At 70.1% G+C, this 115,343-nt stretch carries 102 protein-coding genes (2 of these 102 running past the window's edge); 73 read left to right on the top strand and 29 right to left on the bottom strand.

What is annotated here, in order from left to right:
* Together BN1701_RS10500 and BN1701_RS10495 are read left to right on the top strand one after the other, a co-directional pair.
* A protein-coding gene (locus BN1701_RS10500; RefSeq protein ID WP_054055759.1) for an RNA polymerase sigma factor crosses the window boundary here: on the top strand, nt 1-129 show its 3' portion. The gene continues 468 nt to the left of window position 1, outside the view; only the last 129 of its 597 coding nucleotides appear in the window; its start codon lies beyond the left edge, outside the window; it ends in the stop codon at nt 127-129.
* Nucleotides 126-965 carry a hypothetical protein gene (locus BN1701_RS10495; protein ID WP_054047837.1) on the top strand — a complete coding sequence of 280 codons (840 nt, stop codon included), beginning with the start codon at nt 126-128 and terminating at the stop codon, nt 963-965. Before BN1701_RS10500 ends, BN1701_RS10495 begins: the two co-directional genes overlap by 4 nt.
* A gap of 47 nt (nt 966-1,012) precedes the next feature.
* Here BN1701_RS10495 and BN1701_RS10490 read toward each other — a convergent pair whose 3' ends face one another.
* Complete coding sequence (locus tag BN1701_RS10490) at nt 1,013-1,948, bottom strand: methionyl-tRNA formyltransferase (protein ID WP_054047835.1); 936 nt, start codon at nt 1,946-1,948, stop codon at nt 1,013-1,015.
* Nucleotides 1,949-2,081: 133 nt separating this feature from the next.
* Here BN1701_RS10490 and BN1701_RS10485 point away from each other — a divergent pair, with 133 nt between their 5' ends.
* A complete protein-coding gene (locus tag BN1701_RS10485) occupies nt 2,082-3,419 on the top strand; it encodes a lysine N(6)-hydroxylase/L-ornithine N(5)-oxygenase family protein (RefSeq protein ID WP_054047833.1) in 1,338 nt (445 codons plus the stop codon).
* Between the two features lie 76 nt (nt 3,420-3,495).
* On the opposite strand, the gene BN1701_RS10480 is transcribed toward BN1701_RS10485, so the two are convergent.
* A complete protein-coding gene (locus BN1701_RS10480) occupies nt 3,496-3,861 on the bottom strand; it encodes an RNA-binding S4 domain-containing protein (RefSeq protein ID WP_054047832.1) in 366 nt (121 codons plus the stop codon).
* A 59-nt stretch (nt 3,862-3,920) separates the two neighbouring features.
* Here BN1701_RS10480 and BN1701_RS10475 point away from each other — a divergent pair, with 59 nt between their 5' ends.
* From BN1701_RS10475 to BN1701_RS10450, 6 genes are all read left to right on the top strand, one after another.
* Entirely contained in the window at nt 3,921-6,383 is a 2,463-nt protein-coding gene (locus BN1701_RS10475) for a PEP/pyruvate-binding domain-containing protein (RefSeq protein WP_054047830.1), read from the top strand.
* A complete protein-coding gene (locus BN1701_RS10470; protein ID WP_054047828.1) occupies nt 6,376-7,164 on the top strand; it encodes a pentapeptide repeat-containing protein in 789 nt (262 codons plus the stop codon). Before BN1701_RS10475 ends, BN1701_RS10470 begins: the two co-directional genes overlap by 8 nt.
* A 98-nt stretch (nt 7,165-7,262) precedes the next feature.
* Complete coding sequence (locus tag BN1701_RS10465; RefSeq protein ID WP_054047826.1) at nt 7,263-7,610, top strand: YciI family protein; 348 nt, start codon at nt 7,263-7,265, stop codon at nt 7,608-7,610.
* Nucleotides 7,610-8,806 carry an RNA polymerase sigma factor gene (locus tag BN1701_RS10460; RefSeq protein ID WP_082859769.1) on the top strand — a complete coding sequence of 399 codons (1,197 nt, stop codon included), beginning with the start codon at nt 7,610-7,612 and terminating at the stop codon, nt 8,804-8,806. The genes BN1701_RS10465 and BN1701_RS10460 overlap by 1 nt, the downstream gene beginning before the upstream one ends.
* Nucleotides 8,803-9,579, top strand: coding sequence for a HipA family kinase (locus tag BN1701_RS10455; RefSeq protein ID WP_231949557.1), 777 nt, complete (start codon nt 8,803-8,805; stop codon nt 9,577-9,579). The genes BN1701_RS10460 and BN1701_RS10455 overlap by 4 nt, the downstream gene beginning before the upstream one ends.
* The gene (locus BN1701_RS10450; protein ID WP_054047824.1) at nt 9,563-9,949 is read left to right on the top strand and encodes a DUF3037 domain-containing protein; all 387 of its coding nucleotides are present in this window, start codon (nt 9,563-9,565) and stop codon (nt 9,947-9,949) included. Before BN1701_RS10455 ends, BN1701_RS10450 begins: the two co-directional genes overlap by 17 nt.
* Nucleotides 9,950-10,037: 88 nt before the next feature.
* Here the strand turns inward: BN1701_RS10450 and BN1701_RS10445 are convergent, their stop codons facing one another.
* Together BN1701_RS10445 and BN1701_RS10440 are read right to left on the bottom strand one after the other, a co-directional pair.
* Nucleotides 10,038-12,302: an excinuclease ABC subunit UvrA gene (locus BN1701_RS10445; RefSeq protein WP_054055756.1), complete on the bottom strand. Its 2,265-nt coding sequence runs from the start codon at nt 12,300-12,302 to the stop codon at nt 10,038-10,040.
* A gap of 261 nt (nt 12,303-12,563) precedes the next feature.
* Entirely contained in the window at nt 12,564-13,646 is a 1,083-nt protein-coding gene (locus BN1701_RS10440) for an LLM class flavin-dependent oxidoreductase (protein WP_054047821.1), read from the bottom strand.
* A gap of 146 nt (nt 13,647-13,792) precedes the next feature.
* Between BN1701_RS10440 and BN1701_RS10435 the strand changes: the two genes are divergently transcribed.
* A complete protein-coding gene (locus BN1701_RS10435; RefSeq protein WP_157367909.1) occupies nt 13,793-15,307 on the top strand; it encodes a N,N-dimethylformamidase beta subunit family domain-containing protein in 1,515 nt (504 codons plus the stop codon).
* A 19-nt stretch (nt 15,308-15,326) separates the two neighbouring features.
* On the opposite strand, the gene BN1701_RS10430 is transcribed toward BN1701_RS10435, so the two are convergent.
* Nucleotides 15,327-16,670 carry a helix-turn-helix domain-containing protein gene (locus tag BN1701_RS10430; RefSeq protein WP_054047819.1) on the bottom strand — a complete coding sequence of 448 codons (1,344 nt, stop codon included), beginning with the start codon at nt 16,668-16,670 and terminating at the stop codon, nt 15,327-15,329.
* A gap of 396 nt (nt 16,671-17,066) precedes the next feature.
* Between BN1701_RS10430 and BN1701_RS37215 the strand changes: the two genes are divergently transcribed.
* The 5 genes from BN1701_RS37215 (at nt 17,067) to BN1701_RS10405 (ending at nt 23,300) form a co-directional block, all read left to right on the top strand.
* Entirely contained in the window at nt 17,067-18,566 is a 1,500-nt protein-coding gene (locus BN1701_RS37215) for a DUF6801 domain-containing protein (RefSeq protein ID WP_067520638.1), read from the top strand.
* A gap of 130 nt (nt 18,567-18,696) precedes the next feature.
* The gene (locus BN1701_RS10420; RefSeq protein WP_157367908.1) at nt 18,697-19,833 is read left to right on the top strand and encodes a DUF6801 domain-containing protein; all 1,137 of its coding nucleotides are present in this window, start codon (nt 18,697-18,699) and stop codon (nt 19,831-19,833) included.
* 17 nt (nt 19,834-19,850) lie between these two features.
* A complete protein-coding gene (locus BN1701_RS36830) occupies nt 19,851-21,155 on the top strand; it encodes a DUF6801 domain-containing protein (RefSeq protein WP_054047816.1) in 1,305 nt (434 codons plus the stop codon).
* 42 nt (nt 21,156-21,197) lie between these two features.
* Nucleotides 21,198-22,400, top strand: a complete 1,203-nt coding sequence (locus BN1701_RS10410; protein ID WP_054047814.1) for a lipase family protein — start codon at nt 21,198-21,200, stop codon at nt 22,398-22,400.
* 141 nt (nt 22,401-22,541) lie between these two features.
* Nucleotides 22,542-23,300: an SDR family oxidoreductase gene (locus BN1701_RS10405; protein WP_054047812.1), complete on the top strand. Its 759-nt coding sequence runs from the start codon at nt 22,542-22,544 to the stop codon at nt 23,298-23,300.
* Nucleotides 23,301-23,351: 51 nt separating this feature from the next.
* Here BN1701_RS10405 and BN1701_RS10400 read toward each other — a convergent pair whose 3' ends face one another.
* Complete coding sequence (locus BN1701_RS10400) at nt 23,352-24,608, bottom strand: DUF6801 domain-containing protein (protein WP_067520633.1); 1,257 nt, start codon at nt 24,606-24,608, stop codon at nt 23,352-23,354.
* 439 nt (nt 24,609-25,047) lie between these two features.
* Between BN1701_RS10400 and BN1701_RS10395 the strand changes: the two genes are divergently transcribed.
* The 22 genes from BN1701_RS10395 to BN1701_RS10295 all read left to right on the top strand — a co-directional run bounded on the left by BN1701_RS10395 (nt 25,048) and on the right by BN1701_RS10295 (nt 51,960).
* The gene (locus BN1701_RS10395) at nt 25,048-25,851 is read left to right on the top strand and encodes an SDR family oxidoreductase (RefSeq protein ID WP_054047808.1); all 804 of its coding nucleotides are present in this window, start codon (nt 25,048-25,050) and stop codon (nt 25,849-25,851) included.
* Nucleotides 25,852-25,874: 23 nt separating this feature from the next.
* Complete coding sequence (locus tag BN1701_RS10390) at nt 25,875-32,627, top strand: type I polyketide synthase (RefSeq protein ID WP_054055753.1); 6,753 nt, start codon at nt 25,875-25,877, stop codon at nt 32,625-32,627.
* A 4-nt stretch (nt 32,628-32,631) separates the two neighbouring features.
* Nucleotides 32,632-32,841 carry a hypothetical protein gene (locus BN1701_RS10385; protein WP_054047807.1) on the top strand — a complete coding sequence of 70 codons (210 nt, stop codon included), beginning with the start codon at nt 32,632-32,634 and terminating at the stop codon, nt 32,839-32,841.
* A 4-nt stretch (nt 32,842-32,845) separates the two neighbouring features.
* The gene (locus tag BN1701_RS10380) at nt 32,846-33,055 is read left to right on the top strand and encodes a hypothetical protein (protein ID WP_054047805.1); all 210 of its coding nucleotides are present in this window, start codon (nt 32,846-32,848) and stop codon (nt 33,053-33,055) included.
* Between the two features lie 4 nt (nt 33,056-33,059).
* A complete protein-coding gene (locus BN1701_RS10375; protein WP_054047803.1) occupies nt 33,060-35,762 on the top strand; it encodes an acyltransferase domain-containing protein in 2,703 nt (900 codons plus the stop codon).
* Nucleotides 35,759-36,073 (top strand): acyl carrier protein, encoded by a 315-nt coding sequence (locus BN1701_RS10370; protein ID WP_054047801.1) that lies wholly within the window; start codon nt 35,759-35,761, stop codon nt 36,071-36,073. Before BN1701_RS10375 ends, BN1701_RS10370 begins: the two co-directional genes overlap by 4 nt.
* Nucleotides 36,074-36,083: 10 nt before the next feature.
* Complete coding sequence (locus BN1701_RS10365) at nt 36,084-36,899, top strand: alpha/beta fold hydrolase (RefSeq protein WP_054055752.1); 816 nt, start codon at nt 36,084-36,086, stop codon at nt 36,897-36,899.
* Nucleotides 36,900-36,937: 38 nt separating this feature from the next.
* Nucleotides 36,938-37,078: a hypothetical protein gene (locus tag BN1701_RS36405; protein WP_172803157.1), complete on the top strand. Its 141-nt coding sequence runs from the start codon at nt 36,938-36,940 to the stop codon at nt 37,076-37,078.
* A gap of 83 nt (nt 37,079-37,161) precedes the next feature.
* The gene (locus BN1701_RS10360) at nt 37,162-38,277 is read left to right on the top strand and encodes a glycosyltransferase (RefSeq protein WP_369800514.1); all 1,116 of its coding nucleotides are present in this window, start codon (nt 37,162-37,164) and stop codon (nt 38,275-38,277) included.
* A gap of 195 nt (nt 38,278-38,472) precedes the next feature.
* The gene (locus BN1701_RS10355; protein ID WP_054047799.1) at nt 38,473-40,554 is read left to right on the top strand and encodes an AMP-binding protein; all 2,082 of its coding nucleotides are present in this window, start codon (nt 38,473-38,475) and stop codon (nt 40,552-40,554) included.
* A 180-nt stretch (nt 40,555-40,734) separates the two neighbouring features.
* Entirely contained in the window at nt 40,735-41,493 is a 759-nt protein-coding gene (locus BN1701_RS10350; RefSeq protein WP_157367907.1) for a hypothetical protein, read from the top strand.
* A gap of 49 nt (nt 41,494-41,542) precedes the next feature.
* A complete protein-coding gene (locus BN1701_RS10345; RefSeq protein ID WP_082859766.1) occupies nt 41,543-42,766 on the top strand; it encodes an ABC transporter ATP-binding protein in 1,224 nt (407 codons plus the stop codon).
* Nucleotides 42,767-42,846: 80 nt separating this feature from the next.
* Entirely contained in the window at nt 42,847-43,569 is a 723-nt protein-coding gene (locus BN1701_RS10340) for an ABC transporter permease (protein ID WP_157368411.1), read from the top strand.
* Nucleotides 43,570-43,572: 3 nt separating this feature from the next.
* The gene (locus BN1701_RS10335) at nt 43,573-44,412 is read left to right on the top strand and encodes an ABC transporter permease (protein ID WP_054047793.1); all 840 of its coding nucleotides are present in this window, start codon (nt 43,573-43,575) and stop codon (nt 44,410-44,412) included.
* Nucleotides 44,412-45,632, top strand: a complete 1,221-nt coding sequence (locus tag BN1701_RS10330; RefSeq protein ID WP_054047791.1) for an MCE family protein — start codon at nt 44,412-44,414, stop codon at nt 45,630-45,632. The genes BN1701_RS10335 and BN1701_RS10330 overlap by 1 nt, the downstream gene beginning before the upstream one ends.
* Nucleotides 45,629-46,660 carry an MCE family protein gene (locus tag BN1701_RS10325; RefSeq protein ID WP_054047789.1) on the top strand — a complete coding sequence of 344 codons (1,032 nt, stop codon included), beginning with the start codon at nt 45,629-45,631 and terminating at the stop codon, nt 46,658-46,660. Before BN1701_RS10330 ends, BN1701_RS10325 begins: the two co-directional genes overlap by 4 nt.
* Entirely contained in the window at nt 46,657-47,649 is a 993-nt protein-coding gene (locus tag BN1701_RS10320; protein ID WP_054047787.1) for an MCE family protein, read from the top strand. The genes BN1701_RS10325 and BN1701_RS10320 overlap by 4 nt, the downstream gene beginning before the upstream one ends.
* Complete coding sequence (locus BN1701_RS10315; RefSeq protein WP_054047785.1) at nt 47,649-48,656, top strand: MCE family protein; 1,008 nt, start codon at nt 47,649-47,651, stop codon at nt 48,654-48,656. Before BN1701_RS10320 ends, BN1701_RS10315 begins: the two co-directional genes overlap by 1 nt.
* The gene (locus tag BN1701_RS10310; RefSeq protein ID WP_054047783.1) at nt 48,653-49,684 is read left to right on the top strand and encodes an MCE family protein; all 1,032 of its coding nucleotides are present in this window, start codon (nt 48,653-48,655) and stop codon (nt 49,682-49,684) included. The genes BN1701_RS10315 and BN1701_RS10310 overlap by 4 nt, the downstream gene beginning before the upstream one ends.
* On the top strand, nt 49,684-50,817 hold the full coding sequence (locus BN1701_RS10305) for an MlaD family protein (protein ID WP_054047781.1): 1,134 nt from the start codon (nt 49,684-49,686) through the stop codon (nt 50,815-50,817). The genes BN1701_RS10310 and BN1701_RS10305 overlap by 1 nt, the downstream gene beginning before the upstream one ends.
* A 1-nt stretch (nt 50,818) precedes the next feature.
* Entirely contained in the window at nt 50,819-51,313 is a 495-nt protein-coding gene (locus tag BN1701_RS10300; protein WP_054047779.1) for a hypothetical protein, read from the top strand.
* An 11-nt stretch (nt 51,314-51,324) separates the two neighbouring features.
* Nucleotides 51,325-51,960 carry a hypothetical protein gene (locus BN1701_RS10295; protein ID WP_054047777.1) on the top strand — a complete coding sequence of 212 codons (636 nt, stop codon included), beginning with the start codon at nt 51,325-51,327 and terminating at the stop codon, nt 51,958-51,960.
* Nucleotides 51,961-51,962: 2 nt separating this feature from the next.
* Here BN1701_RS10295 and BN1701_RS10290 read toward each other — a convergent pair whose 3' ends face one another.
* The gene (locus tag BN1701_RS10290) at nt 51,963-52,838 is read right to left on the bottom strand and encodes a sigma-70 family RNA polymerase sigma factor (protein WP_054047774.1); all 876 of its coding nucleotides are present in this window, start codon (nt 52,836-52,838) and stop codon (nt 51,963-51,965) included.
* Nucleotides 52,839-52,909: 71 nt separating this feature from the next.
* Between BN1701_RS10290 and BN1701_RS10285 the strand changes: the two genes are divergently transcribed.
* Nucleotides 52,910-54,013 carry an alkene reductase gene (locus tag BN1701_RS10285; RefSeq protein WP_054047773.1) on the top strand — a complete coding sequence of 368 codons (1,104 nt, stop codon included), beginning with the start codon at nt 52,910-52,912 and terminating at the stop codon, nt 54,011-54,013.
* Between the two features lie 3 nt (nt 54,014-54,016).
* On the opposite strand, the gene BN1701_RS10280 is transcribed toward BN1701_RS10285, so the two are convergent.
* Complete coding sequence (locus BN1701_RS10280) at nt 54,017-55,324, bottom strand: helix-turn-helix domain-containing protein (protein WP_231949556.1); 1,308 nt, start codon at nt 55,322-55,324, stop codon at nt 54,017-54,019.
* Between the two features lie 171 nt (nt 55,325-55,495).
* A complete protein-coding gene (locus tag BN1701_RS10275) occupies nt 55,496-56,731 on the bottom strand; it encodes a CdaR family transcriptional regulator (protein ID WP_054047771.1) in 1,236 nt (411 codons plus the stop codon).
* Nucleotides 56,732-57,018: 287 nt separating this feature from the next.
* Here BN1701_RS10275 and BN1701_RS10270 point away from each other — a divergent pair, with 287 nt between their 5' ends.
* The gene (locus tag BN1701_RS10270) at nt 57,019-57,564 is read left to right on the top strand and encodes a hypothetical protein (RefSeq protein ID WP_067520630.1); all 546 of its coding nucleotides are present in this window, start codon (nt 57,019-57,021) and stop codon (nt 57,562-57,564) included.
* Nucleotides 57,565-57,707: 143 nt separating this feature from the next.
* Here the strand turns inward: BN1701_RS10270 and BN1701_RS10265 are convergent, their stop codons facing one another.
* Both BN1701_RS10265 and BN1701_RS10260 read right to left on the bottom strand, forming a co-directional pair.
* Nucleotides 57,708-58,520 (bottom strand): ABC transporter permease, encoded by an 813-nt coding sequence (locus tag BN1701_RS10265; protein ID WP_067521147.1) that lies wholly within the window; start codon nt 58,518-58,520, stop codon nt 57,708-57,710.
* Between the two features lie 44 nt (nt 58,521-58,564).
* Complete coding sequence (locus BN1701_RS10260; RefSeq protein WP_054047767.1) at nt 58,565-59,506, bottom strand: ABC transporter ATP-binding protein; 942 nt, start codon at nt 59,504-59,506, stop codon at nt 58,565-58,567.
* A gap of 202 nt (nt 59,507-59,708) precedes the next feature.
* On the opposite strand from BN1701_RS10260, the gene BN1701_RS10255 reads away from it, so the two are divergent.
* The 4 genes from BN1701_RS10255 (at nt 59,709) to BN1701_RS10240 (ending at nt 64,066) form a co-directional block, all read left to right on the top strand.
* Entirely contained in the window at nt 59,709-61,418 is a 1,710-nt protein-coding gene (locus tag BN1701_RS10255; RefSeq protein ID WP_054047765.1) for an ABC transporter ATP-binding protein, read from the top strand.
* On the top strand, nt 61,415-63,145 hold the full coding sequence (locus BN1701_RS10250) for an ABC transporter ATP-binding protein (RefSeq protein ID WP_054047763.1): 1,731 nt from the start codon (nt 61,415-61,417) through the stop codon (nt 63,143-63,145). The genes BN1701_RS10255 and BN1701_RS10250 overlap by 4 nt, the downstream gene beginning before the upstream one ends.
* A gap of 160 nt (nt 63,146-63,305) precedes the next feature.
* Nucleotides 63,306-63,539 (top strand): aldo/keto reductase, encoded by a 234-nt coding sequence (locus BN1701_RS36825; RefSeq protein ID WP_054047761.1) that lies wholly within the window; start codon nt 63,306-63,308, stop codon nt 63,537-63,539.
* Nucleotides 63,482-64,066: an aldo/keto reductase gene (locus BN1701_RS10240; protein ID WP_054047759.1), complete on the top strand. Its 585-nt coding sequence runs from the start codon at nt 63,482-63,484 to the stop codon at nt 64,064-64,066. Before BN1701_RS36825 ends, BN1701_RS10240 begins: the two co-directional genes overlap by 58 nt.
* 100 nt (nt 64,067-64,166) lie before the next feature.
* On the opposite strand, the gene BN1701_RS10235 is transcribed toward BN1701_RS10240, so the two are convergent.
* Complete coding sequence (locus tag BN1701_RS10235; RefSeq protein WP_054047757.1) at nt 64,167-64,850, bottom strand: hypothetical protein; 684 nt, start codon at nt 64,848-64,850, stop codon at nt 64,167-64,169.
* A 129-nt stretch (nt 64,851-64,979) separates the two neighbouring features.
* Between BN1701_RS10235 and BN1701_RS10230 the strand changes: the two genes are divergently transcribed.
* On the top strand, nt 64,980-65,468 hold the full coding sequence (locus BN1701_RS10230) for a SigE family RNA polymerase sigma factor (RefSeq protein ID WP_054047755.1): 489 nt from the start codon (nt 64,980-64,982) through the stop codon (nt 65,466-65,468).
* On the top strand, nt 65,465-66,184 hold the full coding sequence (locus BN1701_RS10225) for a hypothetical protein (protein ID WP_054047753.1): 720 nt from the start codon (nt 65,465-65,467) through the stop codon (nt 66,182-66,184). The genes BN1701_RS10230 and BN1701_RS10225 overlap by 4 nt, the downstream gene beginning before the upstream one ends.
* Before the next feature lie 10 nt (nt 66,185-66,194).
* Here BN1701_RS10225 and BN1701_RS10220 read toward each other — a convergent pair whose 3' ends face one another.
* Nucleotides 66,195-68,174 carry an APC family permease gene (locus BN1701_RS10220; RefSeq protein ID WP_054047751.1) on the bottom strand — a complete coding sequence of 660 codons (1,980 nt, stop codon included), beginning with the start codon at nt 68,172-68,174 and terminating at the stop codon, nt 66,195-66,197.
* A 103-nt stretch (nt 68,175-68,277) separates the two neighbouring features.
* Here BN1701_RS10220 and BN1701_RS36400 point away from each other — a divergent pair, with 103 nt between their 5' ends.
* Together BN1701_RS36400 and BN1701_RS10215 are read left to right on the top strand one after the other, a co-directional pair.
* The gene (locus BN1701_RS36400; protein ID WP_172803156.1) at nt 68,278-68,442 is read left to right on the top strand and encodes a hypothetical protein; all 165 of its coding nucleotides are present in this window, start codon (nt 68,278-68,280) and stop codon (nt 68,440-68,442) included.
* A 68-nt stretch (nt 68,443-68,510) separates the two neighbouring features.
* On the top strand, nt 68,511-69,149 hold the full coding sequence (locus BN1701_RS10215; protein ID WP_054055748.1) for a dihydrofolate reductase family protein: 639 nt from the start codon (nt 68,511-68,513) through the stop codon (nt 69,147-69,149).
* 6 nt (nt 69,150-69,155) lie between these two features.
* Here the strand turns inward: BN1701_RS10215 and BN1701_RS10210 are convergent, their stop codons facing one another.
* Entirely contained in the window at nt 69,156-69,779 is a 624-nt protein-coding gene (locus BN1701_RS10210; RefSeq protein ID WP_054047749.1) for a TetR/AcrR family transcriptional regulator, read from the bottom strand.
* A 72-nt stretch (nt 69,780-69,851) separates the two neighbouring features.
* Between BN1701_RS10210 and BN1701_RS10205 the strand changes: the two genes are divergently transcribed.
* The 10 genes from BN1701_RS10205 (at nt 69,852) to BN1701_RS10160 (ending at nt 78,288) form a co-directional block, all read left to right on the top strand.
* Nucleotides 69,852-71,018, top strand: coding sequence for an acyl-CoA dehydrogenase family protein (locus BN1701_RS10205; protein ID WP_054047747.1), 1,167 nt, complete (start codon nt 69,852-69,854; stop codon nt 71,016-71,018).
* Nucleotides 71,015-71,932 (top strand): bifunctional MaoC family dehydratase N-terminal/OB-fold nucleic acid binding domain-containing protein, encoded by a 918-nt coding sequence (locus BN1701_RS10200; protein ID WP_054047745.1) that lies wholly within the window; start codon nt 71,015-71,017, stop codon nt 71,930-71,932. Before BN1701_RS10205 ends, BN1701_RS10200 begins: the two co-directional genes overlap by 4 nt.
* Nucleotides 71,932-72,981 carry an acyl-CoA dehydrogenase family protein gene (locus tag BN1701_RS10195; protein ID WP_054047743.1) on the top strand — a complete coding sequence of 350 codons (1,050 nt, stop codon included), beginning with the start codon at nt 71,932-71,934 and terminating at the stop codon, nt 72,979-72,981. The genes BN1701_RS10200 and BN1701_RS10195 overlap by 1 nt, the downstream gene beginning before the upstream one ends.
* Complete coding sequence (locus BN1701_RS10190) at nt 72,978-73,367, top strand: MaoC family dehydratase (protein ID WP_054047741.1); 390 nt, start codon at nt 72,978-72,980, stop codon at nt 73,365-73,367. Before BN1701_RS10195 ends, BN1701_RS10190 begins: the two co-directional genes overlap by 4 nt.
* Before the next feature lies 1 nt (nt 73,368).
* Nucleotides 73,369-74,532 carry a lipid-transfer protein gene (locus tag BN1701_RS10185; RefSeq protein WP_054047739.1) on the top strand — a complete coding sequence of 388 codons (1,164 nt, stop codon included), beginning with the start codon at nt 73,369-73,371 and terminating at the stop codon, nt 74,530-74,532.
* A gap of 41 nt (nt 74,533-74,573) precedes the next feature.
* Complete coding sequence (locus BN1701_RS10180; protein ID WP_054047736.1) at nt 74,574-75,311, top strand: GNAT family N-acetyltransferase; 738 nt, start codon at nt 74,574-74,576, stop codon at nt 75,309-75,311.
* A gap of 30 nt (nt 75,312-75,341) precedes the next feature.
* A complete protein-coding gene (locus BN1701_RS10175; protein ID WP_054047734.1) occupies nt 75,342-76,175 on the top strand; it encodes an alpha/beta fold hydrolase in 834 nt (277 codons plus the stop codon).
* An 81-nt stretch (nt 76,176-76,256) separates the two neighbouring features.
* Entirely contained in the window at nt 76,257-77,111 is an 855-nt protein-coding gene (locus BN1701_RS10170; protein ID WP_054047732.1) for an oxygenase MpaB family protein, read from the top strand.
* Entirely contained in the window at nt 77,108-77,731 is a 624-nt protein-coding gene (locus BN1701_RS10165) for a TetR/AcrR family transcriptional regulator (protein ID WP_197672079.1), read from the top strand. The genes BN1701_RS10170 and BN1701_RS10165 overlap by 4 nt, the downstream gene beginning before the upstream one ends.
* Before the next feature lie 38 nt (nt 77,732-77,769).
* On the top strand, nt 77,770-78,288 hold the full coding sequence (locus BN1701_RS10160) for a hypothetical protein (protein ID WP_157367905.1): 519 nt from the start codon (nt 77,770-77,772) through the stop codon (nt 78,286-78,288).
* Here BN1701_RS10160 and BN1701_RS10155 read toward each other — a convergent pair.
* The 3 genes from BN1701_RS10155 to BN1701_RS10145 all read right to left on the bottom strand — a co-directional run bounded on the left by BN1701_RS10155 (nt 78,250) and on the right by BN1701_RS10145 (nt 82,636).
* Nucleotides 78,250-80,310, bottom strand: coding sequence for a glycogen debranching N-terminal domain-containing protein (locus tag BN1701_RS10155; RefSeq protein WP_054047728.1), 2,061 nt, complete (start codon nt 80,308-80,310; stop codon nt 78,250-78,252). The genes BN1701_RS10160 and BN1701_RS10155 overlap by 39 nt on opposite strands.
* A 368-nt stretch (nt 80,311-80,678) precedes the next feature.
* Entirely contained in the window at nt 80,679-81,512 is an 834-nt protein-coding gene (locus tag BN1701_RS10150; RefSeq protein ID WP_054047726.1) for an SDR family oxidoreductase, read from the bottom strand.
* Entirely contained in the window at nt 81,509-82,636 is a 1,128-nt protein-coding gene (locus BN1701_RS10145) for a hypothetical protein (protein WP_054047723.1), read from the bottom strand. Before BN1701_RS10145 ends, BN1701_RS10150 begins: the two co-directional genes overlap by 4 nt.
* Nucleotides 82,637-82,720: 84 nt before the next feature.
* Here BN1701_RS10145 and BN1701_RS10140 point away from each other — a divergent pair, with 84 nt between their 5' ends.
* On the top strand, nt 82,721-83,719 hold the full coding sequence (locus BN1701_RS10140; RefSeq protein ID WP_054047722.1) for an AraC family transcriptional regulator: 999 nt from the start codon (nt 82,721-82,723) through the stop codon (nt 83,717-83,719).
* Nucleotides 83,720-83,978: 259 nt separating this feature from the next.
* On the opposite strand, the gene BN1701_RS10135 is transcribed toward BN1701_RS10140, so the two are convergent.
* The 7 genes from BN1701_RS10135 to BN1701_RS10105 all read right to left on the bottom strand — a co-directional run bounded on the left by BN1701_RS10135 (nt 83,979) and on the right by BN1701_RS10105 (nt 90,075).
* A complete protein-coding gene (locus BN1701_RS10135) occupies nt 83,979-84,974 on the bottom strand; it encodes a 1-aminocyclopropane-1-carboxylate deaminase (protein ID WP_054047720.1) in 996 nt (331 codons plus the stop codon).
* Nucleotides 84,971-85,606, bottom strand: coding sequence for a GntR family transcriptional regulator (locus BN1701_RS10130; protein WP_082859762.1), 636 nt, complete (start codon nt 85,604-85,606; stop codon nt 84,971-84,973). The genes BN1701_RS10135 and BN1701_RS10130 overlap by 4 nt, the downstream gene beginning before the upstream one ends.
* Before the next feature lie 225 nt (nt 85,607-85,831).
* Nucleotides 85,832-86,470: a response regulator transcription factor gene (locus tag BN1701_RS10125; RefSeq protein ID WP_054047718.1), complete on the bottom strand. Its 639-nt coding sequence runs from the start codon at nt 86,468-86,470 to the stop codon at nt 85,832-85,834.
* Nucleotides 86,470-87,570, bottom strand: a complete 1,101-nt coding sequence (locus BN1701_RS10120) for a sensor histidine kinase (RefSeq protein WP_054047716.1) — start codon at nt 87,568-87,570, stop codon at nt 86,470-86,472. Before BN1701_RS10120 ends, BN1701_RS10125 begins: the two co-directional genes overlap by 1 nt.
* Nucleotides 87,571-87,575: 5 nt before the next feature.
* Nucleotides 87,576-88,151, bottom strand: coding sequence for a hypothetical protein (locus BN1701_RS10115; protein WP_054047714.1), 576 nt, complete (start codon nt 88,149-88,151; stop codon nt 87,576-87,578).
* A 74-nt stretch (nt 88,152-88,225) separates the two neighbouring features.
* Entirely contained in the window at nt 88,226-89,422 is a 1,197-nt protein-coding gene (locus BN1701_RS10110) for a cell wall metabolism sensor histidine kinase WalK (RefSeq protein ID WP_054047713.1), read from the bottom strand.
* Entirely contained in the window at nt 89,419-90,075 is a 657-nt protein-coding gene (locus BN1701_RS10105; RefSeq protein WP_054047711.1) for a response regulator transcription factor, read from the bottom strand. The genes BN1701_RS10110 and BN1701_RS10105 overlap by 4 nt, the downstream gene beginning before the upstream one ends.
* A gap of 88 nt (nt 90,076-90,163) precedes the next feature.
* Between BN1701_RS10105 and BN1701_RS10100 the strand changes: the two genes are divergently transcribed.
* From BN1701_RS10100 to BN1701_RS10060, 9 genes are all read left to right on the top strand, one after another.
* A complete protein-coding gene (locus BN1701_RS10100) occupies nt 90,164-90,769 on the top strand; it encodes a hypothetical protein (protein WP_197672078.1) in 606 nt (201 codons plus the stop codon).
* Between the two features lie 52 nt (nt 90,770-90,821).
* A complete protein-coding gene (locus BN1701_RS10095; protein WP_054047707.1) occupies nt 90,822-91,895 on the top strand; it encodes a peptidoglycan-binding protein in 1,074 nt (357 codons plus the stop codon).
* Nucleotides 91,892-92,557, top strand: a complete 666-nt coding sequence (locus BN1701_RS10090) for an ABC transporter ATP-binding protein (RefSeq protein WP_054047705.1) — start codon at nt 91,892-91,894, stop codon at nt 92,555-92,557. Before BN1701_RS10095 ends, BN1701_RS10090 begins: the two co-directional genes overlap by 4 nt.
* A complete protein-coding gene (locus tag BN1701_RS10085; RefSeq protein WP_054047703.1) occupies nt 92,550-93,752 on the top strand; it encodes an ABC transporter permease in 1,203 nt (400 codons plus the stop codon). The genes BN1701_RS10090 and BN1701_RS10085 overlap by 8 nt, the downstream gene beginning before the upstream one ends.
* A gap of 180 nt (nt 93,753-93,932) precedes the next feature.
* Entirely contained in the window at nt 93,933-94,877 is a 945-nt protein-coding gene (locus BN1701_RS10080) for a zinc metalloprotease (RefSeq protein ID WP_067520626.1), read from the top strand.
* Nucleotides 94,878-94,986: 109 nt separating this feature from the next.
* Nucleotides 94,987-99,525, top strand: coding sequence for a HAMP domain-containing protein (locus tag BN1701_RS10075; RefSeq protein WP_054047701.1), 4,539 nt, complete (start codon nt 94,987-94,989; stop codon nt 99,523-99,525).
* Nucleotides 99,526-99,705: 180 nt separating this feature from the next.
* Nucleotides 99,706-101,964, top strand: coding sequence for a SpoIIE family protein phosphatase (locus tag BN1701_RS10070; RefSeq protein ID WP_054047699.1), 2,259 nt, complete (start codon nt 99,706-99,708; stop codon nt 101,962-101,964).
* Nucleotides 101,965-102,213: 249 nt separating this feature from the next.
* Complete coding sequence (locus BN1701_RS10065) at nt 102,214-104,292, top strand: AMP-binding protein (RefSeq protein WP_054047697.1); 2,079 nt, start codon at nt 102,214-102,216, stop codon at nt 104,290-104,292.
* A gap of 159 nt (nt 104,293-104,451) precedes the next feature.
* Nucleotides 104,452-105,303: a serine hydrolase gene (locus tag BN1701_RS10060; protein WP_157367903.1), complete on the top strand. Its 852-nt coding sequence runs from the start codon at nt 104,452-104,454 to the stop codon at nt 105,301-105,303.
* Between the two features lie 16 nt (nt 105,304-105,319).
* Here BN1701_RS10060 and BN1701_RS10055 read toward each other — a convergent pair whose 3' ends face one another.
* Nucleotides 105,320-106,231, bottom strand: a complete 912-nt coding sequence (locus tag BN1701_RS10055; protein WP_054047693.1) for a cyclase family protein — start codon at nt 106,229-106,231, stop codon at nt 105,320-105,322.
* A gap of 153 nt (nt 106,232-106,384) precedes the next feature.
* Between BN1701_RS10055 and lnt the strand changes: the two genes are divergently transcribed.
* Both lnt and BN1701_RS10045 read left to right on the top strand, forming a co-directional pair.
* A complete protein-coding gene (gene lnt, locus BN1701_RS10050; protein WP_197672077.1) occupies nt 106,385-107,995 on the top strand; it encodes an apolipoprotein N-acyltransferase in 1,611 nt (536 codons plus the stop codon).
* A 48-nt stretch (nt 107,996-108,043) separates the two neighbouring features.
* On the top strand, nt 108,044-108,814 hold the full coding sequence (locus BN1701_RS10045; RefSeq protein ID WP_054047689.1) for a polyprenol monophosphomannose synthase: 771 nt from the start codon (nt 108,044-108,046) through the stop codon (nt 108,812-108,814).
* A 71-nt stretch (nt 108,815-108,885) separates the two neighbouring features.
* Here BN1701_RS10045 and BN1701_RS10040 read toward each other — a convergent pair whose 3' ends face one another.
* Entirely contained in the window at nt 108,886-109,584 is a 699-nt protein-coding gene (locus tag BN1701_RS10040; protein WP_054047687.1) for a hypothetical protein, read from the bottom strand.
* A 232-nt stretch (nt 109,585-109,816) separates the two neighbouring features.
* On the opposite strand from BN1701_RS10040, the gene BN1701_RS10035 reads away from it, so the two are divergent.
* Complete coding sequence (locus BN1701_RS10035; RefSeq protein WP_054047684.1) at nt 109,817-111,022, top strand: amidohydrolase family protein; 1,206 nt, start codon at nt 109,817-109,819, stop codon at nt 111,020-111,022.
* Nucleotides 111,023-111,082: 60 nt separating this feature from the next.
* Here BN1701_RS10035 and BN1701_RS10030 read toward each other — a convergent pair whose 3' ends face one another.
* The 3 genes from BN1701_RS10030 to BN1701_RS10020 all read right to left on the bottom strand — a co-directional run bounded on the left by BN1701_RS10030 (nt 111,083) and on the right by BN1701_RS10020 (nt 113,919).
* Entirely contained in the window at nt 111,083-111,430 is a 348-nt protein-coding gene (locus BN1701_RS10030) for an RNA polymerase-binding protein RbpA (RefSeq protein WP_054047681.1), read from the bottom strand.
* A gap of 240 nt (nt 111,431-111,670) precedes the next feature.
* Nucleotides 111,671-112,429 (bottom strand): thymidine kinase, encoded by a 759-nt coding sequence (locus tag BN1701_RS10025; RefSeq protein WP_054047679.1) that lies wholly within the window; start codon nt 112,427-112,429, stop codon nt 111,671-111,673.
* Nucleotides 112,430-112,494: 65 nt separating this feature from the next.
* On the bottom strand, nt 112,495-113,919 hold the full coding sequence (locus tag BN1701_RS10020) for an MFS transporter (protein WP_054047677.1): 1,425 nt from the start codon (nt 113,917-113,919) through the stop codon (nt 112,495-112,497).
* Between the two features lie 237 nt (nt 113,920-114,156).
* Between BN1701_RS10020 and BN1701_RS10015 the strand changes: the two genes are divergently transcribed.
* The 3 genes in view from BN1701_RS10015 to BN1701_RS10005 are tightly spaced (at most 50 nt apart) and all read left to right on the top strand, a layout consistent with a single transcriptional unit that may run on beyond the window.
* On the top strand, nt 114,157-114,822 hold the full coding sequence (locus BN1701_RS10015; protein WP_157367902.1) for a transglycosylase family protein: 666 nt from the start codon (nt 114,157-114,159) through the stop codon (nt 114,820-114,822).
* A gap of 50 nt (nt 114,823-114,872) precedes the next feature.
* Entirely contained in the window at nt 114,873-115,196 is a 324-nt protein-coding gene (locus BN1701_RS10010; RefSeq protein WP_197672075.1) for a helix-turn-helix transcriptional regulator, read from the top strand.
* Nucleotides 115,193-115,343, top strand: partial view of an SRPBCC domain-containing protein gene (locus tag BN1701_RS10005; protein ID WP_054047674.1) — the start only. Its footprint extends 380 nt past the window's final position; the window shows 151 of its 531 coding nt (coding positions 1-151); the start codon lies at nt 115,193-115,195; its stop codon lies beyond the right edge, outside the window. The genes BN1701_RS10010 and BN1701_RS10005 overlap by 4 nt, the downstream gene beginning before the upstream one ends.

Here is a 115,343-nt window from a genome sequence, read left to right as displayed (position 1 = left end):
GAGGCCGCCGCCGTCCTTGGCATCGCCGAAGGCAGCGTCCGGGCCAGGGTCAGCAAGGCCAGATCCCGGCTGACCCGCCTGGTCGCCAACGCCCAGCCACTCACCGTCGCCATCTCGGAGGAACGATGAACACCACGCCCCCCGTCGAGCGCGACCTGCCGCTCGACCGCCACCTGGCCATCCGTGCCGACCTCCAGCGCGCGATGCGCACCAAGCGCACCCGCTGGGTCCCAGCCCTCAGCGCCGCGGGCGCGCTCGGTGCCGTGGCCCTGGCGGTGGTCTTCCTGTTGCCGCAGCGCGGCGGGCCTACTGCGGGCCCACCCGGCGCGACGTCGGCCGCGGGCCCACCGGTGCCGGTGATCCCCGGACTCGACTCGGCGGAGCGGGCGCGAATGGAGCAGGGATGTGCCAGCGGCGCCCAGGTCTTCAACCTGATCGCCGACGACGCGGGCAGGCTCGCGCTGCTCTACACCAGGTCCAGCGTCGTGTACTGCGAGATCGGCGGTCCTGAGACGCCGTTCGACGGCGGGTTCAGCGGGGTGCCCGACGTGGGCTGGCTGCCCGGCCACGTGAGCATCGACGTCGACACCGCGTCCGCGGGCGGCGACGCGGGCGGTGCGCCAGGAAAGCGCCCAGGCGCGCGGGGCACCGAACTGGTCGGCGGCCGGATCAGCCCGGACATCGCCAAGGTGAGGGTCACCGTCGGGGGACAGACCGTCGAAGCCGTGATCGCCAACCGCACCTACTTGGCCCGCTTCGTGCACCCGGCGACCTGGTCGATCCCGGAGTCGCCGCGACGCGCGATCGTCCGCGCCTACGACAGTGCGGGCTTACTGCTCGACAGCGTCAACGATCCCGCGTGGACCGACGACTGCTACGAAACCCCGGACGGCACCCAGATGTTCGACCATGGGTCACGGACTAGCGAACTGCCTGTCTGTCGTCCCGCGCCGCCCTGGCGGTGACTCACGATCAGCTGTGCCGCACGGGATCCGTGCGGCACAGCTGTGTGTCAGCGCAAGTAGCCGCCCATCGTGCGGAAGTAGTCCGTGGCCGACAGCTCGGTGCCGTCGTCGAGGCGAATGCGCTCGATCACCAGTGCCTTGCCTTGGCCCCGACGCGCTTCCGGGCCCGCGACGATCGCCACACCGTCGCCCTCGCGGATGAAGACGCGGCCGGGGGTGCCGCCGTAGTTCGCGCGGGACACCGAGGCTCGCAGGATCCGCAGGCGCCTGCCGTTGTGGAAGGTGAAGGCGTTGGGGTACGGGTCGGACAGGGCGCGGACCAGGCGGTCGAGTTCCTCGGCCGACCACGTCCAGTCGATGAGGCTGTCCTCGATCGCCCGCTTGTGGAAGAACGTCGCCTTTGTCCGGTCCTGCGGGGTGAGGACCGCGGTCCCGGTGGCGATCTGGTCCAGACACTCGGCGACCACGGGGGCGATCAGGTCGATCGTCTTGTGGAACAGGTCGGTCGTGGTGTCCCGATCGCCGACCGGGATCGCGCGCTGCAGGACGATCGCCCCGGCGTCGAGTTCGTCGTCCATCATGTGGGCGGTCAGGCCCACCTCCTTCTCGCCGTTGATGAGGGCCCAGATCAACGGGGAGAAGCCCGCGTAGGCGGGCAGCAGCGAGTCGTGCACGTTGAGCGTGCCGTGCCGGGGCAGGGTGAAGATCTTCGGCGGGATGTACGTGCGCCAGTTGTTCGCCACGATGAGGTCGGGCTCCAACGCCTGCAGACGGGCCATCACGTCCTCGTCGGGGCGGTTGCGCAGCATGACCTCGACGCCGTGGTCGGCGGCCAGATCGGCCACCGAGTCAGACCAGATGCGCTCATAGGCGTGGTCGGACTTCGGATGGGTCACCACCAGGGCGACCTCGTGCTCCGAGTCCAGCAACGCCCGCAGCGTCCGGTGGCCCCAGGTCTGGTACCCGAACATGACGACCCGCATGGGGCTCCTCTCATCGTCCCGCACGGTGGTGCACGACACCCAATCAGGTGCAGCTTAGCCTAGCCTAACTTAGGCTAGGGTGACCTTCGTTCACCGTAGATCACACCATCGGAACCAACGAGGGGTAACGAAGATGCAGGGCGAGGGCACACCGGTCCATGACATCGTCGGCGTCGGCTTCGGGCCGTCCAACCTGAGTCTGGCCATCGCGGTCGCCGAGGCGAACACCTCCGGCGCGCGACCGGTGACCGCGCACTTCCTGGAACGCCAACCCAAATTCGGCTGGCACCGGGGCATGCTCATCGACGACGCCACGATGCAGGTCTCGTTCCTCAAGGACCTGGTGACGCTGCGCAACCCGGTGAGCGAGTTCAGCTTCCTGTCCTATCTGCACAGTCGCGGCCGGTTGATCGACTTCGTCAACCACAAGACGCTTTTCCCGCTGCGCGTGGAGTTCCACGACTACTTCGAGTGGTGTGCGGCCAAAGTGGACGATCAGGTCAGCTACGGCCAAGAGGTCGCGGCGGTCAACCCGGTCACGATCGATGGCAAGGTCGAGTACTTCGACGTCGTCTCCCGGCCGACCGCGGGCGGCGACCCGCGGACGGTGCGCGCGCGCAACCTGGTCCTCGCCACCGGCCTGCGGCCGAACCTGCCCGACGGTGTGCGCGCTAGTGACCGTGTGTGGCACAACAGCACGCTGATGCGCGACATCGACACCCTCGATCGGGAGTCCGCGTCACGTTTCGTGGTGATCGGGGCGGGCCAGAGCGCGGCCGAGGTGACCGCGCTGCTGCACACCCGCTTCCCCAACGCTGAGGTGTGCTCGGTGTTCTCCCGCTTCGGCTACAGCCCCGCCGACGACAGCGCCTTCGCCAACCGCGTGTTCGACCCGGCCGCGGTGGACGAGTTCTATCTCGCTCCCGAGGACGTCAAGCGCAAGATCATGGGCTACCACGCCAACACGAACTACTCGGTGGTCGACATCGAGCTGATCGACGACCTCTACCGGCGCGTGTACCAGGAGAAGGTCACCGGCCACCAGCGGCTGCGCATGTTCAACGTCTCCCGGCCAACCGAGATCACTGATCACGGCGACGGCGTGCGGGTGACGGTGGAATCGATGACCACCGGCGAGCGCACCGTCCTGGACAGCGACGTCGTCGTCTACGCCACCGGCTACCGCGGCGACGACTCGCTGGCCCTGCTCGGCGACCTGGCCGCCGACTGCGTCCGCGACGAACACGGCCGCCTGAGCATGACCCGCGACTACCGGGTGCGCGCCGCGCCCGACGTGCGCGCCGGGATCTACCTGCAGGGTGGGGCCACCGAGCACTCGCACGGCATCACCTCGTCGCTGCTGTCCAACAACGCCGTGCGGTCCGGCGAGATCCTGCAATCGATCCTGCGGGCGCACCAGCCGGAGGTCAGGATGGCCGAACTCGCCCTGAGCGGACCCGGCGCGGTGTAGCAAACACCTGGAGAAGATGGGCGGCCCGGAACCGGCGCCCCTTGATCGTTCGCCCCCAGAAGCGAGCCGGTGGCGATCAGGGCTGGCCGGTGCGGAACCGGTCCAACACCCGCCGCTCCCGCTTCGTCGGTCGGCCCGCGCCCCGGTCCCGGCGGGCCACGGGGGCGGCGGCCACCGGCGGCGGCGGTGGCGTGCGGTCGATGAAACAGGTGGCGGCGTCGGCCGCGCCGACCCGTTTCTGGATCACGCGCACGACCTCGAGGATTCGGGTCGTGTCGCCCACCCTGGCCCGCACCTCGTCCCCAGGTACCACGACCGTCGCGGGTTTGGCGGGACGGTCGTTGACCCGGACATGGCCGCCGCGACAGGCAGCGGCGGCGTCGGGGCGGGTCTTGGTCAGCCGGACCGCCCAAAGCCAGCGATCAACACGAGTGGACTCCACAGCACTACATAATGGCGGGTTCGCCCGCGCGTGGCCGCCATACCTGACAGTATGGCGGCATGATCGTGACACTGCCGCTGGACGCCGCCGGAGCCGATCTCGACACCGTCGGAGGCAAAGGAGCGTCGCTCGCCACGCTCGCGCGGGCCGGGCTGCCCGTGCCGCCGGGCATCCACATCACCACCGACGCCTACCGCGTGTTCGTGGCCAGTGGACTCGATGACGACCTTCGCGACGCGCTGACCAGGGACAACGCGGCCGAACGGATCGCGGCGCTGTTCGCGGCGCAGGACATCCCGCCCTCGGTGGCCCAGGCGATCCGGGACGCGGTGCCCACCGGGCCGGTCGCGGTGCGGTCGTCGGCGACCGCCGAGGACCTGCCCGAGCTGTCTTTCGCGGGCCAGCACGACTCGTTCCTCAACGTCTGCGGGGCCGAGGCCGTGCTCGACGCGGTCAAACGGTGTTGGGCCTCCCTGTGGACCGAGCGAGCCATCGGCTACCGCGCCCACCACGGGATCGACGCCGAGGACGTGGCCATCGCCGTCGTCGTGCAGGAGCTGGTTCCGGCCGACGCCGCGGGCGTGCTGTTCACCGCGAACCCGCTGACGGGCGCCCGCGACGAGCAGGTGGTCAACGCCGCGTGGGGGCTCGGGGAGGCAGTCGTCGGCGGGCAGGTCACCCCGGACACCTATGTCGTCGGCGACGGCCACGTGATCAGCCGCGAGATCGCCGACAAGACCGTCATGACGGTCGGCACCGACACCGGGACCGGGGAACGTCCGGTGCCCGACGATCGACGCCGCACCCCGGTGCTCGACGACACGCAAGCCGTCGAGTTGGCCGTCCTCGGCGCGCGGATCGAGGAGCTCTACGGCACGCCGATGGACGTCGAGTGGGCGCTGCGCGACGGCCGGTTCAGCATCCTGCAGGCCCGCCCGATCACCACGCTGCGGCCCGCCGGGGTCGAGTGGAACGACACCCTCGGCGGCGACTACCTGTGGACCTGCGTCAATCTCGGCGAGGCCGTCCCCAGCGTGATGACGCCCGCGACGTGGTCACTGGTCAAGATCCTGTCCTCGGCCGCCGTCGGCCCCTACCGCATCACCGGCAACATCGGCGGCCGCTTCTATCTCAACCTCAGCGTCTCCACCGCCGCCGCGGCCGCCGTGGGGATGGGCGCCGCCGTCCGCAAACAGAGTGAGCAGACCCTCGGCCGCATCCCCGAGGACGTGGAGATTCCGCCGCTGCCGATGTCGCGGCTCGCGGTGATCCGCGCGGCCATCCCGTTCGCCAAGGAAGCCGTCGCCTATCGCCGCAAGCTGCCGCAGCTGGTGGCCGATACCCCGATCCGCTGCCGGGACCTGCGCGAAGACATCGCCGCCGCGGCCGACCCACGCGCCTTGGCCGAGCTGTGGCGCTCCGACCTGGACTCCCTGCTGCACGAGACCTGCCGGGTCCTGGACACGGGCGCGCGCGGCGCCGGGCCGGTCAAACTGGAGCGGGCCCTGCGCGACCTCGTCGGCGACGCCGACGCCACCACTCTCATGACCGGCCTGCACGCCGACGGTGACGAGTTGGCCAGCCTCGGCCCGCTGCTCGGTCTCGCCCGGCTGCGCGCGGGCAAGCTCGACCGCGCTGGCTATGCCGCGACCTGGGGACATCGTTGCCCCGACGAGTTCGAGATCGCCGAACCGCGCCCCGCCGAGGACCCGGCCTGGATCGACCGGCTCATCGACACCGTGGGTGAGCTCGACCCGCGCGCGCTGCTCGACCGGCAGGCCGCCGCCCGTGACGCCGCGTGGCAGCGGCTGGTCGAGCGGCACCCCGGCAAGGCCAAGCGGGTGCGCAGGCAGCTCGACCGGGCCGCCGAGGTGGCGCGGGCCAGGGAGCGGGCGCGGTCGGAGATGGTCCGCGCGTTCTGGGTGCTGCGGGCGTTCGTGCTGCGCGCGGGCGACCTGACCGGCCACGGGGCCGACCTGTTCTTCCTGCCCATCGACCAGATCGTCGCGGTTCTCGATGGGGACGAGTCCCCGCTCGCGACCGTTCCGGCGCAACGGGCCGCTTACGACCGGTATCGCGCGCTGCCGCCGTATCCGACCCTGATTCGCGGCCGGTTCGACCCGGAGGCGTGGGCCGCCGACCCGGACCGCCGGTCCGACCTGTTCGACGCCACCGCCGACCACAAGCCCCTTGGTGAGGCGATCACCGGCTTCCCCGGCGCGGTCGGCGTCGTCGACGGCACCGCCCGCGTGGTGTCCACTGTGGACGAAGCGGCGGCGCTGCGGCCGGGCGAGATCCTGGTGACCACGGTGACCAACGTCGGCTGGACCCCGCTGTTCCCGCGTGCGGCGGCGATCGTCACCGATGTGGGCGCGCCGCTGTCGCACGCCGCGATCGTCGCCCGCGAACTCGGCATCCCGGCGGTGGTCGGCTGCGGCAACGCCACCACGCGACTGTCCACCGGGGACCGGGTGCGCGTGGACGGCGCGAAGGGAACCGTCACACTGGTGGTCGATGACTGACGTTACCCACCTGCGTGCCGACTGTTCCCGCTGCGCCGCCCTGTGCTGTGTGGGGCTGGCGTTCGCCAAGTCGGCGGACTTCGGGTTCGACAAACCCGCCGGGCGGCCGTGTAAGAACCTGCTCGCCGACTACCGCTGCGGCATGCACACCAGCCTGCGCGAGAGCGGCTTTCCGGGTTGCACGGTCTACGAGTGCTTCGGCGCGGGCCAGCAGGTCGTGCAGGTCACCTTCGGCGGCCGGACCTGGCGCGACGACCCGGCGATCGCCCAGCGGCAGTTCGACGCCTTCGGCGTGCTGCGGGTCCTGCACGAGCTGCTCTGGTACCTCGCCGACGCCCTCACCTTCGCGCCAGGACTGACCGCCGACCTCCAGCGTGCCTACGACGAGACCACTCTGCTGACCAAGTCGGACCCGGACGCCCTGCTCGCGCTCGACGTCGCCGCGCACCGGCACGCGGTCAACCAGGTGCTGATCCAGGCCAGCGACCAGGCCCGATCGGGCTTGCGGGCCAAACGCCGCAAATCAGACCTCATCGGCGCGAATCTGCGCCGCGCCGACCTGCGCGGTGCGAGCCTGCGTGGCGCCCTGCTCATCGCCGCCGACCTGCGCGAGGCGGACCTGACCAGGGCCGACGTCATCGGCGCCGACTTCCGTGACGCCCAGGTCCACGGGGCCATCCTCGCCGACGCGCTATTCCTGACCCAATTTCAGCTCAACGCCGCGAAGGGCGACGCGACGACCACGATCCCGGCGGGTCTGGCCCGTCCGAAGCATTGGTGAAGAAACCTTCGCCGAGGTGTCGAACCGGGGGAGTGCTGTTCGTATAGAGGGTGAGGAGCAGGCACGAGCCACGCTCCCGCAGGCCAGGAGGAAGTCCGATGACCCAGTACCTGCTGTCGGTCTACGAGCCCGACATGGAACCGCCGCCCGCCGAGTTCCTCGACCCGATCATGCGCCAGGTCGAGGCCTGGAGCGACGAACTCAAGGCCGCGGGCGCCTGGGTGTTCACCGCCCGGCTGCACCGCCCGCACACCGCCACCGTCGTCAGCGCCAAGGACGACGAGATCATCACCACCGACGGGCCGTTCGCCGAGGGCAAGGAATTCGTCGGCGGGTTCACCGTGATCGACGTGCCCGACCTCGACGCCGCCCTCGACTGGGCGCGCAAGTTCACCGAGATCACCACCCTGCCGCTCGAGGTGCGCCCCTTCCGGGAAACGGGCTGATGCTCGACCGGATCTACCGCGAGGAATACGGGCGCGCGGTGGCCGTCCTGGTCCGCGTCTTCGGCGACATCGACATCGCCGAGGAAGCGGTCCAGGACGCGTTCGCCGCCGCCGTCGAGCGGTGGCCGAACGAAGGTGTCCCGCCCAGCCCGGCGGGCTGGATCATCACCACCGCCCGCCGCCGCGCCATCGACCGGCTGCGCCGCGAGGCGTCGCGGGCCGACCGGCACGCCCAGGCCGCGCTCACCCACGCCGACGAGGACGAGATCGAGGAGGCCGCCGTGCGGGACGACCGGCTCCGGCTGATCTTCACCTGCTGCCACCCGGCGCTGGCGCCCGCCGCCCAGGTCGCGCTCACCCTGCGGCTGCTCGGCGGCCTCACCACCGCCGAGATCGCGCACGCGTTCCTGGTGCCCGAGTCCACCATGGCCCAGCGCCTGGTCCGGGCCAAGGCCAAGATCCGCGACGCCCGCATCCCGTATCGGGTGCCCGAGGAAGCCGACCTGCCCGACCGGCTGCGCCCCGCCCTCGCCGTGGTCTACCTGATCTTCAACGAGGGCTACACCGCCACCTCCGGCGACCATGCCACCCGCGACGACCTGTGCGCGGAGGCGATTCGGCTGGGCAGGCTGTTGGCCCAGCTGATGCCAGACGAACCCGAGGTCATCGGCCTGCTCGCGCTGATGCTGCTCATCGCGTCGCGCCGCCCGGCCAGGGTCGACGCCCACGGCGACCTGGTCCGGCTGGCCGACCAGGACCGCGCCCGGTGGGATGTGGACCTGATCGCCGAGGGACACGAGCTGGTCCGCCGCTGTCTTCGCCGCGACCAGCCAGGGCCATACCAGATCCAGGCCGCGATCAACGCCGTGCACAGCGAGTCGCCGACCGACTGGCAGCAGATCCGCGACCTCTACGACCAGCTCCTCGACTTCGCCCCGACCCCGGTCGTCGCGCTCAACCGCGCGGTCGCCGTCGCCGAAGTGGACGGTCCGGCCGCGGCTCTCGACCTCGTGGACGCCCTGGACCTGCCGGGCTACCACGTCTTCCACGCCATCCGCGCGGATCTTCTCCGCCGCCTCGGCCGCCACACCGACGCGGTCGAGGCGTACGGCCGGGCAATCGAGCTGACGGCCAACCCGGCCGAACGCGTCCTGTTGGAACGCGCGCGGGACCGATCGAGCATGATGGAGCCGTGACCCTCCGCACCGTGACAGCGACCCGCTACGTCACCCCTTTCCGCGAAGGCGGCTCACTGCCCGGTCTCGTCGAGGCCGACGACCTGGGCATGTACGTGCTGAAGTTCCGCGGCGCGGGCCAGGGCATCAAGTCGCTGGTCGCCGAGCTGATCGTCGGCGAACTCGCCAGGGCGCTGGGGTTCAACGTGCCCGAGATCGTCTTCGCCGACCTCGACCCGGAACTGGCGCGCGCCGAACCCGATGAGGAAGTCCAAGACCTGCTGCGGGCCAGCGGCGGACTGAACGTCGGCTTCGACTACCTGCCCGGGTCCTTCGACTTCAACCCGCTCGTCCGCGACCCGGGCCCGGACCTGGCCGCCCGACTGCTCTGGCTCGACGCGCTGACGCTCAACGTCGACCGCAGCTGGAAGAACCCCAACCTGCTGCTCTGGCACCGCGACATCTGGCTCATCGACCACGGCGCGTCGTTGATCTTCCACCATTCCTGGTCGCCTGCCTGGAAACCGGCCGAGACCTACCGCTACGACGCCTCTGACCACGTCATGCTTCCCGTCGCGGGCGACATCGGCGCGGCCGACCGTGACCTCAAGCCTCTTCTCACGCCTGCGCTGCTGGCAGGCGTCCTCGCGAACGTCCCCGATGACTGGCTGGCCGATGACGACGCGACCGCGACGGACATCCGCGCCCGCTATACGGCGTTCTTCACCGCGCGCCTTGACTCGTCACCCGCCTGGGTCGACACCCTGGAGGCGACCCGTGCCGCACGTGTTTGAGTACGCACTGCTCCGTGCGGTCCCCCGGCAGGACCGTGGCGAAGCTCTTAACATCGGCGTGCTGCTTTATTGCGCGTCGCTGGACTATCTGCGTTGTAAGACCTATGTGGACGGACCGAGGCTGCGCACGCTTGACCCGGCCATCGACTTGGAGATGCTGGCCGAGAGTCTGCGGCACCTGTGCCAGTCGTGCGACAGCACGCCGGAAGGCGGCCCGGTCAAGGACATCTCGCCGGGCCGCCGCTTCCGCTGGCTCACCGCACCCCGAAGCACACTGGTGCAAACCTCGCCTACTCACACCGGCCTGACCGACAACCCGGACGCCGACCTGGAGCGGCTGTTCGAGCGTTTGGTCCTGCCTCCCAACTAGGCGCACCCGCAGGCGGTCGTTCTTGTGGGACCGAAGGTCCCTGCACTTCCCCCTGCACCCTCGTCCTTGCGAAGCCCGAACGAGTCCACTAATCGGCGCCCACATACTCCCGCAGATGCTGTGCCGTGAGGGTCTTCGCCTCCGACACCAGGTCCGCAGGGGTGCCGGTGAACACGATTTGGCCGCCGTCGTGGCCGCCGCCCGGCCCGAGGTCGATGATCCAGTCCGCATGCGCCATGACCGCTTGATGGTGTTCGATCACGATCACCGAGTTGCCCGCGTCCACCAACCGGTCGAGCAGCCCAAGCAGCTGATCGACATCCGCCAGGTGCAAACCGGTCGTGGGTTCGTCCAGCACGTAGATCGATGACTTCTCCGCCATTTGGATGGCGAGCTTCACTCGTTGCCGTTCGCCGCCGGACAGTGTGGTCAGCGGCTGTCCCAAGCCGAGATAGCCGAGGCCGACGTCGCACAGTCGGTCCAAGATCGCCCGCGCCTGCCCGGACGGGAAGAACTCTCGTGCCTCGACGATCGACATCCCCAGTACCTCGGAGATGTTCTTGCCCCGTAGCTGATACGTCAGCACCTGCGGGGTGAACCGCTTCCCGTCGCATTCCTCACACACCGTGGCCACGCCTGCCATCATCGCCAGGTCCGTGTACACCAGCCCGAGGCCCTTGCAGGTCGGGCACGCGCCCTCGGAGTTCGCGCTGAACAAGGCCGCCTTCACGCCGTTGGCCTTGGCGAACGCCGTGCGGATCGGGTCGAGCAGGCCGGTGTAGGTCGCCGGGTTGCTTCGCCGGGAACCGCGGATGGGGGACTGGTCGACCACCGCGACCCCGTCCCGCCGCGACAGCGACCCGTGGATCAGCGAGCTCTTGCCGGACCCGGCGACCCCGGTCACGACGGTCAGCACGCCGAGGGGGACGTCGACGCTGACATCCTTGAGGTTGTGCAGCGTGGCCCCGGTGATCGGCAGGTGTCCGGTCGCGGTGCGGACGTTCTGCCGCAGTTGGGCGCGGTGATCGAGGTGTCGCCCGGTCAGGGTGTCGGAGGCCCGCAGGCCCGCGACATCCCCGGTGAAGCACACCCGCCCGCCGGACGGTCCCGCGCCGGGGCCGAGGTCGACCACGTGGTCGGCGATGGCGATGACCTCCGGCTTGTGCTCGACCACCAGCACGGTGTTGCCCTTGTCGCGCAGCTGTCGCAGCAGGTCGTTCATGCGCTGGATGTCGTGCGGGTGCAGGCCCACCGTCGGCTCGTCGAACACATACGTGACGTCGGTGAGGCTCGACCCGAGGTGGCGGACCATCTTCACCCGCTGGCCCTCACCACCGGACAGGGTCGCGGACTCGCGGTCCAGGCTCAGGTACCCGAGACCGATCTCGACCAGCGACTCCAACGTCTCGCGCAGCGTTGTCAGCAGCGGCGCCACCGATGGGTCGTCGATCGCCCGGAGGAACTCGGCCAGGTCGCTGATCTGCATGGCCGCGCACTCGGCGATGTTTCGGCCGTTGATCTTCGAGGACAGGGCGGCCGCGTTGAGCCGGGTGCCGCCGCAGGTCGGGCACTCGGCGAAGGCCACGGCCCGGTCGACGAAGGCGCGGATGTGCGGCTGCATCGACTCGCGGTCCTTGGCCAGGAAGATGCGCTGCACCTTCACCACGAGACCCTCGTAGGTGATGTTCATCGAGTCGACCTTGAGCTTGGTCGACGGCTTGTGGAGGAAGTCCTCCCACTGCTGCTCGGTGTAGTCCTTGAGCTTCACGTCGGGATCGACGAACCCCGAGTGCGCCAGCGACCGCCAGTACCAGGAGTCGACGGTGAAGTTCGGGACCGTGATCGCGCCCTCGTTGAGCGACTTCTCCACGTCGACCAGCTCGTCGATGTCGACCGTCGAGACCCGGCCGAGGCCCTCACACCCAAGACACATGCCGTCGGGGGTGTTGAAGCTGAACGCGCTGGAGGTGCCGATGTGCGGGACGCCGACCCGGCTGAACACGATCCGCAGCATCGTCTGGGCGTCGGTCGCGGTGCCCACCGTCGATCGCGAGTTGGTGCCGATGCGCTCCTGGTCGACGATGATCGCCGCGCTCAGGTTGCGCAGCGCGTCGACGTCGGGCCTGCCGACGCTGGGCATGAAGGACTGCAGGAAGGCCGAGTAGGTCTCGTTGATCAGCCGCTGGGACTCGGCCGCGATCGTGCCGAAGACCAATGAGGACTTGCCGGAGCCGGAGACCCCGGTGAAGACCGTGAGCCGCCGTTTGGGGATGTCGAGGGAGACGTCGGCGAGGTTGTTCGCCCGCGCCCCTCGAACTTCGATTACGTCGTGACTGTCCGCCGCGTGTTCCACGTCCCGCACGATATCGACGGCGACCGACAGTATGCGCCCGGGCAGGGGGCTCGGCGAGGTGAGGACCCGGCCGCCGTGCCTGCTGGGGGCGGGCACGGCGGCGGGCCTCACGACGCACCACCGACCGTGGGGACGGATCTTGTGGTGCGCCTCTTAGGACGCCGCACCTCCCTGCCACGTTCCGACCAAGGTGGCACCAATTCGGCGTGATTCACGCCTCTTTCGACGCCGATCGCGACTCGCCCCGAACCGCCGCAACCGTCATCGGACCGCGTCCTTGGCCGCGAGCAGGCTCTGGTGGGTCGGGGCGGGCGGCACGTGCGCGGGCATGAGCGCGGCGAACTCCTTGCGCAGGACCGGGATCACTTCCTCGCCGAGGATGTCGAGCTGTTCGAGGACGGTCTTGAGCGGCAGGCCCGCGTGGTCGACGAGGAAAAGCTGGCGCTGGTAGTCGCCGAAGGAGTCGCGGAACGTCAGGGTCCGGTCGATCACCTGCTGCGGGCTGCCCACGGTCAGCGGGGTCTGCTCGGCGAAGTCCTCCAGCGATGGCCCGTGGCCGTAGACCGGCGCGTTGTCGAAGTACGGGCGGAACTCGCGCACCGCGTCCTGGCTGTTCTTGCGCATGAAGATGTGCCCGCCGAGCCCGACGATGGCCTGGTCGGCCGAGCCGTGGCCGTAGTGCTCGAACCGCTGGCGGTACAGGCCGATCAGGCGCATGTAGTGTTCCTTCGGCCAGAAGATGTTGTTGGCGAAGAAGCCGTCGCCGTAATACGCGGCTTGCTCGGCGATCTCCGGGCTGCGGATCGACCCGTGCCAAACGAACGGGGGCACGCCGTCGAGCGGGCGCGGCGTCGAGGTGAACGACCGCAGCGGGGTGCGGTGCTTGCCCTCCCAGTCGACGACGTCCTCGCGCCACAGCCTGCGCAGCAGGTGGTAGTTCTCCACGGCCAGGTCGATGCCGTCGCGGATGTCCTTGCCGAACCACGGATAGACCGGGCCGGTGTTGCCCCGGCCCATCATCAGGTCGACCCGGCCGTCGGCCAAGTGCTGCAGCATCGCGTAGTCCTCGGCGATCTTCACCGGGTCGTTGGTGGTGATCAGCGTGGTCGCCGTGGACAGGATCAGCCGCTCGGTGCGGGCGGCGATGTAGCCGAGCATCGTGGTGGGGGAGGACGGGACGAACGGCGGGTTGTGGTGCTCCCCGGTGGCGAAGACGTCGAGGCCGACCTCCTCGGACTTGAGCGCGAGCGTCACCATCGCCTTGATCCGCTCGGCCTCGGTGGGAGTCCGGTCGGTCGTGGGGTCGGTCGTCACGTCGCCGACGGTGAAGATCCCGAACTGCATGTCCACTCCTCCGGTTGGTCAAGCTCTCAACTATCTTGAACGTGTGAGAGCGTCCCCCTATTCCACCCTGTCCCCGCTCAAGGTGTCTGGCAACCCGCTGACCGCCGCCCTGCCCGTGGTCAGCCTCTGTGTCATGCTCCGGTCTCGTGATCGTTCGCCGAGCCGCGCTCGTGGCCGTCCTCGCCCTGGTCGGTGGATGCCAGAGCGACCCGCCGCCGCCCGGCGTGCCCAGCAGCGTGCCGCCCCCTGCGGTGACGACGACCTCGGCCGTGCCCGGTGCTGAGCCGGGCACACCGGGGTGGCAGGTCACTCGTCCGGGGCTGCCGCACGAGATCGAGGGCTTCGCTGACCGGGTGAGCGCGCTGCCCGGTGAGGATGTCCGGCTGTTCGTCTCGACGACGGCGGGCGAGTACACCGTCACCGCGTACCGCATGGGCGCCTATCAGGGGTCGGATGCGCGGCAGGTGTGGCAGTCGGGGGTGTTGCCCGGGGTTCAGCAGCCGCCACGGGTGATCGAGGCGCCTACCAACACGGTGGTGGCGCCGTGGGCTCCGTCGTTGACGTTGTCGACCGGCACCTGGCCAGCGGGGGATTACCTCCTACGGCTGGACACGGGCAGTGGGTCGGCTCAGCAGTTCGTCCCGTTGACTCTGCGGACAGCGTCGAACAAGGGGCGGGTGGTGGTCGTCAACGCGGTCACCACCTGGCAGGCGTACAACCGGTGGGGCGGGTACAGCCTGTATGAGGCGCCGGACGGGAAGCGGGCCAATCGGTCGCGGGCGGTGTCCTTCGACCGGCCCTACCAGGCCGCGGTGATGCATGGCGCGGGGGACTTTCTGTTCTTCGAGCTGCCGTTCCTGACCTTCGCCGAGCGGCTGGGGATCGATCTCGGGTACGCGACCGACGTGGATCTGCACGCTGATCCGAGCTTGCTCGACGGCGCTCGTGCCGTGGTGACTCTGGGCCATGACGAGTACTGGTCGACGGCCATGCGTGCGCACGTGACGGCCGCACGCGACGCCGGGACCAATCTGGCGTTCCTTGGCGGGAACGAGATCTTTCGGCACATCCGGCTTGCCCCTACCGCGAACGGGCCGAATCGGCTGGAGATCGGGTACAAGTCGTTCGCCGATGATCCGATGAGCAAGACGGACCCGACGGAGGCGACGCAGGACTGGCGGTTTCCGCCGCACCCTCGGCCGGAGAGTGTGTTGCTGGGCAACATCTACCAGTGCAATCCGGTGTCGGCTGATCTTGTCGTGGCTGACGAGTCGAGTTGGCTGCTGACCGGGATTGTCCATAAGGGACAGAAACTGCCTGGGTTGGTCGGCAACGAGTATGCCAATGTGGACTTGCGGTATCCGACGCCTCGGCCGATTCAGGTGTTGTTCCGGTCGCCGGTGACTTGTCGGGGCAAGGCTGATTTCGCTGACGCTACGTATTACTCGACCGCGAGTGGGGCAGGGGTGTTCTCGGCGGGGACTCAGTATTGGATCTGCGCGTTGTCGGCGCAGTGTGGGCACAGCGGTGGGGACCCAGTGGCTCATCAGGCCATCAGTGCGATCACCGAGCGTATGCTGCGGGCCTTTGCCGCTGGTCCTGCGGGCGCGACGCATCCGGCCGTCGACAATCTGGCGGCGTTGGGCATCGCCGGGGGATAGCGCTTGCGTGGCCGTCGGGTCAGATCGCGTTCTCCAGAATCTCGTCCTCGTCCGCGTCGGTTGTGGCGTGCGTGCCGACGCCGATCAATCTGCGGTAGCGCAGTGCGATCTCCATTGTGAGGCGTTCCTCGGGGTCGGACAGGTGGTCGCCGAGGAGGGTTTCCAGTTGGTGCATGCGGTAGCGGACGGTCTGGGGGTGTACGTCGAGTCTGGTGGCGATCTCGTTGATTCCGCCCCGGGTCTCCAACCAGGCCAGCAGCGTGCTTTCGAGTCTGTCCCGCTGCTTGGTCGTCAAGTTGGCGAAAGGGAGCAGGACCCGGCCGGTCAGGTGGGAGACCAGGAATTCGTCGGACATCAAGGCCAGGGTAGACAGGTTCTCCACGCACTGGGTGATGGGTTGGTCCGGCAGGACGCCCCGCTGGACCAGGCTCATCGCTTTGCGGGCGCAGCGCAGGGACAGCACCGCGTCGGCGAGGGGGACTGAGGGGCCGATGGCGGCTCGGCGGCCGCGGAGTTCGCGCTGCAGGCCGACGAGGTGTCGGGCGGCGTCGGCGACGACCAGACAGGGTTCGGTGCTTTCGAGGTCGACCAGGACTTCGGGGCCCAGGGCGCTGGCGGGAAGGCGGTGCTGGTCTTCGCGGTATTCGAGGGCGATCACCGAGACCCGGGCGGGCAGGTCCCAGTCGGTGGCGCCCGCCAGGTCCACTATGGACTGTCGGGTGGCGGGCGGGTCGGCCAGGAGGAGTTTGAGCAGTTGGCGCCTGCGGCGTTCGAGTGCGCCGCTGGAGCGGGCCTGGGCGGCGGTGTATCCGGCGATGGCGGCGCTGCAGAGCTCGTCCACCCAGGCGAAGATGGCGTCGGCGAGGTTGAACAGCGCGTCGTGGGGCAGGCCGATCGAGCGGCCCGCGGCGCTGAGTTGGCGCCAGACGACGCGGGCGCCGACGCGGACCGCGGTCTGCAGTGCGTCGAGCGTGCGGCCTTCGAGGAACTCGACGCGACCCGCGTAGCGGAAGGCGGCGTCCCAGTCGGCCTGGGGGGTGTTGGGGTCGCAGATGTTCTCGAAACACTTGACCACGGCCATGTCCACGGCGCCGACGAGGACCTCGCGAAACTTGCCCTGCAACGGCTTGGCGTAGTCCGGCACCGACCGCTGGATCTCCTGAACCGCGGACATGACCAGCTGCGGCGTCATCGGGATCAGCTTGTTCGCCAGCTCCGGCGGGATGGTGCGCCACAGCTTCAACGCGGCGTCGGTCTTGCGCCGGTCGCGGCCGCCGGTCTCGGCGGTGTCCACCGGCGCGAGCTTGCGCATCGCGGTGGCGGTGAGGTCGGCTCGGGGACTTCGGCCGTGCTGTTCGGTCATGTCCTACCTCGGCTGTTGAGAATGCCCGCTCCCGCTTGTGTCGGCGGCCTTTTGCTCGGTTGACGATAAAATCGGCCGACGGCGATGTCAATCAAGGGGGCGCATTTCCGGCTCCGTTTGTGACAGATCGCCAATCTTGTGGCCGACCTTTGTTGATCCGTGACAACTACGCCTCTGAGCTGCGGATTGTCATGTCGACGCAATAAGTGTAGCGCGTTTCTTGATTGGTATGACAATAGTGCTATAGGTGGATGAAAATGGGGTATTGCGGGCCTGAACTACTGGCGGGTACGTTGCCCTGGGATAGCGGGGCCATTTCCGACAATTGTCGCCCATGGCCCATTTCTGTAGCTCCCAGCTATTTGCCGGCTCCGTTCTTGTGCGGTTGGAGACAAAATGACACACCGTAGAGCAAGGCCCCGGCGCCTGGCCGCGCTCGCGGGCGCCACGATCGTCGGCGTCGCGACGACGACGCTGCTGGTGACCGCGAGCGGCGGGGCGGCCGCGGCCGCGCTCGACCTGAACTACTCCTGCACGTTCCCACTGATCGATGTGCAGCCGGTCAAGGTGCACATCAACGCTGACATCCCGGACACCATCACGGCGGGTGTGCCGACCGGGAGGTTCACGATCGAGGCACTCAGCACGCTCAACGAGGACACCGCGACCGGCCTCAAGCTGGTCAAGGTCGCCACGATCGAGGGCAGCGCGATCTCCCAGGCGCACATCACCGCGCCCGGCTTCGACACCGATCTTGACGTTCCGGTCACCGTGGAGAAGACCGCGGTGCCCGCGACCGGTGGGTTCACCGTCCGCGCTGTCGGGCAGACGCCGTCACTGACGTTCCCGACGGCGGGGCCCATCAAGATCACCGTGCACAACCTGACCCTGAACATCACCGCGCGCAAGGCCGACGGCAGCCTGGCCAGCATCCCGCCGTCGAACCCGTTCGAAGCGCCGTGCACGCAGGATCCGGGTCAGAACAACGTGCTGAAGGAAGGCCAGATCCTTCCGAGGCCGGACCCGACCACGACAGTTCCGCCGACGACGACGGAGCCCACAACGGTTCCGCCGACCACAACAGTTCCGCCCACCACAACGGAGCCGACAACGGTCCCGCCGACCACAACAGTTCCGCCCACCACAACGGAGCCGACAACGGTCCCGCCGACCACAACAGTTCCGCCCACCACAACGGAGCCGACAACGGTCCCGCCGACTACCACGGTCCCGCCGACTACCACGGTTCCGCCGACTACCACGGTTCCGCCGACCACGACGGTTCCGCCGACTACCACGGTTCCGCCGACCACGACGGTCCCGACCACCACGACGGTCCCGACCACGACGGTCCCGACCACGACGGTCCCGACGACCACGACGCCCGGCGACGTGATCGAGGTGTCCTACGACGTCAACGGCAAGACCTTCATCAAGAAGCTGAACGCCACGGCGAAGCTCGGCCCTGGTTCGTTCGACGCCAAGGTGGACTTGTCGGCGGGCACGTTCGTCGGTGACCTGGCCCTGCCCGGCACGAAGGTCAACTTCACCCTGTTCGGGTTCCTCCCCGCGACCGCCTCCATCAAGATCGTCCCCAACGGTCAGGTGGTGGGCACCCTCGCGGTGAACGGCTCGGTGAAGGCCACGGCCAAGACCAGCATCGTGCTGACCGACCTGCGGGTCCTCGGCATGCCGATCGCGGGCTCGCCGAACTGCAGGTCGGCGACCTCGATCGACCTGGTCTCCGCCCCGGGCTTCAACCCGATCGGCGGCGGCAAGCTCAACGGCACCTACAACATCCCGCCCTTCGCCAACTGCGGGCCGTTCACCCCGGTCATCAACGCCCAGACCGCGGGTCCGGGCAACACCCTCGAGATCGTGCTCACCATGAAGTGATCCAGGTGCGCGACTCCTGACCGGCCAGCTCGCTCCGGTGCGGCCCCGCACCGGAGCGAGCGTCGGTTCGCCCCAAGAAACCAACCTGGCGACCTCAGCCAGCAGCGGAAGAGGATCTATGAGGATTCGGATGACATCCACGAAGGCCATGGCCGGGCTGCTCGTGGGCGGACTGATCGCCGCGGGCCTCGTCGCCGGGGCGGGCACCGGTGCCGCGGCCGATCAGGTGCGCGTCGACAAGACGCTCACGTTCACCTGCCCCTTCCCGCTGATCGGTCTGCAGGTGCTCAAGACCAGGATCCAGGCCACCTTCACCCTGCCCGCGGCGCCGGGCGACTCGGTGAAGACCTCGGATTTCAAGACCACCGCCACCGTGCCGTCGACCGCGACGGTCGGTCTGCGCGAGGTCGGCGCGACCTCACTGGAGGGCACCGCGGACGCCGCGGTCAGTGTCGCCACCAGCGCGGGCACGTTGCCGATCAAGCTCAAGGGCTTGACCGTGGCGAAGACGGCGATCCCTGACGGCACCGCTTTCGACATGGCGGTGACCGGGTCGGTGCCGGAGTTCGCCCCCGACGAAGGCCACGTGTCGGTGACCATGAAGGACTACACCGCGTTCGTGGTGCCGAAGAAGACCGACGGGAGCTTCACCGGCATCGGCGACATCATCTCGCCGTGCACGCTCGACGCGGGCCAGAACGCCGAGCTGCTCAGCTTCGACGTCGGCGCACCGCCATCGACGACCACGCCCCCACCAGCCGGGGTCAAGTACGCCTACAACCTCAAGGGCGTCTCGAAGCTGAAGAACCTCGCCGGTGACGTGCCGATCTCCGGAACCATCGACGCGACGCTGACTCTGGCCACCAAGAAGTTCGTCGCCGACCTCAAGCTGAACCCGACCACGGCGAACCTGACGATCATGGGTTTCCTGCCGGTGGTCACCAAGGTCGCGTTCGAGAACACCGCGCAGACAACGGGCTCGATCGACGACCAAGGCGTGCTGAGGTCCAACTCCAAGCTGACGATCGCGCTGCCGCAGGTCAACCTGTTCGGATTCCCGATCAGCCAGAGCCCGGACTGCAAGACCACCACGCCATCGGACATCAACCTCGCCTCGGCCGCCGACTTCGACGTCATCGCCGGAGGCAAGCTGACCGGCTCCTACGCGATCGCCCCGCTCAAGGGCTGCGGCGCGTTCAACGACTACATCTCCGGTTTCGCCGCCGCGGATGGCAACAAACTCGACCTGAACCTGACCGCGCGCTGACAAGGGTGAAAACAACGATGAAGTTGACGAAGAAGAAGACGGCGGCGGCTGTCGCGGCCCTGACCACGGCGGGCGCGGTCGTCGCGGGCATGGTGATCACCGCGGGGACCAGCGCGGCGGCCGCGGCGGTCGATCTGAACTACACGTGTCTGTTCCCGCTGATCGACCTGCAGCCCGTCCAGGTGCACATCGATGCGGACATCCCGGACACGATCACCGCGGGGGTGCCGACCGGCGCGTTCAACATCGTGGCGCTGAGCAAGCTCAACGAGGACACCACGACCGGTTTGAAGCTGGTCAAGGTGGCCACGATCGAGGGGACGGCTGTGTCAAGCGCCCACATTTCGGCGCCCGGGTTCGACACCGACCTCGACGTGCCGGTGGTGATCGAGAAGACCACGGTCCCCGGGTCCGGCGGCTTCACGGTCAAGGCGACCGGCAAGACCCCGTCGCTGACGTTCCCGACCCCAGGGCACATCAAGATCACGGTGAAAAATCTGCTGCTGACGATCACCGCCCGCAAGGCCGACGGCTCGTTGGCGAGCATCCCGCCGTCGAACCCGTTCGACTCGCAGTGCGATCAGGACCCCGGGCAGAACAACGTGCTCAAGGAAGGCGAGATCCTCCCGAAGCCCGGCCCGACAACGACCACCACAACGACCACGACCACGGACCCGACGACCACGACCACTACGGCGACGACGGAACCGACCACCACCACCACCACCACCACCGCGCCGTCGACAACCGAGCCGACGACGACCACCACCGAGCCGTCGACCACGGACCCGACTACGACCACGACTGAGCCGTCGACCACCGAGCCGACCACAACGACGGCCACGACGACGGCCACGACGACGGCCACGACCGAACCCACCACCACAACGCCGTCCACGACCACCGCGCCGACCACGACGACGGCCACTACGGACCCGACGACGACCACCACCGCGCCATCGACCACCGCGCCGACCACGACCACATCGACCAAGCCGACGACCACGTCATCGACCAAGCCGACGACGACTGGATCGACGACAACGACTCAGCCGACGACCACCGCGTCGACCACCACGACGACTCAGCTGACGACCACCGTGTCCACCACCGTGCCGTCCACAACGGACACCACGGTCACCACGGATCCGACGACGACCGTGCCGCCGATCCAGACAGTTCCCGCAGGCTACCCGCCGCCGGGCTCGTCCGGCCTGGCCGACACCGGTTACCCGGTTGCTGTGCCGCTCACCATCGGCCTGCTCCTGCTCGGCGTCGGCGGCGGTGTGCTGCTGATCGTCCGCAGGCGCGTTCGCGGCTGACCGTCCACGTCCCGCTAGCTCACCAGACTCGGAGGTCGCGCGGTGCGCTCTCTCTTCTCACGATCCAAAGGCAAAGCGGCACTCGTCGCCGTAGCCCTGATAGCGGCGATCAGCCCGGCTGCGCAGGCCCAGCCGGTCGCCATAGCCGTCGATCCTGGCCCGGCCGACGACTCGTTCTACGTCCCGCCGTCCCCGCTGCCCGCGGGGGCGCCCGGTGACATCATCCGGTGGCGGGTCTCGAAGTCCGGCCAGTTCAGCGACACGGTCAACTCGTGGCAGGTCATGTATCTGTCGACCGATGAGCACGACCGGCCGAACGCGGTCACCGGGACCATCCTGGTGCCTAAGAGCGTCAACCCGGCCACCGCGCCCATCGTCAGCTTCGCAGTGGGCACCCACGGCGGCGCCTTCCGCTGCACCCCGTCCAGCATGATCTCGATCGGCGCGCTCTACGAGCGTCCGGCGGTCGCGGACATGCTCAAGGCGGGCTACGCGGTCGCCGTGACCGACTACGCCGGCTATCACCCGAACCCGAAGACGACTTACATCACCGGCCGGTCCGAGGGCCACGCGGTGATCGACGTCGTGCGGGCGGGGCAGAAGCTGTCGAAGCTGTCCACCACGTCGAAGGTGTTCTTCCGCGGCTACTCCCAGGGCGGCGGCGCCGCGCTGTGGGGTGCCCAGCTGCAGCCCACCTACGGCGCCGAGGTGAACCTCGCCGGTGTCGTGGCGGGCGGTGTGCCGGGCGACCTGGTCCTGGTGACGCTGGGTCTGGACGGCAGCCGCGGGTTCGGGTTCCTGCTGTACGCGCTGATCGGGTTGGACAACGCCTACCCGGAGATCAAGCTGGCGTCGTATCTCAACGACGCGGGCCGTGCGGCGGTGGCCGACCTGCAGACCTCGTCGTGCACGCTGGAGCTGCTGGTGAAGTACAAGGGCAAGAGCCTGTCGGACTTCACTGTGGACACCCCGGTGCAGGATCCGCTGCTGGCCGCGGTGGCGCGGAACAAGCTCGGTGGGATGCCGGTGAAGGTGCCGGTGCTGCAGTACCACGGCGCCTCCGACGACATCGTCGCGTTCGGGCAGGCGGACACGCTGCACAAGACGTACTGCCGCGCTGGGGTGAACCTGTTCTGGAAGACCTACCCGGTGGACCACATCACCGGGATCTACCAGGGCAACGTCGACGCCATGACGTTCCTGAAGGACCGAGTGGCAGGCACGCCCGCCGTCTCCAACTGCTGAATCACCGGCTGACAGCGAGGCCCCGTCGGATGGCGGGGCCTCGCTGCTGTGCGCGTGACGCAGGCCACACGCGGGCCTGTCACATTCCCTCCGTGCCGTGGGTCAGACCGTTGACCCACGAAGCACAGCGGAGGAGAAGCCATGACATCCATCCTGGTCACCGGCGGTACGGGAACGCTCGGCAGCCTGGTCACGCCGCTGCTGCGGGACGCGGGCCACGACGTGCGGATCCTCAGCAGGCAGGACCGCGCGCCCGCGGCCGGTGTCGAGTACGTGACCGGCGACCTGGTCGAGGACGAAGGTGTGGCCGGGGCGGTCGCCGGGGTCGACGTCGTCCTGCACTTGGCCGGTGGCCCCAAGGGCGACGACGTCGCCACGCGCAACCTGGCCCGGGCGGCGGCGCAGGCGGGCGTGCGGCATCTGGTCTACATCTCGGTCATCGGGGCGGACCGGGTCCCGCTGGCCTGGCTCAAGTCCAAATTGGACGCCGAGAGGGCGATCGCCGAGTCGGGGGTGCCGTGGACGACGCTGCGGGCCGCCCAGTTCCACGGCCTGACCCTGGCGATGGTGGCGAAGATGGCGAAGCTGCCGGTGGTCCCGGTTCCCGGTGGACTGCGGCTGCAGCCGGTCGACGCGGCGGACGTGGCGGCACGCCTGGTGGAGTTGACGCTCGGCGAGCCCGCCGGGCTGGTGCCCGACCTGGCCGGGCCGACGGTGTACGGGCTCGGCGAACTGATCCAGGGATACCTTGGCGCGCGCGGAAAGCGTCGCATGAAGGTGCCAGTTCGGATTCCAGGTAAGGCGGGTCGCGCGTATCGGGCGGGCGAGAATCTGTCGCTCGACGGCGCGGTCGGAAAGCGCACCTGGGAGGACTTCCTGGCCGAGCATTTGAGCCAGTAGAAAGGAAAGAGCCCCGCCGCGGAATCGCGACGGGGCTCCTTCGGTGAGCGATTACTTGGCGGTCAGGTCCATGTTGATCGTGTTGCCCGCCGACGCGGCGAACATCGAGATGTAGTCGTTGAACGAGCCACAGCCCTTGAGGGCCGCGATCGAGTACGTGCCGGTCAGTTTGCCACCGGCGATGACGTCGAACTCACCACCGGAGGACAGGTTGATGTCCGACGGCGTCACGGTCTTGCAGTCGGGGCTCTGGCTGATCGGGAAGCCGAACAGGTTGACCTGCGGCAGCGCGATCGTCAGCTTCGAGGTCGACTTCAGCACACCCTGGCTGTCGATCGAGCCCGAGGTCTGGCCCACGTTCTCGAACGCGATCTTGGAGACCACCGGCAGGAAGCCCATGATCGTCAGGTTCGCGGTCGTCTGGTTGAGCTTGAGGTCGGCCACGAACTGCTGGGTCGACAGGGTCAGGGTCGCGTCGATGGTGCCCGACAGCGGAACGTCGCCGGTCATGTTCTTCAGGTTCGACTTGCCCTTGAGGTTGTAGCCGTACTTCACCGTGCCCGGCGGCGGCTTCACCGTGGTGCTGGTGGGCGGCGGCGGAGTCGTGCTGCTGGGCGGCGGCGGGGGCGGCGGGGTCGTGCTGCTGGGCGGTGGAGGCGGCGGTGGGGGAGTCGTGCTGCCATTGCCCGGGAGGATCTCACCCTCCTTGAGGACGTTGTTCTGACCAGCCGGGTCCAGCGCGCAGGGCGCGTCGAAGGGGTTCGACGGCGGGATGCTGGCCAGGGTGCCGTCGGCCTTCTTGGCGGTGATGTTGAGGTCGAGGGCGCCCACCGTGATCTTGATGTGGCCCGGGGTCGGGAACTTCAGCGACGGGGTCTTGCCGGTCGCCTTGACCGTGAACCCGCCGGAGGCGGGGATGGCGGTCTTCTCCACCGTCACCGGAACATCGAGGTCGGTGTCGAAGCCCGGCGCGGTGATGTGCGCGTGGGCGATGGCGGTGCCCTCGATGGTGGCCACCTTGACCAGCTTGAGGCCGGTGGTGGTGTCCTCGTTGAGCTTGGTGAGGGCCACGATATTGAACTGGCCGGTCGGCACGCCCGCGGTGATGGTGTCCGGGATGTCCGCGTCGATGTGCACCTCGACCGGCTGCACGTCGATCAGCGGGAAGGTGCAGGCGTACTTCAGGTCGAGTGCGGCCGCGGCGGAACTCGTGCCTGCACCGATGAGTAGGCCCGCACCCACCAACCCGGCAGTGGTGACCGCGGCCAGGCCGGTGGTCACCTTCTTGGAAATTCTGCGATGATTCACAAATCATCCTTTCGTGGTATCAACGGTGATACGAATACCGCGCTTGCCGTGCGCAGTCGTCGCGAGAAACGAGCTGGCAACCAGTGGCCCGCCGGTGGAGTTGGTGCTGTTACAGCCCTTCTGCCATTAAGGAAACTAGCTTTGCTCCATTGGTGTACGCAAGGCCTCGGTCGATAGCGCGGGAAATCCACCAATCCATTGTCAGAAGCCAATATTTTCGCTCGTCGGCGTTGGTGTGCGCCGGACAAGTCCGCTGGTGACCAGGGTGGGATGCTCACAAACACACAAGTCCGCTGGGCGACTTGCAGCCTGGTGTACGAATTCCACAGGCGGAGTTGACGCGTGTGTCACGCGCATTCTAACTTCGCACCGACGACGCCGAGGAAACATTCATAGCCTCGACGCCAAGTCCCGTAAAGCACCGCCGGTGAGGAGTCGCGTGGAAATCTACGGCAAATCCCTGGTCATCACCGGTGCCGGTCGCGGAATCGGGGCGGCGCTGGCACTGCGCCTGGCCGCGGAGCACCCGCGCGGCGTCGTTGTCGCCGATCTCGACGAGCTCGGCGCCCAGCGGGTGGCCGCCCAGGTGCGTGAGCTCGACGTACCCGCCGTCGGCGTGCGCGTGGACGTGGGTGACAAGTCTGAGGCGCGCGGTCTGATCGAGCTGGCCACCAAGGAGTACGACGGGGTGGACATCGTGTGCTCCAACGCGGGCGTGGCGACCGGGATGGGCATTCACGCGGGGGAGCGGGACTGGGCCAAGGCGTGGTCGGTCAACGTCCGCGCCCACGTGCACCTCGCCCAGGCGGTGCTGCCCGGGATGGCCAGGGCCCGGTCCGGCCACTTCATGATCACCGCGTCCGCCGCGGGCCTGCTCGGCCTGCCCGGCGACGCCCCTTATTCGGTCACCAAGTACGCCGCGGTGGGACTGGCGGAATGGCTCGCCTTCACCTACGGCCCGGTCGGTGTGCACGTGAGCGCGCTGTGCCCGCTGGGAGTGCGCACCGACCTGCTCATGACCGGTCTGGAGGCGGGCCACGTCGCGGCGCGGGCGGTCGCGGGATACGCGCCGATCCTCGAACCGGAGGACATCGCCGAGGCCGCCGTGCTGGGAATCGCCGAAGACCGGTTCCTTATCCTGCCGCACCCGGAAGTCGCGGAACTCTACGAGCGCAAGGCCGCCGATCCGCAGGCGTGGGTCACCGCGCAGCAGGGCGCCGCCCGCCCGCGGGTCCGGACATGACGCGGCCGAACAGCGAGGACGCCATGTCAGCGAGCATCGAACGACCCGGTGTCGTCATCGGAATCACCCTGCCCGGCGCGGCGGACGCGCGGCTGTGCGCCGCGGTCACCGGTGCGGGCGGGCTCGGGGTGCTCGACCTCGGCCGCGGCGACCGCACCGCGCGCGAAGCGCTGACCCAGGTCGCGGGCGGACGCTTTGGCGTGCGGGTGCCGCAGGGGTGCGCGCTCGATGTCGACGACGTGCTCGACGCGCTGGGCGATGGCGCCGATCAGATCGGTGTGATCGTGCTGGGTTGGCAGTCGGCGTGGCAGCTGACCGACATCCCCGGCGAGTATTTCGTGCTGGTGGAGGTCACCTCGGCGATCGAGGCGCAGGTCGCGGTCGACCTCGGCGCGGACGGTCTGATCGTGCGTGGCAGCGAGGCCGGTGGCCGGGTCGGCGACCTGGGTGCTTTCGTGCTGCTGCAGCAGGTGCTCGGCGACCCGCTGGTGACGGTGCCGGTGTGGGTGTGCGGCGGGATCGGGCCGAACACCGCCGCCGGAGCCGTGCTCGCGGGCGCGGCGGGCGTCGTGCTTGATACCCAGCTGGCGTTGCTGCCGGAGGCCGAGCTGCCCGCGGCGACCCGGGCCGCGGTGGCCGCCGGAGACGGGTCTGTGCAGGTCGACGGCTACCCGATCGTCGGCCAAGACGGGTTCCTCGCCCAGGATTTCGCCCAGCGCCACGGTTCGGTGGCCCGCGCCGTGCGCGCGGTGCTGGGCGCGGTCGACGCCGCGCTCGCGCCCGGTGCGCCGACCATGGCCGAGGGCGCGACTCTGGCCCGTGGTCTGGGGACCGCGCTGCCCGTCGCCCAGGGGCCGATGACCCGGGTGAGCGACCAGTCCGCGTTCGCCGACGCCGTCGCCCGGCATGGTGCGCTGCCGTTCCTCGCCCTCGCACTGTCCACTGAGGAGCAAACCAGGACGCTGCTGACCGAGACCAAAGCGACGCTGGGCGACCGTCCCTGGGGGGTCGGGGTGCTCGGCTTCGCCCCGGAGGAGCTGCGGTCGGCCCAGCTCGATGTGATCAAGGAGATCCGCCCGGCCACCGCGCTCATCGCGGGCGGCCGCCCGGACCAGGCCCGCGTGCTGGAGGACGTCGGCATCGCCACGTTCCTGCACGTCCCGTCGCCCGGTCTGCTCAGCCAGTTCCTCGCCGCGGGCGCGCGCCGGTTCGTCTTCGAGGGCAGCGAGTGCGGCGGCCACGTCGGCCCGCTGACCAGCTTCGCACTGTGGTCGGCCCAAGTGGGTGTGCTGCTGGCGGCCGTCGACGCCGGTCTGCCCGCCGAGGAGTTGCAGCTGCTGTTCGCCGGCGGTGTGCACGACGCGCGGTCGGCCGCGGCCGTCGCGGGCGTCGCCGACCCGCTGGCCCGGCGCGGTGCCGGTGTCGGTGTGCTCATGGGGACCGGCTACTTGTTCACCGCCGAGGCCGTCACGTGTGGCGCGGTTCGGCCTACGTTCCAGCGTCAGGTGATCGCCGCGACACGCACGGAACTGCTGCAGACCGCGCCCGGCCACGCGACGCGCTGTGTCAGCAGCCCATTCACCGGCACCTTCCACGCCGTCGGCACGGACCTGCTGGCCCAGGGCGTGCCCGAGCGCGAGGTGTGGGAGCGGCTGGAGCTGCTCAACACCGGCAGGCTGCGCATCGCCAGCAAGGGCGTCCGCCGCGAAGGCGAACACCTGCTCGCGGTGTGCGAGGAGGAACAGGTCGACCATGGCCTGTTCATGGCGGGTGAGGTCGCGGTGCTGCGGTCCGAGGCGACCACCATCGCCGCCCTGCATCATGACGTGACCCGCGGTGCCGCCGCGCTGCGCTCGGCCCGATCCGCGGCGCTGCGGTCCGAAGTGGACCCCGAGCCGGTGGCCGCGCCGCTCGACGTGGCGATCATCGGCATGTCGGCGATGTTCCCCGGCGCCGACGGGCTGGCCGCGTTCTGGTCCACAGTGGTCTCCGGGACCGACGCGGTGACCGAGGTCCCGGCGGGCCGCTGGGACGTCGATACGTACTTCAACCCCGAGGGCGGTCCCGACCGCACCCCGTCGAAGTGGGGCGGGTTCCTCCCGGAGATCCCGTTCGACCCGCTGAGTTACGGCATCCCGCCCGCCACGCTCTCGGCGATCGAACCGGTGCAACTGCTCGCCCTGGAAGCGGCCAGGCGTGCCCTGGCCGACGCGGGCTACCCCGACGGCGGCCCGGCGCGCGAGCGCACGAGCGTGGTGTTCGGCGCCGAGGCGGGCAGCGACCTGGCCACCGCGACGACCTTGCGGATGGCTCTGCCCGAGTACGTCGGAGCTCTGCCCGAACACCTGGCCGACCAGCTGCCCGTGCTGACCGAGGACACGTTCCCCGGTCGGCTGGCCAATGTCATCGCGGGCCGCATCGCCAACCGCCTCGACCTCGGTGGCGCGAACTACACGGTGGACGCGGCGTGCGCGTCGTCGTTGGCCGCGGTCGACATCGCTTGCAAGGAACTGGTCGCGGGCACCAGCGACGTGGTGCTGGCCGGTGGGGCGGACCTGCACAACGCGGTGGACGACTATTTGCTGTTCAGCTCGGTCGGGGCGCTGTCGGCCACCGGCCGCTGCCGCACGTTCGACGCCGCCGCCGACGGCATCGCGTTGGGTGAGGGCGTCGCCTGTGTCGTGCTCAAGCGGCTCGCCGACGCCGAGCGTGACGGAGACCGGGTGTACGCGGTGATCCGCGGCGTCGGCAGCGGCAGCGACGGCAAGGCGCTCGGGCTGACCGCTCCCCGGCCGGAAGGGCAGCGCCGGGCGATCGAGCGCGCCTACCGCGGCGCCCGCGTGTCGCCGAAGGACATCGGTCTCGTCGAGGCGCACGGCACCGGCACCGTCGTCGGCGACCGCACCGAACTCCAGACGCTCGACGCGGTGTTCAGCGAGGCGGGGGCCGCTCCCGGCGCGTGCGTGCTGGGTTCGGTGAAGTCGCAGATCGGGCACACCAAGTGCGCCGCGGGGCTGGCCGGGATGATCAAGGCCGCGCTGGCGGTCCACAACGGGGTGAAGCCGCCGACGCTGCACGTCACCCAGCCGAACCCGGCCTGGAACTCCGAGACCAGCCCGTTCGTGTTCCACGCGGCGGCGGTGCCGTGGACCGAGCCGCCGCTGCGCCGGGTCGCCGGTGTCAGCGCGTTCGGCTTCGGTGGGACCAATTTCCACGTCGTGCTGCGCGGCCACCCCCAGGCCGACTTGGTCCGGCACGGCAGGCACGAGTGGCCCGCCGAGCTGTTGACCTTCCGCGGCACCGACTTGCCCGCCGCCCGGCGTCAGGCTGAGCGCCTGCTCGCGCTGGTCACGGCCAACGCCGCGCACGGCTCGCCGTGGACCTTGCGCGACCTGGCCCGCACCGCCGCCGAGCGAGCCGACCGGGACCGGGCGCCGATCCGGATCGCCGTGGTGGCCCGGGATCTGGCCGAGTTGGACGTTCGGCTGCGGGCCGCCATCGGGGGTGCGACCGCGCCTGGACTGCACTTCGCCGATGAGCGGGCGGCGGGCAAGCTCGCGGTTCTCTTCCCAGGGCAGGGCAGTCAGCGGCCGGGGATGCTGGCGGAGCTGTTCGTCGCGTTCCCCGACCTTGGCAGACTCGCCCGCGCGGTCGGCGCGGACACCAGCGTGATCTTCCCGCCGTCGTCCTTCGGCGCCGAGACCGCGCAGGCCGACCGGCTCCGCGACACCCGCGCCGCGCAGCCCGCGCTGGGTCTGGCGGATCTGGCCGTGCACCACGTGTTGAGCCGCCTTGGCGTCACCGCCGACCTGTTCGCCGGGCACAGCTACGGCGAACTCGTCGCCCTCACCGCCGCCGGGGCGATGGACGCGGCGACCCTGCTGCGACTGAGTTCGGCCAGGGCCGAGGCGATTCTCGACGCCGCGGGCGACGATCCCGGCACGATGGCCGCGGTGTCGGCAGGCCGCGCGGCGACCACGGCCGTGCTCGACGCGGCCGGGCTGACCGGCACCGTGGTCGTGGCCAACGACAACGCGCCCCAGCAGGTCGTGATCTCCGGTCCCACGCCCGCGGTCGACCAGGCCCTCGCCGCACTGCGCGACGCGGGCCTGTCCGCCCAACGGATCCCGGTGGCGTGCGCCTTCCACAGCCCCGTGGTGGCACGGGCGGGGGAGCGGTTCGCCGAGGTCCTGGCGGGCGAGCGGATCGGCGAGCCGGACCGGCCGGTGTGGTCCAACCGCACCGCGTCGGTCTACGGCGGCGACACACGCGCCGAACTGGCCGCGCAGATCGGCTCACCCGTCCGGTTCGCCGAACAAGTCGAGGCGATGTACGCCCATGGCGCGCGGGTGTTCGTGGAAGCCGGACCAGGTCGGGTGCTCACCGGCCTGGTCGGCAAGATCCTCGGCGACCGCCCGCACACCGCGATCCCGTGCGACGGCGACGGCCTGGCCGGCCTGCTCGACGCGGTCGCGCGGCTGGCCGTGGCCGGGGTGGACGTGCGCACTGGCTGGCTGTTCGCAGGCCGCGACGCCCGCGACGTCGGTTCCCTGACCCCGCCGAAGCGTCCAGGATGGACAGTCGACGGCGCGTTCGTCCGTACGGCGGACGGCGCTTTCGTGGCGGGCGGGCTGGCTCCGGCCCGCAAGATCACCCTCGGCACGGTCGCCACCAACCGCGACGAGGTGATCACCGACTTCCTGCGCACCAGCCGCGAACTGATCGCCGCCCAGCGCGACGTCGTTCTCGGCTATCTCGGTGCCGCGCCCGTCCCGGAGCCCGCTTGCCCCGCCGCGCCGGTCGCTGTCGTCCCACTCGTGGTCGAACCGGCCGCCTCGGACGCGCTCACGACCGTCGTCGAGGTGATCGCGGCCCGGACCGGGTACCCGGTGGACTTGATCGACCCGACGTTGGATCTTGAGGCTGATCTGAGTGTGGATTCGATCAAGCGCACTGAGATCGCGGGTGAGGTCGCGGCGCGGTTCGGTTCGGGTTCGGTGGAGGCGCTGGTCAAGGCTCGCACCGCTGCCGGGATGGCCGAAGCTCTGGGCTGCACGCCCCGGCCCGTCGGGAACGACCCGCTGACCGTGGTGATCGAGGTGATCGCCGCGCGCACCGGCTACCCCGTCGACATGATCGGGCCGACGCTGGATCTGGAAGCTGACCTGAGCGTGGACTCGATCAAGCGCACTGAGATCGTGGGTGAGGTCGCGGCGCGGTTCGGTTCGGGTTCGGTGGACGCGCTGGTCAAGGCGCGCACCGCTGCCGCGATGGCCGATGCTCTCAGCGATACCACCCCGACGCCCGCCGTGTCCGAACCCGTGATCGCGGGTTCGCCCACCCAGCGTTTCGTGCTGGACCTCGTGGACTCCGATGCGCGCCCGGTCGAAGAGATCACCGCGTTCGTCGGCACGCACATCCTCATCGCGGGCGGCGACCCGGCGCTGGCCGACGAACTGGCCGACCAGCTCTCCGCCCGCGGCGCGATGGCGATCACCTGCCAGGGCAAGCCCGAACTGCACGAGGACCTCGACCGACTCGACGGGCTGATCTCCCTGCACGCGCTCACCGACGACGAGCCGGTACTGCCGGGCGCGTTCCCACTGCTGAAGGCCGCCCTCGCCCGCAGGCCCCGGTGGCTGCTCGCGGTCGGTGCGGCGGAGGGTCTGCGCGGGCTGTTCCGGTCGCTGGACCGCGAGTATCCCGAGGTGCTGGCGCGGGTGGTCGAGGTCGACGCCGACCTGCCCGCGGTCGAGGTCGCCGCGACCGTGGTGGAGGAACTGTTGATCAGGGCCGACGAGCCGGTGGTCGTCCGGTCCGCCGAGGGCAGGCAGACCGTCCGCATGGTCCCCGAGCCGCTCGGCGCCCTGGCCACGGCCGGTGCCGGACCCGGCGGGATCGGCGCGGCCGAGGCGGCGGCGATCGGCCTGGACCGCGACTCCGTGGTCCTGCTCATCGGCGGCGCGCGCGGCATCACCGCGCAGGTCGCGATCGGGATCGCCCAGGCCGCGGGCTGCCGGATCGAGCTGGCGGGCCGCACCGCCCTGGCCGTGGCACCCGAGCACACCGCGGTCGCCGCTGCTACCGACCTGGCAGGTCTCCGCGCCGCGCTCGCCGGACTCGGCGGCCGCGACCTCGCCGCGGTCGAGCGCGACGCGCGGGAGATCCTGGCCCAGCGCGAGGTGGCCGCGACCCTGCGCGAGATCCGCGACGCGGGCGGCTTGGCCGAGTACCACACCGTCGACGTGCGCGACGGCGCAGCGGTGCGGCAGCTCGTCAAGCAGGTGCACGCCGAACACGGGCGGCTCGACGGCGTCGTCTACGCCGCCGGGGTGATCGAGGACCGGCTGGTCGCAGACAAGGACCCGGACTCGTTCGACCGGGTCTACGGCACCAAGGTCGACGGTGCGACCGCGCTGCTGCGGGTGCTCACCGAACTGGCCATCGAGCCGCGGTTCGTCGTCTTCTTCGGCAGCATCGCCGCCGCCATGGGCAACCGAGGCCAGGCCGACTACGCCGCGGCCAACGACGCCATGGAACACCTCGCCACCATGTGGTCGCGCGGCACCGGCGGGCGTGCGCTGACTGTCCACTGGGGACCGTGGGCGCCGATCGGCACGCACTCCGGCATGGTCAGCGCCGAGTTGGGCCGCGCCTACGCCCAGCGCGGCATCGCCCTGCTCGACCCCGCCGACGGCGTGGCCTGCCTGCTACGTGAACTGGCCTGGGGCGACCCGGCCCGGCATGCCGTGGTTTACACGGCTTCGGAGTGGTGACGCCATGACCGATCTCGACTTGCGGCCCGTGGTGGTCTATCCCGAGCGGGTGCTGATACTCGCCACCTTCCGCCCGGCTGAGCTGAGCGTCCTGCTCGACCGGCCGGACAACGACGTGCTCGCCATGCCCCCCGGCCCGGCCTGCCTGCTGCGCGAGTTGGCCTGGGGCGACCCGGCCCGGCATGCCGTGGTCTACACGGGATTGGAGTGGTGACGCCATGACTGATCTCGACTTGCGGCCCGTGGTGGTCGAACCCGAACGCCTGATACTCGCCGCATCCAGCCCCGCCGAGCTGGGCGTCCTGCTCGACCGGCCGGACAACGGCACTGCCCCCGGCCGGACCGACGGCGTGGCCTGGCTGCTGCGCGAGTTGGCCTGGGGCGACCCGGCCCGGCACGCCGTGGTCTATACGGCTTCGGAGTGGTGACGCCATGACCGATCTCGACCTGCGGCCCGTGGTGGTCGAACCCGAACGCCTGCTGATACTCGCCGCATCCAGCCCCGCCGAGCTGGGCGTCCTGCTCGACCGACCGGACAGGGACGTGCTGGCCCTGCACCCGGGCACGGCCGACGGCGCCCGCCTCGGCATTGTCGACCCCACACCCCGCCGACTCGCGCTGGCCCGCAAGGTCGTTGGCCGAGGGCGCGCGCTGCGCGGCCGCGACGACGTCTGGTTCAGCCCGAACCCGCTGCTGCGCACCGGCGCGACCGCGTTTGTGTTCCCCGGCCTCGAAGCCGACTTCGCGCCGCGGGTGGACGATGTTGCCGAATTGCTCGGGCAGCCGGTGCCCGACCTGGCCACCCACACCGTCGGCAGGCACGGCATGGCCGTGCTCGCCGTCGGCAGGCTGCTCGACGCCGCGCTGCGCAGGCTGCGGATCACCCCGGCGGCGCTGGCCGGGCACAGCGTGGGCGAGTGGACCGCGATGATCGCAGGCGGGGTGGTGACCGGCGCCGACTTCGACGCCATGCTCGCCCGCACCGACCTCGACGCGCTGCGCGTGCCCGGGGTCGAGTTCGCCGTGCTGGGCACCACCGCCGACCGGGTCGCCGCCGCCATCGCCGACCAGCCGGACCTGGTGGTCTCCCACGAGAACTCGACCAATCAAACCGTGGTGTGCGGGCCGGGGGAGCAGATCGAGGCTCTGGTCGCCCGGATGCGCCAGGCTTCCGTGATCTGCCAGGTCCTGCCGTTCCGCTCCGGCTTCCACACCCCGATGCTGGCGCCCTACCTGGGTGAGTTCGAGCAGGGCGTGCCGAGCCTGCGCATGCGCGCCGCGTCGATCCCGGTCTGGTCGGCGACCACCGCCCGGCCGTTCCCGGCTGACCCGGCGGCCGTGCGCGCACTGAGCGTGCGCCACCTGATCGAGCCCGTCCGCTTCCGCGCCACCATCGAGGCGATGTATGCCAGCGGGATCCGCGTGTTCGTCCAGGCGGGCCCCGGCCAGCTCGGCTCGCTCATCGCGGACACCCTCCGCGAGGCCGACCACCTGACCGTCGTGGCCAACACCGCGCAGCGTCCCGGCGTCGACCAGTTGCGTCGGGTGGCGACCGCGCTGTGGGTCGAGGGCGGCGACCCCGACTTCACGGCTCTTACCCCGGCGCCCGCGGTGTCGCGGCTGGCCGAGTGGGGCGACCGGTTCCCGGCCGTGCTGGAGCTGACCGCGCTGATCGAGGACACCACCGCCGCGGTCGAAGCCGTGCTGGCCGCAGCCGTCCAGCCGAGGCCCCGCGCACTCGACCAGACGCTGCGAGTGTCCACAGCGGACATGCCGCACCTGGTCGACCACTGCTTCGCCTGGCAGCGCGACGGCTGGCCGGACGAGGACGACCGCAGGCCCGTCGTGCCCGCGACCACCGTCGTACAGCACCTGATCGACGCCGCCCAGGCCGCCGCGCCCGGACGGCTCGTGCTCGGGGTGGACGACGTGCGGTTGCGCCGCTGGCTCGACGCCGCCCCCGCAGTCGAGGTGCCGGTGCGGGTGCGAACACTCGACGCCGACCGCTTGGCCGTCGAGCTAGGCGACTACGCCAGCGGCACGGTCGTTGTAGGCGCCCGCTACCCGCAGGCGCCCGCGCCGTGGCCGGTCCAGCCAGGCGAGCGGCCGCCCGCGTTGAGCGCGCGCGACCTGTATGCCCAGCGCTGGATGTTCCACGGCCCGTCCTACCAAGGCCTCACCCGCACCGTCGCGGTGTCCAACCGCGCCATCCGCGCCGAGATCACTGTGCCGTCGGCTCCCGGCGCGCTGCTCGACAACGTCGGCCAGGTGCTGGGCCACTGGCTGGTCGACAACCACCCGGACCGCTGGATCGCCTTCCCGATCGCCATCGACCAGATCCGCTTCCACGCCGCCCCACCCGCCATCAGGTCCACAGTGGACTGCGCGGTCCGGGTCACCGACCTCGACGACGCGATGGTCCGGGCCGATGCCCAGGTCCGGTCGGGCGGCGTGGTGGTCGTGTCGATCTCCGGCTGGGCCGACACCCGCTTCGACAGCGACGCCGCGATCGGTGCGGTGCACCGCTTCCCGGAGACCAGCATGCTGTCCGAGCGCACCGCGGGCGGCTGGTGGACCGCGGCCGAACGCTGGCCCGGCCTGGCCTCCCGCGAGTTCTACCTGCGCAAATACCTCGGCTCCGCCGAACGCGCCGAATATGAGGCGTGCCCACCGACCACCCGGCGCCGCTGGCTGCTGCGCCGGGTGGTGGCCAAGGACGCCGTGCGCGGGCACCTGTGGGACTCGGGCTACGGACCGCTGTTCCCGGCCGAGGTGCGCGTGCACGACGACGACTCCGCGCGCTGCGCCGTCAGCGGCGTCGCGGGCCTGGTCATCCCGGACCTGGAGGTTTCGGTCGACAGCAGCCACGAGCTCGGCGTCGCCGTCGTCGGCGGCCGGATCGCCGTGGCGGCCCTGGACGACGCCGATGTCGTGGCCGCCCGCGCCCGGCTCGCCCGCTTCTGGCACACCCCCGATCACCAGTCCGCCGCCGCGGCAGCGACCGGCGGCGGCGGGCTGGATCTCACCGTGTCCCAACCGGGTGTGCGCACCGAGCTGATCGCCAACCCTGCCGGTCTGCCCGCGCGCCACTACGTCGTGGCGTGGACCGCACCGCACAAGGAGGAAACGTCATGACGACCACCACTGGTCCGGCCGTCGAAGCCGTGCTCGACGACATCAGGTCGATGCTGGTCCGGGTATCGGACCAGTACGGCCTCGACGACGTCGAGGTCACCATGGACACCACCTTCCACGATGACCTCGGCTTGGAGAGCATCGACCTGGTGACGGTCGGCTCGATGATGACCGACCAGTACGGCGAGCAGGTCAACCTCGCCGCGTTCCTGGCCGACCTCGACATCGACGACGTGATCGGCCTGCGGGTCGGGATGTTGGTGGACTTCGTGCACGCGGCGCTGAGCGGGCCGCGGCGGACCGGGAGCTGAACCTGTGGGCATGATCGAGGCCAACGGCATCCGCACCCACTACCAGCGGATGCCCGCACGCAACGCCGCCACGGACAAGCCGCCCACGGTGGTGTGCGTGCACGGGCTCGGCTACGACAGCCTGGCCAGCTTCTACCTCACGCTGGCCGCGCCGATGTCGCAGGCGGGCATCGACGTGGTGACCTACGACCTGCGCGCGCACGGCCGCACCGACCGGCCGCTCAGCGGCTACCGGGTCGCCGACTTCGTCGAGGACCTGCGGGCACTGCTCGACGGCACCGGGATCGACGGCCCAGTGCACCTGGTGGGCAACAGCTTCGGCGGCACCATCGCGTTCAGCTTCGCCGAGCGCTACCCGAACCGCGTGCTCAGCATCGTGGCCATCGAAGCCGAGCCCGCCACCGACGAGTGGGCTCGCAAGATGGGCAGCACGCTGAGCAACGTCGTGGACTGGATGCAGGACCAGGACGTACTGGACTGGCTGGAGCAGACCTTCGGCAGCCACCACGCCCGGCTGTCGAAGACCGCGGGCGCGATGATCGCGGCCACCACGATCGTCGAGGAGGTTCCGCAGGGACCACTGCTCGACGCCGCGGCGATGCGTGGCATCCGTTGCCCGGTCCTGTCCATTGTGGGCAGTGAGGGCTTCCAGGCCGACGACCTGACCGCCGTGGCCGCCGCGCTGCCGAACTGCCGGACCGAGGTGATCGAGGGCCAGAACCACTCGGTCCTGGTCGAACGCCACCGCACGGTGCGGGAGCTTCTGCTGGCGTGGATCCGTGACTCTGACATGGCACGGCCTTCGGCCGTGCGGCTCGGACTCTGACATGGCACGGCCTTCGGCCGTGCGGCTCGGACTCTGACATGGCACGGCCTTCGGCCGTGCGGCTCGGCCGCCTGGAAGGTGACGACTTCGGGCACCGCGAACACGACGACTGCGTCGCGTGTTCGCGGCACCCGAAGTCGTCACCGCGGCCGAGCAGTGTGCCGCGGGTGCTGACCTGATGTGCGAGTGTGCGGGTGAAGTGGCAGGTGATGTGGAGGGTGAAGTGGGCGGTGAAGTGTTGAGCGGGGGGCGGTTTCTACTGGTGGTTCCGCCGTTCACTGGGCACGTCAATCCGATGGTCGCGGTCGCGGTCGAGTTGGCGGCGCGGGGGCACCAGGTGGCGTGGGCGGGCGATCCGGTGCTCCTGGCTCGGTTGTTGCCCGCTGGTTCCAAAGTGTTTCCGGTGTGGAGTCCCGTGCCCGAACGGCCTGCCGACGTGCGTGGGTTCGCGGCGTGGCGGTTTCTCTGGGACCGCACCCTGATCCCGCTGGCCCAGGCGATGCTGCCCGGCGTCCTGGAGGCGATCGAGCTTTGGGAGCCCAGCGTGCTCGTGGTGGACCAGCAGGCGCTCGCGGGCGCGCTCGCGGCGCACCGCACCGGGCTGCCGTGGGCGACGTCGGCCACCACCTCATCGGAGATCGCCGACCCGCTGGCGGCCATGCCGGCCGTGCGCCAATGGGTCAGCGGACTGCTCACCGATCTGCGCCTGCGCTTCGGCGATCCGATGGCCACCCACGACCTGCGCTTCTCCCCGCACCTGGTTTTGGCCTTCACCACGTCGGCGCTCGCGGGGGAACCCGTGGTTACCGCGCCGGTTCGGTTCGTCGGGCCTGCCCGCCGGACAGCGCTGCCCGTCGAATTCCCGTGGGAGCGGCTCGACGAGCGGCCGCTGGTGTTCGTCAGTGTGGGCACGCTTAACGCCGACTCGGGCGCGGGCTTCCTGGCGGGCTGCGTAACCGCGCTGCGGGACCGGCCTGACCTGCAGGCCGTGGTCGTGGACCCGGGCGGAATCCTCGACGGGGTGCCCGACCACATCCTGGTGCGCCGCGAAGTGCCGCAGACCGACGTGCTGGACCGGGCCGCGGTCGTGGTCTGCCATGCCGGGCACAACACCGTCTGCGAGGCGCTCGACCGCGCGGTGCCGTTGGTGGTCGCCCCGATCCGCGACGACCAGCCGGTGATCGCCGACCAGGTCGTGCGCGCCGGGGCCGGGGTGCGGCTGCGATTCGCCCACGCCCGCGCCGCGCAGATCGGCCAGGCGATCGACAACGTGCTCGCCGATGACAGTTATCGAGCGGCTGCGAAACGCATTCAGGAATCATTTGCCCACGCGGGCGGCGCGACCGCCGCCGCGACCAGCCTTGAAGCGCTCGGCTGAGTCGGTTTTGTCCTGCCGGACAACCTCGCGCAGGTTTCTTGTCTGCCGCACCAGTATTTCGCCGAACAGCAAAACATCGCTTGACCAGGGCAGATGCGCGCTGCGATCCTTTTGTCATCCGCGTGATACGTAGCACATCCGTCGCAACGGGGAGACAGCGGGGCGTATTTCTGGTGACGAAAGGCAGGGTCTGCCATGCCGGCGGATTGCGTTGTCTTCGACTTGTCAATAGACCATCCGCGTGCCCACGTCTGGAGCATTGTCGGAGATCTCCCGCGGTACTCCCGGTTCTTTCGGGGAATCACTTCCTGCGACCAGGTCTCGGCCCGCGACTTCGGCAAACCCGCCCGCTACCTGCTGCGCGCGTGCCTGGCCCCCGGCGCGGTGTTCGATCACCACCTGGAGACCCCGATCGCCCGCAAGGACGAGCAGCTGGTGATCTCCGGCAGCCCCGACAACGGCAGCTGGGTGTCGATCCGGCTGGAGAACGACAGGCCGGGCCGGACCAACCTCAAGGTCGTGTTCTTCCGGCCGATGCTGCGCCACCCCGCCGCCACCGACTGGACCGAGTCGGAGATCAAGACCTGGGTGCGCGACGGGGTCAACCGGATCAGCGACCACCTCTCCGGCATCTCCGACCCGCGCCCGGTGCTCAAGCGCCGCGACATCGGCTCCTCGCCCATCCGGGTCGCCCGCACCCTGGCCGCGGCCGGGATCCTGACGCCCAGCCGCCCCGACAAGATGCTCCGCCAGCTCAAGGCGGTCGCCCGGTGGGGCGCGACGATGGTCGGCGGCTACACCGCCGCCGCCGGACGCGAGCCCGACGGCGTGGCGGTCATCAACGACGGCGCGGACACGCGCACTTTCCGGGACATGGACGAGCGGTCCACCCTGCTCGCGCACGCGCTGCGCGGGCTCAACGTCAAGCCGGAGAGCAAGGTCGGCATCCTCGCCCGCAACCACGCCATCCTGCTGGAAGCGCTGATCGCCTGCGGCAAGCTCGGCGCGGACGCGGTGTTGCTCAACACCGGGCTTGCCGCGGCCCAGGTCGAGGACACCGTGCGCCACCACAAGACCCGGGTGCTGATCGTCGACGACGATTTCGCCGAGAAGGTCCGCTACGTGCCGGAGAAGGTGGTTCGGATCTGGACCGGCGCCACCGCTCCGCGCCTGGACGACCTGCTCGCCGACCAGCCGCACACCGCGTTCGCCGCGCCGAAGCGGCCCGGCCGGATGATCGTGCTGACCTCGGGCACCACCGGAACCCCCAAGGGCGCCCGCCGTCCGACCCCGAAAGGCCTTGGCGACGCGGCGACCGTGCTGTCGCGGATCCCGCTGCGCGTGGGGGAGCGCGTCCTGGTGGCCGCGCCGGTCTTCCACAGCTGGGGCCTGACCGCGGTGCAGATCGGCATGCCGCTGCGCGCGACCCTGGTTTTGCAGCGGCGGTTCGACGCCGAGAGCGCGCTGCGCGCCATCGAGGAGCACCGCTGCACGGCGATGTTCGTCGTGCCGATCATGCTGCAGCGCATGCTGAACCTGCCCGTGGAGGTCCGCGAGCGCTACGACACCTCCAGCCTGCGGATCGTTGCCAGCAGCGGCTCCGCCATCCCCGGCTCGGTTGTCACCGGGTTCATGGACACCTTCGGCGACATCCTCTACAACTTCTACGGCTCCACCGAGGTCTCGGCGGGCACCATCGCCGACCCATCCGACCTTCGCGCGGCCCCGACCACGGCGGGCCGCCCGCCGCTGGGCACCGCCCTGGGCATCCTGGGCGTCGACGGCGAGCAGGTGCCGCCCGGTGCGGTCGGCCGGATCTTCGTCGGCAACGACATGCTCTTCGACGGCTACACCGACGGGATGGCCAGGGAGATCAAGCACTCGCTGATGGACACCGGCGACCGCGGCTACTTCGACGCCGACGGGCGGCTGTTCGTCGCGGGCCGCGACGACGAGATGATCGTCTCCGGCGGCGAGAACGTGTTCCCGCGACCGGTGGAGGAGGTGCTGGCCGCGCTGCCGCAGGTCGATGAGGTGGCGGTGGTGGGAGTGTCCGACGACGAGTACGGCCAGCGGCTCGCCGCCTATGTTGTGTTGCGTCCCGGAGCAAGATTGGACGCCGGATTAGTCAGATCTTATGTGCATCAGCGCCTCGCCCGATTCTCGGTGCCGCGCGATGTGATATTCGTCGACGAACTGCCGCGCAACCCCACGGGCAAGGTCCTCAAGCGCCTTTTGGCTGACGAGCAGCAGTTGGTTCAGGGTTTGGGCACTTGACCGGGGCGATAAAACCCGGCTGAGAAACGTGTGCATGGTGACAAATTAGCACCGTGGTAAGACATTCCGTGTCGGCCAAATCGTCGCCTTGTTGTCAATCGTGTGACACCTCGGTAATGTCCGCCGAAGTGGCTCGTCGCAATTCCCGATTCCGCTGGCCGGCAGGTGAGAAGCGCTCCCATGATGGTTATTCGACGGTTTCGCGCCGCCCGTTTCGGCGTGCTCGCGCTGGTGGCGTGGACGGCGGGCGCGCTGGTGGCCTCCGGTCCGGAGCCCGGTGTCCCGGTGCCCCACGCGCAGCGTGCGGCGGCGGCCGCGCCCGCTGAGCCGGGTGACTTCCGGGTCAACTTCCGGGTCGACGGCTGGACCAGGATCGCCAAGCTCGGGTCGGCGATGCGGGTCGGGTCCGGCCAGTTCAAGTCGGTCATCAAGCAGGGCCAGGAGGACCCGAGCAACCCGGGCGTCTACCCGGTCACCGGGACCCTGACCATGCCCCCGGCGAACGGCTACTTCGTGGTGTTCCGGTTCGTTCCGGTCACCAACGTCAACTCCTTCGTCCAGGTGGGCACCGCGTCGGGCACCGCCGACATGAACGACTTCCCGACCGTGCACGCCGACATCAAGCTCCAACTGGACCTGGTGATCACCGACGTCAAGCAGAACGGCGTGCCGCTGGAGGTGGGCCGAAACTGCCGCTCCAGGACACCGCTCGCGGTGACGATCAAGGGCGACCTGGACCTGTCGGTCCCCAAGATCACGCCGCAGAACCCGAACCCGAAACCCGCGGCCACGATCGACTCGGAGTACACGATCCCGCCGCTGGTGGGCTGTGGTGTCACCGAGGACCTGACGCCGCTGCTCACCGGGTTGGTCTCCGGCCCGAAGAACCTCCTGCGCACCGAGTTGCGGCTCGAGTGCGCGGGCTGCCCCGCCACGTGAACCGGCCGCGGCCGGACAAGCACAGCCGACGAAACCTTTGGGAGGTGCGATGGGCGTCGAAGTCGTCGTCGAGGGACTGAGCAAGTCCTTCGGCCGCCAGTCCATCTGGCGCGACGTCACTCTGACCCTGCCCGCGGGCGAGGTGACGGCCTTGCTCGGCCCGTCGGGCACCGGCAAGTCGGTGTTCCTCAAGTGCCTCATCGGCCTGCTCAAGCCGCAGCACGGCCGGGTGGTGATCAACGGGGTCGACCTGTGCCACTGCTCGGAGCGCGAGCTGTACGAGATCCGCAAGCTCTTCGGCGTCCTGTTCCAGGATGGCGCGCTGTTCGGGTCGATGAATCTCTTCGACAACGTGGCGTTCCCGCTGCGTGAGCACACGAAGAAGTCCGAGGCCGAGATCAAGCGGATCGTGCTGGACAAGCTTGAGTTGACCGGTTTGCAGGGCGCGGAGAAGAAGCTTCCCGGTGAGATCTCCGGTGGTATGCGTAAACGCGCGGGTCTGGCGCGGGCGTTGGTCCTCGACCCGGAGATCATTCTGTGTGACGAGCCGGACTCGGGTCTGGACCCGGTCCGCACGGCGTATCTGTCGCAGTTGCTTATCGATCTGAACGCGCAGATCGACGCCACCATTCTCATCGTCACGCACAACATCAACCTGGCGCGCACGGTGCCGGACAACCTGGGCATGTTGTTCCGCAAGGAATTGGTCATGTTCGGTCCGCGCGAGGTGTTGCTGACCAGCGATGAGCCTGTGGTGGAGCAGTTCCTCAACGGTCGTCGGCTCGGGCCGATCGGCATGTCCGAGGAGAAGGACGCCGCCCAGATGGCGCTGGAACAGGCGCACGTCGAGGCCGGGCACGCCGACGGATCGTCGTTCGAGGACGTGCGCGGCGTGGTGCCGCAGATCGAGCCGACGCCAGGCATGCCCGTCCGCGACGCGGTTCGCAGGCGCCGCAACCGGGTGCTCGCGATGCTGCACACGCTGCCGGAGAGCGCCCAGCACGGGGTGCTCGCCTCCTTGAACCGCGAGGAGCCCGGCCGCTACGACGACTACGCCCGCCAGGTCGCCGCCGAACGCGTCGCCGCGCGCGGCAGCCACCCGCCGAGCAGCCACCCGACACCGCCCGCGCCGCAGACCAGGCCTGCTCCAAGGCCGCACCCGTCGCAGGCGCCGGACTCGCCGTCCGGCCAGGCGGGCAGGCTGGGGCCGCCGCTGCCGCAGCGGACGCGCCCGTCCACTCAGGACACCCGGCGGCCGGAGGGGCGACCGTGACCTCCGCGCTCGACCGGCTCACCGAGAAGCCGAAAGCCGCCGTCGTCGCCGCGCTGCGCGAGTTCGGCAGGCTGTTCGCGATGGGGCTCGACGTCGTCGTCGGCATGTTCCGCGGCCCGTTCCAGGCCCGCGAGTTCATCCAGCAGTTCTGGTTCATCGCCAGCGTCTCCATCCTGCCCGCCGCGCTGGTCTCCATCCCGTTCGGCGCGGTGATCACCCTGCAGCTCGGCTCGCTGACCAGCCAGATCGGCGCGGAGTCGTTCAACGGGGCGGCGAGCGTGCTGGCGGTGATCCAGCAGGCCAGCCCGATCGTGACGACGTTGATCGTGGCGGGCGCGGGCGGCTCGGCCATCTGCGCCGACCTGGGCTCGCGCACCATCCGCGAGGAGATCGACGCGATGCAGGTGCTCGGCGTGTCGCCGATCCAACGCCTGGTCGTCCCGCGCGTCCAGGCCGCGATGCTCGTGGCCGTGCTGCTCAACGGGATGGTCAGCGTCGTCGGCGTGTGCGGCGGCTACTTCTTCAACGTGATCATGCAGGACGGCACGCCCGGCGCGTTCCTCGCGAGCTTCTCCGCACTCGCGCAGCTGCCCGACCTGTGGGTCGGGGAGCTGAAGGCGGCGATCTTCGGGTTCCTGGCCGGGCTCGTGGCCGCCTACCGCGGCCTGAACCCCAAGGGCGGCCCGAAAGGCGTCGGTGACGCGGTCAACCAGTCCGTCGTCATCACCTTCCTGTTGCTGTTCTTCGTCAACTTCATCATCAGCGTGGTCTACCTGCGCATCGTCCCCGCGAAAGGAGCGTGACCGGTGACCGCGATAACGGGGCGGCACCGCCGCGCGGTCCAGCGCTCGATCAACGGCCTGGAGCGCCTGGGCGACCAGCTGTGGTTCTACCTGCGGGCGCTGGCCTGGACGCCGTTCGCGCTGCGCCGCTACTTCCGGGAGTGCGTGCGCCTGCTCGCCGAGGTCAGCTTCGGCAGCGGCGCGCTGGCGGTCATCGGCGGCACCATCGGCGTGATGGTCGGCATGTGCGTGTTCACCGGCACCGTCGTCGGCCTCCAGGGCTTCTCCGCGCTGAACCAGATCGGCACGTCGGCGTTCGCGGGCTTCCTGTCGGCCTACTTCAACACCCGGGAGATCGCACCGCTCGTCGCCGCGCTCGCGCTGTCGTCCACCGTCGGCTCCGGCTTCACCGCGCAGCTCGGCGCGATGCGGATCTCCGAGGAGATCGACGCGCTGGAGGTGATGGCCGTGCGCAGCCTGCCGTACCTGGTGACCACCCGGATCATCGCCGGGTTCATCGCGATCATCCCGCTGTACGTGATCGGCCTGCTCACCTCCTACATCGCCGCCCGCACCACGACCGTCGAGATCTACGGGCAGTCGGCGGGCACCTACGACCACTACTTCTCGCTGTTCCTCCCACCGGAGGACGTGCTCTGGTCGTTCGTGAAGGTGCTGATCTTCAGCGTCGCGATCATCCTCACGCACTGCTTCTACGGCTACCGCGCCACCGGCGGGCCCGCGGGCGTCGGCGTCGCGGTGGGCCGGTCGGTGCGCACGGCGATCGTGCTGGTCAGCGTGCTCGACTTCTTCCTGAGCCTGGCCATCTGGGGCGCGACGACGACGGTACGGGTGGCGGGCTGATGGAAATCGCACGCGCGCGGCTGCGCAGCCAGGTTCTCGGCCTGGTGTTCATCCTGCTGATGGTCGTCGGCGGCTGGTTCACCATCGCGATCTACCAGAAGCAGTTCAGCTCCGACATCCCCGTGACCCTGCGCGCCGACCGGGTCGGCAACCAGCTCAAGGTCAACGCCGACGTGAAGGTGCGCGGCGTGATCGTCGGCGCGGTCCGCTCGGTCACGGTCACCGCGGACGGTGTCGACATCGGACTCGCGATGGACCCCGACCGGCTCGACCAACTGCCCCGCAACGTCACGGCGCGGCTGCTGCCCAAGACCCTGTTCGGCCAGCGCTACGTCAGCCTGATCCTTCCCGATGAGCCCGACCGGACCAGGCTGGGCGAGGACGACGTCATCGAGCAGGACACCAGCGGCAAGGCCATCGAACTGGAGAAGGCCCTGCGCGACCTGATGCCGGTGCTGCAGGCGGTGCAGCCGCAGAAGCTGGCCAGCACGCTCGGCGCCATCGCCCAGGCGCTGGAGGGCCGGGGCAAGCCGCTGGGCGAGACGATGGTCGCGCTCAACTCCTACCTCACCGAGCTGAACCCGAAGATGCCGCAGCTACAGGCCGACATCACCAAGTTCGCCGACACGCTGGAGAGCTACCGGGAGGCGGGACCGGAGATCGTCGACGCGCTGTCGGACCTGACCACGACCGCCAAGACGTTGGCCGACCAGAAGGACAACGTCGCCGCGCTGTTCTCCTCGGTCACCGGCGCGTCCGACGAGCTGCGCGGGTTCCTCGACAACAACCGCACCAACCTGATCGGGCTGTCCTCGGCGAGCAGGCCGACACTGGAGCTGCTGGCGCGCTACTCGCCGTCGTTCCCGTGTTTGTTCGCCGCCGCGACCGCGCTCAAACCCACCGTCGAGCAGGCGCTGGGCGTGGGCACCAACCACCCAGGACTGCACGTGACACTGACCGTCAAACCGTCGCGGGGCGCGTATCTGCCCGGCAAGGACGCCCCGCGCTACCCCGCGGGCGGGGGACCGAAGTGCTACCAGTCGGGGGCGGGGGTCCAGTCGACCGTGCCGTCCTCGGCCGGGCCGAACTCGCCCGCCGAGGTGCGGTTCCTCAAGGAGCTGCTGGCGGTGACGACCGGTGAGTCGCCGGAGTCGGTGCCGGACTGGAGCGGGCTGCTCGTCGGACCGCTGCTGCGCGGAGCGGAGGTGACGCTGAAATGAGAGACCTCGCCGGACCCCTGCTCAAAGGGGTGATCTTCGCGGTGGTCACCCTGCTGGCCACGCTGATGCTCGGCATCACCATCGCCAACCGAAACGGCGGCGACACCACCACCTACAAGGCCCGGTTCAGCGACGTCACCTCGCTCAACAACGGCGATGACGTGCGCATGTCCGGGGTCCGGGTCGGCCAGGTCGACGACATCGAGATCGTCGACGGCCGCACCGCGGAGATCACCTTCTCGGTCGACCGCCGCTGGCCGCTGTCGGTGTCGACCACCGCGGCGATCAAGTTCCGCAACCTGATCGGCCAGCGCTACATCGCCTTGGACCGCGGCCCGGGGGAGGCCACCCCGATGGCGGCCAACGGGTTGATCCCGCTGGAGCGCACCCGGCCCGCGCTGGACCTCACCGCGATGTTCAACGGATTCAAGCCGCTGTTCCAGGCGTTGGCCCCAGAGGACGTCAACCAGCTGTCCTTCGAGATCGTGCAGGTGCTGCAGGGCGAAGGCGGCACCATCCAGGGCCTGATCCAGCACACCTCGTCGCTGACCCACGCGTTGGCCGACAAGGACAAGGTGATCGGCCAGGTGGTGACCAACCTCAACATCGTGCTCGACCAGGTGAACTCCCGCGGCGACGCGCTGTCCACTTTGGTCACCACGACCCAGGCGCTGGTGTCTGGGCTGGCCAAGGACGCCGAGCCGATCGGCGAGGCCATCGACGGCATCGCAGCCCTCACCACGAGCACCGCCGGGCTGCTGCAGGCGGGCCGCGAGCCGCTGCGCCGCGACATCGACGCACTCGGCGCGCTGTCGAAGTCCCTTGCGGACAACACCCCCGAGTTCGAGAAGTTCATCTCGGCGCTGCCGGGCAAGTACGAGGCCATCGGCCGGACCGCGTCCTACGGGTCCTGGCTGAACCTCTACCTGTGCGGGGCGGCGTCGACCGCCGCGCCAGCGCCGCAGCTGCCGGGGACGGTACCGGTTCCGGTGGGCATCCCGGTCACCGACAGGCGGTGTATGCGATGAAACCGTTCCGCGAACGCGATCCGGTCCGTGTCGGTGTGGTCGGCGGCGTGGTCATGCTGGTGATCGGCGTGCTGACGTTCTTCTGGTCCGACCTGCCCTTCCTCGGCGGCGGCACCACTTACACCGCGCAGTTCCGCGAGGCGGCGGGCCTGCGACCCAACGACGAGGTCCGGGTCGCCGGGGTGAAGGTCGGCGCCGTCACCGACGTCGAGCTGAGCGGCAACGTCGTGCTCATCAGCTTCCGGGTGTCCGGGGTGCGGGTCGGCGACCAGACCGTGGCCGCGATCAAGATCAAGACGCTGCTGGGGCAGAAGAACCTCAACCTCGACCCGCGCGGCGGCGCCGAGCAGAACCCCGACGAGCCGATCCCCGTGAGCCGCACGATCACGCCCTACGACGTGACCGACGCGTTCGGCGACCTCTCGAAGACGGTGGGCGAGATCGACACCGGCCAGCTCGCCGACAGCTTCAAGATGCTCTCGCAGACCTTCGACAGCGCCACGCCGGAGGAGGTCCGCTCGGCTCTCGACGGCCTGTCGGCGCTGTCCAAGACGATCTCCTCGCGCGATGAGGAACTGAAGAAGCTGCTCAGCGGAACCGGCACCTTCACCAAGACCATCGCCGACCGCAACGCCCAGTTCGAGGCACTGATCAAGGACGGCGGGATCCTGCTGGAGGTGATCAGCAAGCGCAAGGAGTCGGTGTCGGCGCTGCTCTCTGGCACGAAGAACCTGTCCCAGCAGCTCGCCGGTCTCGTCGCGGAGAACCAGGCCCAGCTCGGCCCCGCGCTCGAACAGCTCGACCGGGTGTCGGAGGTGCTGCAGCGCAACCAGCAGCATCTGGACAAGGCGCTGCGGCTGGCCGGGCCGTTCTACCGGCTGGTCGGCAACGCGGTCGGCAACGGGCGCTGGATCGACACCTACATCTGCGGGCTCGTGCCCGCCGCGGGCGGCGGCTGCGTTCCCGCGAAACCAGGAGGGGGTCGCTGATGGCGGGCTCACGCACGGGAAAGTGGCTGCGCCGGATCGCCCTGCTGACGGCGGCTCTGGTGGTGCCGGCCGCCGGGGTCGGTTGGATGGTCGTGCGGCTGCAGCCGCAGAAGCAGGTCACCGCCTACTTCACCGCCGCGATCGGCGTCTACCCGGGATCCGACGTGCGGGTGCTCGGGGTCAAGATCGGCACTATCGACGCGGTCGAACCACGGGGCAAGACAGTGCGCGTGTCCATGCTGCTCGACCCCGACATCGCCGTCCCGGCCAACGCCAAGGCGCTCGTCGTCACCCCAAGCCTGGTCAGCGACCGCTATGTCCAGCTCACCCCTGCCTACACCGCGGGCCCCAGGCTCGGCGGCGGCGAGACCATCCCAGTCACCGACACCGCCGTGCCCGTCGAGCTCGACGACCTGTTCACCAGCCTCGACCGGCTCACCACCGCGCTCGGCCCCGACGGGGTCAACAAGGACGGCGCGCTGTCCGACCTGCTCAACAGCGGGGCCAAGATGCTCGACGGCAACGGCAAGAAGCTCAGCGAGTCGATCAAGGCGCTGGGCGAGTCGACCCGCACGCTCAGCGGCTCGCAGGACGACCTGTTCGCCACGGTCGACAGCGTGCAGAAGTTCACCACCATGCTCGCCGCCAATGACGCGCTCGTCGGCAAGCTCAACGACCAGCTCGCCGAGGTGTCGGGGTTCCTGGCGGGCGAGCGCGACGAGTTCGGCGCCGCGATGCACGAGCTGGCGGGCGCGCTGTCGTCGGTCGAGACCTTCATCAAGGACAACCGGGGCCGCATCAAGTCCAGTGTGGACAAGTTGCAGGGCACCGCCCAGCTGCTGTCGGACCAGCGCGCGTCGCTGGCCGAGGCGCTCGACGCGGCGCCGCTGGCACTGACGAACCTGCTCGCCGCCTACGACCCGACGACCGGGACGATCGACGGCCGCGGCAACCTCACCGAGTTCGTCGTCGCCAACCCGCCGCTGCCGCTGGTGGGTGGCCGGTGAAGCGCCTCGTGATCGGCTGCTGCGTCCTGCTGGCCACTAGCTGTAGCTCCCTTGGCGGCGCCTACGACCTGCCGCTGCCCGGCGGCGCCGACCTCGGCGACCACCCGTACCGGGTCACCGCCCAGTTCCGCGACGTGCTCGACCTGGTGCCCCAGTCCGGGGTCAAGGTCAACGACGTCGCCGTCGGCCGGGTGGAGAAGATCGAACTGGCGCCGGACGGCCGCAGCGCGCTGGTCAGCGTCGTGATCAACGGGTCGGTGCCACTGCCCGCCAACGCCGTGGCCCGGCTGCGTCAGTCCAGCGTGCTGGGGGAGAAGTTCGTCGAACTGGACAAGCCGCCCGGCGGGATCGCCGAGGGCAGGCTCACCGACGGCGCCCGTATCCCGCTGGAGCGCACCGACCGCAACCCCGAGATGGAAGAGGTCTTCGGCGCGCTGTCGATGCTGCTCAACGGTGGCGGCGTCGGCCAGCTCCGGCAGATCAACCGCGAGTTCAACGCCGCGCTAGGCGGCAACGAGAAGGAGATCCGGTCCCTCCTGACGAACCTGAACACGTTCGTGGCGGGCCTGGACGAGCGCAAGGGTGAGATCACCCGCGCTCTCGACGCGATGGGCGGCCTGGCCGAGTCGCTGGCCTCCCGCAAAGACCAGATCGCCAACCTGATCGAGAACCTCGGCCCCGGTATCGACGTGCTGACCAAGCAGCGCGACCAATTCGTCACGATGCTGCGGTCGCTGGACATGCTCTCCGGGGTCGCGGTGGACACCATCAACCGGGCCAAAGAGGACTTGGTCGCCGACCTGCGGGCGCTGGAGCCGACCCTGCGCAAGCTCACCGAGGCCGGGCAGAACCTGCCGAAGGCGATGGAACTGCTGTTCACCTTCCCCTTCACCAACGGCGCGATGGACGCGATCAGGGGCGACTACATCAACACCTACCTCAAGCTCGACTCGCGCGTCCCGAAGACCGCGGTGGAAGCGGCGGCGGCGCCCGCCCTGCCACTGCCCTCGGTCACTGGAGGTGGCTGATGCTGACCGCGAAAGTCCGGATCCAGGTCACCGCATTCGTGCTGATCGCCCTGCTCGGGGTCACCTACGTCGGCGCCCGCTACGCCGGGCTCGGCGCGCTGTTCGGCGACGGCGGCTACACCGTCACCGCGCGGCTGGCCGACTCCGGCGGCATCTTCACCCACGCCGAGGTCACCTACCGCGGCGTGGCGATCGGCCGGGTCGGCGACCTGCGCCTGGTGCCCTCTGGGGTGGAGGTAGAGCTGCTGATCGACCCGTCGGCGCCCGCCGTGCCCGCCGAGGTGAACGCCGTGGTGACCAACCGCTCGGCGGTCGGCGAGCAGTACGTGGACCTGCGCCCCCGCCGCGACGGTCAGCCGTATCTGGTGGAGGGCTCGGTGATCCGCCAGGAGGACACCGCGCTGCCGCTGCCGGTGCAGACTCTGCTGCTGAACCTGGACAAGCTGGTCGAGTCGGTCCCGGCGGACTCGCTGCGCACCGTGGTCGACGAACTCTACGACGCGACCCTCGACACCGGCCCGAACCTGCAGGTCCTGCTGGACTCGGCGTCGAGCTTCACCAAGGAGGCCGTGGAGCACCTGCCGCAGACGATTCAGCTGATCACCGACGCCGACTTGGTGCTCACCCGGCAGATCGAGAGCTCATCGGCGATCAAGGAGTTCGGCAAGAACACCAAGCTGATCGCCGAACAGCTCACGTCCTCCGACGGTGACCTGCGGACTCTGCTGGCGTCGGCGCCGTCGGTGGCCACCGAGGTGGGCGGTCTGATCAAGGAGATCGGCCCGGCGACCGGTGTGCTGCTGGCCAACCTGCTGACGACCTCGAACGTGCTGGTGACCCGGCAGGGCGCGTTGGAACAGCTGCTGGTGGTGACACCGCAGGCCGTGGCCGCCGCGGGGCAGGTTCTGCGGCCCGACGGCGCGCACTTCGGTCTGGCGACCACGTTCTTTGAGCCGCTGCCGTGCACGACGGGGTACGGCACGCCGTATCGCAACGGGCTTGACACTTCCGCGGCGCCGTTCAACAGCCAGGCCCGCTGTGCGTTGGCGCCGTCGACTGGGGTGGGCGTGCGCGGTTCGCAGAACGCGCCGGGGTCTCACGCGGTGCCGCCTGCGGCGAAACCAGGGAGTTGAGATGACTCGTCTTCGGTTGGGTGTGGTGTTTGTGGTTCTGGCGGCGGTGTTCGCGGGGTGGGGTGGGTGGACGTTGTGGCAGGCGGGCCGTCCCTTTGATGCCGAGGTCGCTCGTGACGCTGCCCTGCAAGCGGGGCGGTCCGGGGTGGCCACACTGACCACTTTGGACTATCAGAGCATCGACGCTGGGTTCGGGCGGTGGCTTGAGGTGTCCGCCGGGCCGCTGCGTGAGGAGCTGTCATCGGCGCAGGATGCGAGTAAGCAGCAGATCGCCAAGGCTAAGACGGTCACCACGGGGACGGTTTTGGAGGCCGCGGTGACGGAGTTGGACGTGACGGTCGGGACCGCGCGGGTGATCGCCGCTGTGGAGATCGTGGTGAGGCCTGAGGTGGGGGAGCAGGCGGCCAAGCGGAGTCGGTTCCAGGCGGACTTGGCCCGCACTGACACTGGGTGGAAGTTGACCGGGCTTGCCCAGGTTCCTTACGTGCCTGCTTGAGGAGGTTCGTGATGCGCAACGGAAAACCTGTCAAGCGGCGGCCGGTGGTGGCCGGGACGCGACGGCGGACCGCGGTGGCGGTGCTGGATCCGGTTCCGGACGTCGAACCCGCCGAAGACCTTCCAGATGATGTTGAGGCTGACAGCGGGGTCGCACCGTCTCGACGGGCGTTCGCGGTGCTGGTGGGGATTTCGGTGGCGCTCGTCGCCACCGGGGTGATCGCCCTGGTCGCCGCAGGGCGGGTCGGCCCGGACAACTCCGCGTTGGTCGATGTGGACACGACGTCGCAGGTCGGGCAGGAGATCGACGCGGGCTTGGAGCAGATCTTCTCCTACCGCTTCGACGACACCAAGACCACCGAGAACGCCGCGGCGGACCTGCTGGTCGGCGATGCCAAGGCGCAGTACGAGAAGCTGTTCGACCAGGTCCGCAGGCACTCCGGCGAGCAGAAGCTGAGCCTGCGGTCCCGCGTCGCGATCTCCGGGGTGACGATGCTGTCCGGCGACCGCGCGCAGCTGCTGGTGTTCATCGACCAGAGCGCCACCCGCGGCGACACCGACGTCAGCAGCTCGGGCGCCGCGCAGCTAAGCGTCCAGGCACAGCGGGTCGACGACCGGTGGCGGATCACAGGCTTGCGCTCGCTCTAGCACTAGGCACTGTCCTCGCCGGAGTGGGCGGCCAGGTCGAGCCCGCGCAGCCGGGCCGGGTCGGCGACCACGTCGTACTTTGTGATCCGGCCGTCCTCGACCGTGACGATCAGCGCGAGCAGGACGCGGCCGTGCGGGGCCACGACGATGCCCACGGCACCGTCGACCAGCATCGGGACCGCGAACCGGGAGTTGCGCCGCAGCACGACCGTCTCCTCCGCCACCGCGCGGGCGCCGCGGACCACGGTCGCCACCCCGAGGGGCAAAGCCGCGGCGTCGGCGCGGCGGACCACGTCGGGCGCGAGGACCGCGAGCAGCCCGTCCAAATCGCCCGCCCTGGCCGCGGCCAGGAACGCGTCCACGACCTGGCGCTGGTGCGTGAGCCGGTCTTCTGAGACCGCGGGTGTGCCCTGCACCCGCTGGCGGGCGCGGCTGGCGAGTTTTTTGGTGGCGACTGGGGTGCGGCCGACTATGGGGGCGATTCGGTCGAATGGGACGGCGAACAGGTCGTGTAGCACGAAAGCGACTCGTTCGGCGGGGCTGAGGGTGTTGAGGACCACCAGCAGGGCGCGCCCGACCGAGTCGACCAGTATCGCCTCGGCTTGTGGGTCGCCTGCTTCGGCGATTCGGTCGGGGACTTCTCCGACGGTGTCTTCCCGTCTGGCGGCCCGTGAACGCAGCAGGTCGAGGCAAATTCGCGACACCACCGTGGTCAGCCAGGCGGCCAGGTTGTCCACCGCGCTGACGTCGGTTCGGCTGAGTCGGAACCAGGCTTCCTGGACCGCGTCCTCGGCCTCGGGTGCTGAGCCGAGCATCCGGTAGGCCACGCCGCGCAAGTGGGTGCGGTGGGACTCGAACCGTGCTGCCAGCTCGTCCATCGGTCACCTTTCCGCACCGCCGCCCGTCGACCGGGATGAGACACGACAGCACCGACAGAAGGCGAGTTCCGATGATCTCCACGCTGCACGACCAGCCGCTGCTGCGCCCGGCCGACCTCGGCGACCTGCATCTGCCCAACCGGGTCGTGATGGCTCCCACAACGCGGGCGCGCGCCGCCAACGCAGCCCTCGCGCCGACAGACCTGCACGTCGCCTATTACGCGCAGCGGGCCAGTGCGGGGCTCATCGTCACCGAGGGGACTTGGGTCAGCGAGCGTGCGATCGGCTTCGTCAACGTGCCCGGCGTCTACAGCGAGGAGCAGGTGGGCGCGTGGCGGCGGGTCACCGAGGTCGTGCACGCGCTCGGCGGCCGGATCGTCTGCCAGCTGTGGCACTCCGGGGCGGTGTCGCACCCCGACCACCTCGGCGGCGACCTGCCCACGGGCCCGTCAGCGGTCAATCCACATGAGACGGTCTACACCGCGACTGGGCCCAGGGACACCCCGACACCCCGCGCGATGACAGTCGCCGACATCGACCAGGCGGTCGCCGACTTCGGTTCGGCCGCGGCTAACGCGCGCCGCGCCGGGTTCGACGGGGTGGAGATCCTGGGCATCGGGTCATTCCTGATCCCGCAGTTCCTCAACCCGGGGCTGAACCTGCGCACCGACTCCTATGGCGGCGACATCGCCGGGCGCGGCCGCCTGCTCTTCGAGATCATCGACGCGGTGGCCGACGCCTGGAGTCGCCGTTGTGTCGGCGTCCGCCTGTCGCCCTACTGGACGTCGAGTGACCGGTTCGCGCCTGACGAGCGGACTCTGGCCGACTATGACGTCGTCGTGGCCGAGCTCAACGAACACCCGGTGGCGTATTTGCACCTGCGGGGAGCCGATCCGGTCGATGACATCGCGGACCTTGCGGCCATCGCGCGTTATCGGAAGCTGTTCGCGGGCCCGCTGATCGCCAACAACGGCTTTGACCGCGCGACGGCCAACGCGGCGGTGTCGACCGGGGTCGCCGACGCGGTGTCGTTCGCGCGGCACTTCATCGCCAACCCGGACCTGGTGACCCGCTTCGCGCTCGACCACGGCCTGGCCGAGGGGGATCCGGCCACGTACTACACCGGTTCGGCGGGCGGCTACGTCGACTACCCGGCGAGCGGCTGGCCCAGGTAACGCTCAGTCCTCATCGTCGTCGTCGGGATCGTGGTCCTGGCGGTCGTGGGTTCGTTGCGCGCGCAGGGCCACTTCCAGGTCGAACCGGACGTCGGGGTTGTTCAGCCGGGACCCGAACAGGCGGTCCAACTGCCGCATCCGGTAGCGGACGGTCTGGGGGTGGATATCCAGCAACTGGGCGATCTCGGGCGCGCTGCCGCGGGTCTCCAGCCAGGTCAGCAGGGTCTCGCTCAGCTTTCGCCGTTGCTTGGTCGTTAGCTTCGCCATCGGCGCGAGCGCCCGTTCGATGATCTCGGCGACCAGCAGCGGGTCGTTGAGCAGCCACAGCGACGACATGTGGTTGTCGAACCAGGTCACCTGGGCGGCGGGCAGGATCCCCCGATCGACCAGCGCCAGGGTCCGCCGCGCCCACCGCAGCGATTCCCCGGCGTCGGTGGCGTCGACCGCGGGGCCGACAGCCGCCCGCCAGCCGGGCAGGTCCGTTGGCAGATCCTTGAACGCGTCCTGGTGTTCCTCGGCGGCGAGCAGGCACGGTTCCTGTCCTTCGAGATCGACCAGGATCCGCGGGTCGAACTGGGCCGCCGGGTACTCCGCGGGGTCTTCGTCGAGGTCGATGGCGACCGCGACGACCCGCGGGGGAACCGGCCACTTGGCCGCGTCCGCGAGCCGCCGACTGGGCAGTTGTTTGGCGTCGCCTGCGGCCGATAGCAGCAGTTCCAGCAGTTGCCTGCGTCGGCGCTCCACGATCCCGACGGCGCGGGCCTGCGCGGAGGCGTGTCCCTCGATCGACAGCGCCGACAGCTCGTCGATGTAGGCGAAGATCGCCTCGGCGAGCAGGCACAGCGTCGTGGTCGGCACCCCGGCCCGCTCGCCCACGCGGGCCATGTGCCGCCACGCGACGCGGGCGCCGACCCGGTAGGCCATCTGCAGCACGTCGAGGATCGGCCCCTCGTAGATCTCGTGCAGGCCCAGGTCGCGGAAGAGCTGGGCGCGGTCGGCCTGCGGCGCGGTGGGGTCGGCGAGCCGGTCGACGAACTGCAGGATCGCCTGCTGGATACCCTCCACAATGGACTTTCCGGCCGCGCTCTCCACCGGCTTGGCCAGCGCCGGGATGGTCAGCCGGATCTCCCGGAGGATCTCCTGGGCCAGGTCTTGGGCGGTGGGGCGGAACAGGATGGCGAGTTCACGCGGCAGCTGGGACCACAGGTCGACCAGGTCGTCGGAGCGGCGGGCGGGGGCGGCGGAGAGCAGTGAGTCGAAGGCGATGCGGACCGGCCTGCCGGTCGCGCTCTCCTGATCTGGCCCCGCCACCATCGGCCTCCCGTACGTTGGGTTCGAGCCCGGGAAACCCCCGATCGCGGCTGGAGACAAATCGCCGACGCGCACTCGACATCGCGAGAATGGAATATACCGGCGACGTCGCGGGTAAACCAACGTCGAACACGATTGCCGCATATTCTCCGCGAGTATTGTCGAAACGCGTTAAACGAGGTGCGGGTTTGCTGTGCGGACCTTAGTGGCGATGCGCCGAACACGCAGCGCGATCTCCAGGTCGAGTCGCGAGTTGGCGTTCTCCAGCTGGGCGCCGAAAAGTTTGTCGACCAGTTTCATACGATAACGAACGGTTTGTGGGTGGATGTTGAGCCGGTCGGCCATCGCGGGCGCGCTGCCGCGGGTCTCCAGCCACGCCAGGACCGTGTCCATGGTGCTTGCCCGCTGCTTGTCGGTGAGCCCGGTCAGCGGGGCCAGGGTCCGTTCGAGGAGCTGCTCGACCAGGAACTCGTCGGCCAGCAGCCACAGCGTCGACAGGTGGTCGCGACACCAGGTGATCTGCTTGTCGGGCAGCACGCCCTGTTCGACGTAGTTCATCGCCCGCCGCGCCCAGCGCAGCGACGACGGGACATCGGCCAGCGACACGGACGGGCCTACGCAGACCCGCAGGCCGCGCAGGTGGCCGGACAGTCGGTGCAGGTGCTCGGCGGGGTCGGGGCTGATCATGCACGGGTTGTCGCTGTCGAGGTCCATCAATATGTCGGGAAGGCGGGGCAGCGACTGCTCGTAGTCGGCATCGTCGGAGCGTTCGAGCGCGATCGCGGCGACCTTGCCCGGGAGCTTCCACTTGACCTGGTCGGCCAGTTTGACGATGGCGTGACGCGGCGCGCGCGGTTCGGTGATCAGCAGGTCGAGGAGTCGTTGTCGGCGTCTTTCCGCCACACCCGCGGACTCGGCCTGGGCCTGGGTGTAGCCCTCGATGGACAGGGTGGAGATCTCGTCGACATAGGCGAAGATCGCTTCAGCGGCCACGGTGAACATGGCGGTGGGCAGCCGTTGCTGCTGGCCCCAGGCGGCCACGTGCCGCCACGCCACCCGGCCGCCGACCCGGTAGGCGGTCTGCAGGCAGTCCAGGCTGCGACCCTCGGCGAACTCGACGCGGCCCAGTCGCCGGAACACCGCGGCCCAGTTCTCGTCGGGGGAACCGCCGACGCCGACGGTGTCGAGGATGTGCAGCACCGACTGCTCCACCCCGGCGGTCATGATCGCGCCGAAGTGGCCTTTGAGCGGACGCGCGTACTCGGGCACCGCCAGTTGGATCTCGCGGATCATCTCCCTGGTCAGCTGGCCGACCATCGGGTGGAACTTGCTCACCAGTTCGCGCGGCAGCGACGCCCACAGTGCCGTGGCCCGGTCTTTGGCCGGTGCGCCCGGCTGAATCGCCATACTCGTCCCCGCCTTATCATTGAGAACGCATGAATGACAACGTCGAATGACAGTGAACTTTGTGCGCTCAACGTTAAGGATGCCTGCCTTGACGTGTCAAACTCGGGTGTCAGGAACGAACAACGGCCCGACGGGTTTCTGTGCCCCGCTGACAAAACCGCCGTGATGATCAATATCGTGCTTGCTCGCCTTCGTCACGCGCCAGTAACGTGCGAATCCACGCCGCGGCCGTATTCCCCGCCCGGTTCATTCGCTATTCGGCGCCTGTCTTGGAAGAGGAAGCGAACATGATTCGACGTGTGATCGCCGCGGCCACGCTGGCAATGTGCACCTGTGCCACCGCGGCCGCGTGCGGTTCGGACAAGGGACCGCAGGCCAACGCACCGGCGATCGCGTGGTCGGAGCAGGTGTGCAAGGCGATCGACGCGGGCGCGGCCAAGCTGTCCCAGCTCCCCGCGGTCGACCCGAGCAACCCGCAGGCGGCCAAGGACAGCCTGGTGGTCTACCTCGGCTCACTGTCCGACGCGCTGGGCGGCGTCTCCGAGGGACTCAAGACCGCGGGCACGCCACCGGTCACCGACGGCCAGGCCGCCCTGGACAAGGCGATGACCACGGTGACCACCACCAGGTCCACAGTGGACACCGCGAAGACCAAGCTGCAGGCCGCGCCGGTCACCGACACCGTCACGTTCCAGGCCGCGATCAGCGACATCAGCAAGGTCATGAGCCAACTGACCGACAACGAGGGCCCGGCCAAGGACCTCAAGAGCAACCCAGAACTGGCCACCGCGTTCGCCTCTGCGGCCACCTGCCAAAGGGTCGAAGGCGCTTGACCGCCTCCCCGAAATTCTAAGCTTGGTCACCAGCCGAGCGAATGTTGCGGATAGTGGGTAACCGTGGCCAGCTGCTGTCACGGTCCCCTTAGGTGCCGGTCATCGACGCGAAACTGCCCCGGGAGCCCAGGGCAGTTTCGCGTTCAGCGCGTTCGGCGGAAGTTTCTGGCGGCCAGCAGAGCGCCGACGGTCGCGGTGACCGCCACCAATCCCAGGGCCGCGGCCAGTGACCAGCCCAGCGGCTTGTCCAGCGACAGCGCGCGGGTCGTGTCGATGGCGTAGGTGACCGGGTTGACCGTGGACACCGTGCGGATCCAGCCCGGCATCGCCTCGACCGGGACGTACGCGCTGGAGGCGAACATCAGCGGGAACATCACGATGAACGAGATCGCCTGCATCGTCTCGGGTTTGCCCTGCCAGGTGGCCAGAGCGACGAAGATCCAGCCGAGGCCCCAGCCGACGACCACGGTCAGCAGGACCGCCGCGACCACACCGCCCGCCCCGGCCGGGGTGAAGCCGAGGAACGCCACCGCGGCGGCGACCGTCACCACCAGTTGCACCAGCAGCCGCACCGCGTCGGACAGGGTGCGCGCCACCAGCAGGGCGAACAGGTTGATCGGCATCGACCGCAGCCTGCCGATGAAGCCGGTGTAGATCTCGGTGAGCATGCCGACCCCGGAACTCATCGCCGTGGTCATGGCGATGTTCACCAGCGTGGCGGGCATCAGGAAGTTGATGTAGCCCGAGTACTCGACCACGCCGGGCATCGCGCCAAGGCCGCTGAACACCTGGCTGAACAGCAGCAGCATCACCACCGGTTGCAGCAGCCCGAAGAACACCAGCCGGTAGTCGCCGAACGCGGTGCGCAACGACCGGCCGGTCAGCACCCGGATCTGGGTGAGCAGGGAACTGCCGCCCCAGTCGGTGCTGATGCGGAGGTCGCCGACATAGAGCACGACGGTGTCGTCGGCCCGCTTGCGCGTCTTGATGGCGTGGCGGCTCACGCGGTCCGCGCCGCCCTGTGCAGCGCGAGGTAGACGTCGTCCAGGGTCGGTTCGGTGACGGTCAGGTCGGTGGGCGCGATGCCCCATTTGTCCAGCGCGCGTACGAGTCCGGTGATGTGGTGCCCGGCGGCGACCGGCACGACGATCGCGCAGAACGCCTCCTCCGGCTGGGCGTGGATCCCGGCGTAGGCCAGCGCGCCCGCGGCGTTGCGGGTGGTCGGCACGTCGGCGAAGGTGACCTTGGCCGAGCGGCTGCCGACCTTCGCCTTGAGCGCGGCGGGCGTTCCCCTCGCCACCACGTGCCCGCCGGCCAGGACGACCAGCTCGCCCGCCAGCCGGTCGGCCTCCTCCAGGTACTGAGTGGTCAGCACCACCGAGGTGCCGTCGCGGGCCAGCCGCTCGATGAACGTCCACAGCTCCGACCGGCTCACCGGGTCCAGACCGGTGGACGGCTCGTCCAGGAACAGAACCTCCGGCCTGCCCAGCATCCCGGCGGCCAAGTCCAGCCTGCGCCGCATCCCGCCGGAGTAGGTGGCGGGCTTGCGTTTGGCGGCCTCGGCCAGACCGAACACGGCCAGCAGTTCGTCGGCGCGGGCCGCGGCCTGTTTGGCGGTGGCCCCAAGCAGGCGGGCGACCAGGATCAGGTTGGCCCGGCCCGACATCGTCTCGTCCACCGAGGTGAACTGGCTGGACATGCCGATGCAGCGGCGCACCTTCTCGCCGTAGCGGACCACGTCCCACCCGCACACCGTCGCCGACCCGGCAGTCGGGCGAGTGCGGGTCGCCAGGATGTCGATCAGCGTCGTCTTCCCGGCGCCGTTGTGGCCGAGCACACCGAGCACCGTCCCCGCGCCCACCTTCAGGTTGACGTTCGTCAGCGCGGCCAGGGGTCCATAGGACTTCCCGAGGCCGACGACGGAGATACGGGGCCGTTCCATCCAGGTTCCCGTCACTTTGCTTGGGGCGCAGCGGTTTCCCAGCGAACATACCGACTGGATCGCACGCCGCGGAGCCCGTCGGGTGATCGGACCGCGATTCGTGTGGAAACCGCGCAGCGTCTTTTCCAGAGTTGTCGGGACATGACAAAGCCGCTTGACGCCCGCCGGCTCAAGTCACGACGATGGGATCGGGGGGTCACACATGAACAAGCGGGTGCCGCACGCCGATCCGGGTACGCCGGACGCGCGGGGGCCTTGGCACTACCTGTGGTGGCTGGTGATCAGCCAACGCGGCCGGGTCGCGTTCGGCGCCCTGTGGGGCACGCTGTGGATGCTCGGACTCATGGTGCCGCCGTATCTCGTCGCGCGCGCCATCGACGACGGTCTGCGCGCCCGCGATGTCGGCGCGCTGGTGTTCTGGGCGGTCGCCATCCTGGTCAGCGGTCTGGTCAACGCCGGGTTGGGCGCGCTGCGGCACGGCACGATGACGCGCGTGCGCACCGACGCGGCGTATCGGACGGTGCAGGTCATCGCCCGCCGGTCGGTCGAACTGGGCGCGGCGCTGCCGCGGCGGGTGTCGACCGGTGAGCTGACCACCATCCACGCCTCCGACCTGTTCCGCATCGCCCAGGCGCTGACCATGGCCGGGCCGGGCGTCGGCGCGATCATCGCCTACACGGCCACCGCCGTGCTGCTGTTCACTATCTCCACCCTCCTGGCCACGGTGGTCGTGGTCGGGGTGCCGGTGCTGTGCGTGGTCATCGGCCCGCTGCTGGCCCGGCTGCGGCGGGTCGAGGCCGAGTACCGAACCCGGCAGGGTGAGCTGACCGCGCGGGCCGCCGACATCGTGGCAGGACTGCGCGTGCTGTGCGGCATCGGCGGCAAGGCCACGTTCGCGGCGAACTACCGGCGCGGATCGCGCGCACTGCTCAAGGAGGGCTACCGGGTCGGCGGGGTGGCCAGCTGGGCGCAGGCGGCCGGGGCGTTCCTGCCGATGCTGTTCCTCGCCGCCGTCGTGTGGATCTCGGCGCGGATGGCGGCCGCGGGCACCATCACGATCGGGGAGATGGTCGCGGTCTACGGGTATGTCGCGGTGCTGGTCGTGCCGGTGTCGTTCCTGATCGACGACACCGACGCCGTGGCCAGGGCGCTTGTGTCGGCCGAGCGGGTGCTCGGGATCCTGACGCTGACCCCCGACGTCGAGGACGCCACCGGCAAGCCCGGCCCGGCGGGCCCCGCGCCGCTGCGCGACCCGGCTTCGGGCCTGGTCGTCGCCCCCGGCCGATTGATCGCCGTGGCCACCGACGATCCGGCCGCGGCCATCGCCGTCGTCGACCGCCTCGGCCGCTACGCCGAGTCCGACGTGACCTGGGGTGAGGTGCCGCTCGCCGCGGTCGCGCTGGCCGAGGTCCGGCGCCGGGTCATGGTCAGCGACAACGACGCGTACCTGTTCGCCGGGCCGCTGCGCGCGGTGATCGGTGCCCCAGCGGACGACTCGGCGACCGACGCCGCGCTGCGCGTGGCCAACGCACACGACATCGTCGACGCACTCGCCGACGGCTTGGACAGCGAGGTGCAGGCCCAGGGCCGGGACCTGTCCGGGGGCCAGCGCCAGCGAATCCGGCTGGTCCGGGCGCTGCTGGCCGACCCGGAGGTGCTGCTGCTGGTCGAGCCGACCTCGGCGGTCGACTCGAACACCGAGGCGGTGATCGCACACCGCCTGCGCGCGGCCCGCGCGGGTCGCGCGACAGTGCTGGTGAGCACGTCACCGCTGGTGCTGGACGTCGCCGACGAGGTGGCCTACCTCGTCGGCGGCCGGGTGGCGGCAATGGGACGGCACACCGACCTGCTCGCCGAGCATCCCGGCTACCGCGACCTGGTATTCCGCGGCGAAGAGGTGTCCGCCCGATGAAGCTGCCGATCGCGGATCGACAGACCGTCCGGCGGGCCGCCGGGCGGCTGATCATGGCCGACTGGCGGTCCATGGTCGGGATCATCCTGCTGACCTGCCTGTCCGCGGTGGCCGGACTCGGCGGCCCTTTCCTCCTCGGCCGCATCATCGACCGCGTCGAGCAGGGCACCGCCACCACCGACGCGATCGACGCGCTCGCGCTCGCGGTCGCCGGGTGCGCCGTCGCCTACCTGTTGCTCACCCGGATCGCCGCCAACGCGGCCTACCGGTTCGGCGAACGGACACTGGCGCGGCTGCGGGAGGACTTCGTCACCGACACGCTGGCGTTGCCGACCCGCGTGGTCGAGCGCGCGGGCACCGGTGACCTGGCCACCCGCGCGTCCGGTGACGTCGGCATGGTCGGCACGGCGCTGCGGGACGGGGTTCCGGTCGTCGTCGTGGGCAGCATCCAGGTGACGTTCATCTTCATCGCGGTGTTCGTGCTGCACCCGCTGCTCGGCCTGTGCGCGCTCGTCGGCCTGCCGCTGATCATGTGGGCGGCGCGGTGGTATCTGCTGCGGGCCCGCGACGCCTACCTCGCCGAGGGCGCGGCGAGTTCGAGCGTCGCCGACAGCATCGCGGCCACCGCCGAGGGCGCGAGGACCGTCGAGGCGCTCAACCTCGGCGCGGCCCGCGTGCGCCACGCCGACGCCACGGTCGACGTCGCCTTCGGCGCGCGGATGCGGACACTGGGGCTGCGGCTGGTCCTGTTCCCGGTGTCGGAGACCTCCCACGCCCTGCCGATGGCGGCGATCCTGCTGATCGGCGGACTGTCCTATCTGGACGGCTGGGTGTCGCTGGGCGCGGTCGCCGCGGGCAGCCTCTACATGTGGCAGCTGGTCGAGCCGCTCGACCGCGTGCTGATGTTCCTGGAGGCACTGCAGAGCGGCGCCGCGTCGTTCGCCAGGGTCGCCGGGGTCGGCTGCGTGAGCGACCCGCGCGAAGCCGCCACCGCCGCGCCCGCCGACGACCGCATCGAGGTCCGCGACGTGTCCTTCGCCTACGTCGACGGCCACGACGTACTGCGCGACGTCGATCTGACCGTCCGGCCGGGGGAGCGCCTGGCGATCGTCGGGCCGTCGGGCGCGGGCAAGTCCACCCTCGGCCGCCTGCTGTCCGGAATGGACATTCCGCGGTCCGGCACGGTGCGGGTGGGCGGGGTCGCGGTGGCCGACCTGCCGGTCGAGGAGCTGAGCAGGCGGATCGTGCTGGTCACCCAGGAACACCACGTCTTCATCGGCTCCCTGCGCGAGAACCTGACCATGGCCGCCCCCGACGCCACGACCGCCGACCTGCGGGCCGCGCTGGCCGCCGTCGACGCGGACTGGGCGCTGGAACTGCCGCTGGACACCCGACTCGGCGCGGGCGGCCTGCACCTCGACGCCGCCCGGTCCCAGCAACTGGCGCTGGCCAGGGTCGTCCTGGCCGATCCGCACACGGTGATCCTCGACGAGGCAATGGCCCTGCTCGACCCGACGACGGCCCGGCACACCGAACGCTCCCTCGGCGCCGTCCTCGACGGCCGCACGGTGATCGCGATCGCCCACCGCCTGCACACCGCCCACGACGCCGACCGGGTGGCCGTGGTCGAGTCCGGTCGGATCACCGAACTGGGCACCCACGACGAACTCGTCGCCGCGGGCGGCGCCTATGCCGAGCTTTGGCGGTCCTGGCAGGTCGGCAGTTAGTGGAGCGGCGCCCGCCTGGGATCGCCAGGCGGGCACCGAGTCTGTGGGGATACATCTGTTGCGCTCACCTATCCGTCGATCGGCCCGGGGTGAAATCGACAGAGCTCCACGAGAAAGTTTTGGGGGACTTTGGGAGAGGGCCGCCGCCTAGGGTGATGTCATGTTGCGACGCACCATCGGCGACGACCGCCTGCGGCTGGAGGTCAGCCGCCTGTGCCTGGGGACGATGAACTTCGGCACCCGCACCGACGAGGCGACCTCGTTCGCGATCCTCGACCGCTTCCGCGACGCGGGCGGCACCTTCCTCGACACCTCGAACAACTACAACCAGTGGCATTGGAGGAGACAGTCGGCGCGTTCGCCGAGCTGGCCGCGGCCGGGACGGCGGGGGTGATCGGCGGCGGCAACCTCGCAGGCTGGCGGCTCGAACAGGCCCGCCAGATCGCCGCCCACAACGGCTGGGCGCCGTACACCTGTGTGCAGCAGGCGCACACCTACCTCGTGCCGCGCGCCCGGACCCGGCAGCTGCACATCGTCAGCGACGAGATCGCCGACTACGCGGCCACCAATCCCGATGTCACCGTCACCGCGTACTCACCGCTGTTCGCGGGCTACTACGCCCGCCGCGCCCAGCCGCGCGAGCTGCCGACCGACGCCGTGTCGAGCTGGCGGCGGCTGGAGGTGCCGGGCACCGACTACGACCACGCGTCGAACTGGCGGCGGCTGGAAGTCCTGGACGAGGTGGTGGCGGAAACCGGCGCGACGCCCAACCAAGTCGTGCTGGCCTGGATCCTCGGCGGCGACACCCCGCTGATCCCGATCTTCAGCGCCAGCTCGATCGAGCAACTTGACGAGTGCCTCGGCGCGCTCGACCTGGTCCTGGACGACGATCACCGCAAGCGGCTCGACGAAGCCTGCTGAGACCTGGGTGGCTGGGGCGGACCCTGCATCCGCCCCGGCCCCCTGCCTTACCCGATGAACCGTGGTGCCGGGGCCCGCGCGGGCCCCGGCACCATGTCGGTCAGCCCCGACCGAACTGGTTGTTGCCCAGCGGCAGGGGCTTGCCCGCCGCGTCGAAGGCGGCCAGGTTCGACGGCTCGGTCGTGGAGTAGTCGAACCACCAGACCTTGATCGAGGCGTCCTCGCTCCAGTCGGCCTGGTGGGCCTGGACGGTGTTGCCGCCGATCTTGGCGGTGATCTTCGCCGCCGGGCCCGAGTAGTAGCCGAAGGCCGGGATGCGGCCGGTCTCGAACGCGACGCTGGCGCCGTGGAAGCCGGGGGCCTTGTCGGAGCCCTCGGTCTCATTGGTCGAGTAGATGCCGTCGAACACGCCCTGGGCGTTGGTGCGGCCCGCGAGCAGACCGAAGTGGACACCCGGCAGCTGCGCGACGTCGACCTTGGTGAAGCGGAACACCAACTCGCCGCCCGGTCCCCGCACCCCGGTCTTCACCGGCTCGCCCAGGAAAACGTGCTCCGGCTCGGCGGGCGCCGTGGGCTTCCCTGGACGCGCGGGCTTGGTCGCCGTCGTCGGGATGGGCGTCGGCGAGGTGTTGGTCGGCGTGGCGGTGGGCTGCCCGTGGGCGGCCGCGACCACGGCGACGTCCGGTTCGGCGCCCGCGGTGGCCATCGCGACCCCCGAGGTGGCGATGGCCGCGGCCCCGATGGCGACCGCGGTGACGGCCCAGCGCCGGTTCAGTCCTGACATGTGGTTTACCCCTGTTCGGCTGGAATGGCTTGCGGCGGAGAAGACGGGCCACACCCCCGGGAAAGTTCTTCGCGAACCACGCAACTTTTCCGGCGCCCCGCTCGTCAGGACAGGACATGGGGGATTCGCATGGCGCGAGGTGACACGGAGTTCGTCGAGTTCGTGCGAGCCGCGTCCGGCAGGCTGCTGCACGCCGCCTACCTGTTGACCAGCGACCGGCACCAGGCGGAGGACATCGTGCAGACCGCGTTGGCCCGCAGCTACGCGGCCTGGTCACGCATCCGCGACCAGGACCCGTACGCCTACACCCGCAAGACCATGGTCAACCACGTCATCGACCGCTGGCGCAGACCGATGCGCGAGCACCCGGCCGAGGTGGTGCCCGAGCAGGCGGTCGCGGGCGGGCAGGGCGTGGTGGTGGAACGGGACTGGCTCATGGACATGCTCGACGGGCTCACCCCGCGTGAGCGGTCAGTGGTGGTGCTGCGGCACTACTTCGATCTCCCGGAGGCCGATGTGGCCAGTGAGCTGCGGATCTCGGTCGGCACGGTCAAGAGCACCAACGCCCGCGCGTTGGGCAAACTGCGGACCAGCACCGCGAACGGAGGCAGGCGATGACCGACTTGGACCGCCTCCGCGCGGCGATGCAGGAATCTCCGCCGGTCGTGTTCGCCCCGGTCGACCTTGAGCGGGTGATGGCCGAGGGCACGCGGCTGCGTCGCCGTCGCCAGGCCCGGATTGTCGTTGGTTCCGTCACGGCGGTCGCGGCGGTGACCGCCATCGCCGTGGCGGGTGCCTCCTGGTTGCGGCCCCCGGATCCTGGCATGGTCGGGGCACCGCCGTCGATCTCGACGCCCACCCCGACACCGACGACGGTCCCGACGACTCCGCCCGACCCATCAGGCCCGCCGATGCTCGGCGACATGATCCGCACCGGCGAGGCCGACGCGTCCGGCGAGTTGGTCTTCTATGTTCACGAACTCGCTCAGGGCCGATTCGGCATCACGGCGGGGCGACGTGCCGCCGACGGCACGGTCAGTTATCGCTACACGACCAACGAGACCGATGGGACTGATCGCGGGCCGGGATTCCACGGCGCCAGCGTCGCGACCGGCACCACCCCCGCGTTCGGCTACTACGTCGGTCCGGCCGTGAAGATCACCGCCAAGATCGCGGGCAAGACAGCTGTCGCGCATCAGGCTGAGTGGTCGGTCGACCGGTCGTTGAAGATCTGGTGGTTCGACCTGTCGACCGACGAACCCACTGGCCTGGCCGCCTTTGACGCGGGCGGCAAGCCGCTGCCCGCAGGTAACACCGGGTTCGGCCGGGGCTGACCGCCTGCGGTCAGCCCACGTGGACCCCGGGACGCAGCGACGGGTCCGGTTCGTGTTTGCGCAGGATCTCGCGGACGACTGGTGCGGTGTCGCCCTGGCCGAGCAGCAGGTACCGGAAGACGTGGTGCAGTGGGCTGCCCTCGGACCATTCGAAGTGGCAGTGTGGCCGCACGCCGGTGGTGTCGCGCAAAGCGAACAGGATCGCGGCGACGGCGTTGGGTACGGCCGGGCTTTCGGCGCGCAGGATGCGGTGGCCGTCGATCTCGACGCCGCGCACCGTCAGCACGCCGCTGAACTGCGAGGGGTCGGTGACGTCGATCTCCAGGAACATCACGTCGGCGGTGCCCGGGACCGGGTTCATGCCGCGCTGTTCGTTCTCCTTCTCCGCGTACTCGGCCGCGTCGCCCGCTTGGCGTTTGTTGGCGATGAGGGTGATCCGGTTGTCGTGGGCGAGGGTGTCGGTGACGAACCGGCGGGCGGCTTCGTCGAACTCGATGCGCTCGGCCCGCAGTTCGGTGGTGCGGGAGACCCGGGAGATCAAGGAGATCACCAGGATGCCCGCGATGAAGGCCGCCGAGATGGCGATGCCGTCGGGCTTCTCGATGATGTTCTCGACCAGTGCGTAGAGCATCACCAGGGTGAGCACGGTAAAACCGATGGTGGCGGTGCGCTGTTTCCTGCGGAAGGCCGAGACCGTCACCGCGAACGCGCCGGAGACCATCATCGCCAGGATTCCGGTGGCGTAGGCGCCTGCTTGGGCGTTGACGTCGGCGCCGAAGGCGATGGTGATGCCGATGCTGACCACCGTGTAGACGATCACGACCGGTCGGACCGACCGGCTCCATTCGGGCGCCATGCCGTAGGAGGGCAGGTAGCGGGGCACGATGTTGATCAGACCGGCCATCGCCGACGCGCCCGCGAACCACAGGATCAGGATGCTGCTGATGTCGTAGGCGGTGCCGAAGACCCCGCCGAGCTGTTCGTGGCCCAGGTAGGCCATCGCGCGACCGTTGGCCTTGCCGCCCGGTTGGAACTCGTTGGCCGGGATGAGCACGGTGGTCACGAAGCTGGTCGCGATGAGATAGACCGACATGATCAGCGCGGCCACGGTGAGCAGCTTGCGGGTGTTGCGGATGCGGTCGTTGAGCCGTTCCTCCGGGGTCTTCCCCTCGGCGGCGACCAGCGGCATCATGCTCACGCCGGTCTCGAAACCGGACAAACCGAGCACCAGCAGCGGGAACGCGACCACAGCGGGCCAGACGACGTCCATCAGACCGCCGCGACCCTCGGTGAGCGCGTCGGTCCAGCGGGACAGTGCCTCCGGGTTGTCGAACAGCTCGACCACGCCCGCGCCGACGATGACGGCGTTGAGCAGCAGGAAGACCGCGACCAGCGGGATCGCGACGCCGACGGCCTCGCTGAAGCCCAGCAGGAACACCGCGCCGAGGATGAGCAGCAGGATGACGGTGATCGTCACCTCGTTGCCGTGCAGGAAGCCGGGGAAGCTCGGATTCTCCACCATGTGCACGCTCGCGTCGGCCGCCGACAGCGTGATGGTGATGATCCACGAGGTGGCCACGAAGCCGAGCAGCGCCAAGACGAACAGCTTGCCCCGCCAGAACGGGAGCAGGTTCTCCAGCATCGACACGGACCCTTGCCCGTGCGGGCTCTCCTTGGCCACCCGCCGATACATCGGCAGCATCCCGAACAGCGTCAGCGCCACGATCAGCAGCGTCGCCAGCGGGGAGAGCGCCCCGGCGGCGAGCGCGGCGATGGCGGGCAGGTACGACAGGGTGGAGAAGTAGTCCACGCCGGTCAGGCACATGACCTTCCACCAGGACTGCGGCTTGGCGTGCCCTTCCTCGGTCTCCGGGCCGACTGGGGCGACGTGGTGGCGGAACAGCCAGCGGGCCAGGCCGCTGGTCGGCTGTTTCGGCTGCACGGGGCTCTCGATGGCGGCCGGGATCGCCAGTTCGGGCGAAGCACTCACTTGGCCACCTCACAGGCTCGGTGGCTCCACTCGCGAAGGCACTGTGTCGAGGATTCGCTCGCAAGCTCGCTCATGCCCGTAGCATGGCGGATCCTCTGAGGACATGCTGAGTCGACCCGCCGGGCTCCGCGCGAAGGGCAATGAGGTCCCGAAGCTGCTGGTCATCCCGTGGAGTGTGCTCAGCCCGGCGCGGACCACGCGTGGACGCGGCCGGGGATCAGTCGCCAGTTCGACCAAAGTAACGGCGACGGCAGGCATCGCGGCCTAGGCTCCCAGTCATGGGGACCGACGGCCTGCCGTGTCCGCCGACGTCCGCGACAGGAAAGAGGCCAGACGATTAAGCTCACCGTCCACACCTTCGTGTCCTTCGACGGTGTCATGCAGGGCCCGGGCGCCCCGGAGGAGGATCCCAGCGGTGGGTTCACCCTCGGCGGCTGGCTGGTCCCGCACGTCGACGACGACTTCGGCCGCGTCGTGGACCACTGGTTCGGCCACGCCGACGAGATCCTGCTTGGCCGGTCCACCTACGACATGATGTACCCCTTCTGGAGCCAGATCACCGAGCCGGACAACGTGGTGGCCACGAAGCTGAACATGCTTCCCAAACATGTCGTGTCGACGACGTTGACCGATCCGGCCTGGAACAACACGACCGTGATCGCCTCGGATGTGGTGGCCGCGGTCGCCGCGCTCAAGGATCGGCCGGGTCGAGAGTTGCAGGTGCACGGCAGCTGGCGGTTGGTGCGCACTCTGCATGACGCGGGCCTGGTCGACGAGTACCGGGTGCTGGTGTTCCCCGTGGTGCTGGGTATGGGCAAGCGCCTGTTCCCCGAGGGCGCCACCCCGTCCGGTCTCACCCTGGTCCACAGTGAGGCCACCAGCACCGGCGTCACCTACCACGTACTGTTGCCGCGACCGCTCACCGCGGGGACGATCACCATCGAGGACGGCGCTGAAGTCCTCCACACGCCCTAGCTGTACTTACGCTGGTGCTGCCTTCGCGGGCAGCGGCAGCAGTCTGCGGACCGCCTCGTCCAGGATGGTGATGATCTCGGCGGGTGCGCGGCCGGTGGTGACGCCGACCATGGCGCCGAGGAACAGGCAGCTCAGGACGGCCGCGACGGCGTCGAGGTCGTCCTGGGTGTGGCCGCCGAGGTCGCCCGCGCGCAGGGTCTCGCCGATCCAGGTCGCGCGTTCGGGGCCGTAGCCGACTTGGCCGTCCAGCGCGGCCAGCTCGGCGCCGCCGGCCACATAGGCCCGGTAGAGCGCGCGGTAGAGCAGGGGTTTCCGCGCGGCCTGGCGCAGGATGTTGGTGAAGACGCGGCTGACGCGGTCGCCTGGGCCGTCGCCGCGCGGCTTGCGCTTGCGCAGTGCCTCGGTCGAGCGGGTGCCCAGTGTCATCAGGGCCTCGATCAGCAGTTGGTCCTTCGAGCTCACGTGCTGGTAGGCGGTGGGCACCGAGACCTCGGCCGCGGCCGCCACGGCCCGGATGCCGACCGCGTCGTAGCCGCCCTCGGTGGCCAGGGCGATGGCGGCCTCGATCAGCCGGTCGCGGGTGGCGGCCCGGGCGGGGGAGAGCACCCGCTGCACGACTCGGTGTTCCATGCGCCCAGCATAGTAGACGGTTCGCTATACGCGTGATTGACACGTGTCTACTCGCGTGTTGGACTGACCCCCATGGACCTGCGTGAGACCGGCGCCCAGCGTGCGCTCCGCCAAGAACTGCGGGCCTACTTCGCCGAACTGCTCCCCGAAGACGAACGCCGTGACGCCGGTGAGGGCGGCGCGGGCGGCGACCGATTCCGTGAGGTCGTGCGCCTACTCGGCCGCGACGGCTGGCTGGGGGTCGGCTGGCCGACGGAGTACGGCGGCCAGGGGCGTTCGATCGAGGAGCAGTACGTGTTCTTCGACGAGGTCCAGCGCGCGGGCCTGCCGTTCCCGTTCGTCACCGTCAACACCGTCGGCCCGACCCTCATGCGTTTCGGCACCGACGAGCAGAAACACCGCTACCTGCCGGGCATTCTGCGCGGCGACATCGTCTTCGCCATCGGCTACACCGAGCCAGAGGCGGGCACCGACCTGGCCTCGCTGCGCACCCGCGCGGTGCGCGACGGCGACGAGTTCGTCATCGACGGGAGCAAGGTCTTCACCACCGGCGGCAACACCGCCGACTACGTCTGGCTCGCCGCCCGCACCAACCCGGACGCACCCAAGCACCAGGGCATCTCCATCGTGATCGTCCCATGTGCCGACCCCGGCTTCTCGTGGAGTCCGATCAGGACAGTCGGCGGGATGACCGTCACCGCCACCTACTACACCGGCATCCGGGTCCCGGCCGCCAACGTGGTCGGCCCGGTCGACGGCGGTTGGGCGCTGATCACCGCCCAGCTCAACCACGAGCGCGTCGGCCTGGCCGCGCTCGGCGGGCGGATGATCCAGCTGTGGGAGCGGGTGCTGGCCTGGGCCAAGGACACCGGCGTCATCGAACGCCCCTGGGTGCGCCACGAGTTCGCCCGCACCTACGCCAAGCTCGACGCGATGCGGCTGATGAACTGGCGGATGACCGCGGCCGTCGCCGAGGACACCATCACCGGCGCCACCGCCGGGGCAGCCAAGACCTACGGCACCGAGACCCACATCGATTTGCAGCGCACGCTGACCCAGATCCTCGGCGCCGCGGGCCGCGTCCGTCCCGGATCGCCGGGAGCGGTCCTCGGCGGCCAGGTCGAGCAGCTGTCGCGGCAAGGCATCGTCAACACCTTCGGCGGCGGGGTCAACGACGTCCTGCGCGACATGGTCGCCACCCAGGGACTCGGCCTGCCCCGGCTCGGGAGGGCCAAGTGACCTACGAGGACCGCCTTCAGGCATTCGTCGGCCGAACCATCACCCCGCGCACCCCCGGCCAGGACCCGGTCAACATCCCCATGATCCGGCACTGGGTCGAGGCCATGGGCGACCCGAACCCGATCTACCTGGCCGACGACGCGGCCAAGGCCACCGGCAGGCCGGGCGTCGTCGCGCCCGCGTCGATGGCCCAGGCGTGGACCATGCGCGGCTACGCGGCCTCGATGGACCCGGCCGGGGCGGGCCCGGCCCAGGACCTGACCGCCCTGCTCGCCGAGGGCGGCTACACCTCGGTCGTGGCCACCGACTCCGACTTCGACTTCGTCCGCGAGCTGCGACCCGGCGACCACGTCAGCGCCGAGGAGGTGGTCGAGTCGATCTCTCCGGAGAAGACCACCGCGCTGGGCGCGGGCCGGTTCGTCACGTCGATGCGGACCTACCGCGACGCCGACAGCGAGGTCGTGGCCACCCAGCGGTGGCGGATCCTGCGGTTCCGGCCCAAGCAAGCCACCGCGCCCAGGCCGCGGCCCGCGATCAACCTCGACAACCAGTTCTGGTTCGAGGCCGCCAACGCCCACCGGCTTGTCATCCAGCGCTGCGCCGACTGCGCGACCCTGCGCCATCCGCCCGGACCGTGCTGTCCGCACTGCCAGTCCTTCGCCTGGGACACCGTCGAAGCCTCCGGGCGGGCCACCCTGCACAGCTTCGTGGTCGCACATCATCCCAAGCACCCGGCGTTCGACTACCCGCTGCTGATCGCCGTGGTCGACCTCGCCGAAGGCACCCGGCTGGTCACCAACCTGGTCGGCGTCGACGCCGCCGACGTCGCCATCGGCATGCCGCTGGTCCTGGACTGGCTCGACGCCGACGCCGACCTCACCCTGCCGGTCTTCCGTCCCGCCCAGGAGCGCTGATGGACTTCCACCTCGACGAGGACCTGCGGTCGGTTCAGGACCTGGCCGCCGCGATCTTCACCGACAAGGCCACCCCGGACCGACTGCGCGAAGTCGAGGCCACTGACAGCCGCGTCGATGACGCGCTCTGGGACGAGGTGCGCAAAGCGGGCCTGCTCGGTGCCGCGCTGCCACCGGAGCACGGCGGTCTCGGCCTGCCAGGGCTCTGCGTGCTGCTCACCGAACAGGGGCGGCGGGTCGCGCCGATCCCGCTGTGGTCGGCGGGTGTCGCGGGCCTGGTCATCGCGGGCCACGGCACGCACCGGCAGCGGGCCGACCTGCTGCCCGGCGTCGCGGACGGGTCCCTGCGGGTCGCCTTGGCGTTGGAGGACTTCGACGGCGACCCGCCCTGCGAAGCGGTCCCGGACGGCGACGGCTGGCGGCTGACCGGCACCAAAGCCGTCGTCCCGGCACCGTGGGGCGCCGACTGGGTCCTTGTCTCGGCGGGCGAGTTGTTCCTGGTCCCCGCCTCGGCAGGCGCGTGGGAGCCCGTCGAGACGACGAGCCTCGACCGCGCGGGCACCCTCACCCTGACCGACGCGCCCGCCCAGCCCCTTGCGCCCGGCGCGCTCGCCGCGGCCCGCGACCTGACCGCGGTCGCGCTCGCCGCCGTCCAACTCGGCGTCGCCGAGGGCGCGCTGCGGCTGGCCGCCGACTACACCAGCGGCCGCCACCAGTTCGGCAGGCCGCTGGCCACCTTCCAGTCCCTGCAACACCACCTGGCCGACTGCCAGATCGACATCGACGCCATGCGGGTGACGCTGTGGCAGGCGATGACCCGGCCAGAGGACGCCAAGGCGGTGCTGGTCGCCAAGTGGTGGTGCGCGCAGGCCGGTCTCGACGTCGTGCACCGGGTGCAGCACGTCCACGGCGGCATCGGCGTCGATGTGGACTACCCGGTGCACCGCTACTTCCTGTGGGGCAAGCAGTTGGCGAGCACCCTGGGTGGTTCGGGGGCCGCGCTCGACGAACTCGGCGACGTCCTCGCCGGAGAGGACGTGTGGTCATGATCGTCGGCGACCGCCTGCCCGACCTGGTCATCCCGCTGACCCGCACGCTGATCGTCGCCACGGCGATCGCGAGCCGCGACTACCAGGACGTCCACCACGACCCCGACCTCGCCGCCGAGCGCGGGTCCAAGGACATCTTCATGAACATCCTCACCACCGACGGCCTGATCGACCGTTTCGTCACCTCGTGGGCCGGACCGGCCGCGGTCGTCCGCAAGATCAAGATCAGGCTGGGCGCCCCCAACTATCCCGGCGACACCATGACCTTGACCGGCCAGGTCACCGCCGTGGACGGCGGCAGGGTCGAGGTCGCGGTGCGCGGCGACAACAGCATCGGCGCGCACGTCACCGGGACCGTCGTCGTCGAGCTTCCCGAGGGGGCCTGACATGCGTGCCTCCACCGCCATCGCGGGCATCGGCGCCACCGAGTTCTCCAAGGCGTCCGGCCGCAGCGAGTTGCGGCTGGCCTGCGAGGCCGTGCTCGCCGCCATCGCCGACGCGGGCCTGCGTCCGTCCGATGTGGACGGGATGGTGACGTTCAGCGCCGAGTCCAGCTCGGAGATCCACATCGCCCGGGACACCGGGATCGGCGAGCTGAGGTTCTTCTCCCGCGTGCCGCACGGCGGCGGCGCGGCGTGCGGCACGGTGGCCCACGCGGTAGCCGCGATCACCGCGGGTCTGGCCGAGGTGGTGGTGTGCTGGCGGGCGTTCAACGAGCGGTCGGGGGAGCGCTACGGGCTGGGCACGGCCGACCGTCCACTGCAGACCAGCGCCGACCGGGCCGCCTACAGCTGGCTCACGCCGTTCGGGCTGTCCACCCCCGCGAAGTGGGTCGCCATGTTCGCCCGCCGCTACATGCACGAGTACGGCGCGACCTCGGAGGACTTCGGCCGGGTCGCGGTGGTCGACCGCAAGCACGCCGCCACCAACCCCAACGCGTGGTTCCACGGCAGGCCGATCACCCTGGCCGACCACCAGGCGTCGCGCTGGATCGCCGAACCCCTGCACCTGCTCGACTGCTGCCAGGAGACCGACGGCGGCCAGGCCGTCGTGGTGGTGTCGGCCGAGCGGGCCAGGGACCTGCCGAATCCGCCCGCCTATGTGCTCGGCGCCGCCCAAGGCTCCGGCGTCGACCAGCACATGATGACCTCCTACTACCGGCCATCGATCACGGGCATCCCCGAGATCGGCCTGGTCGGCGACCAGCTGTGGGCACAGAGCGGACTGCGGCCGCGGGACATGCAGGCCGCCATCCTCTATGACCACTTCACCCCGTTCGTCCTGCCGCAGCTGGAGGAACTCGGGTTCTGCGACCGCGGCGAGGCCCGACACTTCATCGCCGACGGCAACCTGGAGCTGGGCGGGAAGCTGCCCATGAACACCCACGGCGGCCAACTCGGCGAGGCCTACCTGCACGGCATGAACGGCATCGCCGAGGCGGTGCGGCTGGTGCGCGGCACGTCGGTCAACCAGCCGGACTCGGTGACCAACGTCGTGGTCACCGCGGGCACCGGGGTGCCGACGAGCGGCCTGGTCCTCGGCGCGGCGTAACCCGGTTGTCCCGGCCGCGGGCGATGCGGTGGAATCGGCCAGTGCACCAGCTCAGGACCCCGGCCGACGTCGCCGCCGCCACCGACGACCCGCTGATCAACTGGGGCGCACAGTCGCTCGCCCCCGGGTATCTGTATCCCGGCGGCGGCGCGTGGACCCTCGACGGCGCGACCGCGGTCCACAGCCCCGGCCTGTACCGGCGCGACCGGATCCTGCTGGCCGGACCGCCCGAACCGGCGCTCAAGCTGCTCGCCGCCCTGACCGCCGACCTGCCCGGCCCGCCGATCCCCGTGGCGGCAACGGAGCTTGTCGACCGGATGCGCGACCTCGACCCGCGGGTGGTCGACCTGGCGATCTTCGGCTGGATGACCACCTCGACGCCGTCCCCGCGACCGCCGACCGGTCCCCGCTGGCTTACCGACACCGAACTCGACCAAGCAGACGCGCTGGTGCGCGCGGCCAACCCGGACTCCTGGGTCATGCCTGGTGAACCCGGCACCCGCCGCTGGGCGGGCCAGTTCGACGGCGACACGCTGATCTCGGTCGCCGGGGACTGCTGGCCCTCGCCCGCCGTCGGGTTCATGGCGGGGGTCGCGACCCACCCGGATCACCGCGGCCGGGGCGCGTCCGGTGCCGTCTGTGCGTTCCTGCGCGACGAACTCGTCGCCGAACACGGCACGTGCGCGCTGATGGTCTACCAGAACAACGCCACCGCGATCCGGATCTACGAGCGGCTCGGCTTCACCTATCACCGCATGACCGCGCTCGAATTGGCCTGAGTGTCGGTCGCGGTTGGTAGCGTCCGTCGGGTGCTTACCGAGTTCGATCTCAAACTGGACGACGGCCGTGTCCTGCACGCCTACGACACCGGCGGCGACGATCGGCTCGCCGTCTTCTGGCACCACGGCACCCCGAACATCGGCACGCCCCCGGCTCCACTGTTTCCCGCCGCGGAGCGGCTCGGGATCCGCTGGGTGTCCTTCGACCGGCCCGGCTACGGCGGCTCGACGGAACTGCGCGGCCGCGACATCGCCTCGGCGGCCCAGTGCGCAGCCGCCATCGCCGACGAGTTGGGGATCGGGCGGTTCGCGGTGATGGGCCACTCCGGCGGCGGCCCGCACGCCCTGGCCTGCGCGGGTATGTTGCCCGAGCGCGTGCTGAGTGTGGTGAGTGTGGCGGGCCTCGCGCCGTTCGGCGCCGCCGGACTCGACTGGTACGCGGGCATGGTGCCCACCGGCGTCGACTCCCTGCGCGCCGCCGAGCAGGGCCCCGCTGTGAAAGAGGCATACGAGACCTCCGGCGCCGGGTACGACCCGGAGTTCACCGAGGCTGACACCGCCGCCCTGACCGGCGAGTGGTCGTGGCTGCGCGAGGTCCTCCGGCCCGCGCTGGCGGCCGGACCGGGCGGCCTGATCGCCGACGACATCGCCTACGTCACGCCGTGGGGCTTCGACCCGACCCGGGTCACCGCGCCGATCCTGCTGTCGCACGGCGGCAAAGATCGAGTGGTACCCGCCTCCCACAGCCGCTGGCTGGCCGACCACTGCCCGATCGCCGAACTGCGGTTCTCCCCGCAGGACGGACACCTCTCGATCCTCACCGACGCCGAATCCGCACTGGAGTGGATCCGGTCGCGTGCTTGACCCGGCGGGCCCCTCGACGCCCGCCGGGTCAGGCCCGCGTTCGCGCCTTGAAACAAAGAGACGAATCTGTATCATCAGTTCATGACCTTGGTCGACGACCTGCCCGGACCCGGTTCCCTGCACTGGCGCTACGGCGGTGACCGCCGTGGATACCTGCTGATGGTGAAGGCGGGTCTGCTCCAGCTCATGCACCCCGGCCTCGGCGCGGGCGTCGAACAGCACTCCGACTTCTTCAACGAGCCATGGGAGCGAGTCCTGCGTTCGGTGCCGCAGATCCAGGGCACGACGTTCGACTGGCCGAACGGCGCGAAGACCGCACGCAAGATCCGCGACTATCACACCCACATCAAGGGCGTCGACGGTCACGGCAGGCGCTACCACGCCCTCGATCCCGAGGTGTACTTCTGGGCGCACGCCACGATCTTCGACAGCCTCTTCCAGCTGATCGACCTGTTCGACCACCCGATGACCGACGCCGAGAAGGACCGTCTCTACGCCGAGGGCTGTGCCATCTACCGCGCCTACGGGGTCAGCGACCGGGTCATGCCGCCGGACTGGCCGTCCTTCCAGGAGTACTTCGACCGGGTGTGCCGCGAGGACCTGGAGATCACCCCGGCCGCGCGCGGCCTGCTGGAATTCAGCAAGAACCCGCCCGAGACGTTCCCGATGATCCCGCCCGCGCTGTACCGCCTGGTGCGCAAGCCCAGTGCCAAACCGCTGTGGTGGCTCGCCGTGGGGACCCTGCCCGAGCCGGTGCGGGAGCTGATCGGGGAGCGCTGGTCCGACCGCGACGAACGGCGGTTCGTCCGTGTCCAGCGCGCGATCCGCACGACGTTCCCGTTGCTGCCGCGGTCGGTGCGCACGGCTCCCGGGGCGCGCGCGGGATATCGGCGGACCGGCGTGGGTCCGCGCGGCCACCGTAAGCTCGCGGTGTGACCGACCACGGCGGACTTCTCGACCTCGTGCTCGCCGGGACCGAGGTGGACGCGGTCGGCGAAACCATCCTCGACGCCGCCCTTGAGGAGCTGCTCGCATATGGGCTGCGCCGGACCAGCGTGGAGACCGTGGCCAAACGCGCGGGCGTGTCCCGCGCGACCCTGTACCGGCGGTTCGACACCAAGGACTCGCTGGTGCAGGCCGTCCTGGTGCGGGAGGCGCGCCGGTTCTACGCCGAGGTCGCCGCCGCCGTCGCCGATCTGTCCACTGTGGAGGAACGACTGGTCGAGGGGTTCGTGGTCGGCGTCCGGTCGGCACGGGCCGACCGGCTGATGAACCGCTTGCTGGCCAGCGACCCCGAGGCGCTGCTGCCCTACCTGACGGTCAACGGCTACGCCGTGGTCGCCGCGTCCCGCGACTTCCTGGTCCACCAGGGCGAACAGGTCGCCGGTGCGCTGCGCCCGGTCGGCGGCCGGGTCCCGGCGGGGGTCGCGGAGATCTTCATCCGGCTGGCGATCTCGTTCACCCTGACCCCGCAGAGCTGTATCCCGCTGGCCGACGACGACGAGGTCCGCCGGTTCGCCCGCACCTACCTGTCCGTGCTGATGCGCGAGCCCTGACCGGAATGCGAAACCGCCGCACGGGGTACCCCGCGGGCATGACGAATCCCTCGACGCTTGTCGTGCTCGACCCCGCCGGGACCGCGGCCCACGGCACGCTCCCGGCCACGTGGCGACCCTTCGCCGCGGAACATCCCGTGGTGTGGTGCGCGGTGTCGGACACCGACCCGCGCGCGGCGCTCGGCCGGACGCGGGGTCCGGTGGACCTGCTCGCGGCCGGGTCGGCCGCCGATTCCGCGCTGGAACTGGCCGCCGAGTCGCCCGACCGGGTGGGGCGGGTCCTGCTGGTGGACCCCGGTGCCCACGGCGCCGTCGCGGCGGGCCATCCCGCGCACCGGGCCAACGACGAGTGGATGTCGGCCCAGGCCGATCGCCGCCAGGCGCTGGCGGCCCAGGGAGTCGAGGTCGTGCTCGTCGCCCACAGCGACGGCGGCGGCCGGGACCGCGTGCCCGCGCCGATACCGCTGGGCCACCCTGACGTGCTCGCCGCGGTGCGGGCCGCGTTGGGCTCCGGCTCGTCAGGCGAGCGTGACGCCGTCGGGGAGGCCGTCGAGTGACCACCCGTCCGCGCGGACTTCCAAGCTGGGGTGCGCGCCCGCCAGTGTCAGGTTCGTGATCCGCAGCGGCAGCATGCCCGCAGGCAGCGCCGGGGCCAGCCGCACGGTTCCGCCGGGCAGGTCCGGCTCGAACCGCAGCAGCGTGCGCATCAGCAGCAGCGGGGTGGCCGCGGCCCACGCCTGCGGTGAGCACGACGTCGGATACGGGACGGGTGCGGGGAATTCGGTCCGGTCGAACCCGCAGAACAGCTCCGGCAGCCTGCCGCCGAAGTGGCGGGCGGCCGCGAACAGCCCGTCGGCGACCATGGTGGCCTCCTCGACGAAGCCGTAGCGCATCAGGCCCGCCGCGGCGATGGCGCTGTCGTGCGGCCAGACCGAGCCGTTGTGGTAGCTGATCGGGTTGTAGGCGCCCATGTCGTCGGCCAGGGTGCGGACGCCGAACCCGGTCCACATGCGCGGGCCGGTCAGCGCGGCGGCCACGGCGGCGGCCTTGTCGTCGGCGACGATGCCGGTCCACAGGCAGTGGCCCAAGTTCGAGGTCAGCGCGTCGATCGGGCGCTTATCCGCGTCGAGCCCGATGGCGAACCATCCCCGTCCGGGCAGCCAGAACCGCTCGTTGAACGCGGCTTTGAGCCGCGCGGCCTTGTCGGTGTATGCCGCGGCGGTGGCGCTGTCGCCGAGGGCGGCGGCGATGTCCGAACGCGCGAGATAGGCGGCGTAGACGTAGCCCTGGACCTCGGCCAGGGCGATCGGGGCCGTGGCCAGGGTGCCCGCTGCGTCGTTGACACCGTCGAACGAGTCCTTCCAGCCCTGGTTGCGCAGCCCGCCGTCGGTGGCACGCGCGTATTCGACGAACAGGTCGCCGTCGCGGTCGCCGTACTCGGTGATCCACCGCAGCGCCCGATCCGCGGCGGGCAGCAGCTCGGTCAGCTCGTGCTCGGGCAACCCCCAGCGGTGCAGCTCGCCCAGCAGGGCGACGAACAGCGGGGTGGCGTCGGCGGTGCCGTAGTAAGCCGTGCCGCCGCCCAGGTGGTGCGCGGCCTCGCGGCCCAGCCGCACCTCGTGCAGGATCCGCCCTGGCTGTTCCTCGGTCCGCGCGTCGACCTTCGTCCCTTGGCGGTCGGCGAGGGCGCGCAGCGTGCCCAGGGCAAGCCGCTGGTCGAGGGGCAGCGCCATCCAACTGGTCAGCAGCGAGTCGCGGCCGAACAGCGCCATGTACCACGGGGCACCCGCGGCCACGACGCGGCGCCGCGGGTGGTCGGGATCGTGGATCTGCAGGGCGCCAAGGTCGGCGGCGCTGACGCGCAAGGTGTCGGCCAGGCTGTCGTCGGCCGTGATGGTGCGGGGGATCGCCGACCGCCATGCGCTCAGCCTGTCCTGTGGCGACTGGGCGCTCGGCCCGCCGTTGGACGCGCGCACGGTCAGCCGGGTCGACCATTCCCCCCGGGCGGGGACCACGACCCGAAACTCGATCCGCCCCGCGTTGATCACCGGCGCTCCGGTCGCCGACACGGTCACGTTCGTGGCGTCGTCGCCCACCAGGGTGAGGGAATCGGTTCCCACCTGCGCGGCGATACCGGCGTCGACGTGGACTCGGCTCTCTTTGACCGCGAAGAGATCGGCGAAGTCGGCCGCGACCGCCACCCCCACCACGACTTCAGCTGGTTCTCGGGACAGGTTGCGCAGCACCACGTCCTCGGTCATGCCGCCACCGAGTGAACGCCGCCGCACCACCAGCAGCGTGCTGTCGGCCAAGCCCGCGGCAGGCCGGGTGCGGCCGGTGAACGTCGCGGTGAACGGCTGGTCGGTGCTGGTGCTCAACGGCTGGACCGGCTGCCCGTCGACGGTGAGCCGCCACATCGACAGGATTCGGGTGTCGGACACGAACAGCCCGTGCGGCCGGTCGGAGTGGATCTCGCCGTCGGCGCCGGACTGGCAGAACGTCGTCCCGTCCACCAGCGTCGTCGTGCCGTCGGCCGCCGCGGGCTGGGGCGAACCGCCTTCCGCTGCCCACGCCGTCATCCGATCATCTCCTCGTCCCGTTCCGACCACCATTTCCGGTGCCGAGACCGAGCGCAAGGGGACCAGGGGAAGGGTGGGACACCCGGTGGAGTTGGGTGTCCCGGGATGCTCAGCTCTCCTCGGCCGCCTCCGCGGCCGGTTCGGCCTCGGGTTCGGCGGCGGTCTCCTCGGCCGGGGCTTCGTCGACCTGGTCCTCGGCGGCGGCGGTGTCGTCGTCGGACATGACTCTCCTCCTGAGCTGTACGGGAGTTGACGAAAGTCCGACGCTAGGGCCGCCGGGTGAACATCCGGGGTCGGGCTAGGTCATCCGGGTGGGTTTCCGGAAGGCGGCAACGGAGTTTCACTCGATCGGCCTAGGTTCTCCAAGATCAACGAGGCTGGCGGGACTCCGCTTTCCGAAGGAGCCGCCGCTGCGTGCGGCGTCCGTGCGCGACGGCGATGGGCGCGGCGCGCAGACCCAGCCTGGGAAAGAGGTCGGCCAGCCTGGCTTGCAGGCCCCGCCAGGTGGGGATGGTGGTCACGGGGCGAGGCTTGTCGAGCACCTTGCTGACCGCGGCCACCACCTCGTCGGGCTGCAGCAGCTTGCCGGAGAAGGAAAGCGCCGAGCTTGGGTCGTCGAGCTTGTCGTGCAGCATCGGCGTCCAGATGCCATCGGGGCAGACACACGAGATGTCGATGTCCTCGATGCCCGCCAGCCGCAGATCAGCCAGCGTGCTGAGGCTGAACCCGATCGCGGCGTGTTTGGAGCCCGCGTACACCGCCTCGCCGGGGACGGCGGTGAGGCCCGCGAGGGAGACGACGTTGACGATGTGCCCGCCGTGCCCGCGCATGCCTTCGATGGCGGCCACGGTGCCGTTGATGGTGCCGAGCGCGTTGACCTCCACCATCAGCCTGCGTTGGTCGGCGCTCTGCTCCCAGGCCGGGCCGGTGACCAGTACGCCCGCGTTGTTGACCCACACGTCGAGCCTGCCCGCGGCGCGCACGATCGCGTCCCGGGCCGCGGTGACCTGGGCGTTGTCGCGGACGTCGACCGCCATCGACGTGGCGGTGCCGCTGATCTCGGCGGCGGCGTCGGCGACGGCGGTGGAGTCGATGTCGGTGAGCAGCACCTGGTAGCCGCGCTGCGCCAGCAATCGGGCGATCTCCTTGCCGAGCCCGCGCCCAGCGCCGGTGACCACTGCTCCCGCGGGTGCCCGGCTCATCGCAGGCCCCCGGTGATCCGGCCGTACTCGATCCCGCCGTGGACATAGGAGGGCACGACCGGCCAGAACCGCTTCCAGGGGGCCAACTCGGTGGACGGCAGGATCTGCAGCCAACGCGGGTCGGCCTTGCACGGGTCGGCCAGGGTCTTCTCCTTGATCATGGAGTCGTATTGGTCGAGCGAGTCCTCAAGGGTGTTCGCGTTGGGGCAGATCTCTCGGCCGAACTGCTGGTGATACTTGCGCACGCCGGGGATCTTCGACAGTTCCGGCTGCCAGTTGTCCAGGGAGATGCCGTTCTCCGACGACACCCACACGCCATCGGGGGTGTTGAGCACGAGGGAGTGGTTGCCGTCGGTGTGGCCCGGTGTCCACAGCAGAGCGATGCCGGGACCGAGCTCGATGTCGCCGTCGAACGTTGCGAACTTCGCCGGATCCACGCCACCCAGGCCGCCGTCGACGTACCACGCCCACTGCATCGGGTGCAGCGACTGCAGCGTCGCGAGCTCACGGCTGTGCACCAGCAGCTTCGCGTCGCCGAACAGTGGCGCGCGGGGGGCGGACTCACCCTCGATGACGTCGGTCGAGCCGAGGATCATGCGCGGGTCCTGCACATGCAGGTGGTCGAAGGTGCAGAAGTCGATGTCGTCGGGGGTGAGCCCGAGCTGGGCCAGCACGTCGCCGGGCTCGTTGTAGTAGCGCAGCACCGTCCGCTCAAGCAGGTGTCCGCCGGGGAGGCGGTCCATCAGCTTGCGCAGGTTGCGGTAGAAGGGCGCCTCGGCGGAGCCGTCGGGCACGGTCGGCTCGAAGACCAGGGTGCGCGCGGTGCCGTTCCAGTCGTCGTACTGCACGACGATCATGCGGTTGATCATCGAGATCAGCGGCAGGGTGGGCACCGAGACCGCGTCGTGGAAGGCGTATTTGACCGGGTATGGGGCCGCTGCGATGTCGACGGACTTGACCGCCCGTACCTGCCCCTGCTCCTTGAATCGCACCTTGTAGGCCGCCGCCGCCTCCCGCACGGCACGGAGCCGGTCGCCCCGCGGCCACACCTCGTGCACCCCGTCGAATTCGGGGATCGCGCGGGCACCGATGTCGGTCCGCGCCGTGCTCGTGACGTTCGCCATGGATGTTCACCTTCCTCGTCGGCTCGTTACCGAATACTGGACCCCCGGGGCCCGCCGGACTTGTTTCTGCGCGACACTCGGGGCATGGGCCCGATGATTCGCGCCGCCAGCCTGCGGGGATTCACCCACCTCGTCGGCGAGCTCGGCGGTGACCCCGACGCGCTGCTGTCCCGGTTCGGGATCGACGCCGCCGTGCTGCGCGACGACGACGGGCTGATCCCGATCACGGCTCATGACCTCATGCTCGATGTCGCCGCGAGGGAGCTCGACTGCCCGGATCTGGGGCTCCGGCTCGCGACCGCTCAAGACCTGTCGATCCTGGGCCCGCTCGCGATCGCCATCCAGGCCTCCTCGACGGTCGCCGATGCCCTGGACTGTGCCTCCAGATTCCTCTTCGTGCACAGCGCGGCACTGAGGGTTGGGGTGGAGGCCGATCCCCTGGGCAGGCGGGGTGTGGTCGCGCTGACCTACCGCAAGGACCTGCGGGAGTCGACCTACTCGCCGCAGGGCATCGAGCTCGGGCTCGGAGTGTTCCACCGGGTGGCGAGCTCACTGCTCGGCAGTGTGCGTTCACTGCGTTCGGTGCACCTCCCGCACCAGCCCCTCTCGCCGGTGCGTCGCTACCTGGACTTCTTTGGCGTCGATGTCCGCTTCGGCGGGCAGATCGCGGCGCTGTGCGTGCAGCGGCACGTGCTTGAGGAGACCTTCTCGGGTGCCGACGCCGCGATCCGGGCGGTGGCGCTCGAACACCTGGCCAGCCAGTTCAGCGACCCTGGTCTCGACTTCGTGTCGCAGGTCAGGCTCGGCATCGCGGAGTCCCTGCGCACCGCACCGCCCACGATCGCGAGCATCGCGAAGCTCTTCGCGATGCACCCCCGCACCCTCCAACGCAGGCTCGCCGAGCAGGAGACGTCGTTCGCCACCATCCTCGACGACGTGCGCCGAGAGGCTGCCCACCGCTATCTGACCACGACCGACCTGCCGGTCGGGCAGGTCGCGCTCATGGTCGGCTTCGGGGAGCAGTCGTCGCTGGCACACGCCGTCCGCCGCTGGTTCGGCGTCTCGCCGCGCGAGCTGCGATGACGCCGCAGCCTGGTCGCTGATGGTTCTCCGGCAGGCTGCTCAGGGTGATCGGGAGGACCGTTGCGGCTGTTCGTGGGTGATGACTGGGCTGAGGCTCATCACGATGTGGAGGTGATGGACGGCTCCGGTCGGAAGCCGGCCAAGGCCCGGCTGCCCGAGGCACTTGGCGCAGCCGTCGCTGAGTCAGCGTATGCAGCGCCATCGCGGGCCACCGGTACTCGTTTCGTCGGTCGGCCCGGGGCATCCGCTCGGATATGCCCTAGCCGAGTACTGAGGTGTAGCCGTTCAGGGCGGGCTGGCCGCCGAGGTGCGCGTAGAGGACGTTGGAGTCGTGGGGGATCTCGCCGCGGGTTACGAGGTCGATGAGGCCCGCCATGGACTTGCCTTCGTAGACCGGGTCGGTGATCACGCCTTCCAGGCGGGCCAAGGTGTGGATCGCATCCACTGTGGACTCGTCAGGGATGCCGTAGATGCCCGCGTGATAGCGCTCGTCGAGTTCGGTCGGCGCGGGTTCCCTGGCGCCGATCAAGGAGGCGGTGGCGCGGGCGATGCGGGTGACCTGGTCACGGGTCTCGGCGGGTTTCGCCGAGGCATCGATGCCGATGACGCGGCGGGGCTTGCCCGTCAGGGCTGTGCCCGCGATCATGCCCGCCTGGGTGCTGCCGGTGACCGAGCAGACCACGATCGTGTCGAAGAAGACGCCGAGTTCCTGTTCCTGCGCTTCGAGTTCGACGATCCAGTTCGCGAAACCGAGACCGCCAAGGCGGTGGTCGGAGCCGCCCGCCGGGATGGCGTAAGGCGTGCCACCGCCCGCTTCTATCTCCTTGATTGTGTTCTCCCAGCTCTCCTTGAAGCTGATACCGAAGCCCGCGTCGACCATGCGGATGTCGGCGCCGAGGATGCGGGAAAGCTGGATGTTGCCGACGCGGTCGTAGAGTGGGTCGTGCCAATCGACCCAGCTTTCCTGGACCAGCACCGCCTTCAGGCCCGCGCGGGCCGCCGCCGCGGCGACCTGGCGGGTGTGGTTGGACTGCACGCCGCCGATCGAGATGAGCGTGTCGGCGCCGGTGGCGAGTGCGTCAGCGACCAGGTACTCGAGTTTACGGGTCTTGTTGCCGCCGAAAGCGAGCCCGGAGTTGACGTCCTCGCGCTTCGCCCAGACCTTGGCGCCGCCGAGGTGCGCCGTGAGGCGATCGAGCGGGTGTACCGGGGAGGGGCCGAAGAGCAGGGGGTAACGGGCGAAGTTCAGCATCATGCCTCCAGCAGCGATTCGAGCTCGGTCCAGATCACGCGGGTGATGCGAAGTGCGGCCTCCGTCTCGTGTGCTTCAAGTGCGACGATGAGGTCTTCGTGCCGTCTCACCGAGTGGTGCGCGGGCAGCGAGGAAAAACGCGCGTATTCGAGGCGGCGCAGCAGCGGGGTGTAGCGGTCGAGGGTCGCCGCGAGCGCTTGGTTGCCGCAGGCATTTACCGGCACGGCATGCAGTCTGTCGTCGGCGGCGATGGCGGCTTCGACGTCGCCACAGTTGATCGCCCCGCTGAATTCCGCGTTGGCCTCTCGCATCGCGGAGATCTGGGGTTCTCCCATGCGGGGCAGCGCGGCGCGGGTCGCCAGTTCGTGCAGGCCGCCGACGAGGTGCAGCGCGTCGCGTACGTCGTCGGTCACCACTTGGGCAACGCGGGTATAGCTCTGCGGCTTGGACTCGACGAGCCCTTCTGCGGCGAGTCGGGTGAGCGCTTGGCGTACCGGCGCCCGTGACAGCCCGAGCTCCTCGGCCAGGTCCGCGTCGCGCAGGTTCGAGCCCGGCGGGAGGGTGCCGTCGACGATGGCCCGGCGCAGTGTCTCGTAGGCCTCGTCGCGCAGGAGTGAACGGGACAGCCTTGGCAAGCTACTCACATCTAACATGTTAGATGATAGAGGTGTCCGATGGAAGGGGCAAGTGGGACAGCAAGGGCGACATCGAGGCGAGCAGCAACGGCAAACCGGTGTCTGCCGCGGGTGCCGTTGGTGCCGGTAGTCGGGTGGGCCACCGGCTGGCGGGCCGCGACCGGATCCCGTTCGGCAAGCCGGCCATCGCGAATCGCAATCAGGCGAGTGCGCGGGCCGATCGACTCAGAGCAGGCCGTGGTCGCGCGCGTACAGCGCGGCCTGGGTGCGGTCGCGCAGGCCCAGGCGGGTCAGGACGCGGGAGATGTGGTTCTTCACGGTGCCCTCGCTGAGAAACAGCCGCTCGGCGATCTCCCGGTTCGTCGCCCCACCCGCGACCAGCTTCAGCACCTCGGCCTCCCGCACCGTCAGCGCCGACCCGCCTTGCTCGCCGGAGCGGTCCAGCGCCGCGGCCAGGCGGGCCGCGGCGGCCGGGTCGAACTGGGCGACCCCCGCGTGGGCCAGCCGCACCGCGCCCGCCAGCTCCCGCGACGGCAGGTCTTTGAGCAGGTAGCCCGCCGCGCCCGCGCGCAGCGAGCGCACGACGTAGTCCTCGTCGTCGAAGGTCGTCAGCATGACCACGCGGCAGCCCGGCACGCGGCGGCGCAGCGCGGCGACGGCCTCGACACCGTCCATCTCGGGCATCCGCACGTCCATCAGCACCACGTCCGGGGCCAGCTCGACGGCTTTCTCCACCGCGTCGCGGCCGTCGGTGGCGGTGCCGACGACCTCGATGCCGGGCTGGATGCCCAGCAGCGACGCGATGCCCTCGCGGATGAGCTGCTGGTCGTCGACCACCAGCACGCGCACCGGCGCCTCGGTCATCACACTGTCCTCTGTGGAATGGTCACGGTCAGTCGGGTGCCCGCGCCCGGGGCGCTGTCGATGTCCACCCGACCGCCCGCGAGCGCCACCCGTTCGCGCATGCCGATCAGCCCGAAGCCCTCCCGGCCGCGGCTGAACCCCCGCCCGTCGTCGGCGACGGTCAGCCGGGCACGGGACTCGTCGAGGTCTACCGACACCGCGATCCGGCTGGCCTTGGCGTGGCGGCGGGAGTTGGTGACGCCCTCCTGAGCCGCCCGGTACAGCGCCTGCAGCGCGGCCACGTCGTAGCGGTCCTCGTCGCCGGTCACATCGAGGGTTACGTCGGATTGGCCGCCGACCAACTCGTCCAGCGCGGGTGCCAGGCCGAACGGCGCCGACCGCAGCGTCCGCACGGACTCGCGGACATCGGTGAGCGCGCGGCGGGCGGAGCGCTCGGCGTCCTCGATGGCTTGCTGGGCGGCGCCCGCGTCGCGGTCGCGGAACGCGGTGGCCTTCTCCAGCAGCACGACGATGGCGGTGAGGTGGTGGCCGAGGTCGTCGTGCAGGTCGCGGGCGACCCGGCTGCGCTCGGCCGCCGCCGACAGTTCGGCCACCTGCCGGTGCGACTCCTGCAGCCGGATCCGGCCCTGTCGCTCCTGGACCGCGACCGCGGCCATGGCGATGGTCAGCACCAGGCCGACGGTGAACATGACCAGGTCGGAGACCTTCTCCACCTCGGCGTACCAACCGGGGGTGCTCACCGCCGCCAACCCGACACACGCCACGCCGAGCACGATGGCCGTCGTCTGCCCGAAGGCGAAGTACGCGGTGAAGGGGAGAAGCAGGAACAGCACCCGGGCCAGCCCTGAGCCGTCGACGAACGCGACGCCCGAGTAGAGCGCCGCGCGCAGGACGAGGAGCACCGCCGCTACCCGGTGTGGGGTTTGGACCGGGTAGCGGCGGTGCTCGGCCAGGTCGAGTCCGACCAGCGCGGCCAGTCCGCCGATCAGCAGCGGCAGCGCGGTCGTTCCGATCCCGGCCATGGCGGCATACAGTCCCGCGACCAGCACCGCGGCACAGAGCACGGGGGATACCCACGGTGCGGGTCGCGAGGTGTGCATGCCGGTCAGGCTAGTGCGCGTTCGGCCGCAGGACTGGAGTGTCGAGACCACACCGTCATCGACAGCCAGATCAGCACCGCGGCGCACACCACGTGCAGCACACCGGTCAGCGGGGTGTCGGGCAGCACGGCGAACACGGCCAGCAGGGTGAACGACACGCCGTAGCCCCATGCGGGCACGGTCGGGAACACCTTGGCCCGCACCATCGACGCACCGAAAAGGGCCGTGCCGATCACGAAGACCAGCGACCCCGCCTGCAGCGCGATCTTCGTCGGCATGGGCACGACCGGCGCGTTCTGGAAGAAGATCACCAGGTTGAGCGCGAACGCCACCCCGGTGAACAGCCCAAGGCCGATCATGTTCGCCGCGTAGGCGACCGCGCCGAACTTGCCCGACGCGGCGGCCTGGTGGCCGTGGAAGGCGACGATCGCGGGCGCGCCGAACGCGGTGCCCAGCCCGATGACCAAGCTGGTCAGCGCCGTCTCGCCGGTGAACGCCTCGATGGCGCCGGGCACGCCGATCGACAGCGCCAAGAGGATTCCGCACACCGCGCCGAAGCGGGGCAGCCAGGGGGTAGCCATCGGGGCCGATCTCCTTGTCAGTCACACGTTCTCGGGGAATCGGTGTGACCGTAGAAGCGGCGGCGGTGTGTGTGTCAGTGCTGACCGGCCACAGCGTTGGCCGCTGGTAACGCCGCCACCTCGCCGTTGGGCACGTGCCGCCACCGCGGCGCGCCGGGCAGGGTGACGGTGACGAGGAGCCCGCCGCCGACGCGGGGTTCGGCGTAGACCATGCCGCCGTGGGCGGTGGCTACCGCGCGCACGATCGACAGGCCGAGCCCGGCGCCGCCGGTGGCCTGCCGCTCTCCGGCCAGCCTGCGGAACGGCTCGAACAGGCCGGGGATCTCGTAGGGGGGCACGACCGGCCCGGTGTTGCTCACCTGCACCAGCGCCCTCCCGTCGACCTCGGTGGTGCTGACGACCCGCACCCACCCGCCGGTGTCGACGTTGTGCCGCACCCCGTTGTCCACCAGGTTCTGCACGAGCCGTTCCAGCAGCACCGGGTTGCCGGTGGTGGGCGCCTCGGCGGCCTCGACGCGCATGGTGACCGAGCCCGCCGGGGTCTGCTCGGCGACGTGCTCGACGATGTCGGCCAGGTCGACGAACGAGCTCTCCCCGGCCTGCCGCTCGGAGCGGGCGAGCACGAGCAGCCCGTCGATGAGCCGCTCGTGCCGGGCGTTGATCTCCAGCAGCGTGTTGGCGAGCTGGCGGACCTCCGGGGTCCCGGAGCCGCGGTGCACCGCGACCTCCAGCAGTGCCCGGTTGATCGTGAGCGGGGTGCGCAGCTCGTGGGAGGCGTTGGCGATGAACCGGCGCTGCCCGTCGAAGGAGTGGTCCAGGGCGGCGAGCATGACGTCGAAGGTGTCGGCGAGTTCCTTGACCTCGTCGTGCGGGCCGGTCATCGCGATACGTTCCCGCAGGCCGCGGTCGGGCGCGGGGGTGTATGCGATGCGGCGGGCGGTCTCGGTCATCCGGTGCAGCGGCTGCAGCAGGCGACCGGCGATGAGCCAGCCGAACGCGGTCGCGGCGATGCCGACGACACCCAGGGCGATACCGCCTTGGGTGAGCAGGGCGCTGAGCGCGTCGGTCCGCAGGTCGTCGGCGACCTGCATGATCCGCACCTGCGGCCCGGCCGCCGGATCATGCGGCAGCTCGCTGGTGATGCCCCTGGCCCGGATCGGCAGCTGCTGGGACACCAGCGCGTAGGTCGCGGCCAGCAGGACGACGCCCGCCAGCAGGAACAGTCCGCCATAGACGAGGGTGAGGCGCGCGCGGATCGTCAGCCTGGTCATGGGATGCGGTACCCCACGCCCGGCTCGGTGCGCACCAGCTGCGGCTCGCCGAGTTTGCGCCGCAGCTTCAGGATCGTCATCCGCACGGCGTTGGTGAACGGGTCGGTGTGCTCGTCCCAGGCCTTCTCCAGCAACTGCTCGGCCGACACCGCCGCGCCGTCGGCCAGCAGCAACTCGGCGAGCACCGCGAACTCCTTGCGCGAGAGCGGCACATACCGTCCGTCGCGGTAGACCTCCCGGCGGTGCGGGTCCAGCCGCACCCCGGCGCGGGCCAGGATCGGCGGCGCCGCGGCCCTGGCCCGTCTGCCCAGCGCTACCACCCGCGCGGCCAGTTCGGGGAAGGCGAAGGGCTTGGGCAGGTAGTCGTCGGCGCCCAGGGCGAGCCCGGCCACCCGGTCGTCGATCTCGGTGGCTGCGGTGAGCATCAGCACCCGCACCGACGAGTCATCCGCGACCAGCGCTTTGCACACGTCGTCGCCGTGCACGACGGGCAGGTCGCGGTCGAGCACCACGACGTCATAGTCGTGCACCCCGATCCGCTCCAGGGCCGCGCCGCCGTCGCCGACCACGTCGACCGCGTGCGCGTCGCCGCGCAGCCACCGGGCCACCGCCTCGGCCAGCAGCGGCTCGTCCTCCACCACCAGGATCCGCATCGGTCCATGGTGGCCCCCTGCGGTGTTTCCTCAGCGTCAACGTTTTCGGCAACGGCCGGGAAATGCCCCGCGGAGTCCACTTCGGTGGGTGGCCGGAACCCTCCGGCCGCTGACCAGGGAGACGACGATGCGGATCAGGACAGGCCTGGCGGCAGGCCTGCTGGCAGTGGCGCTGGCGGGCTGTGGGGCCAACGACGACGGCGGTGACGGCGTGGCCAGCTTGGGCGGACCGGGCAGCACCACGACCACGCCCGGCGCCTCGGGTGGTGTGTCCGGTGACGCAGGCGCGAGCTTCGCTCAGTGCATGCGCGACCGCGGCGTGGACATGCCCGACCCGGACGGCGACGGCGGGCGCGGCGTGCGGGTCAGGATCCCCGAGGGCGCCGACAAGTCGAAGATCGACGCGGCCATGGCCGAGTGCAAGCAGTTCCTGCCCAACGGCGGCGAGCCGCCCAAGCTCGACGCCGAGCAGCAGGAGCAGTTCCGGAAGATGTCGCAGTGCATGCGGGACAACGGGGTGCCCGACTTCCCCGACCCCGAGCCCGACGGCGGCATCCGCATCGAGTCCAAGCCAGGGTCGCGCCTCAACCCGGAGGACCCGACGTTCCGCGCCGCCCAGGAGAAGTGCGAGCAGTTCATGCCGATGCGTCCTGGCGGACCGGACGGCCCGATGACGGACAAGGTAGAGGGATGAGCGAGCCCGCGAGCGAATCAATGACACAGTGCGCGGCGAGCGAGGTGGTCTCATGAGGGGGCGAACCCGCTGGGTCGCGGGTGTGACGGTGTTGGTGTTGGCGGGCGGTGGCGCGGCGGCGGCCGCGACCGGGTTCGGCTTCGACGACAAGTCCGGCGACGACGGGAAGAAGGACACCAAGGCGCCGTCGATAGCGAAGGTGGGTCGGCAGACGCTGGTCGACACCGAGAGGCACTCCGGTGATCTCGGGTTCGGCGACGCGGCCACGGTCAGCGGCAGGCTGAACGGCACGGTGACCGGCCTGCCCGCCACTGGGTCCACTGTGGACCGCGGCCAGGCCCTCTACCAGGTGGACAACACCCCGGTCGTGCTGATGTTCGGCGGCTTGCCCGCCTACCGCGCGCTGGCGTCGGGAACCGAGGGCGCCGACGTGAAGCAGTTCGAGGACAACCTGGCCGCGTTGGGCTACAAGGGGTTCACGGTGGATGAGAAGTTCTCCGACGCGACCGCGACCGCGGTGAAGAAGTGGCAGGACGACCTCGGCCTCACCGAGACCGGCGTGGTCGACCTCGGCCGCGTCGTCTACACCACGGGCGCGGTGCGGGTCGACGCGCACAAACTCGCGGTGGGTGACGAGCTGCGGCCGGGGACCGCGCTGCTCACCTACACCGGCCTGGCCCGCGTGGTCACCGTCAGCCTCGACGTGTCCGACCAGCGGCTGGCGGTCAAGGACGCGGCGGTCACGATCACGCTGCCCAACGGCAAGTCGGTCGGCGGCAAGATCATCGCGGTGGCCACGGTGATCGAGGCAGGCGAGGGCGGCATGGGCAGCGACGAGCCGACCACCAAGATCGAGGTCACCGTCGCCATCGACGACCCGGCGGCGCTGACCGGGCTGGACCAGGCCGCGGTCGACGTCGGGTTCACCGCCGCGAAGCGGGAGAACGTCCTCACCGTGCCGGTCGCCGCGCTGCTGGCGCTGGCGGAGGGCGGCTACGGGGTGCAGGTGGTCGATGGGTCGGCCACGCGGATCGTCGCGGTCACCACCGGCATGTTCGCCGGTGGCCGGGTCGAGGTCACCGGGGACGGGCTGGCCGAGGGCGTGACGGTGGGGGTGCCGTCATGACGGCGATCGAACTGGCGGAGGTCACCAAGTCCTACCCGGGCGGGGTGTCGGCGCTGCGGGGGGTCACGCTGTCGGTGGACTACGGGGAGATGGTCGCCATCGTCGGCCCGTCCGGTTCGGGCAAGTCGACCATGCTGCACGTCATCGGTACCCTCGACCGCCCGTCAACCGGGTCGGTGCGCGTCGACGGGCACGACGTGGCCGGGTTGTCCGACCGCAACCTCTCGGCGCTGCGCGCGCGGCGGATCGGGTTCGTCTTCCAGCAGTTCCACCTCGCCCCCGGACAGTCCGCTGTGGACAATGTGGCCGACGGGCTGCTCTACACCGGCACGCCGTTGCGCAAGCGGCGGGACCGGGCGCGCACGGCGCTGGCCAGGGTCGGGTTGGACGACCGGCTCGACCACGCCCCGCACGAACTCTCGGGCGGGGAGCGGCAGCGGGTGGCCATCGCGCGGGCGGTGGTAGGGGAGCCCGCGCTGCTGCTGGCCGACGAGCCCACCGGCAACCTCGACTCCGCCTCCGGCGCCGAGGTGATGGGCCTGCTGCGGGAACTGCACGCCTCCGGCGCGACCGTCCTGGTGATCACCCACGACCGGTCTATCGCCGCCGAGCTGCCCCGCCAGGTGTCGATGCGCGACGGGATGGTGGTGCCCGGTGAGTAGGCCGCTCGCACCCGCCCGGCTGCGGCCCGGCGACGTGCTCCGCGTCGGCGGCGCGGGCCTGCGGACCCGGCCGCTGCGGGTGTTCCTGTCCGCGTTGGGCATCGCCATCGGGATCGCGGCGATGACCGCCGTCGTCGGGATCTCCTCGTCGAGCCGCGCCGAACTCGACGCGCGTCTCGCCGCACTGGGCACCAACCTGCTCACCGTGGCCCCCGGCGACACCATGTTCGGGGAGGCGGCCACGCTGCCCGTCGAGTCGGTGTCGATGATCTCCCGGATCGGCCCGGTCGACCAGGTCGCCGCCACCGGGAAGGTCCCCGGCGCCAAGGTGTACCGCAACGACCACATCCCCAGCGGGCAGTCCGGCGGCATCTCGGTGCAGGCGGCCAACCTGGACCTGCCCGAGACCGTGGGCGCCACCCAGGCCGCGGGCACCTGGCTCAACGCCGCCACCTCCACCTACCCGGCCGCGGTACTCGGCGCCGCGGCGGCCGAGAGGCTCGGCGTCACCGCGCCGGGGCCCGACATCCAGGTCCTGCTCGGCGGCCGCTGGTTCACTGTGATCGGCATTCTCGACCCGGTGCCGCTGGCCCCGGAACTGGACTCGGCCGCGCTGATCGGCTGGCCCGCCGCACAGTCCTATCTGGACTTCGACGGCTACCCGACCACGGTCTACACCCGGGCCCGCGACACCCAGGTCGAGGCCGTGCGCGCGGTGCTGGCCGCCACCGCCAACCCGGGGGCGCCCAACGAGGTCAAGGTGTCGCGCCCGTCGGACGCGCTGGCCGCGCGCCAGGCCACCGACCGCGCGTTCACCGGCCTGCTTCTGGGCCTGGGCGCGGTGGCATTGCTCGTCGGCGGCGTCGGGGTGGCCAACACGATGGTGATCTCCGTGCTGGAACGGCGCGCGGAGATCGGCCTGCGCCGCTCGCTTGGCGCGACCCGGACGCAGATCCTGGTCCAGTTCCTCACCGAGTCGCTGCTGCTCTCGGCGCTGGGCGGGATCGGGGGAGTGCTGCTCGGTATCGCGGTCACCACCCTGTACGCGGGCACACAGGACTGGCCGACCGTGGTCCCGGCGTGGGTGACCGGCGGCGGGGTGGCCGCCACGCTGGTCATCGGCATGATCGCGGGCCTCTATCCGGCGGTCCGCGCGGCCCGCCTGGCGCCGACGGAGGCGCTGGCGGCGCCGTGATCGGGGGCGGTGCGGGAGGAGGAAACAGGCACTCCTCCCGCACCGGGGGCTCGCGACCGCAAATACCCGGTTGGAGTAGTACTGGTAACGGGAAAAATCACGGTTGGAAAACTCTTCCCATTTATTCGGCCGCGCGCATACGTTTCAGATCCCCTGCTTCCCAGCGTCAAGGAGTAGCCGATGGGACGTCCCACCACCCTGCGCGCGGCGGGCATCGCCACGTTCGCCGCGGCGGCGCTCGCCATCACCCCGTTCGCGTCGAGCGTGCCCACATCGACCGCGATCACCAGCTCACTCGCCGCGGACTGCTTCATCCCGCAGACCAACCAGGGCGCCGCGGCCAAGGGCGGGCGCGGCCTCGACCACGACCCCATGACCGCCGCCGACGTCGCCCGCGTCGAGGAGCAGACCAAGGTCCTGCTGGCCGAGAAGAAGGCCCAGGGCAAGTTCGTGCCGCAGGGCGCGCTGGCCGCGGCCACCGTCCCGGTGTACTTCCACGTCATGGCGGGCGCCAACGGCGAGGGGAACGTCACCGACGCCCAGATCAACGCCCAGATGGCCGTGCTGAACAAGACGTTCGCGGGCCAGGAGTCCTCGCAGGCGGCCAACACCGGCTTCACCTTCACCCTCGCGGGCATCGATCGCTTCTACAACAACAACTGGCACGTCGACAAGCAGAGCTCGACGTACCGCACCAAGACTCGCCAGGGCGGGATGAACGCGCTCAACATCTGGTTGGTCGAGTTCGACTACCTGGGTATCGCGACGTTCCCGTGGAGCGGCAGCAAGAAGATCGACGGTATCCGCGTCCACTGGAACTCCCTGCCCGGTGGGAGCATCCCGAACTACAACCTCGGCGAGACCGCCACCCACGAGGCGGGCCACTGGTTCGGGCTCTACCACACCTTCCAGGGCGGTTGCACCTCCACCAATGACGAGGTCGCCGACACCGCGGCGCAGTCCAGTCCCACCAACGGTTGCCCGGTGGGCCGCGACTCCTGCACACTGCCGGGCATCGACCCGATCCACAACTACATGGACTACAGCTACGACTCCTGCTACGACCAGTTCACGCCCGGCCAGAGCACCCGCATGAGCGACATGTGGACCGCCTACCGCGCCTGATGGTTCGTGACAGCGCGCCCCGCCCGGTTTCGGGTGGGGCGCGCTGTCGTTTCCGAATGTGGTCAGATAGTTGCCTACGCGTCAGGTCGGCGAGCGATCGGAAACGACTATGGGCGAGACGAACACGGATGAGGCGCGGGTCGCCAACGCCCGGCCGGGGCGGGCCACGGGCAAGGTCGGCGAGCCTGAGCTGCGCCAGCTGCTGGCGGGGCTCACCGCGGTCCGCGACGGCGATTTCGGCACTCGGCTGCCCGATCACGCGGGCGGGTTGCTCGGCGAGATCGCGGGCGTGTTCAACGGCATGGTCGACCAGCTCTCACTGTTCACCTCCGAGGTGACGCGCGTGGCGCGCGAGGTGGGCACCGAGGGTCAGCTCGGTGGCCAGGCGCAGGTGCCGGGGGTGTCGGGCACGTGGGAGGACCTGACCGACTCGGTGAACGCGATGGCGGGCAACCTGACCAGCCAGGTCCGCGACATCGCCCAGGTCGCGACGGCGGTGGCCAAGGGCGACCTGTCGCAGAAGATCGACGTCGACGCGCGCGGGGAGATCCTGGAACTGAAGGAGACCGTCAACACGATGGTCGACCAGCTCTCGTCGTTCGCCGACGAGGTGACGCGGGTGGCCCGCGAGGTCGGCAGCGAGGGCCGTCTCGGCGGCCAGGCCGACGTGAAGGGTGTGTCGGGCACCTGGCGGGACCTGACGGACTCGGTGAACTTCATGGCGGGCAACCTGACCGCCCAGGTCCGCAACATCGCCCAGGTCACCACCGCGGTCGCCAAGGGCGACCTGTCGCAGAAGATCGACGTCGACGCGCGCGGGGAGATCCTGGAGCTGAAGAACACCATCAACACGATGGTCGACCAACTGTCCTCCTTCGCCGCGGAGGTCACGCGGGTGGCCCGCGAAGTCGGCACCGAGGGTCTGCTCGGCGGCCAGGCCGACGTGAAGGGTGTGTCGGGCACCTGGCGGGACCTGACGGACTCGGTGAACTTCATGGCGGGCAACCTGACCGCACAGGTCCGCTCGATCGCCCAGGTCTCCGCCGCGGTCGCCAAGGGCGACCTGTCCCAGAAGATCACGGTCACCGCGCGCGGCGAGATCCTCGAACTGAAGAACACCATCAACACGATGGTCGACCAGCTCTCCGCGTTCGCCGACGAGGTGACGCGCGTGGCCCGCGAGGTCGGCACCGAGGGCCGCCTCGGCGGCCAGGCCGACGTCAAGGGCGTGTCGGGCACCTGGAAGGACCTCACCGAGTCGGTGAACGTCATGGGTGACAACCTGACCGCCCAGGTTCGCTCCATCGCCGAGGTCACCACCGCCGTCGCGCGGGGTGATCTCTCGCAGAAGATCCGGGTCGACGCGCGCGGGGAGATCCTGGAACTCAAGGAGACCATCAACACGATGGTCGACCAGCTCTCCGCGTTCGCCGACGAGGTGACGCGTGTGGCCCGCGAGGTGGGCACCGAGGGCAACCTGGGTGGGCAGGCCACGGTGCGCGGTGTGTCGGGCACGTGGAAGGACCTCACCGACAACGTCAATGTCATGGCGTCGAACCTGACCGGGCAGGTGCGCTCCATCACCCAGGTCGCGACCGCGGTCGCGCGCGGCGACCTCTCCCAAAAGATCATCGTCGAGGCCAAGGGCGAGGTCGCCGCGCTGGCCGGGGTGATCAACACGATGGTCGACACGCTCTCGGCGTTCGCCGACGAGGTGACGCGCGTGGCCCGCGAAGTGGGCACCGAGGGCATGCTGGGCGGGCAGGCGCGGGTGCCGAACGTGGCGGGCACCTGGAAGGACCTGACCGACAACGTCAACTTCATGGCGAACAACCTGACCAGCCAGGTCCGCAACATCGCCCAGGTGACCACCGCGGTCGCCCAGGGCGACCTGACCCGCAAGATCGACGTCGACGCCCGCGGCGAGATCCTGGAACTGAAGACGACGATCAACACGATGGTCGACCAGCTCTCGTCGTTCGCCGCGGAGGTCACCCGCGTGGCCCGCGAGGTCGGCAGCGACGGCCGCCTGGGCGGCCAGGCCGAGGTCGAGGGCGTGTCGGGCACGTGGAAGCGGCTCACCGAGAACGTCAACGAGCTGGCCGGGAACCTGACCCGCCAGGTGCGCGCGATCGCCGGGGTGACCAGCGCGGTCGCCGAGGGGGACCTGACCCGCTCGATCACCGTGGAGGCCTCCGGTGAGGTCGCCGAGCTCAAGGACAACATCAACTCGATGGTGGAGTCGCTGCGCGAGACCACCAGGGCCAACCAGGACCAGGACTGGCTCAAGTCGAACCTGGCCCGCATGTCCGGGCTCATGCAGGGCCGCCGCGACCTCGCCGTGGTCGCCGAGCTGATCGTCGACGAGCTGACCCCGCTGGTCTCGGCCCAGTACGGCGCGTTCTACCTGGCCGAGGACGCCTCCGACGGACCGGAGCTGGGCCTGATCGGCTCCTACGGCAGGTCGAAGGGCACCGCACCGGACCAGCGGTTCAGGTTCGGCGAGTCGCTGGTCGGGCAGGCCGCGCGCAGCCGCCGCACCATCGCCGTGGACGACCTGCCACCCGGCTACGTCACCGTCTCCTCCGGCCTGGGTCAGGCCCCGCCCGCGAGCCTGATCGTGCTGCCGATGGTGGTCGAGGACCAGGTCCTCGGCGTGATCGAGCTGGCCGCGGTGCACCGGTTCACCCAGATCCAGCGTGACTTCCTCGAACAGCTGATGGAGACCATCGCGGTCAACGTCAACACCCTCGTCGCCAACGCCCGCACCGACGAACTGCTCGGCGAGTCCCAGCGCCTGGCCGCCGAACTGCAGGCCCGCTCCAGCGAGCTGCAGACCCGGCAGGAGGAACTGCAGTCCTCCAACGCCGAACTGGAGGAGAAGGCGGCGCTGCTGGCCGCGCAGAACCGCGACATCGAGACCAAGAACCTGGAGATCGAGCAGGCCCGCCAGGAACTCGAGGCCCGCGCCCAGCAGCTGGCCCGCACGTCGAAGTACAAGTCGGAGTTCCTGGCGAACATGAGCCACGAGCTGCGCACCCCGCTCAACAGCCTGCTGATCCTGGCCCAGCTGCTCGCCCAGAACCCGACCCGGAACCTGACCCCCAAACAGGTCGAATACGCCGGGATCATCCACTCGGCGGGCTCGGACCTGCTGCAGCTGATCAACGACATCCTCGACCTGTCCAAGGTCGAGGCGGGCAAGATGGACGTCAGCCCAGAACGCATCCCACTGCGCAGGCTGCTCGACTACGCCGAGGCCACCTTCCGGCCGCTGACCACGCAGAAGAACCTCGACTTCCGGATCAGCTCCACCGGCGGCGTGCCCACCGAGGTCGTCACCGACGACGCCCGGCTGCGCCAGGTGCTGCGCAACCTGCTGTCCAACGCGGTGAAGTTCACCGAGTCCGGCACCGTCGAACTCAAGATCGAACCCGCCGACCCGACCGAGCTGCCCGCCACCGTCGGCAGCCATGGCACCGCCATCGCCCTGCGCGTCGTGGACACCGGCATCGGCATCGCCGAACAGCAACTCGACTCGATCTTCGGCGCCTTCCAGCAGGCCGACGGCACCACCAGCCGCAAATACGGCGGCACCGGCCTCGGCCTGTCGATCAGCCGCGAGATCGCCCACCTGCTCGGCGGGTCGCTCACCGTGGACAGCGCCCCCGGCAAGGGCAGCCGGTTCACCTTCTTCATCCCGGTCGCCCGCCCCGACTTCCTCGACCTGCTCGCCGCCGACTCCGGCAAGACGCTGGGCCCCGCGGACGAGCACGCCAACCCCGACACGTCCGCAGCCGCGGGTCTGCGCAGGCTGCTGGTGATCGAGGAACACCGCCCCGGCCTGCTGTCGCTGGTCGCCGAGAGCGCCGCGGCCGAACTGGCCGCCACCCCCGACCTGTCCGACGCGCGCGGTCCGGTCGAGGTGATCACCGCCGTCGACGTCACCGAGGCCGCCCACGCCCTGGCCGACCACACCTGCCACTGCGTGGTGCTGGAACTGGGCATGGCCGACGGGGCCGCGATCCTCGACCTGATGGACGAACGCCCCGACCTGGCCGCGGTGCCCGTGCTGGCCCACAACAGCGGCCGCCTCGACGTCGACCTCGAACGCGGCCTGCAGGCCCGCACCGGCGCACGCCCACTCGAACTGCTGTCAAGCCTGGACGAACTGCGCGAACGCATCGCCCTGCACCTCAACGCCGACCGCCCCGGCGACGTGCTCCCACTCGTGCGCGGCCACGTCGCCGACGCACCCGCCGTCGACGGCAGGCTCAGCGGCCGCACCGTCCTCGTCGTCGACGACGACGCCCGCACCGTCTACGCCCTCACCGGCATCCTGGAAACCCACGGCATGCACGTCCTGCACGCCACCAACGGCCGCGAAGGAATCGAGGCCCTCACCAGCAACTACGCCGTCGACCTGATCCTGATGGACGTCATGATGCCGGAGATGGACGGCTACACCGCCACCGCCGCCATCCGCGCCATGCCCGAGTACACCAACCTGCCGATCATCGCCGTCACCGCCAAGGCCATGGTCGGCGACCGCGAGAAGGCACTGGCCGCGGGCGCCAACGACTACGTCACCAAACCGGTCGACGCGAACGACCTGATCACCCGCATCCAGGACCGGCTGCGCGCCTAGAGCGTGTGTCCACGAACGTCGCCAGGCTATCGACGGCCCAGCTTCCCGCCGGCCGCACCGCCGAAACGCCCAAGTACACCCACTACGAGCGGCATTCCGGCCGCACGCCCAGCGGAAACCTGGATCCGCCGATAGCCCGACAACGCTCATGGACACACCACTGGACAGAAGGTGCCAACGATGTCGACCGAGCCCCCCACGGCCGAGGACCGCCTGGTGGCCACCGTGGAGCGGCTGCGCGACGAACTCGGCCAGGCCAGAGCCGACGCCGACGCCCGCGCCCTGGTCGAGCTGGCCAAAGGGGTCCTGGTCGAACGCCTCCGGGTCGGCCCGACCGCCGCCGCCCGCGAACTCGACACCATCGCCGCCCAAGCCGGGATGTCGGTCACCGAACTGGCCGCCGACATCGTCAACCACTCCGCCCACGACGAAGTCGCCGAACTGCCCCGACACGACACCGCCGACCCGCTGCCCGTCGTGCAGCGGCTGCGCACCGCCGAGAGCGGCGTGCTGGCCGCCGACGACGTCCAGGCCGTCGCCGAGGCCATGCTCGAACACGCGCTCACCCCGCTGGGCGCCACCGCCGTCGCGGTCTGGGCCGTCGGCGCCGACGCCTCGCTGAGCCTGTCCGGCGCCGCCGGTTTCGCCCCGCAGGAGATCGACCGCTGGCGCTACGTCCCCCCGGCCGTGGCCACCGCCGCCTCCGCCGCCCTCGACGAACGCGGCACCCTCTGGTTCACCGGCGCCGACCTGGCCGCCGTGCCCTCCATCGGCGCCGACCAGTTCCGCGACGGCACCCGCGTCGCCCTGCCCGCCATGGTCGGCGGCCGGGTCATGGGCGTGGTCGAGATCTGCTGGCCCACCGCCATCCCACCGCAGCCGCGCCGCATCGTGCGCCAACTCGTCGCGCTGGGCGAACTCTGCGGGCACGCCATGCACACCCTGCCCGTCGCCTCCCCGCTGCCCGCCGACGCCGACCTGGTGCGCCTGTCCGAGGTGGCCGACGCGCTGGTCGACCCGGCGCTGGTGCTGGTGCCCCGGCACGCCGTCGACGGCGCCATGGCCGACTTCGACATCCACCACGCCAACGCGGGCGCGGCCCACTCCGTCACCGGCGCCACCCTGCTCGAATGCTTCCCGACGGCGGCCGTCCTGTTCGACACCGTCGCCCGAGTCCACGCCACCGGTGAGCCGGTCCAGGTCGAACGCCTCCCGGTCGAGCCGTTCAGCGAGGTCGCCGGGGTCGGCGTGAGCCGGGTCGGCGACGCCGTGCTGCTCACCTGGCGGCCCAGCGACGGCTCGGCGCGCTGGGCCGACGTCCTGCGCCAGACCCAGCGGCTCAGCCAGGTCGGCGGCTTCGAGGAGGACGCGCTCAGCGGCGAGGTCATCTGGACCAGCGAGCTGTTCGCGCTGGTCGGCCGGACCCCTGGCGACGGGCCGATCCCGCTGTTGGACCTGCCCGGCCACGTCCACCCCGACGACGCCGTCGCGGCGTCGCGGTTCGTGCGCACCCTGCGCCACCACCGCAGGCCCGCCTCGACCACGCTGCGCCTGCGCCGCCCCGACGGCGGCTACCGGCACACCCGGGTGCTCGCCGAGCCCGTGCTCGACGCCGACGGGGGCCTGGTCGCGGTGCGCGGGGCCTGCCAGGAGATCTCCGCGCAGTACTGGACCGAGGTCGCGCTGTCGGTGACGCGCGATCAGCTGGCCTCCACCGAGCAGGAGTCCGCCGAGCGCAACCGGCTGGCCCGCCAGCTGCAGCAGGCGATCATGCCGCCCACCCGCGACCCGCTCGAGCTGCCCGACCTGCGGGTGGGCGTGCGCTACCGGCCCGCGGAGAAGGACCACCTGGTCGGCGGCGACTGGTATGACGCGCTGGTGCTGCCGTCGGGGCAGGTCATGGTGTCGGTCGGCGACATCGCGGGCCACGGCATCGAGGCGGCCACCGGGATGGTGGTGCTGCGCAACGCCCTGCGCGGGCTCGCGGTGACCGGAGCGCCGCCCGGCCAGCTGCTCGCGTGGCTCAACAACGTCGCCTGCGGCCTGTCCGGCGGGATCCACGCGACCGCGCTGTGCGGGCTCTACGACCCCGTCACGCGGGTGTTGCGCTGGGCGCGGGCCGGGCATCTGCCACCGGTGCTGGCAGGCGACGGGCGGGCGGAAACGCTGCCGCTGATCAAGGGCCTGATGTTCGGGGTGCGCCCGAACGTCGCCTACGAGGAGGGCGTGGTTCGGCTACGCGAGCATGACCTCCTCGTGCTCTACACCGACGGGCTGATCGAGCGCCGCGACGTGTCGATCGACGAGTCGATGGACCACCTGCGGGGCTTGGTCGCCGCCGAGTCCGCCGACCTGGACCGGTGCCTGGACCGGCTGCTGGCCGAAGGCGACGGCGACACCGACGACGACGCGTGCATCGTCGGCATCCAACTCCGGTGAGCTACTGAGAGTAGTCGGCCTTCCCACACTTGAGGGAGTCTCACGTCTCCGAGTGGCCCGGGTCACACACTCTGGAGCGGGGTTTTGTCCGCATTTGCGGTAAGTCGTTACTCCATTAGGGTGACGATGGTCGGCGCTCGGCCAAACGGCCGTATAGCTCCTTGCGCCCCTCCGAGTTTCGCTGATAACAACCGATGCCACGACGGCAAACAATGAAACACGTTCCAGTCACGCGGATGACGGAGGGTCATGCCTACCGAACTCGTCGAGGTGGACCACACCCTCGACCATTCGCCGGATCAGGTGTGGGACATCCTCAGCGACCCTGAGCTGTACCCGAGATTCGCCCGCGAGATCGCCTCGTGCGAACGCGTCGGGACGAACTCGGCGGGCCGCGTCGGCGCCCGCTTCCGGGTCCGATTCGCCGTCGACGGCGCCCCGCCGGTCGCCGACGAGGTCGAGATCCTCGTGTGCCGCCCCGCCGAGCACCTCGTGCTGGTGAGCCCCCTGTGGGAAGGCGGCCACCTCACCGTCCGCATGGAACCCGCCAGCCGCGGCCGCACCCACGTCCAGGTCATGCTGTCGCTGCCCGCCGGACTCACCTCGGGCACCGTGCTCACCGGCTCCTGGCTGCGCAAACGCATCCGCCGCACCCTGGCCATGATCGACCACCACCTCGCCGGGCGCGCCGTCACCACCGCACCCACCCGCATCGACCAGGCCGCCCGCGGCCAGTCCACCCTCACCGTGGCACTGACCCTGGCCAAGGCGGGCGTGTTCACCCCCGGCCGCCCCGACCGGATGATCCGCCAACTCAACGCCCTCACCCGCTGGGGACCGACCATCGCGGGCGGCTACCGCGCCGCCGCCGCGAGCAGCCCGACCGCCGCCGCCATCATCGACGAACGCGGCGAACTCACTTTCGAGGAAGTCGACCGGCGCACCACCCGGCTGGCCAACGGCCTGGCCGAGTACGGCGTGCGCGCGGGCCGCCGGGTCGCGGTCATGTGCCGCAACCACGCCGGGATCGTCGAGGCCGCCATCGCCTGCGGCAAACTCGGCGCCGACGTCCTGCTGCTCAACACCGGCCTGGCCGCCGACCAGATCGCCGACATCGTCGCCGCCCACGGCCCCATCGCCCTGCTCGCCGACGACGAGTTCGCCCCGCTGTTCCACAACCTGCCCACGTCGCTGCCCTGGATCTCCACCTGGACCCCGGCCCGCGGCGCCACCAGCGTCGACACCCTCATCCAGGACGCCTCCGCCGCCACCCTGCGCCCGCCCGCCACCGCGTCCAAGATCATCGTGCTGACCTCCGGCACCACCGGCACCCCCAAGGGCGCCCGCAGACGCAACCCCGCGGGCATGAGCACCGCCGCCTCGGTCTACTCCCGCATCCCGCTGCGCTTCGGCGAACGCATGCTGGTCTCCGCGCCGATCTTCCACACCTGGGGCCTGGCCGCGGTCCAACTCGGCATGCCGCTGCGCGCCACCATGGTCCTGCAGCGCCGCTTCGACCCGGAGTCCGCCCTGCGCGCCATCGACGAGCTCAGGTGCACCTCGATGTTCGCCGTGCCGATCATGCTCCAGCGCATCCTCGCCCTGCCCGCCCGCATCCGCGCCCGCTACGACCTGTCCTCGCTGCGGGTCGTGGCCAGCAGCGGCTCGGCGATGGCAGGCCCGTTCGTCACCGAGTTCATGGACACCTTCGGCGACATCCTCTACAACCTCTACGGGTCTACCGAGGTTTCTTGGGCCAGCATCGCCGACCCCGCCGACCTGCGCGCCGCGCCGACGACCGCTGGTCGCTGCCCGGTCGGCACCAAGGTCGGCATTCTCGGCCCTGGTGGCGTTCCACAGCCGCCGGGCACCGTCGGCAGTATCTGTGTCGGCAACGACATGCTCTACGAGGGCTACACCAACGGCACCCGCAACGCCATGCACGACGACCTCATGGTCACCGGCGACCGAGGCTACCTCGACGCCGATGGCCGCCTGTTCGTCAGTGGCCGCGATGACGACATGATCATCTCCGGCGGCGAGAACGTCTTTCCCCGCCCGGTCGAGGAATTGCTGCTCAGCCTCGACGGGGTCGTCGACGCGGCCGTGGTGGGCGTCCCGGACCCCGAGTACGGCCAGCGCTTCGCCGCCTACGTCGCCCTGGGGCCGGGCGTCCACCTCGAGGCCACCGACGTCCGCCACTACGTCCACGACCACCTGGAGCGGTTCTCGGTGCCCCGCGACGTCTACTTCGTCCGGAAAGTCCCCCGCAACGCGACCGGCAAAGTGGTCAAGGGCCTGCTCCCGGAGCAGGAAGTCGCGGGCTGACCGCTGAGCAGAGGTATGACAGCTCAGTAGTTCCCGACCGCACCGGCTCATGACAGCCCCCGATCCGCACCACCTCGACCACGTATACATCGCATGTATACGTGGTATGTATAGTCGGCATGTATACGCAGTATGCATAGTCGAGCTCGGGGGGCAACGATGCAGTTCAGAGTGCTGATGGCGGCTGTCTTGATAGGACTGACGGCGTGCTCGGCGCCGCTGGCGTCGCCGGTGCCGCAGGCCAGGCCGATGCCCGTGATGCCATCCGCGCCGGGTTCGCCACCGGCGCCACCGATCGACCCGGCGAGCGTCGTCGGCGGAGTCCGGTCAGTGGTGAAGAACGCGACCGTCAGCGCGGTCGTCTACGACCGCGCCATCGGCGTCGAACCGCTCTCCATCAAGGCGGACCGGCAGTTCGACTCGGCGTCACTGGTCAAACTGCTCATCGCGATCGACGTGCTGGAGACCAAAACCACCCAGGAGGACCGCAAGCGGATCACCCGCATGCTGTCGGCGAGCGACGACACGGCGGCCAGCCACTTCTGGCTCCGCGGCGGGCGCACCGACATCGTCGCCCGCATGCGCGAGCGCATCGGCCTGACCGGCACCGAACCACCGGCGAATCCAGACCGGTGGGGCTCGGTTCGCACGACGGCCAACGACATCGTCCGGGTCTACCAGCATGTGCTCGGCAAACTGCCCGGCGACGACAACGCGCTCATCCTCACCGCGCTCGAGTCCGCGCCACGAAACGCCGCCGACGGGTTCGACCAGCACTTCGGCATCCCGGACGCGCTGCGCGTTCCCTGGGCGGTCAAGCAGGGGTGGGGCAACAACAAGCAGGCGAAGGTCGTGCACAGCACCGGCCTGGCCGGGCCGGAGTTCCGCTACATCGTCGTGCTGCTCACCGAGCACCCGCTCAGAACCCCGACCGCGACCGCCGCGAAGGCGGTCACGGCCGGGGCGAGCGCGCTGACGGTGCTGTTCCCGGCGGGCAAACCCCGGCGGTGAGGGCCCGGCGACCTCGTCAGCCGATCACCGCGTACGCGCGCACCGGGAACGTGCCCAGCCCGACCACCGGCACCGGCGCCGCGTGGAACCGGAACCCCGACGGCGGCAGCTGCTCCAGCCCACGCAGGTGCTCCACCACTGGGATGCCCGCGCCCAGCAGCGCCGTGTGCGCGGGCCGCAGCGGGTCGTCGGTGCTGTCGATGTTGAGGCTGTCGATGCCGACCAGTGCGGCGCCCTGTTCGACCAGCCATCCCGCCGCGTCCGACGTGACGTACGGGTGGTCCTCGAAGTAAGCCGGAGTGCGCCAGTGCGCGTCCCAGCCGGTGTGGATCAGCACGGCGCGACCCGTGACGTCGAACGGCAGCAGGGCGGCCTTGTCGATCGCCCGCAGGCCGTCGCCCGCCACGCGGATCACTACGCCGTCCAGGTCGGCGAAGCTGGACAGGGGGAGGCCTGACAGGTCGGTTCGGCCGTCATAGCGGTGGGCGGGGGAGTCGAGGTAGGTGCCGGTGTTGGTGACCATCGAGATCGTTCCGATGTGGAACTCCGTGCCGGGACCGTAGAACTCCCGCGACGCGTCGCGGGTCAGGTAGTCGCCGATCTCCGGGCCGGGGACGCCGGGCAGCGTGGCCATTCCATGCTCTATCCGGTGGCTCAGCTCGACCAGCCGCGACCCGGTGGCAGGCCCGGTGTCGACGCCCCTTGAGCCCTTGTGTGGCTCGGCGATCATCCGTCGGTTCGACACCCGCACCGAGCCGACCATCAGCAACCCCAGGTGCCGCACCAAGAGTTCACCTGTGGCCGCGTCGTCCAGTTCGGCGGCGGGGGAGTCCAGGCGGAACCCCTCGACCGTCAACGAGCCGCCGTTACGGAACTCGACCTCCGCGTCGAACTCGACGCGCCACCCCTGTCCATTGTTGTTCGTCACGCCTCGAACCTAGCAGTGACCAGGGGAAACAGGGCAACTCTCACGGTCAAGTCGAGGGTTATGGATGTCGAGTCGAACCCTCGACTACAGGTTCACTGTGGACAGTTCGGGGGAGCGGACCGGCCGCCGCCGCGTGCCCCGTACGCTGTGCGGGTGGTCGCCCCCGCCGTGCCCCAGGAGCCCTCGATGGCCGCCAGCCCCGACGCGCCCGCCCGCCGGGTCCGACTGGCCGTCGCCCTGCGCGCGCTGGCCGCGCTCGCCGCCGGTGGGCTGGTCTTCCTCAGCGTCCCCCCGCGGCCCACGTGGTGGCTCGCGCCGCTGGGGTTCGCCGTGCTCGCCCTGCTGCTGCACGACCGCCGCCCGCGCGCCGGGTTCGGCTACGGCTTCCTCTTCGGCCTTGGCTTCATGACCCCGCTGCTGGCGTGGACCGGGGTGTTCGTCGGCCCCGTCGCCTGGCTGCCGCTCAGCGCGCTGGAAGCCCTGCTCGTCGGCGTGCCGTGCGCCGCCATCGCCATGGTGACCCGCCTGCGCGGCTGGTACCTGTGGGCGGCGCTGCTGTGGGTCACCGGTGAGACCCTGCGCGCGATGTTCCCCTTCGGCGGCTTCCCCTGGGGCAAACTCGCCTTCGGCCAGCCCGAAGGGCTCTACCTGCCGCTGGCAGCCCTCGGCGGCACCCCGCTGATCGCCTTCGCCGTCACCCTCACCGGCTTCGGCCTCGGCGAGCTGATCCGCCGCGCCGCCATCACCCGCGCCCCACGAGCCCTCGTCGTGCCCGCGTTCGCAGCGGTCCTGCCGCTGGCGGCGGGCATCGCCGCCATCCCCGCCGTGGGCACCGACGCCGACGCGGGCGAGATCACCGTCGCCGCCATCCAGGGCAACGTCCCCCGCGCGGGCCTGGACTTCAACGCCCAGCGCCGCGCCGTCCTCGACAACCACGTCAAACGCACCGAGGAACTCGCCGCCGACGTCGCCGCGGGCAAGATCGCGCAGCCCGACATCGTGATCTGGCCGGAGAACGCCTCCGACATCGACCCGTACCGCAACCTCGACGCAGCCCAGGCCATCACCCGCGCCGTGGAGGCCATCGACGCGCCCGTCGCGCTGGGCGCGGTGGTCGTGCGCCCCGACGGCCCACGCAACATGGTCATCCAGTGGGAACCCGGCCGCGGCCCGGTCGACGAGTACATCAAGCGGCAGCTGCAGCCCTTCGGCGAGACCATGCCGATGCGCGAGTTCTTCCGCCTGTTCAGCTCCACCGTCGACCGCGCGGGCACCTTCCAGCCCGGCGACGAGGCCACCGTGTTCGCCATGGGCGAGGCCAGGGTGGCCCTCGTCACCTGCTACGAGGTCGCCTTCGACGGGGTCGTCCGCGACTCGGTGCTCAACGGCTCCAACCTGCTCGCCGTGCCCACCAACAACGCCACCTTCGGCCGCACCGAGATGACCTACCAGCAGCTGGCCATGGACCGCGTCCGCGCCGTCGAACACGGCCGCACCGTCATCGTGGCGGCCACCAGCGGGGTCAGCGCCATCGTGCTTCCCGACGGCACCGTGACGCAACGCACGGACCTGTTCACGCCAGCGGCCTTGGTCGAGCGCGTCCCACTGCGGACAGCGACTACCATGGCGGACCGACTGGGTGCATGGCCCGAATGGAGCATGGTGTTCGCGGGCCTGGCCGCGCTGGTGTTCGCACTGGCGACCGGCAGGCGCCCACGGTCCGCCGCACGGGACCCGCAGTCCCCGGCAGACAACCAGGGGTAAGACGTATCGGCCCGGCGCGCCCACGCGCCGGCGAGGAGGAAGCAACCGATGGCGGACCAGCCGCACGGCGAGGACAAGCTCGACCCGGTCCTGGTGGTGATCCCGACCTACAACGAGCGGGACAACATCGAGATCATCGTCGAGCGGTTGCACGCCGCCCTGCCGCAGACCCACGTGCTGATCGTCGACGACGGCAGCCCGGACGGCACCGGCGACCTCGCCGACGCGATGGCCGAGAAGGACGACCGCGTCAACGTGCTGCACCGCACCGAGAAGGCGGGCCTGGGCGCGGCCTACATCGCGGGCTTCAAGTGGGCGCTGGCGCGCGACTACGCGGTCATCTGCGAGATGGACGCCGACGGCTCCCACGCCCCGGAGGACCTCCCGCGCATCCTCGACGCGCTCACCGACGCCGATCTGGCGCTGGGGTCGCGCTGGGTGCCCGGCGGCAAGGTCGTCAACTGGCCCAAGTCCCGCGAGTTCATCTCCCGCGGCGGCAGCTTGTACTCACGGCTGGCCCTGGGCGCCTCGATCCGCGACATGACCGGCGGCTTCCGCGCGTTCCGCCGCGCGGTCCTGGAGAAGCTCAAGCTCGACACGGTGGCGTCGGCTGGCTACTGCTTCCAGATCGACCTGGCGTGGCGGACCATCGAGGCGGGCTTCACCGTCGTCGAGGTGCCGATCACCTTCGCCGAACGCGAACGCGGCGAGTCGAAGATGAGCGGCAACATCGTCCGCGAGGCCCTGATCCGGGTCACCAAGTGGGGCCTGCGCCGCCGCGGCAACCAGCTCAAGCACTTGCTGCGCATCAAGAAGTAGCCGACAGCCGAAGAGGCCGTGCCCCGAGTCGGGGGCACGGCCTCTTCGGATCTCCGGGGTGAGCGCCGAAATCAACCCTTGTAGATCTGGGTTTGAGCTTGGGCGGGCGAGTCGAACGGAAGTGCCGCGGTATCGCCCAGGCGCTTGGCCTCGGCGTCCGTCACCACGGCGAGGCGAATGAACTCGCGCGTTCCCGACGGGCCGGGCAACTGCACATCCGAACAAACAAAGCTGGTGCCGGTCACTGCGCACGGACCCTGAACGAGTTCCGTGGAACCACTTTCGGGCCGGGCCGACATCCATATCTGATAACCGCTGCTCCATTCGGTGACCTCGCCGCCCAAATCGTCTCCCGATGCGAGGGTCCAACCGGATCCCGGGTAGCGAATGGCAATTGTCCCGGTGAAGGGCCGGGTGTTCGCGGGCTGCGCGGCATCGACTTGACGCTGGGGTGGTGTCCGCCAATACCAGGCCGCCACCAGAGCGACGATGCCTGCGACGATGAGCATGATCGCGAGACACAGGGCGACGATCCTGTTGCGGACGCGCGTGCCGGATCCGCGCCGCAGCAGGCGCCACGACCACACACAGCCACCCACCACGGCGAGCACTCCGGTGATCAGCGGTACGACGACCCGGCTTGATGTGGCTGCCTGCACGACGCTGACGACGTTCGCCACGATGGCCAATACACCGGTCAGCCAGGTGCCCAACTGCGACCGCTGTGAACGAGCCTCGGCCGTGCCACCGTTCTCTTTCGGCGTGGTCATCGAGCCTCCGCGTCTCGGGTGGCACCGAATCGTAGTGGCCCAGAACACAAGCGACAGCACCCAAATGTCGCGCTTTGTCGTGTTCTCGCGCAACGGGTGGCTGAAACTTGCACATCAGCTGAATCTACGGCGGGAACGCGGCGGCAATGGTACTTGTGGAGCACTGACAATCCACCGAGCGGTGGAAGGTCAGAATGGCAGGCGCGTCGACGCCAGGGAAGGGAATGCGAAGGTGACCTATCCAGTGCCGAGGCCACAGGCTCTGCGGGCAGGTGGGCTGTTCGATGGGGAGCGGGCCATCGGCCGGGGCATGGTGGTGATCGACGGCGGCAGGATCGTCGATGTCGACACCACCGGCGCCGCGCCGCCGACGGCGGCGGAGGTCGTCGATCTGGGGGAGGACGCGTGGATCCTGCCTGGCTTGATCGACACTCACGTGCACCTCGCCTTCGACGCCACCGCCGACGTGGTGGCCACCGTGACGACGGCGAACGATGAGACGGTGCTGGAGGGCATGCGCGCCGCGGCCGCGCGGGCGCTGCGGGCGGGCATCACCACAGTGCGTGACCTGGGTGACCGTGACTATCTGTCGTTGCGGCTGCGCCGCGAGTGGGTGGGCCGCCCGCACGCCGGGCCGCACATCGTCGCTTCCGGCCCGCCGATCACCACGCCGGGTGGCCACTGTCATTTCCTCGGGGGCGAGGCGGCCGGGGCGGGTGCGCTGCGGGCGGCGGTGCGGGCGCGTCACGAGCGTGGTTGCGAGGTGGTCAAGGTGATGGTGAGCGGGGGTGTCATGACCCCGGGCAGTGCCGCGCACGCGTCGCAGTTCGGGTTGGCGGATCTGCGGGTCGTGGTCGAGGAGGCGCACCGGCTCGGGATGTCGACCGCGGGCCACGCGCACGCCGGGTCCGCGATCGGCGACGCGCTGGAGGCAGGCTTCGACTCGCTCGAACACGTCACGTTCATCACCGAGGACGGCGTCGCGGCCGACGCGCGTCTGGTGGAGCGCATCGCCAGGCGGGGGGTCGTGGTCGGCACGACCGTGGGGAAGCTGCCCGGCGCCCGCGCGGTGTCGGCCGCCACGACTGGGCGGCGCGCGGGCATCGACCAGGTCCGGGCCGAGCTCTACCTCGCCGGTGCGCGGATGTCGGCGGGAACCGACGCGGGTATCGCCCCGGACAAGCCGCACGATGTGCTGCCCTACGGCATCGCCCACCTCGTCGACGTGATCGGAATGCGGCCGCATGAGGCGCTCAAGGCCGCCACCGTCGTCGCCGCCGAGGCCTGCGGCCTGTCGGAGGTCAAGGGCAGGCTGCGCGCGGGCATGGACGCCGACCTGGTCGTGGTGGGGCGCGACCCGCTCGCCGACATGTCCGCCTTGCGCGACGTCCGCGCCGTCTACCGCGCCGGACATCGTGTCGTCGGTGGTCAACGCTGAGTGCGGACATGGGACAGCCGCCCGGAAGGGGGGAGGTCCGGGCGGCTGTCGGTCTGGTGGTTACGCGCTACGGGCGCCGCGGCGGCCGCGGAGTTCCTGGAGGCGCTCGGTGAGCAGGTCTTCCAGCTCCGGGATCGTGCGGCGCTCGAGCAGCATGTCCCAGTGGGTGCGCGGCGGCTTGGTCTTCTTCGGCTCGGGGGCCGAGCCGTCGATCATCTTCGATTCCAGCCCGTGCAGGCGGCACTCCCACACCGAGGGGATCTCGGCGTCGTCGGAGAACGGCACCTCGAAGTCGTGGTCCTTCGGGCACGCGTAGCGAACCGTTCGGCGCGGGGCAAGGTCGTGATTGCGGTCAGTCTCGTAGCTGACCGCTCCCAGCCTGCTACCACGAAGCACACGGTCGGCCATGGCGGTGTCCTTTCGCTCGGCCCAGGAAACCCCGGGCCAGGGTGTTGCTTACCCAGAGCAACGGACGAAGGGGCGCAAAAATTCCCGCCCACCCGTCGCGGTCGCTCAGGGTGACAAGCTTCACCCGTCAACAACAGCATCCTCCTAAGGGATGCCCGCCCGCCGGTTTTGTGACGCGTTATCGCACATTCGGCACGGACATATCACCCCTCCGGGTGATGCTAGCGGGTAACCGCCTTGTCAGGCGAACGATAGTTGACCTTGGACCCCCGGGTCGGTACCGAGGTCCCCCAAGCGGAAGTGGCGCCGGCAGAGCACCTGGTAACGGACGGTAGTTGTACGGTGTTCGGAGAGGGGTTCACTGTGCGTACCGACACGAGAGTGCCCCGTGTCCGCGACGAGAACGGTGTCCCCGGCCCGTGTCACCTGGCCGCCCTGGACGCGGGCGTTGAACCGTGCGGGCAGCCCACACCAGCACAGCACGTCGACCTGGACGGGCTGCAGGTCGTCGGCGAGTTCGAACAGCCGCCGCGACCCGGGGAACAGCTCGCTGCGGAAGTCGGTGGCGATCCCGAAGCAGTAGACGTCGACTTGGGAGTCGTCGGCCAGTTCGGCGAGCTGGTCGACCTGGGTGGGAGCGAGGAACTGGGCTTCGTCGACGATCAGGTAGTCCACTCGCGCCCCGACGGCCCAGTGCCCGCGCACCAGGTCGAGTAGATCGACCTCGGGGTGTACCTCGATGGCCGAGCGGGTGATCCCGATGCGGCTGGAGATCTGCGGCAGCCCGGAGCGGTCCAGGTGCACCAGCAGCAGCCCCTTGCGGCCCTGCCGGGCCTGATTGTGGTCGACCTGCAGGGCCAGCGTGGACTTCCCGCAGTCCATCGGCCCGTAGTAGAAGCGCAGGTGCCCGGTGACGGGCCGGGCCCGTCGGGACCCCGCCGCGGGCACGGCGGAGAGGGCGTCGGTCGGGTCGGCGGCGGGAGTCGGCTCGATACTCACGGGCGGGAACCCTAGTGGGCGCGGACCGTCCCATGGGGTCGCTGCGTGCTGAGCCGCGCGCCCGGTCAGAGGACCGCGGGTTCTGGGTTGCCCACGGCCTGGATCGCGCGCCGGACGGGGACGAAATACATCAGGACCAGGCCGACGAAGAAGAAGATGACCAGCGAGATGATCGCGTACCGGTAGGAGCCGGTCGCCCCGGCCATGAACGCGAACAGCAGCGGGCCCAGCCACGACGTGGCGCGCTCGCCGATCTCGTAGACGGCGAAGTACTGGGCTTCCTTGCCCGGGGGCACCATCTGGCTGAACAGTGACCGCGACAGCGCGTTCGTGCCGCCCAGCACCAGGCCGATGCCGCCCGCGACCAGGTAGAACTGGAGCGCTTGGCCCGCCTGCACGAAGTAGGCACCGCCGATCACCAGCACCCACACCGCGAGGCTGATCATGATCGTCTTCTTCGCGCCGATGTGCTTGGCGACCAAGCCGTGCAGCATTCCGCCGAAGAAGGCGACGAACTGGACGATGAGGATGGTGGTGATCAGCACGTCGGCGGGGAACTTCAGTTCCTCGCGGCCGTACTGCGCGGAGACGTTGGCGACGGTGGCGATGCCGTCGGTGTAGATCAGGTAGGTGCCGAGGAAGGCCAGGGTCAGCGGAAAGGTCCGCGCATGGCGCAGGGTCGCGCCGAGTTCGCGGAAGCCCGCGGTGATGACCGAGCCCTCGACCAGCCCTTCCTTGGCGGGGTTGTGCCCGCGCAGGCGACGCAGCGGGATCAGGGTGAACAGCGCCCACCACACCCCGGAGATGACGAACGCTATCCGCGCGGCGTCGCCCTCGGTGATGCCCAGCGCCTCGTGGGACAGCACGATCGCCAACTGCACCGCCAGCGCGGTGCCGCTGCCCAGGTAGCCGAACGCCCAGCCGCGGGTGGACAGCCCGTCGCGCTCGTCGGCGGTGGCGATCTCGGGGATGTAGGAGTAGTAGATGACCACCGACGTGCCGAAGCCGATGTTGCCGAGGATGAACAGCACCACGCCCAGTTGCCAGTTCGACCCGGTGACCAGCGCCATCGCGGCGGTGGCGATCGACCCGCCGAAGGCGAAGAACGCCATCATCGGCTTCTTGTTGGCCGAGCGGTCGGCGATCGCGCCCATCAGCGGCACGATCAGCACCTGGATGATCGTGGCGAACGACAGCAGGTAGCCCCACAGCGAGCCCGCGGCGAACTCCAGCCCGAACAGGCTGATGTCGCAGTCCTTGAGCTTGTTGGTGTTGCCGTCCGCGTCGGCCGGGCAGGGGTTGGGCCCGTTGCGCGCGGTGTCGGCGATAGCGGCCTCGGCCGCGATCGCGGTCAGATAGAGCGAACCGAAGACCGTGGTCACCGAGGTGGGGAACACCGAGTTCGCCCAGTCGTACCAGCACCAGCCGCGCTGTTCGCGCTTGCGGGCAGCCTCGTCCGCCGCCGCGGGGTTGTCGTCCACGATGCTCAAGGCCCGCCTCCGCCGTCCACACCAGACCGCACCCTGCTCGCCCGGTCTGGCGGAGAGTACTGGCCTGACCACGCCACCGGCGCGGCCGAGTCCAAACATTGATCCAGCCCGTCACCAGGCTGATCGCTTGTCCCCCGATCGGCGTGTCGCGCACCCACCCACGCGGGTGACGTGTGATGCTCATGGTTTCGCTGTTGCGGTTGTGGCGGATGTGATTCGGGCTTACCGTCCTCTGTCATGGCTGGTAAGAGCGTTCGCAGAGGCATCTCGCGGCTGGTCCTGCTCGTGCTGACGATCGGCACCGCCGCCGCGCTCACCGGTGGCTCGGCCGCCGCCGACCCGCCCGCGGGGGACTGGGGCAAGCTGCGGATGTGCGAGTCCAGCGGCCGATACACCGTCAACACCGGCTCGGGCTACTACGGCGCGTACCAGTTCGACCTCCCGACGTGGCGCAGCGTCGGCGGCGCCGGGTACCCGCACCAGGCGAGCCCGGCCGAGCAGGACTTCCGCGCGCTGTATCTGTACCGGATGCGCGGCTGGCAGCCGTGGGAGTGCGCGGGCATGGTCGGTCTCGTCCCCGACCGCGACGCGCGCAGCAAGCGGGTCCCCACCCGCGCCGAGTCCGCCTACATCGGCGGGGGCTCCTCGGCGCCGCCGAGTGTGAACATCGCGCCCGCGTGGCCGGGGAAGGTCTACGTGTTCGGCGACTGCGATCCGTCGCTGCGCGCCTGGCAGCTGCGGATGAACGCCTACGGCTACGACTTCCAGGGCACCGGCTGCTACTTCGCCGAGACCCAGCGGGCCGTGCTGGCGCTGCAGCGGGCCAACGGCATCAACGACTCGGGCAAGCTCGGCCCGAAGACCTGGCGCGCGGCCTGGGAGGGCGTGGCTCCTCGCCGCTGAGCTCTCGAGGTGGGGACTAGACATGTGACCATTTGGTCACCTATCCTGGTGTGGTGAACGACGACCGGGTCTTCAAGGCATTGGCCGACCCGACCCGTCGCCTGCTGCTCGACCGGCTGTTCGCCCGTGATGGGCAGACCCTGGGCGAGTTGGAGGCCGATCAGGAGATGACGCGGTTCGGCGTCATGAAGCACCTGAAGGTCCTGGAGGCGGCGGGCCTGGTCGTCACACGCCGGTCCGGGCGGGAGAAGTTGCACTTCCTCAACCCGGTGCCCATCCGCCTGATCCACGACCGGTGGATCGACAAGTACACCGACGAGCAGCACGTCAGTGCCCTCGTCGAGCTCAAAAGGCAACTGGAGGACGAGACATGACCACCACCCAGACGACCACGACCACCAGGACCACCCAGGTCTACAAGGTCTACATCAAGGCGACCCCGGAGGCGATCTGGGAAGCGATCACCAAGCCGGAGTGGACCGAGCGCTACGGCTACACCGGCCTTATCGACGTCGACCTCA

This window comes from Alloactinosynnema sp. L-07 (assembly GCF_900070365.1).
Lineage (GTDB): Bacteria > Actinomycetota > Actinomycetes > Mycobacteriales > Pseudonocardiaceae > Actinokineospora.
This window is presented reverse-complemented; position numbering and strand designations above follow the sequence as displayed.

Excerpts from the sequence above, each read along its gene's own strand:
- BN1701_RS10495 (WP_054047837.1), top strand. The coding sequence starts at position 126 with ATGAACACCACGCCCCCCGTCGAGCGCGACCTGCCGCTCGACCGCCAC.
- BN1701_RS10490 (WP_054047835.1), bottom strand. The coding sequence starts at position 1,948 with ATGCGGGTCGTCATGTTCGGGTACCAGACCTGGGGCCACCGGACGCTG.
- BN1701_RS10485 (WP_054047833.1), top strand. The coding sequence starts at position 2,082 with ATGCAGGGCGAGGGCACACCGGTCCATGACATCGTCGGCGTCGGCTTC.
- BN1701_RS10475 (WP_054047830.1), top strand. The coding sequence starts at position 3,921 with ATGATCGTGACACTGCCGCTGGACGCCGCCGGAGCCGATCTCGACACC.
- BN1701_RS10470 (WP_054047828.1), top strand. The coding sequence starts at position 6,376 with ATGACTGACGTTACCCACCTGCGTGCCGACTGTTCCCGCTGCGCCGCC.
- BN1701_RS10465 (WP_054047826.1), top strand. The coding sequence starts at position 7,263 with ATGACCCAGTACCTGCTGTCGGTCTACGAGCCCGACATGGAACCGCCG.
- BN1701_RS10460 (WP_082859769.1), top strand. The coding sequence starts at position 7,610 with ATGCTCGACCGGATCTACCGCGAGGAATACGGGCGCGCGGTGGCCGTC.
- BN1701_RS10440 (WP_054047821.1), bottom strand. The coding sequence starts at position 13,646 with ATGCAGTTCGGGATCTTCACCGTCGGCGACGTGACGACCGACCCCACG.
- BN1701_RS10430 (WP_054047819.1), bottom strand. The coding sequence starts at position 16,670 with ATGACCGAACAGCACGGCCGAAGTCCCCGAGCCGACCTCACCGCCACC.
- BN1701_RS37215 (WP_067520638.1), top strand. The coding sequence starts at position 17,067 with ATGACACACCGTAGAGCAAGGCCCCGGCGCCTGGCCGCGCTCGCGGGC.
- BN1701_RS10420 (WP_157367908.1), top strand. The coding sequence starts at position 18,697 with ATGACATCCACGAAGGCCATGGCCGGGCTGCTCGTGGGCGGACTGATC.
- BN1701_RS36830 (WP_054047816.1), top strand. The coding sequence starts at position 19,851 with ATGAAGTTGACGAAGAAGAAGACGGCGGCGGCTGTCGCGGCCCTGACC.
- BN1701_RS10405 (WP_054047812.1), top strand. The coding sequence starts at position 22,542 with ATGACATCCATCCTGGTCACCGGCGGTACGGGAACGCTCGGCAGCCTG.
- BN1701_RS10390 (WP_054055753.1), top strand. The coding sequence starts at position 25,875 with ATGTCAGCGAGCATCGAACGACCCGGTGTCGTCATCGGAATCACCCTG.
- BN1701_RS10385 (WP_054047807.1), top strand. The coding sequence starts at position 32,632 with ATGACCGATCTCGACTTGCGGCCCGTGGTGGTCTATCCCGAGCGGGTG.
- BN1701_RS10380 (WP_054047805.1), top strand. The coding sequence starts at position 32,846 with ATGACTGATCTCGACTTGCGGCCCGTGGTGGTCGAACCCGAACGCCTG.
- BN1701_RS10375 (WP_054047803.1), top strand. The coding sequence starts at position 33,060 with ATGACCGATCTCGACCTGCGGCCCGTGGTGGTCGAACCCGAACGCCTG.
- BN1701_RS10370 (WP_054047801.1), top strand. The coding sequence starts at position 35,759 with ATGACGACCACCACTGGTCCGGCCGTCGAAGCCGTGCTCGACGACATC.
- BN1701_RS10365 (WP_054055752.1), top strand. The coding sequence starts at position 36,084 with ATGATCGAGGCCAACGGCATCCGCACCCACTACCAGCGGATGCCCGCA.
- BN1701_RS36405 (WP_172803157.1), top strand. The coding sequence starts at position 36,938 with ATGGCACGGCCTTCGGCCGTGCGGCTCGGCCGCCTGGAAGGTGACGAC.
- BN1701_RS10355 (WP_054047799.1), top strand. The coding sequence starts at position 38,473 with ATGCCGGCGGATTGCGTTGTCTTCGACTTGTCAATAGACCATCCGCGT.
- BN1701_RS10350 (WP_157367907.1), top strand. The coding sequence starts at position 40,735 with ATGATGGTTATTCGACGGTTTCGCGCCGCCCGTTTCGGCGTGCTCGCG.
- BN1701_RS10345 (WP_082859766.1), top strand. The coding sequence starts at position 41,543 with ATGGGCGTCGAAGTCGTCGTCGAGGGACTGAGCAAGTCCTTCGGCCGC.
- BN1701_RS10340 (WP_157368411.1), top strand. The coding sequence starts at position 42,847 with ATGGGGCTCGACGTCGTCGTCGGCATGTTCCGCGGCCCGTTCCAGGCC.
- BN1701_RS10330 (WP_054047791.1), top strand. The coding sequence starts at position 44,412 with ATGGAAATCGCACGCGCGCGGCTGCGCAGCCAGGTTCTCGGCCTGGTG.
- BN1701_RS10325 (WP_054047789.1), top strand. The coding sequence starts at position 45,629 with ATGAGAGACCTCGCCGGACCCCTGCTCAAAGGGGTGATCTTCGCGGTG.
- BN1701_RS10320 (WP_054047787.1), top strand. The coding sequence starts at position 46,657 with ATGAAACCGTTCCGCGAACGCGATCCGGTCCGTGTCGGTGTGGTCGGC.
- BN1701_RS10315 (WP_054047785.1), top strand. The coding sequence starts at position 47,649 with ATGGCGGGCTCACGCACGGGAAAGTGGCTGCGCCGGATCGCCCTGCTG.
- BN1701_RS10305 (WP_054047781.1), top strand. The coding sequence starts at position 49,684 with ATGCTGACCGCGAAAGTCCGGATCCAGGTCACCGCATTCGTGCTGATC.
- BN1701_RS10300 (WP_054047779.1), top strand. The coding sequence starts at position 50,819 with ATGACTCGTCTTCGGTTGGGTGTGGTGTTTGTGGTTCTGGCGGCGGTG.
- BN1701_RS10295 (WP_054047777.1), top strand. The coding sequence starts at position 51,325 with ATGCGCAACGGAAAACCTGTCAAGCGGCGGCCGGTGGTGGCCGGGACG.
- BN1701_RS10290 (WP_054047774.1), bottom strand. The coding sequence starts at position 52,838 with ATGGACGAGCTGGCAGCACGGTTCGAGTCCCACCGCACCCACTTGCGC.
- BN1701_RS10285 (WP_054047773.1), top strand. The coding sequence starts at position 52,910 with ATGATCTCCACGCTGCACGACCAGCCGCTGCTGCGCCCGGCCGACCTC.
- BN1701_RS10275 (WP_054047771.1), bottom strand. The coding sequence starts at position 56,731 with ATGGCGATTCAGCCGGGCGCACCGGCCAAAGACCGGGCCACGGCACTG.
- BN1701_RS10270 (WP_067520630.1), top strand. The coding sequence starts at position 57,019 with ATGATTCGACGTGTGATCGCCGCGGCCACGCTGGCAATGTGCACCTGT.
- BN1701_RS10260 (WP_054047767.1), bottom strand. The coding sequence starts at position 59,506 with ATGGAACGGCCCCGTATCTCCGTCGTCGGCCTCGGGAAGTCCTATGGA.
- BN1701_RS10255 (WP_054047765.1), top strand. The coding sequence starts at position 59,709 with ATGAACAAGCGGGTGCCGCACGCCGATCCGGGTACGCCGGACGCGCGG.
- BN1701_RS10250 (WP_054047763.1), top strand. The coding sequence starts at position 61,415 with ATGAAGCTGCCGATCGCGGATCGACAGACCGTCCGGCGGGCCGCCGGG.
- BN1701_RS36825 (WP_054047761.1), top strand. The coding sequence starts at position 63,306 with ATGTTGCGACGCACCATCGGCGACGACCGCCTGCGGCTGGAGGTCAGC.
- BN1701_RS10235 (WP_054047757.1), bottom strand. The coding sequence starts at position 64,850 with ATGTCAGGACTGAACCGGCGCTGGGCCGTCACCGCGGTCGCCATCGGG.
- BN1701_RS10230 (WP_054047755.1), top strand. The coding sequence starts at position 64,980 with ATGGCGCGAGGTGACACGGAGTTCGTCGAGTTCGTGCGAGCCGCGTCC.
- BN1701_RS10225 (WP_054047753.1), top strand. The coding sequence starts at position 65,465 with ATGACCGACTTGGACCGCCTCCGCGCGGCGATGCAGGAATCTCCGCCG.
- BN1701_RS36400 (WP_172803156.1), top strand. The coding sequence starts at position 68,278 with ATGCTGAGTCGACCCGCCGGGCTCCGCGCGAAGGGCAATGAGGTCCCG.
- BN1701_RS10210 (WP_054047749.1), bottom strand. The coding sequence starts at position 69,779 with ATGGAACACCGAGTCGTGCAGCGGGTGCTCTCCCCCGCCCGGGCCGCC.
- BN1701_RS10205 (WP_054047747.1), top strand. The coding sequence starts at position 69,852 with ATGGACCTGCGTGAGACCGGCGCCCAGCGTGCGCTCCGCCAAGAACTG.
- BN1701_RS10195 (WP_054047743.1), top strand. The coding sequence starts at position 71,932 with ATGGACTTCCACCTCGACGAGGACCTGCGGTCGGTTCAGGACCTGGCC.
- BN1701_RS10190 (WP_054047741.1), top strand. The coding sequence starts at position 72,978 with ATGATCGTCGGCGACCGCCTGCCCGACCTGGTCATCCCGCTGACCCGC.
- BN1701_RS10185 (WP_054047739.1), top strand. The coding sequence starts at position 73,369 with ATGCGTGCCTCCACCGCCATCGCGGGCATCGGCGCCACCGAGTTCTCC.
- BN1701_RS10170 (WP_054047732.1), top strand. The coding sequence starts at position 76,257 with ATGACCTTGGTCGACGACCTGCCCGGACCCGGTTCCCTGCACTGGCGC.
- BN1701_RS10160 (WP_157367905.1), top strand. The coding sequence starts at position 77,770 with ATGACGAATCCCTCGACGCTTGTCGTGCTCGACCCCGCCGGGACCGCG.
- BN1701_RS10155 (WP_054047728.1), bottom strand. The coding sequence starts at position 80,310 with ATGACGGCGTGGGCAGCGGAAGGCGGTTCGCCCCAGCCCGCGGCGGCC.
- BN1701_RS10150 (WP_054047726.1), bottom strand. The coding sequence starts at position 81,512 with ATGAGCCGGGCACCCGCGGGAGCAGTGGTCACCGGCGCTGGGCGCGGG.
- BN1701_RS10145 (WP_054047723.1), bottom strand. The coding sequence starts at position 82,636 with ATGGCGAACGTCACGAGCACGGCGCGGACCGACATCGGTGCCCGCGCG.
- BN1701_RS10140 (WP_054047722.1), top strand. The coding sequence starts at position 82,721 with ATGGGCCCGATGATTCGCGCCGCCAGCCTGCGGGGATTCACCCACCTC.
- BN1701_RS10135 (WP_054047720.1), bottom strand. The coding sequence starts at position 84,974 with ATGATGCTGAACTTCGCCCGTTACCCCCTGCTCTTCGGCCCCTCCCCG.
- BN1701_RS10125 (WP_054047718.1), bottom strand. The coding sequence starts at position 86,470 with ATGACCGAGGCGCCGGTGCGCGTGCTGGTGGTCGACGACCAGCAGCTC.
- BN1701_RS10120 (WP_054047716.1), bottom strand. The coding sequence starts at position 87,570 with ATGCACACCTCGCGACCCGCACCGTGGGTATCCCCCGTGCTCTGTGCC.
- BN1701_RS10115 (WP_054047714.1), bottom strand. The coding sequence starts at position 88,151 with ATGGCTACCCCCTGGCTGCCCCGCTTCGGCGCGGTGTGCGGAATCCTC.
- BN1701_RS10110 (WP_054047713.1), bottom strand. The coding sequence starts at position 89,422 with ATGACCAGGCTGACGATCCGCGCGCGCCTCACCCTCGTCTATGGCGGA.
- BN1701_RS10105 (WP_054047711.1), bottom strand. The coding sequence starts at position 90,075 with ATGCGGATCCTGGTGGTGGAGGACGAGCCGCTGCTGGCCGAGGCGGTG.
- BN1701_RS10095 (WP_054047707.1), top strand. The coding sequence starts at position 90,822 with ATGAGGGGGCGAACCCGCTGGGTCGCGGGTGTGACGGTGTTGGTGTTG.
- BN1701_RS10090 (WP_054047705.1), top strand. The coding sequence starts at position 91,892 with ATGACGGCGATCGAACTGGCGGAGGTCACCAAGTCCTACCCGGGCGGG.
- BN1701_RS10080 (WP_067520626.1), top strand. The coding sequence starts at position 93,933 with ATGGGACGTCCCACCACCCTGCGCGCGGCGGGCATCGCCACGTTCGCC.
- BN1701_RS10075 (WP_054047701.1), top strand. The coding sequence starts at position 94,987 with ATGGGCGAGACGAACACGGATGAGGCGCGGGTCGCCAACGCCCGGCCG.
- BN1701_RS10070 (WP_054047699.1), top strand. The coding sequence starts at position 99,706 with ATGTCGACCGAGCCCCCCACGGCCGAGGACCGCCTGGTGGCCACCGTG.
- BN1701_RS10065 (WP_054047697.1), top strand. The coding sequence starts at position 102,214 with ATGCCTACCGAACTCGTCGAGGTGGACCACACCCTCGACCATTCGCCG.
- BN1701_RS10060 (WP_157367903.1), top strand. The coding sequence starts at position 104,452 with ATGCAGTTCAGAGTGCTGATGGCGGCTGTCTTGATAGGACTGACGGCG.
- BN1701_RS10045 (WP_054047689.1), top strand. The coding sequence starts at position 108,044 with ATGGCGGACCAGCCGCACGGCGAGGACAAGCTCGACCCGGTCCTGGTG.
- BN1701_RS10040 (WP_054047687.1), bottom strand. The coding sequence starts at position 109,584 with ATGACCACGCCGAAAGAGAACGGTGGCACGGCCGAGGCTCGTTCACAG.
- BN1701_RS10030 (WP_054047681.1), bottom strand. The coding sequence starts at position 111,430 with ATGGCCGACCGTGTGCTTCGTGGTAGCAGGCTGGGAGCGGTCAGCTAC.
- BN1701_RS10015 (WP_157367902.1), top strand. The coding sequence starts at position 114,157 with ATGGCTGGTAAGAGCGTTCGCAGAGGCATCTCGCGGCTGGTCCTGCTC.